General features: G+C 55.4%; 101 protein-coding genes, 3 tRNA genes and 1 riboswitch. Of the genes, 67 read left to right on the top strand and 37 right to left on the bottom strand.

Annotated elements, in window-relative coordinates; all coding sequences use genetic code 11:
• Positions 1-36 precede the first annotated feature (36 nt).
• Complete coding sequence (locus tag GV764_RS05220) at positions 37-741, top strand: helix-turn-helix domain-containing protein (protein WP_328515151.1); 705 nt, start codon at positions 37-39, stop codon at positions 739-741.
• Entirely contained in the window at positions 717-1,364 is a 648-nt protein-coding gene (gene bglJ, locus GV764_RS05215; protein WP_161659210.1) for a DNA-binding transcriptional activator BglJ, read from the top strand. The genes GV764_RS05220 and bglJ overlap by 25 nt, the downstream gene beginning before the upstream one ends.
• Positions 1,365-1,409: 45 nt before the next feature.
• On the opposite strand, the gene GV764_RS05210 is transcribed toward bglJ, so the two are convergent.
• Positions 1,410-1,868: a YbaK/EbsC family protein gene (locus GV764_RS05210; RefSeq protein WP_161659209.1), complete on the bottom strand. Its 459-nt coding sequence runs from the start codon at positions 1,866-1,868 to the stop codon at positions 1,410-1,412.
• Between the two features lie 311 nt (positions 1,869-2,179).
• Here GV764_RS05210 and GV764_RS05205 point away from each other — a divergent pair, with 311 nt between their 5' ends.
• Positions 2,180-3,523 (top strand): PTS sugar transporter subunit IIC, encoded by a 1,344-nt coding sequence (locus GV764_RS05205; RefSeq protein ID WP_161659208.1) that lies wholly within the window; start codon positions 2,180-2,182, stop codon positions 3,521-3,523.
• A 12-nt stretch (positions 3,524-3,535) separates the two neighbouring features.
• On the opposite strand, the gene fhuF is transcribed toward GV764_RS05205, so the two are convergent.
• Both fhuF and GV764_RS05195 read right to left on the bottom strand, forming a co-directional pair.
• Positions 3,536-4,324, bottom strand: a complete 789-nt coding sequence (fhuF, locus tag GV764_RS05200; RefSeq protein WP_161659207.1) for a siderophore-iron reductase FhuF — start codon at positions 4,322-4,324, stop codon at positions 3,536-3,538.
• 80 nt (positions 4,325-4,404) lie between these two features.
• Positions 4,405-5,472: a GGDEF domain-containing protein gene (locus GV764_RS05195; protein ID WP_161659206.1), complete on the bottom strand. Its 1,068-nt coding sequence runs from the start codon at positions 5,470-5,472 to the stop codon at positions 4,405-4,407.
• A 216-nt stretch (positions 5,473-5,688) separates the two neighbouring features.
• On the opposite strand from GV764_RS05195, the gene GV764_RS05190 reads away from it, so the two are divergent.
• Positions 5,689-5,964, top strand: a complete 276-nt coding sequence (locus GV764_RS05190; protein ID WP_328515152.1) for a DUF1435 domain-containing protein — start codon at positions 5,689-5,691, stop codon at positions 5,962-5,964.
• 32 nt (positions 5,965-5,996) lie between these two features.
• Here GV764_RS05190 and GV764_RS05185 read toward each other — a convergent pair.
• The 3 genes from GV764_RS05185 to rsmC all read right to left on the bottom strand — a co-directional run bounded on the left by GV764_RS05185 (position 5,997) and on the right by rsmC (position 7,353).
• Positions 5,997-6,083 (bottom strand) — tRNA-Leu (locus GV764_RS05185).
• Positions 6,084-6,112: 29 nt separating this feature from the next.
• Positions 6,113-6,199: transfer RNA gene (locus GV764_RS05180), tRNA-Leu, on the bottom strand.
• A gap of 122 nt (positions 6,200-6,321) precedes the next feature.
• The gene (rsmC, locus tag GV764_RS05175) at positions 6,322-7,353 is read right to left on the bottom strand and encodes a 16S rRNA (guanine(1207)-N(2))-methyltransferase RsmC (RefSeq protein WP_161659204.1); all 1,032 of its coding nucleotides are present in this window, start codon (positions 7,351-7,353) and stop codon (positions 6,322-6,324) included.
• Between the two features lie 126 nt (positions 7,354-7,479).
• Between rsmC and GV764_RS05170 the strand changes: the two genes are divergently transcribed.
• The 8 genes from GV764_RS05170 (at position 7,480) to GV764_RS05135 (ending at position 14,070) form a co-directional block, all read left to right on the top strand.
• Positions 7,480-7,893 carry a DNA polymerase III subunit psi gene (locus tag GV764_RS05170; protein ID WP_161659203.1) on the top strand — a complete coding sequence of 138 codons (414 nt, stop codon included), beginning with the start codon at positions 7,480-7,482 and terminating at the stop codon, positions 7,891-7,893.
• A complete protein-coding gene (rimI, locus tag GV764_RS05165; protein ID WP_161659202.1) occupies positions 7,862-8,305 on the top strand; it encodes a ribosomal protein S18-alanine N-acetyltransferase in 444 nt (147 codons plus the stop codon). Before GV764_RS05170 ends, rimI begins: the two co-directional genes overlap by 32 nt.
• 24 nt (positions 8,306-8,329) lie before the next feature.
• The gene (gene yjjG / locus GV764_RS05160; protein ID WP_161659201.1) at positions 8,330-9,007 is read left to right on the top strand and encodes a pyrimidine 5'-nucleotidase; all 678 of its coding nucleotides are present in this window, start codon (positions 8,330-8,332) and stop codon (positions 9,005-9,007) included.
• Between the two features lie 97 nt (positions 9,008-9,104).
• Positions 9,105-10,694, top strand: a complete 1,590-nt coding sequence (gene prfC, locus GV764_RS05155; protein ID WP_144131361.1) for a peptide chain release factor 3 — start codon at positions 9,105-9,107, stop codon at positions 10,692-10,694.
• Between the two features lie 416 nt (positions 10,695-11,110).
• On the top strand, positions 11,111-11,734 hold the full coding sequence (gene osmY, locus GV764_RS05150) for a molecular chaperone OsmY (RefSeq protein ID WP_161659200.1): 624 nt from the start codon (positions 11,111-11,113) through the stop codon (positions 11,732-11,734).
• Positions 11,735-11,864: 130 nt separating this feature from the next.
• Positions 11,865-12,026 carry a DUF1328 domain-containing protein gene (locus GV764_RS05145; RefSeq protein WP_002437547.1) on the top strand — a complete coding sequence of 54 codons (162 nt, stop codon included), beginning with the start codon at positions 11,865-11,867 and terminating at the stop codon, positions 12,024-12,026.
• 194 nt (positions 12,027-12,220) lie between these two features.
• The gene (locus tag GV764_RS05140) at positions 12,221-13,297 is read left to right on the top strand and encodes a patatin-like phospholipase family protein (protein WP_161659199.1); all 1,077 of its coding nucleotides are present in this window, start codon (positions 12,221-12,223) and stop codon (positions 13,295-13,297) included.
• Positions 13,294-14,070, top strand: coding sequence for a TatD family hydrolase (locus GV764_RS05135; protein WP_161659198.1), 777 nt, complete (start codon positions 13,294-13,296; stop codon positions 14,068-14,070). The genes GV764_RS05140 and GV764_RS05135 overlap by 4 nt, the downstream gene beginning before the upstream one ends.
• On the opposite strand, the gene GV764_RS05130 is transcribed toward GV764_RS05135, so the two are convergent.
• Both GV764_RS05130 and GV764_RS05125 read right to left on the bottom strand, forming a co-directional pair.
• On the bottom strand, positions 14,065-14,928 hold the full coding sequence (locus tag GV764_RS05130; protein ID WP_161659197.1) for a YjjW family glycine radical enzyme activase: 864 nt from the start codon (positions 14,926-14,928) through the stop codon (positions 14,065-14,067). The two genes, GV764_RS05135 and GV764_RS05130, sit on opposite strands and share 6 nt — an antisense overlap.
• Positions 14,900-16,450 carry a YjjI family glycine radical enzyme gene (locus tag GV764_RS05125; protein ID WP_161659196.1) on the bottom strand — a complete coding sequence of 517 codons (1,551 nt, stop codon included), beginning with the start codon at positions 16,448-16,450 and terminating at the stop codon, positions 14,900-14,902. The genes GV764_RS05130 and GV764_RS05125 overlap by 29 nt, the downstream gene beginning before the upstream one ends.
• A gap of 265 nt (positions 16,451-16,715) precedes the next feature.
• Here GV764_RS05125 and deoC point away from each other — a divergent pair, with 265 nt between their 5' ends.
• The 5 genes from deoC (at position 16,716) to kch (ending at position 22,284) form a co-directional block, all read left to right on the top strand.
• Positions 16,716-17,495: a deoxyribose-phosphate aldolase gene (deoC, locus tag GV764_RS05120; protein WP_161659195.1), complete on the top strand. Its 780-nt coding sequence runs from the start codon at positions 16,716-16,718 to the stop codon at positions 17,493-17,495.
• A gap of 56 nt (positions 17,496-17,551) precedes the next feature.
• Positions 17,552-18,874: a thymidine phosphorylase gene (gene deoA, locus GV764_RS05115; RefSeq protein ID WP_161659194.1), complete on the top strand. Its 1,323-nt coding sequence runs from the start codon at positions 17,552-17,554 to the stop codon at positions 18,872-18,874.
• A 99-nt stretch (positions 18,875-18,973) separates the two neighbouring features.
• A complete protein-coding gene (gene deoB, locus GV764_RS05110; RefSeq protein ID WP_161659193.1) occupies positions 18,974-20,197 on the top strand; it encodes a phosphopentomutase in 1,224 nt (407 codons plus the stop codon).
• A 53-nt stretch (positions 20,198-20,250) separates the two neighbouring features.
• Positions 20,251-20,970 carry a purine-nucleoside phosphorylase gene (deoD, locus tag GV764_RS05105; RefSeq protein ID WP_125293779.1) on the top strand — a complete coding sequence of 240 codons (720 nt, stop codon included), beginning with the start codon at positions 20,251-20,253 and terminating at the stop codon, positions 20,968-20,970.
• Positions 20,971-21,099: 129 nt separating this feature from the next.
• On the top strand, positions 21,100-22,284 hold the full coding sequence (kch, locus tag GV764_RS05100) for a voltage-gated potassium channel protein (protein ID WP_161659192.1): 1,185 nt from the start codon (positions 21,100-21,102) through the stop codon (positions 22,282-22,284).
• Between the two features lie 27 nt (positions 22,285-22,311).
• Here the strand turns inward: kch and lplA are convergent, their stop codons facing one another.
• Positions 22,312-23,328, bottom strand: a complete 1,017-nt coding sequence (lplA, locus tag GV764_RS05095) for a lipoate--protein ligase (protein ID WP_161659191.1) — start codon at positions 23,326-23,328, stop codon at positions 22,312-22,314.
• 24 nt (positions 23,329-23,352) lie between these two features.
• Positions 23,353-23,994 carry a YtjB family periplasmic protein gene (locus tag GV764_RS05090; protein ID WP_161659190.1) on the bottom strand — a complete coding sequence of 214 codons (642 nt, stop codon included), beginning with the start codon at positions 23,992-23,994 and terminating at the stop codon, positions 23,353-23,355.
• 104 nt (positions 23,995-24,098) lie between these two features.
• Here GV764_RS05090 and serB point away from each other — a divergent pair, with 104 nt between their 5' ends.
• The 3 genes from serB to nadR all read left to right on the top strand — a co-directional run bounded on the left by serB (position 24,099) and on the right by nadR (position 27,853).
• The gene (serB, locus tag GV764_RS05085; protein ID WP_161659189.1) at positions 24,099-25,070 is read left to right on the top strand and encodes a phosphoserine phosphatase; all 972 of its coding nucleotides are present in this window, start codon (positions 24,099-24,101) and stop codon (positions 25,068-25,070) included.
• Between the two features lie 12 nt (positions 25,071-25,082).
• A complete protein-coding gene (radA, locus tag GV764_RS05080) occupies positions 25,083-26,465 on the top strand; it encodes a DNA repair protein RadA (protein ID WP_125293774.1) in 1,383 nt (460 codons plus the stop codon).
• Positions 26,466-26,620: 155 nt separating this feature from the next.
• Positions 26,621-27,853: a multifunctional transcriptional regulator/nicotinamide-nucleotide adenylyltransferase/ribosylnicotinamide kinase NadR gene (gene nadR / locus GV764_RS05075; protein WP_161659188.1), complete on the top strand. Its 1,233-nt coding sequence runs from the start codon at positions 26,621-26,623 to the stop codon at positions 27,851-27,853.
• 43 nt (positions 27,854-27,896) lie between these two features.
• On the opposite strand, the gene ygjG is transcribed toward nadR, so the two are convergent.
• Positions 27,897-29,294 carry a putrescine aminotransferase gene (ygjG, locus tag GV764_RS05070; protein WP_201743066.1) on the bottom strand — a complete coding sequence of 466 codons (1,398 nt, stop codon included), beginning with the start codon at positions 29,292-29,294 and terminating at the stop codon, positions 27,897-27,899.
• Positions 29,230-29,691: a hypothetical protein gene (locus tag GV764_RS05065; protein ID WP_161659186.1), complete on the bottom strand. Its 462-nt coding sequence runs from the start codon at positions 29,689-29,691 to the stop codon at positions 29,230-29,232. The genes ygjG and GV764_RS05065 overlap by 65 nt, the downstream gene beginning before the upstream one ends.
• Positions 29,692-29,743: 52 nt before the next feature.
• On the opposite strand from GV764_RS05065, the gene GV764_RS05060 reads away from it, so the two are divergent.
• Together GV764_RS05060 and GV764_RS05055 are read left to right on the top strand one after the other, a co-directional pair.
• On the top strand, positions 29,744-31,264 hold the full coding sequence (locus tag GV764_RS05060) for a methyl-accepting chemotaxis protein (RefSeq protein ID WP_161659185.1): 1,521 nt from the start codon (positions 29,744-29,746) through the stop codon (positions 31,262-31,264).
• Between the two features lie 116 nt (positions 31,265-31,380).
• Positions 31,381-32,121: a FadR/GntR family transcriptional regulator gene (locus GV764_RS05055; protein WP_161659184.1), complete on the top strand. Its 741-nt coding sequence runs from the start codon at positions 31,381-31,383 to the stop codon at positions 32,119-32,121.
• Between the two features lie 92 nt (positions 32,122-32,213).
• Here GV764_RS05055 and GV764_RS05050 read toward each other — a convergent pair whose 3' ends face one another.
• Both GV764_RS05050 and GV764_RS05045 read right to left on the bottom strand, forming a co-directional pair.
• On the bottom strand, positions 32,214-32,405 hold the full coding sequence (locus GV764_RS05050; protein WP_161659183.1) for a hypothetical protein: 192 nt from the start codon (positions 32,403-32,405) through the stop codon (positions 32,214-32,216).
• The gene (locus GV764_RS05045) at positions 32,368-32,844 is read right to left on the bottom strand and encodes a hypothetical protein (protein ID WP_161659182.1); all 477 of its coding nucleotides are present in this window, start codon (positions 32,842-32,844) and stop codon (positions 32,368-32,370) included. The genes GV764_RS05050 and GV764_RS05045 overlap by 38 nt, the downstream gene beginning before the upstream one ends.
• Positions 32,845-33,075: 231 nt before the next feature.
• Here GV764_RS05045 and GV764_RS05040 point away from each other — a divergent pair, with 231 nt between their 5' ends.
• The 5 genes from GV764_RS05040 to GV764_RS05020 are packed head-to-tail and all read left to right on the top strand — an operon-like array spanning position 33,076 to position 38,630.
• Positions 33,076-33,972 carry a 2-dehydro-3-deoxygalactonokinase gene (locus tag GV764_RS05040; protein ID WP_161659181.1) on the top strand — a complete coding sequence of 299 codons (897 nt, stop codon included), beginning with the start codon at positions 33,076-33,078 and terminating at the stop codon, positions 33,970-33,972.
• Positions 33,969-34,619, top strand: coding sequence for a 2-dehydro-3-deoxy-6-phosphogalactonate aldolase (locus tag GV764_RS05035; protein ID WP_236651836.1), 651 nt, complete (start codon positions 33,969-33,971; stop codon positions 34,617-34,619). The genes GV764_RS05040 and GV764_RS05035 overlap by 4 nt, the downstream gene beginning before the upstream one ends.
• 32 nt (positions 34,620-34,651) lie before the next feature.
• A complete protein-coding gene (locus GV764_RS05030) occupies positions 34,652-36,028 on the top strand; it encodes an MFS transporter (protein ID WP_161659180.1) in 1,377 nt (458 codons plus the stop codon).
• On the top strand, positions 36,025-37,740 hold the full coding sequence (ilvD, locus tag GV764_RS05025; protein ID WP_161659179.1) for a dihydroxy-acid dehydratase: 1,716 nt from the start codon (positions 36,025-36,027) through the stop codon (positions 37,738-37,740). The genes GV764_RS05030 and ilvD overlap by 4 nt, the downstream gene beginning before the upstream one ends.
• Positions 37,737-38,630, top strand: a complete 894-nt coding sequence (locus GV764_RS05020) for a dihydrodipicolinate synthase family protein (protein WP_161659178.1) — start codon at positions 37,737-37,739, stop codon at positions 38,628-38,630. The genes ilvD and GV764_RS05020 overlap by 4 nt, the downstream gene beginning before the upstream one ends.
• Positions 38,631-38,656: 26 nt before the next feature.
• On the opposite strand, the gene GV764_RS05015 is transcribed toward GV764_RS05020, so the two are convergent.
• A complete protein-coding gene (locus GV764_RS05015) occupies positions 38,657-39,223 on the bottom strand; it encodes a PadR family transcriptional regulator (protein ID WP_161659177.1) in 567 nt (188 codons plus the stop codon).
• Between the two features lie 222 nt (positions 39,224-39,445).
• On the opposite strand from GV764_RS05015, the gene GV764_RS05010 reads away from it, so the two are divergent.
• The 22 genes from GV764_RS05010 to grpO all read left to right on the top strand — a co-directional run bounded on the left by GV764_RS05010 (position 39,446) and on the right by grpO (position 62,788).
• Positions 39,446-40,204, top strand: a complete 759-nt coding sequence (locus GV764_RS05010) for a siderophore-interacting protein (RefSeq protein ID WP_476561210.1) — start codon at positions 39,446-39,448, stop codon at positions 40,202-40,204.
• Between the two features lie 133 nt (positions 40,205-40,337).
• Positions 40,338-40,967: a response regulator transcription factor gene (locus GV764_RS05005; protein ID WP_144131401.1), complete on the top strand. Its 630-nt coding sequence runs from the start codon at positions 40,338-40,340 to the stop codon at positions 40,965-40,967.
• On the top strand, positions 40,967-42,508 hold the full coding sequence (locus GV764_RS05000) for an MASE1 domain-containing protein (protein WP_161659175.1): 1,542 nt from the start codon (positions 40,967-40,969) through the stop codon (positions 42,506-42,508). Before GV764_RS05005 ends, GV764_RS05000 begins: the two co-directional genes overlap by 1 nt.
• A 99-nt stretch (positions 42,509-42,607) precedes the next feature.
• A complete protein-coding gene (uhpC, locus tag GV764_RS04995; protein ID WP_161659212.1) occupies positions 42,608-43,930 on the top strand; it encodes an MFS transporter family glucose-6-phosphate receptor UhpC in 1,323 nt (440 codons plus the stop codon).
• Between the two features lie 15 nt (positions 43,931-43,945).
• Positions 43,946-44,977 (top strand): ABC transporter substrate-binding protein, encoded by a 1,032-nt coding sequence (locus GV764_RS04990; RefSeq protein WP_161659174.1) that lies wholly within the window; start codon positions 43,946-43,948, stop codon positions 44,975-44,977.
• 54 nt (positions 44,978-45,031) lie between these two features.
• A complete protein-coding gene (locus GV764_RS04985) occupies positions 45,032-47,110 on the top strand; it encodes an ABC transporter permease (RefSeq protein ID WP_161659173.1) in 2,079 nt (692 codons plus the stop codon).
• Positions 47,111-47,125: 15 nt separating this feature from the next.
• Positions 47,126-48,169, top strand: coding sequence for a ferric ABC transporter ATP-binding protein (gene fbpC, locus GV764_RS04980; protein ID WP_161659172.1), 1,044 nt, complete (start codon positions 47,126-47,128; stop codon positions 48,167-48,169).
• A gap of 554 nt (positions 48,170-48,723) precedes the next feature.
• Positions 48,724-49,842, top strand: a complete 1,119-nt coding sequence (locus tag GV764_RS04975; protein WP_161659171.1) for a 1-propanol dehydrogenase PduQ — start codon at positions 48,724-48,726, stop codon at positions 49,840-49,842.
• Positions 49,843-49,981: 139 nt separating this feature from the next.
• Entirely contained in the window at positions 49,982-50,674 is a 693-nt protein-coding gene (locus GV764_RS04970) for a phosphate propanoyltransferase (RefSeq protein WP_161659170.1), read from the top strand.
• Positions 50,667-51,491 carry an ethanolamine utilization protein EutJ gene (gene eutJ / locus GV764_RS04965; RefSeq protein ID WP_161659169.1) on the top strand — a complete coding sequence of 275 codons (825 nt, stop codon included), beginning with the start codon at positions 50,667-50,669 and terminating at the stop codon, positions 51,489-51,491. Before GV764_RS04970 ends, eutJ begins: the two co-directional genes overlap by 8 nt.
• A gap of 4 nt (positions 51,492-51,495) precedes the next feature.
• Positions 51,496-52,212: a flavoprotein gene (locus tag GV764_RS04960; protein WP_161659168.1), complete on the top strand. Its 717-nt coding sequence runs from the start codon at positions 51,496-51,498 to the stop codon at positions 52,210-52,212.
• Positions 52,213-52,223: 11 nt separating this feature from the next.
• Positions 52,224-52,496 carry a propanediol utilization microcompartment vertex protein GrpE gene (gene grpE / locus GV764_RS04955; RefSeq protein ID WP_122927237.1) on the top strand — a complete coding sequence of 91 codons (273 nt, stop codon included), beginning with the start codon at positions 52,224-52,226 and terminating at the stop codon, positions 52,494-52,496.
• A 22-nt stretch (positions 52,497-52,518) separates the two neighbouring features.
• Positions 52,519-53,016 carry a GlcG/HbpS family heme-binding protein gene (locus GV764_RS04950; RefSeq protein WP_161659167.1) on the top strand — a complete coding sequence of 166 codons (498 nt, stop codon included), beginning with the start codon at positions 52,519-52,521 and terminating at the stop codon, positions 53,014-53,016.
• A 30-nt stretch (positions 53,017-53,046) separates the two neighbouring features.
• On the top strand, positions 53,047-54,243 hold the full coding sequence (tdcD, locus tag GV764_RS04945) for a propionate kinase (RefSeq protein ID WP_161659166.1): 1,197 nt from the start codon (positions 53,047-53,049) through the stop codon (positions 54,241-54,243).
• A gap of 286 nt (positions 54,244-54,529) precedes the next feature.
• Positions 54,530-54,811, top strand: coding sequence for a propanediol utilization system shell hexameric protein GrpH (grpH, locus tag GV764_RS04940; protein WP_002438304.1), 282 nt, complete (start codon positions 54,530-54,532; stop codon positions 54,809-54,811).
• 21 nt (positions 54,812-54,832) lie between these two features.
• Complete coding sequence (gene grpI, locus GV764_RS04935) at positions 54,833-55,618, top strand: propanediol utilization microcompartment protein GrpI (RefSeq protein WP_161659165.1); 786 nt, start codon at positions 54,833-54,835, stop codon at positions 55,616-55,618.
• 60 nt (positions 55,619-55,678) lie between these two features.
• Positions 55,679-57,199, top strand: coding sequence for an aldehyde dehydrogenase family protein (locus tag GV764_RS04930; RefSeq protein WP_161659164.1), 1,521 nt, complete (start codon positions 55,679-55,681; stop codon positions 57,197-57,199).
• A 23-nt stretch (positions 57,200-57,222) separates the two neighbouring features.
• Complete coding sequence (grpK, locus tag GV764_RS04925; RefSeq protein ID WP_161659163.1) at positions 57,223-57,522, top strand: propanediol utilization system shell hexameric protein GrpK; 300 nt, start codon at positions 57,223-57,225, stop codon at positions 57,520-57,522.
• 10 nt (positions 57,523-57,532) lie between these two features.
• Entirely contained in the window at positions 57,533-58,108 is a 576-nt protein-coding gene (locus GV764_RS04920; protein WP_161659162.1) for a DJ-1/PfpI family protein, read from the top strand.
• A gap of 48 nt (positions 58,109-58,156) precedes the next feature.
• On the top strand, positions 58,157-60,709 hold the full coding sequence (gene grpM / locus GV764_RS04915; protein ID WP_161659161.1) for a glycyl radical diol dehydratase GrpM: 2,553 nt from the start codon (positions 58,157-58,159) through the stop codon (positions 60,707-60,709).
• Positions 60,710-60,816: 107 nt separating this feature from the next.
• Entirely contained in the window at positions 60,817-61,734 is a 918-nt protein-coding gene (gene grpN / locus GV764_RS04910) for a glycyl radical diol dehydratase-activating enzyme GrpN (protein WP_161659160.1), read from the top strand.
• Between the two features lie 148 nt (positions 61,735-61,882).
• Positions 61,883-62,788 carry a propanediol utilization system permease GrpO gene (gene grpO, locus GV764_RS04905; RefSeq protein ID WP_161659159.1) on the top strand — a complete coding sequence of 302 codons (906 nt, stop codon included), beginning with the start codon at positions 61,883-61,885 and terminating at the stop codon, positions 62,786-62,788.
• Positions 62,789-62,901: 113 nt separating this feature from the next.
• Here grpO and GV764_RS04900 read toward each other — a convergent pair whose 3' ends face one another.
• The 6 genes from GV764_RS04900 to GV764_RS04875 all read right to left on the bottom strand — a co-directional run bounded on the left by GV764_RS04900 (position 62,902) and on the right by GV764_RS04875 (position 68,008).
• Positions 62,902-63,447, bottom strand: a complete 546-nt coding sequence (locus GV764_RS04900; protein WP_161659158.1) for a BMC domain-containing protein — start codon at positions 63,445-63,447, stop codon at positions 62,902-62,904.
• A 45-nt stretch (positions 63,448-63,492) separates the two neighbouring features.
• Positions 63,493-64,644, bottom strand: coding sequence for a propanediol utilization system methionine adenosyltransferase GrpR (gene grpR / locus GV764_RS04895; protein ID WP_161659157.1), 1,152 nt, complete (start codon positions 64,642-64,644; stop codon positions 63,493-63,495).
• Positions 64,645-64,763: 119 nt separating this feature from the next.
• Positions 64,764-65,828, bottom strand: a complete 1,065-nt coding sequence (locus tag GV764_RS04890) for an AraC family transcriptional regulator (RefSeq protein ID WP_161659156.1) — start codon at positions 65,826-65,828, stop codon at positions 64,764-64,766.
• Positions 65,829-65,845: 17 nt separating this feature from the next.
• Positions 65,846-67,075 (bottom strand): sensor histidine kinase, encoded by a 1,230-nt coding sequence (locus tag GV764_RS04885; protein ID WP_161659155.1) that lies wholly within the window; start codon positions 67,073-67,075, stop codon positions 65,846-65,848.
• A gap of 416 nt (positions 67,076-67,491) precedes the next feature.
• Positions 67,492-67,704, bottom strand: coding sequence for a hypothetical protein (locus GV764_RS04880; protein WP_125293741.1), 213 nt, complete (start codon positions 67,702-67,704; stop codon positions 67,492-67,494).
• A 4-nt stretch (positions 67,705-67,708) separates the two neighbouring features.
• Positions 67,709-68,008: a hypothetical protein gene (locus GV764_RS04875; RefSeq protein ID WP_161659154.1), complete on the bottom strand. Its 300-nt coding sequence runs from the start codon at positions 68,006-68,008 to the stop codon at positions 67,709-67,711.
• Positions 68,009-68,297: 289 nt separating this feature from the next.
• Between GV764_RS04875 and GV764_RS04870 the strand changes: the two genes are divergently transcribed.
• The 4 genes from GV764_RS04870 to GV764_RS04855 all read left to right on the top strand — a co-directional run bounded on the left by GV764_RS04870 (position 68,298) and on the right by GV764_RS04855 (position 72,776).
• Positions 68,298-68,609 (top strand): hypothetical protein, encoded by a 312-nt coding sequence (locus tag GV764_RS04870; RefSeq protein WP_161659153.1) that lies wholly within the window; start codon positions 68,298-68,300, stop codon positions 68,607-68,609.
• Between the two features lie 165 nt (positions 68,610-68,774).
• Positions 68,775-69,764, top strand: a complete 990-nt coding sequence (locus tag GV764_RS04865; RefSeq protein ID WP_161659152.1) for a helix-turn-helix transcriptional regulator — start codon at positions 68,775-68,777, stop codon at positions 69,762-69,764.
• A gap of 140 nt (positions 69,765-69,904) precedes the next feature.
• Positions 69,905-71,995, top strand: coding sequence for a ferrioxamine B receptor FoxA (gene foxA, locus GV764_RS04860; RefSeq protein WP_161659151.1), 2,091 nt, complete (start codon positions 69,905-69,907; stop codon positions 71,993-71,995).
• A gap of 457 nt (positions 71,996-72,452) precedes the next feature.
• The gene (locus GV764_RS04855; RefSeq protein WP_201743065.1) at positions 72,453-72,776 is read left to right on the top strand and encodes a DUF1889 family protein; all 324 of its coding nucleotides are present in this window, start codon (positions 72,453-72,455) and stop codon (positions 72,774-72,776) included.
• A gap of 108 nt (positions 72,777-72,884) precedes the next feature.
• Here GV764_RS04855 and GV764_RS04850 read toward each other — a convergent pair.
• Positions 72,885-72,960, bottom strand: a tRNA-Ile gene (locus tag GV764_RS04850).
• A gap of 125 nt (positions 72,961-73,085) precedes the next feature.
• On the opposite strand from GV764_RS04850, the gene mug reads away from it, so the two are divergent.
• Positions 73,086-73,592: a G/U mismatch-specific DNA glycosylase gene (gene mug, locus GV764_RS04845; RefSeq protein ID WP_161659149.1), complete on the top strand. Its 507-nt coding sequence runs from the start codon at positions 73,086-73,088 to the stop codon at positions 73,590-73,592.
• A gap of 51 nt (positions 73,593-73,643) precedes the next feature.
• Here the strand turns inward: mug and rpoD are convergent, their stop codons facing one another.
• The 3 genes from rpoD to rpsU all read right to left on the bottom strand — a co-directional run bounded on the left by rpoD (position 73,644) and on the right by rpsU (position 77,781).
• Positions 73,644-75,491, bottom strand: a complete 1,848-nt coding sequence (gene rpoD / locus GV764_RS04840) for an RNA polymerase sigma factor RpoD (RefSeq protein ID WP_161659148.1) — start codon at positions 75,489-75,491, stop codon at positions 73,644-73,646.
• 153 nt (positions 75,492-75,644) lie between these two features.
• Entirely contained in the window at positions 75,645-77,387 is a 1,743-nt protein-coding gene (gene dnaG, locus GV764_RS04835; RefSeq protein WP_161659147.1) for a DNA primase, read from the bottom strand.
• A gap of 178 nt (positions 77,388-77,565) precedes the next feature.
• Positions 77,566-77,781: a 30S ribosomal protein S21 gene (gene rpsU / locus GV764_RS04830; protein WP_001144069.1), complete on the bottom strand. Its 216-nt coding sequence runs from the start codon at positions 77,779-77,781 to the stop codon at positions 77,566-77,568.
• A 245-nt stretch (positions 77,782-78,026) separates the two neighbouring features.
• On the opposite strand from rpsU, the gene tsaD reads away from it, so the two are divergent.
• The gene (tsaD, locus tag GV764_RS04825) at positions 78,027-79,040 is read left to right on the top strand and encodes a tRNA (adenosine(37)-N6)-threonylcarbamoyltransferase complex transferase subunit TsaD (RefSeq protein WP_161659146.1); all 1,014 of its coding nucleotides are present in this window, start codon (positions 78,027-78,029) and stop codon (positions 79,038-79,040) included.
• Positions 79,041-79,054: 14 nt separating this feature from the next.
• On the opposite strand, the gene plsY is transcribed toward tsaD, so the two are convergent.
• Positions 79,055-79,672, bottom strand: coding sequence for a glycerol-3-phosphate 1-O-acyltransferase PlsY (gene plsY / locus GV764_RS04820; RefSeq protein ID WP_161659145.1), 618 nt, complete (start codon positions 79,670-79,672; stop codon positions 79,055-79,057).
• Positions 79,673-79,778: 106 nt separating this feature from the next.
• On the opposite strand from plsY, the gene folB reads away from it, so the two are divergent.
• Together folB and bacA are read left to right on the top strand one after the other, a co-directional pair.
• Positions 79,779-80,147 (top strand): bifunctional dihydroneopterin aldolase/7,8-dihydroneopterin epimerase, encoded by a 369-nt coding sequence (folB, locus tag GV764_RS04815; RefSeq protein WP_161659211.1) that lies wholly within the window; start codon positions 79,779-79,781, stop codon positions 80,145-80,147.
• A gap of 113 nt (positions 80,148-80,260) precedes the next feature.
• Positions 80,261-81,079 (top strand): undecaprenyl-diphosphate phosphatase, encoded by an 819-nt coding sequence (gene bacA / locus GV764_RS04810; RefSeq protein WP_161659144.1) that lies wholly within the window; start codon positions 80,261-80,263, stop codon positions 81,077-81,079.
• Between the two features lie 16 nt (positions 81,080-81,095).
• Here bacA and GV764_RS04805 read toward each other — a convergent pair whose 3' ends face one another.
• Positions 81,096-82,331: a multifunctional CCA addition/repair protein gene (locus GV764_RS04805; RefSeq protein ID WP_161659143.1), complete on the bottom strand. Its 1,236-nt coding sequence runs from the start codon at positions 82,329-82,331 to the stop codon at positions 81,096-81,098.
• Positions 82,332-82,427: 96 nt separating this feature from the next.
• Positions 82,428-83,048, bottom strand: coding sequence for a TIGR04211 family SH3 domain-containing protein (locus tag GV764_RS04800; RefSeq protein WP_161659142.1), 621 nt, complete (start codon positions 83,046-83,048; stop codon positions 82,428-82,430).
• Between the two features lie 244 nt (positions 83,049-83,292).
• Here GV764_RS04800 and GV764_RS04795 point away from each other — a divergent pair, with 244 nt between their 5' ends.
• The 3 genes from GV764_RS04795 to hldE all read left to right on the top strand — a co-directional run bounded on the left by GV764_RS04795 (position 83,293) and on the right by hldE (position 88,947).
• Entirely contained in the window at positions 83,293-84,594 is a 1,302-nt protein-coding gene (locus GV764_RS04795) for a CYTH domain-containing protein (RefSeq protein WP_161659141.1), read from the top strand.
• A gap of 12 nt (positions 84,595-84,606) precedes the next feature.
• Complete coding sequence (gene glnE / locus GV764_RS04790; RefSeq protein ID WP_161659140.1) at positions 84,607-87,447, top strand: bifunctional [glutamate--ammonia ligase]-adenylyl-L-tyrosine phosphorylase/[glutamate--ammonia-ligase] adenylyltransferase; 2,841 nt, start codon at positions 84,607-84,609, stop codon at positions 87,445-87,447.
• A 66-nt stretch (positions 87,448-87,513) separates the two neighbouring features.
• Positions 87,514-88,947 carry a bifunctional D-glycero-beta-D-manno-heptose-7-phosphate kinase/D-glycero-beta-D-manno-heptose 1-phosphate adenylyltransferase HldE gene (gene hldE / locus GV764_RS04785; RefSeq protein WP_161659139.1) on the top strand — a complete coding sequence of 478 codons (1,434 nt, stop codon included), beginning with the start codon at positions 87,514-87,516 and terminating at the stop codon, positions 88,945-88,947.
• 34 nt (positions 88,948-88,981) lie between these two features.
• On the opposite strand, the gene ubiK is transcribed toward hldE, so the two are convergent.
• Positions 88,982-89,326: a ubiquinone biosynthesis accessory factor UbiK gene (gene ubiK / locus GV764_RS04780; protein WP_161659138.1), complete on the bottom strand. Its 345-nt coding sequence runs from the start codon at positions 89,324-89,326 to the stop codon at positions 88,982-88,984.
• 158 nt (positions 89,327-89,484) lie between these two features.
• Positions 89,485-89,634, top strand: a riboswitch (FMN riboswitch).
• 106 nt (positions 89,635-89,740) lie between these two features.
• On the opposite strand from ubiK, the gene ribB reads away from it, so the two are divergent.
• Complete coding sequence (gene ribB / locus GV764_RS04775) at positions 89,741-90,394, top strand: 3,4-dihydroxy-2-butanone-4-phosphate synthase (protein WP_125293722.1); 654 nt, start codon at positions 89,741-89,743, stop codon at positions 90,392-90,394.
• A gap of 62 nt (positions 90,395-90,456) precedes the next feature.
• Here the strand turns inward: ribB and zupT are convergent, their stop codons facing one another.
• On the bottom strand, positions 90,457-91,230 hold the full coding sequence (gene zupT / locus GV764_RS04770; RefSeq protein ID WP_161659137.1) for a zinc transporter ZupT: 774 nt from the start codon (positions 91,228-91,230) through the stop codon (positions 90,457-90,459).
• Positions 91,231-91,426: 196 nt separating this feature from the next.
• Here zupT and ygiD point away from each other — a divergent pair, with 196 nt between their 5' ends.
• Positions 91,427-92,215, top strand: coding sequence for a 4,5-DOPA-extradiol-dioxygenase (ygiD, locus tag GV764_RS04765; RefSeq protein WP_161659136.1), 789 nt, complete (start codon positions 91,427-91,429; stop codon positions 92,213-92,215).
• Positions 92,216-92,248: 33 nt separating this feature from the next.
• On the opposite strand, the gene GV764_RS04760 is transcribed toward ygiD, so the two are convergent.
• The 3 genes from GV764_RS04760 to tolC all read right to left on the bottom strand — a co-directional run bounded on the left by GV764_RS04760 (position 92,249) and on the right by tolC (position 95,726).
• Entirely contained in the window at positions 92,249-93,409 is a 1,161-nt protein-coding gene (locus GV764_RS04760) for a glutathionylspermidine synthase family protein (protein ID WP_161659135.1), read from the bottom strand.
• 3 nt (positions 93,410-93,412) lie between these two features.
• A complete protein-coding gene (locus GV764_RS04755) occupies positions 93,413-94,084 on the bottom strand; it encodes a DUF1190 family protein (RefSeq protein ID WP_161659134.1) in 672 nt (223 codons plus the stop codon).
• A gap of 151 nt (positions 94,085-94,235) precedes the next feature.
• Positions 94,236-95,726 (bottom strand): outer membrane channel protein TolC, encoded by a 1,491-nt coding sequence (gene tolC, locus GV764_RS04750; protein WP_161659133.1) that lies wholly within the window; start codon positions 95,724-95,726, stop codon positions 94,236-94,238.
• Between the two features lie 212 nt (positions 95,727-95,938).
• On the opposite strand from tolC, the gene nudF reads away from it, so the two are divergent.
• Genes nudF through parE form a run of 5 tightly spaced genes read left to right on the top strand, consistent with a single transcriptional unit; the run spans position 95,939 to position 100,359 of the window.
• On the top strand, positions 95,939-96,571 hold the full coding sequence (gene nudF, locus GV764_RS04745) for an ADP-ribose diphosphatase (protein ID WP_161659132.1): 633 nt from the start codon (positions 95,939-95,941) through the stop codon (positions 96,569-96,571).
• Positions 96,572-96,573: 2 nt separating this feature from the next.
• The gene (locus tag GV764_RS04740) at positions 96,574-96,996 is read left to right on the top strand and encodes a DUF1249 family protein (RefSeq protein WP_161659131.1); all 423 of its coding nucleotides are present in this window, start codon (positions 96,574-96,576) and stop codon (positions 96,994-96,996) included.
• Positions 96,997-97,020: 24 nt separating this feature from the next.
• Positions 97,021-97,848: a 3',5'-cyclic-AMP phosphodiesterase gene (gene cpdA, locus GV764_RS04735; RefSeq protein ID WP_161659130.1), complete on the top strand. Its 828-nt coding sequence runs from the start codon at positions 97,021-97,023 to the stop codon at positions 97,846-97,848.
• Complete coding sequence (gene yqiA / locus GV764_RS04730; RefSeq protein WP_161659129.1) at positions 97,848-98,423, top strand: esterase YqiA; 576 nt, start codon at positions 97,848-97,850, stop codon at positions 98,421-98,423. The genes cpdA and yqiA overlap by 1 nt, the downstream gene beginning before the upstream one ends.
• A gap of 43 nt (positions 98,424-98,466) precedes the next feature.
• The gene (gene parE / locus GV764_RS04725; RefSeq protein WP_125293712.1) at positions 98,467-100,359 is read left to right on the top strand and encodes a DNA topoisomerase IV subunit B; all 1,893 of its coding nucleotides are present in this window, start codon (positions 98,467-98,469) and stop codon (positions 100,357-100,359) included.
• 48 nt (positions 100,360-100,407) lie between these two features.
• Here parE and GV764_RS04720 read toward each other — a convergent pair whose 3' ends face one another.
• The 4 genes from GV764_RS04720 to GV764_RS04705 are packed head-to-tail and all read right to left on the bottom strand — an operon-like array spanning position 100,408 to position 104,606.
• Positions 100,408-101,637 carry a NupC/NupG family nucleoside CNT transporter gene (locus GV764_RS04720; RefSeq protein ID WP_161659128.1) on the bottom strand — a complete coding sequence of 410 codons (1,230 nt, stop codon included), beginning with the start codon at positions 101,635-101,637 and terminating at the stop codon, positions 100,408-100,410.
• Between the two features lie 3 nt (positions 101,638-101,640).
• Positions 101,641-102,603 carry a nucleoside hydrolase gene (locus GV764_RS04715; RefSeq protein ID WP_161659127.1) on the bottom strand — a complete coding sequence of 321 codons (963 nt, stop codon included), beginning with the start codon at positions 102,601-102,603 and terminating at the stop codon, positions 101,641-101,643.
• A gap of 17 nt (positions 102,604-102,620) precedes the next feature.
• A complete protein-coding gene (locus tag GV764_RS04710; protein ID WP_161659126.1) occupies positions 102,621-103,355 on the bottom strand; it encodes an outer membrane protein OmpK in 735 nt (244 codons plus the stop codon).
• A gap of 42 nt (positions 103,356-103,397) precedes the next feature.
• Positions 103,398-104,606, bottom strand: coding sequence for a PfkB family carbohydrate kinase (locus GV764_RS04705; RefSeq protein WP_161659125.1), 1,209 nt, complete (start codon positions 104,604-104,606; stop codon positions 103,398-103,400).
• Between the last annotated feature and the right edge of the window lie 80 nt (positions 104,607-104,686).

Here is a 104,686-nt window from a genome sequence, read left to right as displayed (position 1 = left end):
AGGTAAGAATATTTATAAGATATTCATGGAGGAATTGTGTTACCAAATTATAACAGGCAAGGAATTGTCGTTAGCGAAACCCCTTTAATCCATACTGGCCTTCAGAAAGTCGTTGATAGTCATATCGAGCGAATGGGGTTATTGCATTTTACTGATGTTAAAAATATTGGCTGCAGTGAACTCATGCGAACGTCGGTAGTGATCGCTGAGCTTGGGAACGATGAGCAGAAGCTTGCAAGAGAATGTGAAGCTTATTATTCGTTAATAACCCGCTTCCGGGAAGTTCACTGGATTTTTTTAGTACCCAGAGCGTGTTTTGCCAGTGCAGTAGAATGGCTCATGCGTCCGGAAACCACGCTGTTATCAACCTGTGAATCCATAGAAACCGTGGCTGATGCCATTCTGCTGGGTAGCCAGAAAGTCGACAGGATTAGCCATTCACTGCTGGTCGCTGGACGGGATGACAGTAATGATGAAGAGAATCCCCCATTATTGACTGCTTCAGAAAAGCAGGTGTTACGATTATTAGGTAAAGGTTGGGGTATCAATCAGATAGCGCAATTGCTTAAGAAGAGCAATAAAACCATTAGCGCCCAAAAACACAGTGCCATGCGTCGTTTATCGCTCAAAACCAATGCAGAAATGTATGGGTGGATAAATAGTTTTCAGGGTTTAAAGGAATTGAATTTATTATCTATGCACAGGGAATCACAACAATGGAACAATTTAGCGATCAACTGAATATTGCGGTTGTCGAAACTTGCGGTTTAATTGCTGCGGGAATTAAAGCGCTTTTTGCAAAACAATCACAATATCGTATTACTTTTTTTAACAGCCGTGATGAGTTTATGCAGATGCGCGCGCATATCCCATTTTATGGTGTTATTTTTTCGTTATCTGGCTCGCGTGAGCATCGTCGGGACTGTCTGCAGCTGTTTAGCGAAATCGCATCCTTGCAGCCGAACATGAAACGTATTGTTATGGTAAATGATCCCGATGAAGCTAAGCTGATTACGCAACTTTCACAAACCATTATTAATGGTGTCGTTAATAAGGATTCACCCGTGGCTCGCTTTTATGATGAGCTTTCGGCATTGCTAAATGACTCCAGCCGTGCGACTGATACGAATGCAAACCACTGGTACATTAGCAATAGCCCTCGGTTACTCAGCCCGACCGAGCGCGTGATCCTACGCTATTTAACGGATGGTTACTCAGTTTCGCAAATCGCCTCGTGCCTGGAGCGGAACATTAAAACGATACGTGCGCATAAATTCAACGCCATGCTGAAACTGGGCGTTAACAATGATGCCGGGTTGTTGGATGCCGCGGATATCCTGCGCTATCGCAATAACTTTTTGTAAGTTATTCAGGCCGGGAATGAGCCTGAATGACGCATGTCGTTATTATTACTGGCAAACATCAATCCAGTGCGCGGCGGTGAGTTCTGCCAGCCGATGGGGAGATATGCGCACGGCGCTATGGATGGCGCCGGCAGCGGGTAAAACTTCCTGATAAGCCTGTAATGAAACGTCGCAGTACACCTTCAGTGGATGCTCCAGCCCAAAGGGACAGACTCCGCCGACAGGGTGCCCTGTCCATGTCACGACTTCGTCACTGTTCAGCATGCGCGCCTTTGCGCCAAAGGCGGCCTTCAGTTTTTTATTATCCAGCCTTGCGTCCCCTTTGGCGACCACCAGGATAATCTCTTCCTTCACTTTCAGCGATAATGTTTTTGCAATTTGCCCTGGCTCAACGTTATGCGCAGCCGCAGCCAGCGCGACGGTGGCGGTACTCTGATTTAATTCGATGATGTCGATATCCGGGGCGTGTTCAGCAAAAAATTGACGTACAGATTCAATACTCATTATGGGCTCCTGCATCATGTCGCCCATTAATCTGGCACAGCGGCTTTGCGATTGTAAAATGACAATCTTTCACTTGTCGTTAACACCAGACAATTAGCGATCTTCTTCACAATGGCAAAAAGTGGACACTGTAACCGGTTGCAGGTCGGTCAGCGCGGACTAATACTAAGGTCGTCATCTCTCTGATTCACACATTAAGTCGCTTCTAACCCTCTCTTTTACCGTGCTTTACGCAGGGTGTATGAGAAAGGATGCACAGTGATCAACATGGTGCTGGCATCTGCCTTTCATCGCCTGACAGGAGAATTGCGATGTCTGCCAATCATGCTGCGTTCAATATTATTTTCCGCTTTGTTGAAAACTATATCAGCCCCGTTGCCGTGCGCATTTCTTCCCAGCGCCATGTCATGGCCATTCGCGATGGTTTTATTTCCGCAATGCCGTTTATGATCGTGGGGTCGTTTCTGCTGGTTTTCGCGTATCCACCTTTTTCACCGGATACCACCTGGGGCTTTGCCCGCAGCTGGCTGGCGCTGGCGAAACAGTTCGAAGGGCAGATACTGTCGCCGTTTGATATGACCATGGGGATCATGTCGATTTACATCTGCGTGGCCATCGCTTACAACCTCGGCAAACACTATATGAAGAGCCACCAGCTCGATCCCTTTATGGGTGCCATGCTGTCGCTGATGGCATTTTTGCTGGTGGCAGCGCCAAAAACCAAAGGCGTGCTGCCCGGGGATAGCCTTGGCGGTACCGGCATTTTCACCGCGATTCTGGTAGCGATTTACTGCGTTGAAATGATGCGCTTTTTGAAGGCGCGCAATATCGGCATTCGCCTGCCGGATCAGGTGCCGCCGATGATCAAAAACTCATTTGATTTGCTGATCCCGGTGCTGGTGGTCGTGCTGACACTTTACCCGCTCAGCCTGTTGATCCAGTCGCAATTCGATATGCTGATCCCGCAGGCGATTATGTCGATATTCAAACCGTTGGTTGCTGCGGCGGATTCGTTACCGGCAATTTTGCTGGCGGTGCTGATCGGCCATTTGCTGTGGTTCGCTGGCATTCACGGCGCGGCAATTGTCTCCGGGATGCTGCAAATGTTCTGGCTGACCAACCTTGCTGCTAATCAGGCGGCGCTGGCCCAGGGCGCACCGCTGCCGCATATCTTTATGGAGGCCTTCTGGACCTTTTTTATCGTGGTTGGGGGATCGGGCGCGACCATGGGGCTGGTGATTTGCTATCTGAGAAGCCGCTCGGCGCATTTGCGGGCGATTGGCCGGCTGAGCGTGGTGCCCAGCATGTTTAACATCAACGAGCCGGTGATCTTCGGCACGCCTATCGTGATGAACCCGGTATTTTTTATTCCGTTCCTGCTGGCGCCGTTGGTAAATGCGGTTCTCGCCTGGGCCGCCATGAAATTCGACCTGATTAGCCGGGTGATTTCCGTGGTGCCCTGGACTGCGCCAGCGCCGATTGGCGGGGCATGGGCGCTGGGTTGGGATTATCGCGCGGCGCTGCTGGTTATTGTGCTGGCGGTCGTGTCCGCCATCATCTATTACCCGTTTTTCAAAGTGTATGAAAAACAGCTGCTGGCGCAGGAAGCGGCGGAAAGTCTGGCGCAGGAGTCTGACAACCAGCAGGTGGCGTAAGGAGAGGGCTGATTATTTAAGCGTGCAGTCGCCGCACTGCTGAACGCCGGGCAGGCGATTACGCTGGCAACAGGTGCGGCGCACCAGTAATCCTTCACGCGGTACGACGGTGCGATAAAGCGGGTTGTCGCGTCCATCCAGACGCGTTTTTTCAAAGAAGCAGGCCTGGCGTAATTGTTGCCAGGCGGCTTCGCCCAGGCGCGGTTTTAGTTCGCCCAGGAACCAGTTAATAAGATAACCGGTGTTGCCCCAGATCAGGCGGCCGTTGATATCGCCGCTCTCTTCCAGCGCGTCAACCACCGGCATCAGCACCTCGCCCACCAGATACTCCATCCGTTCGCGCAGGCTGTTGTTCGCCATCCCGGGATGCGGGTAAACATCAATCCAGAATGACTCAACCCGGCCTGTTTCATGAAAGCGCGCCCGAATAAGATCCGGGGAAAGACGCAGGCCTTGCGGATGCGTCAGCACAATCGCCATTAGCGCAGGGGTGAGCAGGCCCACGTACCACTGCGCCCACAGCGATTTCAGCGGCTTTGCTTCCCGTGTCTGTTCAGTGTGTTGGGCATAAATGTGATCGCCATAGGTTGCCATGAGGGCGTTCAGCGTGTCGGGTTGCCTCCAGTGCGCAAGCGTCAGCGCAGTGATGGGCGTCGGCTCATCAAACTTTACGGTGTCGAGTAAATGGGGATGATACTCGCGCAGGGCGTGACGAAGCGCGTCCGCCAGCGCGACCGTATCGTTAAACGGGGCAGGCGACGCAACGGCAGGGACATGTAACTGAAGCGAGCGGTAAGCCATAGGCACTGAACGGCAAATCTAAATGATAATGATTGCCAATCCTAACGATGAGTGTCACCGATGGCAAGGGGATTCATCGGCTACTGTTCAGTTTCCATCTCTTCGCTGGTAAGAATATGGTTGCGTCCCATATGTTTGGCTTTATACAGGGCCTTATCCGCCAGCTTAAAAGCATCGTTAAAATCACGTTCATGCATTGGCGCCAGGCCAATACTGATGGTGACGTTGGTGGCGACCTCGGCGTTAAAACGGTGGGGAATGCGCAAATCAAATACCCGCTGGCGTATCCGCTCCGCGGTTTTGCGCGCCATATCCAAATCGGTATTGGTCAACAGCACCAGAAACTCTTCGCCACCAAAACGCGCCACGATGTCCCGTGAACGCACCGCATCGCGAATGGCTGCCGACACGCGGGCCAATGCCTGGTCGCCCATCATATGACCGTAATGATCGTTGTAAGCTTTAAAGTGGTCGATATCTAACACCACCACCACGTTACGTTCCGACCCTAACGCAAACAAATTCTCCAGCCGGTTCTGAAAGCCGCGCCGGTTATACAGCCCGGTTAACGGGTCGACCATGCTCAGATCGGTAAGCGTTTTTTTCTCTTCCATCAGCTTAAACATCAGGCCCTGAGCAAAAGCGTCGTAGCGCTTCTGAATCAGGTGCTGGATTACAATGCCCACCATCGGCAACGCCACGGCGTAAAGCATTCGGATGGTATGTTGCCCCTGATCCAGCCACAGCACCGTTAAAATCACCGGCAGGCAGTGGCAGATAAACGCTTTAAGGTTATTAATAAACGCCAGCGCACCGACGAACAGCACGCTCATCAGCGCAATGATCAGATAGGACGATTCATATTGGGGAATATGGGGCTGTTTAAGATAAACATGCCAGGCCCAGAGCAAGCCGAAGAGCAGGGAGATAAGATTCAGGCTAATGGTGCGTGCCTGGCTAACCCAACGCCATATCAACAACCCGATACTGAGCGTCAGTATGCTCACCAGCGGCACGGTAATCATCTTTACGCGGAATAATGGGCTCAGCATGCTAAATAATGCCGACAACGCATTAAGAAACAGAAACAGGCGTAATGAGAGTTGGTACTTCTCTTGAAGTAGCGATCGCCAGGTTTGAGACGTCATATCTAAGTCGTTGTTTATACGCGCTATGTCAGGTTGAGGGGAGATAAAGGCTAACAGGCGGAAAGTAGGTCATTATCGAGCCAGAATTAATGATCTTTATCAATTTGCTCAATCTATCACCTTCATCAATTCGTGTCATTAATTGCCCGAAAAACTCAACGTTCACTTAACAAACGAAGGGTTGAAAATGAGAATTTATATCATATGATATAATTTATCATTATCGCTTGGGTTATCAGTGAAAGAGGCGTAGCCATGTTGCAAAGAGCGCTGGAGAGTGGATGGGGGATCGTGCTGCCGGGCATAGTCGTTACCGTGCTGGCGTTTAGCGGTTTAACTTTTGAACAGTGGCGGGGCGTGGTCGTGCTGGCGCTACTGGCGACATCCGGTATGCTTTATCACAAGCGGTTGCGTCATTTTGTGCTGTTACCATCATGCATAGCATTAACCAGCGGACTGATGCTGATTGCGTTAAATTTGCGATGGTTTTGAAGCAGGAAAGCCAAACAAGAGGAAGTAAAGCGTGGTGCGAAGAGAGGGACTTGAACCCTCACGCCCGTTAAGGCACTAACACCTGAAGCTAGCGCGTCTACCAATTCCGCCACCTTCGCGCAGTGCGAACGATATTTTGCGTGGTTGTTGGTGCGAAGAGAGGGACTTGAACCCTCACGTCCGTTAAGACACTAACACCTGAAGCTAGCGCGTCTACCAATTCCGCCACCTTCGCGTACCAGCAATACCGAGAAGTATTGCAACCACGGAGGCGCATTCTAGATGTTTTCTGGACGTCGTCAACAGTTAATTTGGTGTCGCTTTCCTGATTGGCTTAAAAAGCGACACCCGTCAGGTTTAGCGTTTCTTCGCGCCACGGCCCATGACGGCGCGATAGACTTTAAAGCGGCCGGTTTGCGCCAGCACTTCATGATTGCCGAACGCCTCATCCAGCACGTTGGGATAGGGCAGGAAGGCGTTGGCCACAATGCGCAGTTCACCCCCTATATTCAGATGACGTACCGCGCCGCGAATCAATTGCTGCGCCGCGTCCAGGCTGGTTTGCATCCCATCGTGGAACGGCGGGTTAGAAATGATCATATCGAAGCGGCCATTCACATCGGAATAGACGTTGCTGGCAAACACCTGGCCTTCCATCTGGTTAGCCGCCAGCGTCGCCTTCGCGGCTTCGACCGCCGAGGCGCCGACATCGGTCAGCGTTAAACGCACTTTCGGCGAATGGCTGGCCAGCATCACGGACAGTACCCCTGCGCCGCAGCCCACATCCAGCACTTTTCCTTTGGTGTGCGGCGTAAAGGTGGAGAGCAACAACTGGCTACCAACATCCAGCCCGTCGCGGCTGAACACACCCGGCAACGTTTTGATGGTCAGCCCGTCGAGCTGATATTCACCCCACCACGCCTCGGCATCGAAGGCCGGTTGTTTTTCCAGACGACCATGGTACAGCCCGCAACGGCGCGCGCTGTCGATTTTATTCAGCGGACACACCGTTTCCAGCATCTGTTCGGCGCTGCGCACGCCGCTACGGTTTTCGCCCACCACAAACACGTCGCAGCCGATCGGCATGAGCGACAGTAGGTTCATCAACTGAAACTGGGCTTCCGGCTTGTTCTTCGGCCAGTAGTAGATAAGGGTATCGCTGTCGGCGATAAAGTCGGCATCCACGGTAAGTCCGTACTGCGCCTTGTCACCCATCGTCTGGGAGAGCGTCTGCCAGTGGTGATAAAATTGCGTGAAAGCGCGACTGGCAGCGGTTTCAAACCGGGCGGGCAGGTCGTCCTGAAGATCTCCGGCGAACAGCACGCGGCTTTCGGCAAAATCATCACTGTGGCGCAGCAAGACTTCGCTTGCCGGGGTAAAAGCAGACATGAAACTCTCCTGTATAAACGTAGGCGGCGATTATAACCCCGACCCGCTTCCGGCTGCACCTTTGTTGGCGCAGGCTGCTCGGATTTGCTATATTTGCGCCCTTCCGGCAATAAGGCAGACTTTGCGATGACATCCCGACGCGACTGGCAATTACAGCAACTGGGCATCACCCAGTGGGTGCTGCGTCGTCCGACGGCGTTGCAGGGCGAAATCGCCATCTCGCTGCCCGCCCATATTCGTCTGGTGATGGTCGCGCAGCCGCTTCCGGCGTTAACCGCGCCGTTAATCCGCGATCTGCTGCAGGCCCTTGGCGTCAGTCCCGATCGGGTTCTGGCGCTCACCCCTGACCGGGTGGAAATGCTGCCGCCTGACAGCCATTGCGTAAGTCTGTGGCTGGGCGTAGAGCCTTTGGCGTCGCTGGCAGGCACGGCGTTGCGCACCCAAACGCTGGATGAACTGCGTGCAGATCCCGCGGCGCGCGCCGCATTATGGCAACACATTTGCGAACATGAACACGATCTCTTTACTCACGAGCAGTGACCTCGACCGGGCATTTGCCATTGAACAGCGCGCCCACGCGTTTCCCTGGAGTCAAAAAACCTTTGCCAGCAACCAGGGCGATCGTTATCTCAATTTTCGGCTGGATGTGGCGGACGAGATGGCTGCATTCGCCATTACCCAGGTGGTGCTGGATGAAGCGACGCTGTTCAATATTGCCGTCGATCCGGCGTATCAGCGCCGTGGGCTGGGGCGAGCCCTGCTTGAGCATGTAATTCGCGAACTGGAACAGCGTGACGTGTTCACGCTCTGGCTGGAAGTTCGTGCTTCTAATCGCGCCGCCATAGCGCTCTACGAGGGCCTCGGTTTTAACGAAGCGACAATACGCCGCAATTACTACCCCACTGCGGAGGGCCGTGAAGACGCCATTATCATGGCCCTGCCGTTGGGTTGATAACACAACAAGATAGGTGAAGTGATGAACTGGGACTGGATACTGTTTGATGCTGACGAAACGCTGTTTACTTTTGACTCGTTCGGCGGTTTACAGCGGATGTTTCTTGACTACAGCGTGACGTTTACCGCTGAAGATTTCCAGGATTACCAGGCCATCAATAAGCCATTGTGGGTCGATTACCAGAACGGGGCGATCACCGCGCTGCAACTGCAACATAACCGTTTTCAAAGCTGGTCCGATCGTTTAAACGTCACGCCAGGCACGTTGAATGACGCCTTTCTGAACGCGATGGCGGAAATCTGCGCTCCGCTGCCGGGCGCGGTATCCTTACTTAACGCCCTGAAAGGAAAAGTAAAACTGGGTATTATTACTAACGGTTTTACCGCGTTGCAGGAAATTCGTCTGGAACGCACCGGCCTGCGCGACTATTTTGATTTATTAGTGATTTCCGAGCAGGTTGGCGTAGCCAAACCCGATGCGCGGATCTTCGATTATGCTTTTGAAAAAATGGGCAACCCGCCGCGCTCGCGCGTATTAATGGTGGGCGATACGCCGGAATCCGATATTCTGGGCGGCATCAATGCCGGGCTGGCGACCTGCTGGCTGAGCTCGAGCGGACGCACGTTGCCGCCAGAGATCAAACCTGACTGGCAGGTTTCGTCGTTAAGTGAACTGGAGCAGCTGTTGTGTAAACACTAAACACTGATTGTCTGAGATTACCAGCCAGGTAAAATAGCCGCATTTTTCGATTTCCAGTCGCATGGCCTGCCCATGCCCTTATGAAGAAGATTTAATTATGACGTTGTCTCCTTATTTGCAAGAGGTGGCCAAGCGCCGCACTTTTGCCATCATCTCGCACCCGGATGCCGGTAAAACTACCATTACTGAAAAGGTGTTGCTGTTCGGACAGGCGATCCAGACCGCCGGTACGGTAAAAGGCCGTGGCTCCAACCAGCACGCCAAATCCGACTGGATGGAGATGGAAAAGCAGCGTGGTATTTCGATTACCACCTCTGTAATGCAGTTCCCGTACCACGATTGCCTGGTGAACCTGCTGGACACCCCGGGCCACGAAGACTTCTCTGAAGATACCTACCGTACCCTGACGGCGGTTGACTGCTGTCTGATGGTCATCGATGCCGCCAAGGGCGTTGAGGATCGTACCCGCAAGCTGATGGAAGTGACCCGCCTGCGCGATACGCCGATCCTGACGTTTATGAACAAGCTGGACCGCGACATTCGCGACCCAATGGAGCTACTGGATGAAGTCGAGCGCGAACTGAAAATCGCCTGCTCGCCGATCACCTGGCCCATCGGCTGCGGCAAACTGTTTAAAGGCGTCTATCACCTTTATAAAGATGAAACCTACCTCTACCAGACCGGTAAAGGCCACACCATCCAGGAAGTGCGCATTGTTAAAGGGCTGAACAACCCGGATCTCGATGCGGCGGTGGGTGAAGATCTGGCGGCGCAACTGCGTGACGAACTGGAACTGGTGCAGGGCGCGTCGCACGAGTTCGATCGGGAGTTGTTCCTGAGCGGCGAAATCACCCCGGTCTTCTTTGGTACTGCGCTGGGCAACTTCGGCGTGGATCATATGCTGGATGGCCTGGTGGAGTGGGCGCCTGCGCCGATGCCGCGTAAAACCGACACCCGCGAAGTCGAAGCCCAGGAAGAGAAATTCTCCGGCTTCGTGTTTAAGATCCAGGCCAACATGGATCCGAAACACCGCGACCGCGTGGCGTTTATGCGCGTGGTGTCCGGCAAATACGAAAAGGGTATGAAGCTGCGCCAGGTACGTATCGGCAAAGACGTGGTGATTTCCGACGCGCTGACCTTTATGGCGGGCGACCGTTCCCATGTGGAAGAAGCTTATCCGGGCGACATTATCGGTCTGCATAACCACGGCACCATTCAGATTGGCGATACCTTTACCCAGGGCGAAATGATGAAGTTCACCGGAATCCCGAACTTCGCGCCGGAACTGTTCCGCCGCATTCGCCTGCGCGATCCGCTTAAGCAAAAACAGCTGCTTAAAGGGCTGGTTCAGCTTTCCGAAGAGGGGGCGGTGCAGGTGTTCCGCCCGATCGCTAACAACGATCTGATCGTAGGCGCGGTCGGTGTGCTGCAGTTCGACGTGGTCGTGGCGCGCCTGAAAAGCGAGTACAACGTTGAAGCGATTTACGAATCGGTCAACGTGGCGACCGCGCGTTGGGTGGAAAGCAACGACGTCAAGAAGTTCGAGGAGTTTAAGCGTAAGAACGAAGTTCAGCTGGCGCTGGATGGCGGCGATAACCTGACTTATATCGCGCCAACCATGGTCAACCTCAACCTGACGCAGGAACGTTACCCTGACGTCACGTTCCGTAAAACCCGCGAGCACTAATCCTCTCTCAGGGCGCGGCACACGCCGCGTCCCGTCACTTTCCCTGTCTTTTTAGTCCCTTGCGGATTGTTCTTAATTTCCTTCGTTTGTCGCCGGTTTGCTCATTTTTCGCTCAGTCAACCAGGCGTTTTCAAGATTGTGATCTATATTTAACAAAGTGAAGAACAGATTGCCGGGTTAATGTGTCATCTAATTTAAGGTTTTTGACCGTTAATCCTGATATTAGTTTCAATCACGATATTAACAACTAAGAATGTCAATGAGATGTAGCAAAGTGGTGAACAGGATTGTTTCTACTGTAATCCGTTGATTCTTAGGGGTTTAGCAGCTGCCGCGATGGCGTTGCCGTTTAAGGAGAGGCTACTCGCTAAGTAGCTCAAGGCTCAAATTCTGGGCAAACCTACAGGAATGAATCGATGAACAAGACTAAGATTTCAAAAACTCTGATGGCTGTTTTGTTGGGCTCTGCACTGGCTTCCGGTTCCGCACTGGCTGAATCCGAAACCATGAACAAAGTCGAATCAACGGCGGATAGCGCAGGGCAAAAAATCGATAACTCTATGAATAAAGTCGGTAATTTCATGGATGACAGTGCTATCACAGCGAAAGTAAAAGCGGCTCTGGTGGATGATGAAAACATCAAGAGCACCGATATTTCGGTAGAAACCGAAAAGAAAGTCGTCACCCTGAGCGGCTTCGTAGAAAGCCAGGCGCAGGCTGAACAGGCCGTGAAAATCGCCAAAGGCGTTGAAGGCGTTGACTCAGTCAGCGACAAACTGCACGTGCGTGATGGCAAATCCGGGTCTAAAACCGACGCTGCAAAAGGCTATGCCGGTGATGCCGCCACCACCAGTGAAATCAAAGCCAAATTCCTGGCCGATGACATCGTTCCTTCACGAAAAGTGAAGGTTGAGACCACCGATGGCGTGGTACAGCTTTCAGGTACGGTCGAGTCCAAAGCACAGTCTGAGCGTGCTGAGAGCATCGCCAAAGCCATTGATGGTGTGAAAAGCGTTAAAAACGATTTGAAAGTTGAGTAATTCACACCACGAAACCCCCTCTCCCGGTGAGCGCCGGGGGAGATGGTAAGCATCACCACCAGATAACACCGCCAGCAAGCTGAGCTTGCTCAGAAGCGGTAGCAATTAAACTATGGTAAAGGAGAGTCTTATGTTTCGTTGGGGCATTATTTTTCTCGTGATTGCGTTGATTGCCGCGGCTTTAGGCTTTGGTGGTCTGGCCGGTACAGCGGCTGGCGCAGCGAAAATTGTTTTCGTAGTCGGTATTATTCTGTTCCTGGTCAGCCTGTTTATGGGCCGCAGACGTCCATAGTGTGACCACAAGCAACAGGTAACCGGAAAGCCAGTCAATGCGACTGGCTTTCACGGTTTTACCGTTGCGCCCCACGCAGGTTGTTGGCGTTGCTCATCGCGTGGTATCTTTTTGTTTATGGCGTAAGAAAACTAACATGTTGATTGCTGGCGGATTGTTCCGTTTACCAGCACAACAACAATCAGGAAAGCAGGGTGGGACAACGTATACCCGTTACGCTCGGCAACATCGCGCCGCTTGCGTTAAAACCGTTTCGTCCCGGAAAGCTTGCCCTTGTGTGCGAGGGGGGCGGGCAGCGTGGGATCTTTACTGCCGGCGTGCTGGACGAATTCATGCGCGCAAATTTCAACCCGTTCGACACTTTTCTTGGCACCTCTGCCGGTGCGCAAAACCTCTCAGCTTATCTCTGTAATCAACCGGGCTATGCGCGTCGGGTGATCACGCGCTACACCACCAGCCGCGAATTTTTTAATCCGGTACGCTTTGTGCGCGGCGGCAATCTTATCGATCTCGACTGGTTAACCGAGGCGACCGCCAGCAAAATGCCGCTGGCAATGGACAACGCCGCGCGGCTGTTTGATGGCGGAAAAGCTTTCTATATGTGCGCCTGCCGTAGTGATGATTACTCGCCGGGCTATTTTTCGCCGACTGACGCCACCTGGCTGGATATCCTGCGCGCCTCCAGCGCCATTCCCGGCTTCTACCGCACCGGCGTGATGCTTGACGGCATCAGCTATCAGGATGGGGGCATCAGCGATGCGGTGCCGGTGCGCGAAGCGGCCCGGCTGGGGGCCAATACTCTGGTGGTGATCCGCACCGTGCCGTCGCAGATGTATTACACCCCGCAGTGGTTTAAGCGCATGGAGCGGTGGATGACCGACAGCAGCCTGCAACCGCTGTTGAATCTGGTTCAGCATCACGAAAAGACCTATCGGGAAATCCAGCAATTTATTGAAAAGCCGCCGGGTAAACTGCGTATTTTCGAAATCTATCCGCCGAAGCCGTTGCAGAGCATGGCGCTGGGCAGCCGTGTCCCGACGCTGCTGGAAGATTACAAAATTGGCCGTTTATGCGGGCGCTATTTCCTGGCGACGGTGGGTAAACTGCTGGTGCCAACGCCGCCGGTGTTGCGCCACGTTCCGCGTGTGGTTACCCCTGCGCCGGTGGTGGTCGTGCCGCCTGCCACCGTTGCCAACGACGCCGTCGACGCCACGTTGGTTAACGCGCCGCAGGCCAACGATCCGGCATTTGAAAATGAGGATCTGGCGTGACCCGTCGTTTTATCGATACCCATTGTCACTTCGATTTTCCGCCGTTTACCGGAGATGAAGCCTCAGCCATCGCGCGCGCCGCTGAAGCGGGCGTAGAAAAACTCATCCTGCCGGCAATTGATGAAACGCGTTTTGATACCGTTCTTGAACTCGCCCAGCAGCATCCGGCAATCTATGCCGCCCTGGGCCTGCATCCGATTGTGATTGAAAACCACACCGAAGCGGCGCTTGAGGCGCTTGAACAGCGGCTGGCGCAGCGTGCGAATAAGCTGGTGGCGGTGGGGGAGATCGGGCTGGATCTGTATCGCGACAATCCGCAGTTCGAGCGCCAGGAGTGGTATCTCGACAGGCAACTCCAGCTCGCTAAACGCTACGATCTGCCGGTGATCCTCCATTCGCGCCGCACCCATGACAAACTGGCGATGCACCTTAAGCGCCACGATCTGCCGCGTACCGGCGTGGTGCACGGATTTGCCGGCAGCCTGCAACAGGCGGAACGCTTTATCGGTCTGGGGTATAAGATCGGCGTGGGCGGCACGATCACCTACCCGCGCGCCAGTAAAACCCGCGATGTGATGGCGCAACTGCCGCTGGAATCGCTACTGCTGGAAACCGATGCCCCGGATATGCCGCTTAACGGCTGGCAGGGCCAGCCCAATCGCCCGGAGCGGATCGCGCTGGTGTTTGAAACGCTGTGCGAACTGCGCAGCGAAGCGCCGGATCAGATTGCCGCCGCCATTCTGGCGAATACCCATCAGATCTTTGATTTATAGATAGAGCGAAGGCAAAACGATATCGCTAATGCCGCGCTGGCGTAGCGCGCTGGCTAACTGTTCCACGTCCTGCCTGCTGGCCGCCTGCCACGCCCGCGCCTCACCGACAGTGCCGTGATGATGAAACGCGTTGATGCGCACCGGCACCGATCCCAGTTCCTTCAGAAAAGCGCTTAATGGATCGATGTGTTGCAGATAGTCGCTGTGTTCGGGGATAAGCAAGAGCCGCAGTTCCGCCAGTTTTTTCTGTGCAGCCAGAAAGCGAATACTCTCGACGATCCGCGTATTGCTGCGCCCGGTGAGAAACCGATGCCGCTCCGGGCACCAGGCCTTGAGATCCAGCATCGCGCCCTCCATCACCGGCAGCAGTTTTTCCCAGCCTGACTGGCCCAGCTCGCCGTTGCTGTCTACCAGACAGGTGAGGTGGCGCAGCGCGGCATGGTCTTTAACCGCCGCAAACAGATCGCGCACGAACGGCAGTTGCGTGGTGGCTTCGCCGCCGCTCACGGTGATGCCCTCAATAAACGGCGCGGCGCGTGAAATCTGGTTTAAGACTTCGTCGACGCTCAGCGTGCGGGCCATCGGGCTGGCCTGTGAAGCACAGCCCTGAAGACAGGTATCGCACTGGGCGCAGCGGTTTTCATCCCATCCCACCTGCCCGTCGGCCAGGGTTAACGCCTGCTCGGGGCAGCCAGGAACGCAGTCGCCGCAGTGGTTGCACAGCGCGATGGTGTACGGGTTATGGCAGCTTTTGCAGCGCAGGTTGCAGCCCTGCAGAAAGAGAGCCAGGCGGCTGCCCGGCCCATCCACGCAGGAGAACGGCAGGATCTTATTGATCGAAGCGCATCTGCTGCTCATTACTCACCACACGGGGTTTACGTTGCAAAATGCCGGTATTGCGGGCGGCTTCTTCCCCCAGCCAGGTGGTGTTGGTCCGCGATCCTTGTGCACGGTATTTTTCCAGATCGGATAAGCGCACCATATAACCGGTCACCCGCACCAGATCGTTGCCGCTGACGTTAGCGGTAAACTCGCGCATTCCGGCGTTAAATGCGCCCAGGCAGAGCTGGACCACCGCCTGCGGATTGCGCTTCACCGTTTCGTCGAGCGTCAAAATATCGCTGATGCCTGACGGGTAATGGCGATGATGCGGCGCAACGGTCAGCAGATGGGTGATCGGATCGGGCTCATCGCCATACGGCAGACGCGCGCCGGGCGTGGTGCCCGTGTCACTGCTGATACCGGATTGCGCGTGCAGCAGGGCGCGATGATTCCAGCCGAACCTGACCGGCGTGTTTTCCACATAGGCGGCCAGCGCGGCGCTGATGCGGTAGCCCAGCTCGTTGGCTGCGGCGTCTTTTCCGTACCGGCCCGCAATCCCGGCCTTATCGCATAAAACATTCACCGCCTCGGCCAGCGCGTAGATGCCAAACATCGGCGCAAAGCGATCCGGATCGATCAGCCCTTCGCGCACCAGGAAACTTTCTGTGAAGAAGTTCGACTCCTGATACAGAAATGCGCAGCGCGCGTTGATGATGTCCCGTTGTTGTTCACAATAATAAGGGAGCGCGCGGGCAAAGAAGTCGTCAATGCTGTGGCTGCGCGCCGCCACTTCGCTGAGGTTAATACGCACCAGGGTACTGCCGCCGCCGCCCGCTGGCAGCGAGTTATAGCAGCTGACGATGCCGTAATTTCCGGGTGTGAAAATTTTATCATGCACCGGGCCGTTGGCGATGTGGGGTTTAGCGCATTCGCAAATGTTACTGGCGACGGCGAGCAGTAAATCGTCCGGCGTAATCTGCGGGTCATAAATGAAGGTCAGATTAGGCGCAACCTGCTGGAGTTCGGCATCCGCACGCAATATCGCACGCGCCACCATTGAGTCATGCGGGCCAATGTTGGCATGCATAAACGCATCCGGCAGGACGCGATCGAGATAGCGCCAGAAACGTTTTATACGCAGATCGATCTCATCCTGTGTTAGAATTTTAACATAGGGCGTGAGCAGTGAATCGAGGTGACCCAGAAACACCGGCATCGAGGTTACCGACGGAACATGGTGATAAAGAATGGTGAGCATCGCCAGCGCATCGTCGAAATCTTCGGCGGGCGGCAGCTCCAGCCATTCGCTGCCCTGAGCGAGAAATTTGGCGTAATCGGGCAGGACATAGCGGGGTTTGTACGGGGCGTGGCCTTCGAACATATCGCAGATGACGCCGTCCGCCAGCGCCTGACGCGCCGCTTCAGGGAGAGCGGGGTAAGGAAGCGCATTCTCGGCTTCCAGCGCCAGAAAATGGCGCTTCTGCGCCGGGGAAAGCCCCGACGAGGTCACAATATTATGGCAGCGTTCCAGCAGCCCTGATTGAGAAAGTGCAGACATGATGTGTCCCTTACATGTTGACAGTGACGCCAATGTAAAGCCATTCACGCCATGCGCTTTTGATCCTGTCACCCACATCACGCACTGAATGGCGATGATGTCGTGAATATTTTGAATTACGTCACATCTACGGTGTATGGCGAGTTGAATCGATTTCCATAACTGTGACGTCTGTCTAAGAGTAAGCGTGAGTAAATGTTAGAATAATAACATTCCGCGCGGTGATTAATGAACCGGCGAACCCGGCTTCCATCTGGAGAAACACATGACCGATTTAACCCAAAGCAGCCTTCGCGCATTGCAGTTAATGGATTTAACCACCCTGAACGATGACGACACCAACGAGAAAGTCATCGCGCTGTGCCATCAGGCCAAAACGCCGGTGGGCAATACGGCGGCGATCTGCATCTACCCGCGCTTTATTCCGATTGCCCGCAAGACGCTGAAAGAGCAGGGCACGCCGGATATCCGCATCGCGACGGTCACCAACTTCCCGCATGGCAATGACGATATCGAGATCGCGCTGGCGGAAACCCGTGCGGCCATCGCTTACGGCGCGGATGAAGTGGACGTGGTCTTCCCGTACCGCGCGCTGATCGCCGGTAACGAGCAGGTAGGATTCGAACTGGTGAAAGCCTGTAAAGACGCCTGCGCTGCTGCCAACGTGCTGCTGAAAGTGATCATCGAAACCGGCGAGTTGAAAGAAGAAGCCCTGATTCGTAAAGCCTCTGAAATCTCCATCAAGGCAGGCGCGGATTTCATCAAAACGTCTACCGGTAAAGTGCCGGTCAACGCCACGCCGGAAAGCGCGCGCATTATGCTGGAAGTGATCCGCGATATGGGCGTGCAGAAAACTGTGGGCTTTAAGCCTGCCGGCGGCGTACGTACAGCCGAAGACGCGCAGAAATTCCTGGCGATTGCCGACGAGCTGTTCGGCGCGGACTGGGCGGATGCCCGTCACTACCGCTTTGGCGCATCCAGCCTGTTAGCCAGCCTGCTGAAAGCGCTGGGCCACGGCGACGGCAAAAGCGCCAGCAGCTACTAATTCCTTTCCTGCGGCGGGCAACCGCCGCCTAAAATCTGCTATCTCTGGGGGTTACCTTGTTCCTCGCTCAAGAAATTATTCGCAAAAAACGTGATGGCCACGCGCTCAGCGACGAAGAAATTCGCTTTTTCATTAACGGGATCCGCGATAACACCGTCTCAGAAGGGCAAATTGCCGCGCTGGCGATGACCATCTTTTTCCATGACATGACGATGCCCGAGCGGGTGTCGCTGACCATGGCGATGCGCGATTCCGGCAGCGTGCTGGACTGGAAGAGCCTGAACCTCAACGGCCCGATTGTGGATAAACACTCCACCGGCGGCGTGGGCGATGTAACCTCCCTGATGCTCGGCCCCATGGTGGCGGCGTGCGGCGGCTACGTGCCGATGATCTCCGGGCGCGGCCTCGGCCACACCGGCGGTACGCTGGATAAACTGGAAGCCATTCCGGGCTTTGATATTTTCCCTGATGACGCCCGTTTCCGCGCCATCATCAAAGACGTCGGCGTGGCGATTATCGGCCAGACCAGCTCGCTGGCTCCGGCGGATAAACGCTTCTACGCGACCCGCGATATCACCGCCACCGTGGACTCTATCCCGCTGATCACCGCCTCGATCCTCGCCAAGAAACTGGCGGAAGGGCTGGATGCGCTGGTGATGGACGTGAAAGTGGGCAGCGGCGCGTTTATGCCGACGTATGAACTCTCTGAAGCGCTGGCGGAAGCGATCGTTGGCGTATCCAACGGCGCAGGCGTACGTACCACCGCGCTGCTCACCGATATGAACCAGGTGCTGGCTTCCAGCGCGGGCAACGCCGTGGAAGTACGCGAAGCCGTACAGTTCCTGACCGGCGATTACCGTAACCCGCGCCTGTTCGACGTCACCATGGCGCTGTGCGTAGAAATGCTGATTTCTGGTCGCCTGGCCCGTGATGAAGCCGACGCCCGTAAACAGTTGCAGGCGGTGCTCGATAACGGCAAGGCCGCAGAGGTGTTTGGCCGTATGGTCAGCGCCCAGAAAGGCCCGGCGGATTTCGTGGAAAACGTCGACAAATACCTGCCTGCCGCGACCCTGAGCAAAGCGGTCTATGCCGATCGCAGCGGCGTGGTCTCGGCCATGGATACCCGCGCACTGGGTATGGCGGTGGTGTCCATGGGCGGCGGCCGTCGTCAGGCTTCCGATCCGATTGACTACAGCGTGGGCTTTACCGATATGGCGCGCCTGGGCGACAGCGTTGACGGCCAACGTCCGCTGGCGATTATCCACGCCAAAAACGAAGCCTCGTGGCAGGAAGCGGCCAAAGCCGTTAAAGCGGCGATTGAGGTGGGCGACGCCGCAGCCGAAGACACGCCGGTGGTTTATCGCAGAATCAGCCAGTAACCGTCCTCGCTTCCTGGGCGAGCCGCATTCGGGTATACTGATCTGATCGCATTTTTTTAACGCCACAGGGCGTTAAACAGCGCAACGTACGGAGAAAATATGAAACGTGCATTCATTATGGTACTGGATTCATTCGGTATTGGCGCGACTGAAGATGCAGAGCGTTTTGGCGACGTGGGTTCTGATACCCTCGGTCACATTGCCGAAGCCTGCGCAAAAGGTGAAGCGGATCATGGCCGTAAAGGCCCGCTGAACTTACCGAATTTAACACGTCTTGGTCTGGTGAAAGCCCATGAAGGCGCCACCGGCAAAATTGCCGCCGGTATGGACGGCAACGCAGAAGTGATTGGCGCATACGCCTGGGCGCATGAGCTGTCGTCCGGTAAAGATACCCCGTCAGGCCACTGGGAAATCGCCGGTGTACCGGTTCTGTTCGACTGGGGCTACTTTAGCGATCACACCAACAGCTTCCCGCAGAAACTGCTGGATAAACTGGTGGAGCGCGCAAACCTGCCGGGCTACCTCGGTAACTGCCACTCTTCCGGCACCGTGATCCTCGACGAGCTGGGCGAAGAGCACATGAAAACCGGCAAGCCGATTTTCTACACCTCTGCCGACTCGGTGTTCCAGATTGCCTGCCACGAAGAAACCTTCGGGCTGGATCGCCTGTATGAACTGTGTGAAATCGCCCGTGAAGAGCTGACCGAAGGCGGTTACAACATTGGCCGCGTGATCGCGCGTCCGTTTATCGGCGACAAAGCGGGTAACTTCCAGCGTACCGGCAACCGCCATGACCTGGCCGTTGAGCCGCCAGCGCCGACCGTGCTTCAGAAGCTGGTGGACGAGAAGGGCGGCAACGTGGTGTCGGTCGGTAAAATCGCCGATATCTACGCCAACTGCGGCATCACCAAAAAAGTGAAAGCCACCGGTCTGGATGCGCTGTTTGACGCCACGGTGAAAGAGATGAAGGCCGCAGGCGACAACACCATCGTGTTCACCAACTTCGTGGACTTTGACTCCTCCTGGGGTCACCGCCGCGATGTGGCGGGCTACGCGGGCGGCCTGGAGCTGTTTGACCGCCGCTTGCCGGAGCTGATGGAACTGGTGGGTGAAGATGACATTCTGATCCTGACCGCCGACCACGGCTGCGACCCGACCTGGAAAGGCACCGATCACACCCGTGAGCATATCCCGGTGCTGATCTACGGCCCGAAAGTCAAACCGGGCTCGCTGGGCCACCGCGAAACCTTCGCGGATATCGGCCAGACCGTCGCCAAATACTTCGGCACGTCCGACATGGAATACGGCAAAAACATGTTGTGATTGACGGGGCGGTCTGTCCGCCCTGATTAACCATTTTAAAAAGGGATATATTCATGGCTACGCCACACATTAATGCAGAAATGGGTGATTTCGCTGACGTTGTTCTGATGCCGGGCGACCCGCTGCGTGCGAAACATATCGCGGAAACCTTCCTGGAAGACGTGCGTGAAGTAAACAACGTGCGCGGCATGCTGGGTTTTACCGGCACCTACAAAGGCCGTAAAATCTCGGTGATGGGCCACGGCATGGGCATTCCGTCCTGCTCCATCTACACCAAAGAACTGATCACCGATTTCGGCGTGAAGAAAATCATTCGCGTGGGCTCCTGCGGCGCGGTACGCGCTGACGTGAAACTGCGTGACGTGGTAATCGGCATGGGCGCCTGCACCGATTCCAAAGTAAACCGCCTGCGTTTTAAAGATCACGATTTCGCGGCGATTGCCGACTACGGCATGGTGCGTGACGCGGTTGACGCGGCAAAAGCGCTGGGCGTGGAAGCGCGCGTCGGTAACATCTTCTCGGCGGACCTGTTCTACTCGCCGGACCCGCAGATGTTCGACGTGATGGAAAAATACGGCATCCTGGGCGTGGAAATGGAAGCGGCGGGCATCTACGGCGTCGCGGCGGAATTTGGCGCGAAAGCGCTGACCATCTGCACCGTGTCTGACCATATCCGTACCCACGAGCAGACCACGGCGGCTGAACGCCAGACCACCTTCAACGACATGATTAAGATCGCGCTGGAATCCGTGCTGTTAGGCGACAAAGCGTAATTTTTGCCTCTCAATGCCAGCCCTTTCCGGCTGGCATTTTTGTTTCTCGCGCCCGGCTGTTTCAAACCCCTCGCTGCACGGCTATCATTCATGCATTCACACCACGGATACATGGAATAACCATTTGTTGTGAAAAAAATAATCCACCGTTGCCTGGCCCTGTTTTCCCCTCACGGACTGCTCGCCATTCTGGTGGCGGCCTGCGGCTATCTGTTTCTGCATCCGGTCCTGATGAGAACCGTGGACGTACTGCCGCAGATGCACAGTTTCAGTACCTGGAAAGAGGCGCTGTCGGTGCTGGGCTTGCTCGACATCCCGCAGTTTGTGCTGGGGCTGGGGCTGATTCTGATGGCCTTCGGGCTGCTGCTGCGCGCCCGCACGGCCTGGGTGTTCTCGCTGTTGCTGCTGCTGGTCACCAGCGCGTTTAACTTTTTATCTCCGCAGGGTAACCCGGCGCTAAGCCTCGGCGCGCTGGCGCTGATGCTGCTGTTGACTGGCTTCTGGCGGCAGTTCGATCGCGCCAGCCTCGCGGCAGGCGGATTGTTCGCGCTGGTGAGTTTTGTCTCGCTGCTGCTGTATGCGGTGATGGGCGCGCTGTATCTGGGCGAGGAGTTCGCGCCGGCGATTATGGATATGCCCACGGCGTTTTACTTCGCGATTGTCGGCATGTCGACGGTGGGGTTCGGGGATATTGTCCCGGTCACCTCCACGGCGCGGCTGTTTACCGTTTCGGTGATCGTGATGGGCATCACCGTATTTGCCACGTCAATCAGCGCCATTATCGGGCCGGTGATTGGCGGTAATTTAAAACGAATCGTCACAGGGCGGATTTCACACGTGATGCGTAAAAACCACTTTATTATTGCCGGCGCGTCGCCGCTGGCGCTTAGCGTTTACCACGGCTTAAAAGCGCGCGGCGAAGCGGTCACCGTGATTGTTCCGCCGCATATTGCCCATGAGTACCCGCCGGATACCGACCTGATTTCCGGCGACCCGTCGAACGCCGATGAACTGGTCAAAGCCGGGGCGGCAAAAGCGAAGTACATCCTGGCGCTGCGCGATGACGATGCCGAAAACGCGTTTATCGTGCTGGCCGCCAAAGATGTGGCAGGCGCGGGCTGTAAAACTATTTCGGTAGTCAACGCCAGTAAAAACCTGCAAAAAATCAAACGCGTTCAGCCGGATATGGTGTTTTCGCTGCAAACCCTGGGCAGCGAACTGCTGGTGCGCACCCTGAACGGCGAGCCTGTCGACAACACGCTCATCACCGCGCTGTTCTTTGGCGATATGACGGAGAGTAAAGAGAGCGAGTAACAACGCCCACGAGGGCGTTGCGGGGGATTAGCGCACCACGTCCGCCATCCATTGCGCCACGTCGCGCAGCTCTGTTTCCTGCTGCGGGAAGTCGACAATCAGCGTTTCGCATTGCTGCTTTAACGCGTTGGCCTGGTATACGCAGCCCTGTAACCGATTGGCGAGCGCCTCCAGCGGGGCCGGATTCAGGCTATCGGTAAACACCTGGGTGCGGGTGATATGGCCTTTCTCGACGTCAAAATGCAGCTCCACGCCGCCCCAGCCGAAGCGCTCGTCCAGCGTATGGGTAAACGCCGGGGCCTGGCCGAAGTTCCACTCCCAGCTGCTCTGTCGGGCAAAGGTCCCGGCGAAGCCGGGCAGATCCGGGGCGGCATCCGGGGAGATCACTTCCGGCGCGACCCGCTCGCCATAATGGGCAAAAAACGCCTCGCTGACGGCGTCACACACCTGCTGATGGGTGATCCCCGGCAGGAGATCATTCAGGTTCGCCACCCGCCCGCGCACCGAGGTGATGCCTTTAGCCTTCAGCTTCTTCTCATCGGGATTAAGGTAGTTCGCCAGACGGCTGAGATCGGCATTCAGCAGCAACGTGCCGTGGTGGAACCCGCGATCCTGGGTCTCCCGGTAGGCGGAACCTGACACTTTACGCGGGCCGTCCGGCGTGGCGACTTCCAGATCGTTGCGTCCGGAGGCCGATGCCTGCACGCCCAGCGCGTTTAACGCCGCCAGCACGATACCGGTGGAGATGCTTTTGTCGTATTCCGGCTTACCCGCCATAAAGGTAAAGCAGCTGTTGCCTAAATCGTGGAATACCGCGCCGCCGCCGCTGCTGCGGCGTGCCAGGCGAATATTGTCCTGCTCCATGCGCCGGGTATTGCACTCTTTCCACGGATTCTGGGCGCGGCCAATCACCACGGTATCGGCATTGCGCCACAGGAACAGCACCCGCTGGGTCGCGGGCATCTGGCGGAAAATACACTCTTCCACCGCGAGGTTAAACCAGGGGTCATACGAGTCTGAAATCAGTAGCCGCAGGGTACTCATAAACGATATCCCTTCATCAAATGGTTATTCTTTTTTGCTCACGTCTTCTTCCGGCACGTCTTTACTGGCCGTCAGTAAAAAGGGCGATTGCTGCCAGCGCGTGCGTTTACCCTGTAACAGGGTGCGCGTCAGCACAATGCCGATCGCCAGCGCTAACAGCAGCATCAGGCGCAAAATATTGGTGGTGTTATCCACCTGTTTGGCTTCAGTGGGCAGCGAGTGGGTGTCGAGCGTGATGCGCAGATAGCCGAGCGGGCCGCTTTTATCCTCGATCGGCTCAACGATTTGCTGGCTGAAATAGCTGCCCGCGCGTTTGCCGTCCAGCGCCAGCCGGTCGCGCACCTCGACGCTCTCCCCGGCGCGCGCCACCATCTCGCCTTTATCATCGTACACGCTGGCGTCGAGAATACGGCTCTCATCGGTTAACTGCTTAAGGATCGCGCCGATGCGTTTTTCGTCCGGGTTTTCGCTTTTCATTAACGGCGTCAGGGTATAGTTGACCTGGCGCGCCAGCGTCCTGGCCAATTCTTCAAGCTGAATATTGCGCGACTGTTGATGGCTCTGGCTAAACCAGCTTGCCCCCTGCATCAGCGCCACAAGTAGCGCGAGACAGATAAGCACAATCACTGCGCGATGCAGTCTAAATTTGAAGCGGGTACGGGCCATAATCCACCTGCTGAAAAAATGAATCTTAATGTTGCCAGAAGCGCTGGACTCAAGGTAGCCTCATGCGTTGTTTTCTCCAGTCCTTACCGATTTCAGGAGCGTTAATGCCTAACAGTCTGACCTGGTGCGACCTGCCGAACGATGTTTCTCTCTGGCCGGGGTTACCGCTTTCATTAAGTGGCGATGAAGTGATGCCGCTGGATTATCACGCCGGACGCAGCGGTTGGCTTCTGTATGGCAGAGATCTGGATAAAGGCCGTCTGACCGAATATCAGCGCAAGCTGGGCGCGGCGATGGTGATTGTTACCGCCTGGTGCGTGGATGATTATCAGGTGATCCGCCTGGCGGGATCCCTGACTCCGCGCGCCACCCGTCTGGCGCACGATAATGGCCTGGACGTTGCGCCGCTCGGCAAGATCCCCCATTTAAAAACCCCGGGCCTGCTGGTGATGGACATGGACTCCACCGCCATCCAGATTGAGTGCATTGACGAGATCGCCAAACTGGCGGGCACCGGCGAACTGGTATCGGAAGTGACTGAACGCGCCATGCGCGGCGAACTGGACTTTACCGCCAGCCTGCGGTTGCGCGTCGGCACCCTGGAAGGCGCGGATGCGGAAATCCTGCGCCAGGTACGCGATGTGCTGCCGCTGATGCCGGGCCTGACCTCGCTGGTGCTCAAGCTACAGGCGATGAACTGGAAAGTGGCGATAGCCTCCGGCGGGTTTACCTTCTTCGCCGATTATTTGCGCGAAAAATTGCACTTAACCGCCACGGTGGCCAACGAACTTGAGATCCGGGATGGTAAACTAACCGGTCAGGTGATCGGTCAGATCGTCGACGCGCAGTTCAAAGCGCAGACCCTGAAAAACCTGGCGGAAAAATATGAAGTGCCGATTGCCCAGTGCGTGGCGATCGGCGACGGCGCCAACGATCTGCCGATGATCCAGGCGGCGGGGCTGGGCATTGCCTACCATGCCAAACCCAAAGTGAATGAAAAAACCGAAGTGACCATCCGCCATGCGGACCTGATGGGCGTATTCTGTATTCTCTCAGGCAGTCTGAACAAGAAATAAACGAGGTAAAAGGTGGCTAAAGCCCCAAAACGCGCGTTTGTGTGTAATGAGTGTGGTGCGGATTATCCGCGCTGGCAGGGGCAATGCAGCGCCTGCCACGCCTGGAATACCATCACCGAAGTGCGTCTGGCGGCGTCGCCCACGGTTGCGCGTAATGAACGGCTTTCCGGCTACGCGGGCAGCGCGGGCGTGTCGAAAGTCCAGAAGCTTTCCGACATCAGCCTTGAGGCGCTGCCGCGCTTTTCCACCGGCTTTAAAGAGTTTGACCGGGTACTGGGCGGCGGCGTGGTGCCAGGCAGCGCCATTTTGATCGGCGGTAACCCCGGCGCGGGGAAATCTACCCTGCTGCTGCAAACGCTGTGCAGGCTCGCCCAGAACATGAAAACGCTGTACGTCACCGGCGAGGAATCACTCCAGCAGGTGGCGATGCGCGCTCATCGTCTCGGATTGCCGACCGATAACCTGAATATGCTCTCGGAAACCAGCATCGAACAGATCTGTTTGATTGCCGAGCAGGAGCAGCCGCGCCTGATGGTCATCGACTCCATCCAGGTGATGCATATGGCGGATATCCAGTCGTCGCCGGGCAGCGTGGCGCAGGTGCGCGAAACCGCCGCCTATCTGACGCGTTTCGCCAAAACCCGCGATGTGGCGATTATTATGGTCGGCCACGTCACCAAAGACGGCTCGCTGGCCGGGCCGAAAGTCCTGGAGCACTGCATCGACTGCTCGGTGCTGCTCGACGGCGATGCTGATTCGCGTTTCCGTACTCTGCGCAGCCATAAAAACCGCTTCGGCGCGGTCAACGAGCTGGGCGTGTTCGCCATGACCGAACAGGGCCTGCGTGAAGTCAGCAACCCGTCTGCTATTTTCCTGAGCCGGGGCGATGAAGTCACCTCAGGCAGTTCAGTGATGGTGGTATGGGAAGGCACGCGCCCGCTGCTGGTGGAAATTCAGGCGCTGGTGGATCAGTCAATGATGGCCAACCCACGGCGCGTGGCGGTGGGGCTGGAACAAAACCGTCTGGCGATCCTGCTGGCGGTATTGCACCGCCACGGCGGCTTGCAGATGTCCGATCAGGACGTGTTCGTGAACGTGGTCGGTGGCGTGAAGGTCACCGAAACCAGCGCCGATCTGGCGCTGCTGCTGGCGATGGTATCGAGCCTGCGCGATCGCCCGCTGCCGCAGGATCTGGTGGTATTCGGCGAAGTGGGTCTGGCGGGGGAAATCCGTCCGGTGCCCAGCGGCCAGGAGCGCATTTCCGAAGCGGCGAAACACGGCTTCCGTCGCGCTATCGTGCCGGCAGCCAATGTTCCGAAAAAAGCGCCGGAAGGCATGCAGGTGTTTGGCGTGAAAAAACTCGCTGACGCGCTGGATATCTTCAACGATCTGTAATTTTCCCGCTCTGATTCAGGCGGCGGTAGCGCCGCCTGTCAATATTTACCATTCACCTCAGTCGTTTACTCAAGTATCCTCCTGGCATTGACGCGTTTGCCGCTAGACTTAGTAGCAGCGAACGATCGCGGAATACGTAAGGGAGGCAGCGCATCTTGTCATCATTCGACTATTTAAAAACCGCCATTCGCCAGAAGGGCTGCACCCTGCAACAGGTAGCGGCGGCCTGCGGGATGACCAAAGGCTATCTCAGCCAGCTGCTGAACGCTAAAATCAAAAGCCCCAGCGCCCAGAAACTGGAAGCGCTACACCGTTTTCTCGGCCTGGAGTTCCCGCGCCGTCAGAAAAGCGTGGGGGTGGTGTTCGGTAAGTTTTACCCGCTGCATACCGGCCACATCTACCTGATCCAGCGCGCCTGTAGCCAGGTGGATGAGCTGCATATCATCATGGGTTACGATGAAACCCGCGACCGGGCGCTGTTTGAAGACAGCGCCATGTCCCAGCAGCCGACGGTGCCGGATCGCCTGCGCTGGTTGTTACAGACCTTCAAGTACCAGAAAAACATCCGCATCCATGCGTTCAACGAAGAGGGTATGGAGCCTTACCCGCACGGCTGGGACGTCTGGAGCGAGGGGATCTCCGCATTTATGGCGGAAAAGGGCATTGAGCCGGACTGGATCTACACCTCCGAAGAGTCTGACGCGTCGCAGTATCTCCAGCATCTGGGCATTGAAACGGTGCTGATTGACCCGAAACGTACCTTTATGAACATCAGCGGCGGGCAGATCCGCGAAAATCCGTTCCGCTACTGGGAATACATCCCTACTGAAGTGAAGCCGTTTTTCGTGCGTACCGTGGCAATCTTAGGCGGCGAGTCGAGCGGGAAATCGATGCTGGTCAACAAGCTGGCGAATATCTTCAACACCACCAGCGCCTGGGAATATGGCCGCGATTACGTGTTCTCCCATCTGGGCGGCGATGAGATGGCGTTGCAATATTCGGACTACGACAAAATCGCGCTCGGCCACGCCCAGTACATTGATTTTGCGGTGAAATACGCCAATAAAGTGGCGTTTATCGACACCGATTTCGTTACCACCCAGGCATTTTGCAAGAAGTATGAAGGGCGCGAGCATCCATTCGTGCAGGCGCTGATCGACGAATACCGTTTCGACCTGGTGATCCTGCTGGAAAATAATACCCCGTGGGTGGCCGACGGCCTGCGCAGCCTTGGCAGTTCCGTGGACCGCCATACCTTCCAGGCGCTGCTGGTGGAGATGCTCAACGAGAACAACATCAGCTATGTGCACGTTCAGGAGTCGGATTACGACACCCGTTTTTTGCGCTGCGTAGAACTGGTGAAGGATTTGATGGGCGAGGCGGGATAAGGAAATCAGGGAAACCGTTGCGACGATTTCCCTGATTAACCGGTTAGTTTGTTGCAGCGGTTGCCGGTGCAGCCAGCGTCTGTCGCAGCGCCGTCAGGGCACGGCGGGCCGCCGCAAGCACCTGCTCGCACTGTTCAATAGTCAGCGTTAAAGGCGGTTCTACGCGTACCGTTTTGGCGTTGATTAAGGTGCCAGCCACCAGCACCTGCTGGCGGAACATCTCGCTGGAAAACTGGTAGCCGATTTCGTTATCCACAAACTCAATCGCCATCAGCATCCCCTGACCGCGCGCCTCAATCACCAGATCCGGATACTGCTGCGTCAGCTCTTTAAAGCCGTCCAGCAGCAGGTTGCCTTTCTGCTGCGCCTGCGCCGGGAGGTTTTCTTCCAGCAGTACATGGATGGTCGCCAGCGCCGCCGCGCAGGACAGCGGATTGCCGCCAAAGGTGGTGGTGTGCAGGAACGGGTTGTCGAACAGCACCGAGAATACCTCTTCGGTCGCCACCGTCGCGCCAATCGGCATGACGCCGCCGCCCAGCGCCTTGGCCAGACACAGAATGTCCGGCTGCACGTTTTCGTGCTCGCAGGCGAACATTTTGCCGGTGCGCCCCATGCCGGTTTGCACTTCATCGAAAATCAGCAGCGCGCCAAACTCATCGCACAGCTTACGCACTGCGGGCAGATAGCCTGGCGGCGGCAGGATCACGCCGCCTTCACCCTGAATCGGCTCAAGGATCACCGCCGCCACGTCGTCGCCGGTTTTTTTGCAATCCGTAAACAGGGCGCGCATCGCGTCGATATTGCCGAACGCCACGTGGCGGAAACCCGGCAGCAGTGGCATAAACGGCTTACGGAAATCTGCTTTGGCGGTGGCAGAAAGCGAGCCCAGCGATTTACCATGGAACGCGCCGCTGGTGGCGACAAAAGTAAATTTCCCGCGCGGGGACTGATAGGCTTTGGCGAGTTTCAGCGCGGCTTCCACCGATTCGGTGCCGCTGTTGCTGAAGAAGCTGTATTTGAGTTTGCCCGGCGTCAGGGTGGCCAGGGTTTTTGCCAGCATTGCCCGTAGCGGGTCAAGGAGTTCCTGGCTGTGCAGAGGTTGTTTTTCGAGTTGATGCTGTACGGCGGAAACCACTTTTGGATTACGGTGCCCCACGTTAAAAATGCCGAAACCACCCAGGCAATCGAGAAACTCGTGTCCCTGAGTGTCGACAAGCGTATTTAAACCTCCCGCTTGCCATTCTACGGCTCCGTAATCCCCGCCGGCGGTAACAGACTTTCTGTACTCTAAAAAACCTGGATTAACATGCTGCTGGAAATAGTCGATCACCTCTTTATTCAGTGTTTTCATCTCCTCATGAGACAGCGTTCGCTTCTCAATGAGATTCAATGCGTGCGCGGTGCAGGCGAGTGCCGAGGCGCTGTTCGGTAACCTGTTCAAAATGTGCTCCTGGGAATGGCGTATCACGCGATACACAGATCAAGTATTGCAGCATTTGCGCCACTTCGTCGGAGGGGCCGCTAAACGGAATAAACGCCAGGGGGAACGCGTGCCGGTTACGATTAAATCTCATCGTAACCGGGGTTGCGGCATTTTGTGCTATCCACAGCGGCAGCGGGAGAAGAAAAACCAGCGCAGATGCACAATAATGGTGCGGATTGTTGCAAATTTGTGCAATGGCTCCCAAATTCACTTTTTTACCGCATAATCCATCGGGATATTCAAATAGTTGATCAGGTTGATTATTTTGCATCAGCACTACTTCTTTGGGGTTATCCTGAGATTTGCGATCTCCATCATATTTAACCGTTAAAGTTATTAATTTTAGCGCCGACATAACATGGCACAGGAATGGTTAACAATAAGATAACCTGCAAAATGGAGCAGCCATGTCGTCGCATCCCCGCGTGACCCAGCGCGAAAAAGTGCTGGATGAAAACACTACATTAATGTCCACCACCGATCTGCAAAGCTTCATCACCCATGCCAATGACACTTTTGTACAGGTGAGCGGTTATTCTCTGCAGGAACTCACCGGGCAGCCGCATAATCTGGTGCGGCATCCGGATATGCCGAAGGCGGCGTTTGCCGATATGTGGTACACCCTGCAGCAGGGCGAACCCTGGACCGGCATCGTTAAAAACCGCTGTAAAAACGGCGATCATTACTGGGTGCGCGCCAACGCGGTGCCGATGGTGCGCAACGGCAAAACCACCGGTTATATGTCGATTCGCACCCGCGCCACGCCGCAGGAAATTGCCGCCGTCGAACCGCTGTACCAGGCGCTGCGCGAGGGCAAGGCTAAGCGCCGCCTTTATAAAGGGCTGGTACTGCGCAAACATTTTCTCGGCAAACTGCCCGCCATGCCGCTGCGCTGGCGTATCCGCAGCATTATGGGGATTGCCGCGCTGATGTGGCTGGCGCTGAGCGCGTTCGCCATGCCGGGATGGCTGATGACGATCGCGCCAGTGGTGATTATGGCGCTCGGCTGCCTGGCGCTGGAATGGCAGGTATCGCGCCCGATTGAGGACGTTGCGCGCCAGGCATTGCAGGTCGCGACGGGGGAACACAACAGCATCGAGCACATGAATCGCACCGATGAAGTGGGGCTGACGCTGCGGGCCATCGGGCAACTGGGCCTGATGTGCCGCTGGTTAATCAATGACGTCACCAGCCAGGTGGAAAATGTGCGCAGCGGCAGCGAAACCCTGGCGCGCGGCAATGAAGATCTCAACGAACGTACCCGCCAGACAGTGGTGAACGTCCAGCAAACCGTGACCACCATGAACCAGATGGCGACCTCGGTGCAGAACAACTCCCAGACCGCGGTAGATGCGAACAAACTCTCCAGCGAGGCCAGCGATGCGGCGCGTCAGGGCGGGCAGGCGATGGAAACGGTGGTGAACACCATGGACGACATTGCCGACAGTACCCAGCGCATCGGGTCGATTACCTCACTGATTAACGATATCGCCTTCCAGACCAATATTCTGGCGCTGAACGCCGCCGTGGAGGCCGCGCGCGCCGGCGAGCAGGGCAAAGGGTTCGCGGTGGTGGCCGGGGAGGTGCGTCACCTGGCAAGCCGCAGCGCCAGCGCCGCCAACGATATCCGTAAACTGATCGACGCCAGCGCCAGTAAAGTGCAGTCCGGCGCGGTGCAGGTTCATGAGGCGGGGCGTACCATGCAAAACATTGTCGATCAGGTGCAGAATGTGACGCAACTGATTGGCCAGATCAGCAGCGCCACCTCTGAGCAGGCGCAGGGGCTGTCGGAATTGACGCGTGCGGTGGCGGAGCTGGACGACATCACCAAAAAGAACGCGGTACTGGTCGAAGAAAGCGCGCATGTTTCCTCAATGGTGAAGCATCGCGCGGCGCGGCTGGAAGATGCGGTCACGGTCCTTCAGTAACGTTTACAGCAGATGCCCTGTTCGCAGGGCATTACCCTCCGGCAAACCCGCGAAAATTCCATCTCATATCAACCTGATATAAACTACCCACTTATTGCCTCTTCAACCGGATCCCCATGAAAAGCGTGACCGCGTCTGTCGCTGAAACCCTGACCCAGGACCTTGCCCTGCGCATTATGCGCGGCGAGCTGCAACCGGGCACGTCTATACCCGGCGAAAACGAACTGGCGGTGCAGTACAACGTCTCGCGTACCTCGGTGCGCAACGCGCTTCAGGTGTTGGGCGCGAAAGGCATGTTGACCATCCAGGCCAAACGGCGCAGCACCGTGGCGCCCCGCGAGCAGTGGAGTTTTCTTGATGCCGACGTGCTGAGCTGGCTGGAAGAGATCGGCATTGACGACGCGCTGATCGAACAGTTGATGATCACGCGGTTGATCTTCGAGCCCAATGCGGCGGCCATGGCGGCGATCAACGCCAGCGGGCGCGATCTGGCCGATCTGGAAGACGCCTGGGAAATCATGTCGCAGGGCCAGCAGCAGGATTCCGCCGAACTGTTTAAACAGGGCGATCTGGCGTTTCATACTGCGATCCTTAAAGCAGGGCACAATCCGTTTCTGTTTTCGGTGGGCAATGCGCTTTCCGCGGCAATGCTGTTTTCCTTTAAGCGCACCCTGGAGCCGGACGTTACGCTGACGCTGGAAGCGGTGGACGCGCACCGGGAATTGATGGAGTGCATCCGCCTGAAGCAGCCCGAGCAGGCGCGCCAGCAGATGCGCCATATTCTGCTCAGCGCGGCGAAAAAACATCTCGGGGATCCGCTGCCGGAGCGCCTGGAACACTTTTTATCAGCCAGCTGACGCCATCATCGTTAAACGAAAAAGCCCCGAACGGGGCTTTTTAGCAATGACGTTGAGGGTCAAATATTGCAACCATTGCATATCAGGTGGAATTATTCGTTCTGCTTTGGCATTGGCGCAATTTCGCTGATTTGACCGGGCGACATTGCTTCAGCGTCTTCACCCGCAATTATCACATGCGTTCTGCCTTCTTCAATTGCACGAGCCATCATTTCATTATTGGCAGCCTGGCGAGCGCGATATTGCTCAAGCCAGTCCCCAGAATTTAGGTGTTCGTAAGACATTTGCCCTCCCGTTTGGTTCTAGTCCAACCTCTATGGTTAATCCTTTATGTTTCTTTTTAGTAATAAGCCGACAATATATATTTAATAATTTATGGTCTGCTGGTGCAAAGGTATAAAGTCCAACATTAAAATGAGTATAGTGCTCAGTAATTATCCTTTCAACACATTTAAGGACTCGGCAGCCCGCGCCGGTTGGCAGTTCTTCTGCCCGTTTAAAAGGTGTTTTATTTATCCTGTTCGCGATGGTATCGAAGGTGACATCATAATGGCACCCATATAGTGGGAACGTAAATCCTTCCGGAAATAAGGCTGCGCAATCATACGGGTTTTCATGGGTGATTTGGGTAAAATTAACTTCATAATTAACACCTGCCACCATAAATCTTGCAACCTGATGCCGTGGAAGCCCATATTCAGCGCATTCATCGAAATAAGTCATGATTAATTATCACTCCTCCCTTTCGATATATTAACGCTTCTCCTAATACACTAAAAAATATCTCGTGAAATATGTTCTCATTTTACGAGGCATCTTCCATAACTGCTTTGCGTATTTATTGATCGACCTTTTATCACCCTTAACGCCAGCTTTAGATCCCGATCACAGATCGCAGTCCCGTTTTTCGTCTACATTTCTTGTCATACAAGATTAAATATTTTGGATTACAAGATGAACAGGAGCTGGCTGGCGGTGGACTGGGGCACGACGAATTTTCGTGCGTGGCTGATGCATGATGCGGAGGTGGTTTCCGTCATCAATGCGCCCTGCGGCTTATTGCAGGTTGAGAATGGGCAGTTTGAAGCGGCGCTGCAAACCCATATCGCGCAGTGGATTGCCGAATACGGCGCGCTGCCGCTGCTGATGGCGGGCATGGTCGGGTCGCAGCAGGGATGGGTTGACGTGCCCTATTGCAAGGGGCGCGTCGATGCGCAGCAGCTGGCGCAGGGCGCCTACGCGCTACGCACCCATTGGGGAAGCCAGGGCTGGATCCTGCCCGGCGTGACCGGACTCAGCGCCGTGGGCTTGCCGGAGGTCATGCGCGGTGAAGAGATCCAACTGATCGGCCTGATGGCGCTTGCTCCTGCGGAAAATCACCACGCCATTTTGCCGGGCACGCACAGCAAACACGCCAGGGTCACACATCAGGCTATTCATGATTTTTCCACCTTTATGACGGGTGAGCTGTATCAGCTGTTGATGGCGCACTCCCTGCTGGGCCGTGATTTACCGTCTCAGCAGCCCGACAGCCGCGCCTTTGCGCTTGGCGTACAGCATAGCGGCCTGGCCGCCCCGCTGAGCCAGCTGCTGTTTTCGGTACGCACCCTGCGCCTGCGCGGTGATGTGCCGCTATCCGGCGTCGGCGACTACCTGTCCGGGCTGTTAATCGGCCAGGAATTGCGCCAGTGCCCCTCAACCCCTCACTGGATCATCGGCAGCGATGCGCTGAACGCCCGCTATCAGCAGGCCGCGTCACAGCTGGGTTTGGTGACGCAAGCCCTGTCCGGCGAGCGCTGTTTTATCGCCGGGATGAACCAGATACGTCTTTATCTACAAGGAATTGAATGATGGATTACCGCGCCTTTTCGACACTGTGGCAGCAAACGTCTCTGCCGCTGGTTGCAATATTACGTGGCCTGACCCCTGAGGATGCGCCCGCCGTGGCCGGGGGCTTGCTGGCGGAAGGTTTTACCTGGCTTGAAGTCCCGCTCAACAGTCCGGATGCGCTGACCTCGATCGCGCTGCTGCGCGAGCAGGTCGGTAGCCGGGGCTACGTCGGCGCGGGCACGGTATTGACCGCAGAGCAGGTGGATGCGGTAGCGGACGCGGGCGGACAAATCATTATTTCCCCCAACATGAGCGTGGACGTTATCCGCCGCAGCCGCGAACGCGGGTTAATCAGCATGCCCGGCGTGATCACGCCTTCAGAAGCTTTTACCGCGCTACAGGCCGGAGCCAGCGCGCTCAAACTGTTCCCGGCGGAAACCGTGGAGCCTGGCACCTTAAGCGCCTGGCGCGCGGTGTTGCCCGCCGGGGTAGTGTGCCTGCCGGTGGGCGGTATTCAGCCCGACGCCGCGCAAATGCGCGCCTGGCGTAACGCTGGCGCGCAAGGATTTGGTCTGGGCGGCGGGTTATATCGCCGCGCGGACGACGCTCAGAAAGTACAACAAAAAGCCCGCGACTATCGCGAGGCGTGGCGTAACAGCCACAGATAGCAATACAACCCTACAACCTTACTGAGGTCCGTATGAACATTGACTCTACACACAGCGAAGCCAGTAAAAACGAGGTTTACCGTAAAGTGACCCGGCGGCTTATCCCCTTTTTGATCCTGTGCTATTTCTTCGCCTATCTGGACAGGGTGAACGTGGGGTTCGCGAAACTCCATATGCAGGATGCGCTTAACCTGAGCGATACGGTTTACGGCATCGGTGCCGGGATTTTCTTTATCGGCTATTTTATTTTCGAACTGCCCAGCAACCTCCTGATGCAGCGCTTTGGGCCGCGCTTCTGGATCGCCCGCATTATGGTGAGCTGGGCGGTGCTGTCGGCACTGACTATGTTTGTCACTACACCCACTCAGTTTTACATCGTGCGTTTTTTACTGGGCGTCGCGGAAGCGGGCTTTTTCCCGGGGATCGTGTTTTATCTCACCCTGTGGTTCCCGTCGTGGCGTTCGGCGCGCACCCTTGGCCTGTTTATTCTGGTGACGCCGCTGTCCACGATTATCGGCAGTCCGCTGTCCGGGTTAATCCTCAAAATGTTCGAGGGGGTGGGGTATCTGCATAACTGGCAGTGGCTGTTCCTGGTGGAAGCGATCCCCTCATTCCTGCTGGCGTTTGTGGTGCTGCGCTACCTCGATAATAACGTGGAATCGGCACCCTGGCTGACGGCGCAAGAGAAGGACATCATCGCGCGCGATCTGGAGCAGGATCGGATCAATAAGATCGCCGCCAACGCCGGTAAAGCGCCTGGCAGCCTGAGCGCCATGTTCCGCAATAAGTTCGTCTGGCTGCTGGCGCTGATCTTCTTCAGCTTTAACATCGGTTATTACGGGATCAACTTCTGGCTGCCGTCGATCATTAAATCTTCCGGCGTGAAGGACGATTTCGCCATTGGCCTGCTGGCGGCGTTGCCGTACATCTTCGGCGCGGCATTTATGGTCTGGAACAGCCGCCATTCGGATCTGAAACAGGAGCGCCGCTGGCATATCGCTATTCCGGCGCTGATCGGCGCGGTAGGGCTGACGCTCAGCGCCTCAAGCAGCGGTTCCACCTTCTGGATGATGGCGTGGATCTGCCTGGCGATGTCCGGCACCTTAGCGCTGATCCCCACCTATATGAGCCTGCCCGGCACGCTGCTTTCCGGCACCGCCGCCGCTGCGGGCATCGCCCTGGTGAATTCTATCGGCAACCTGGCGGGCTTCTTCGGCCCCACGGTGCTGGGCTATCTCAAAGACACCACCGGCAGCGCCAACGCCGGTCTGTATATCCTGGCGGGTTTCCTGGTGCTGTGCGCGCCGCTGATGTTCTTACTGCCCGCCAGGCTGGTAAACCCGAAATCCAAAGCCGCTGCCCCGGCGCAGCGTGAAGAAACAGGCACGATGAAGAGAGGTCATATATGAGCAGTTGTGGCACGGGATGCGGCGGCGGTTGCGGCGGCCATTTTAACCCGGTTCTCAGCGGTGATGACGGCGCGTTAAAGCGCGCCCTGTATAAGTCGATGGGCCATACCGATGAACAATTGCGTCGGCCCGTGATCGCCGTGGTCAACAGCTACACCAACGCCACGGCGGGCCACGCCAATCTCAATGCGTTGACGGCAGAAGTGCTCAAAGGCATCGACGAGGCTGGCGGGGTGGGCATGGTGTTTGGCACTATCGCGCCCTGCGACGGCATCGCCGAAGGGCATCTCGGGATGCGCTACATCCTGGCGGCCAGGGAAGTGATTGTCAGCTCCATCGAGGTGATGATGCGCGCCCACCGTTTCGACGGCATGGTGCTGCTCGGCTCGTGCGACAAAATCGTTCCGGCGATGCTGATGGCCGCCGCGCGTCTTGATGTCCCGGCGATCCTGGTGAACGGCGGGCCGATGTATCCGGCGGAATACAAAGGCAAGCACTGGGACGGCAATATTGTCACCGAGGCCATTGGCTGGAAGCGGCGAGGCGAAATTGATGAGGCGGAATTCCGCCATATCGAAGATATCGCCGAGCCGGGGCCAGGTTCGTGCACCATGTACGGCACCGCCAACACCCTGTGCTGCATCGCTGAAGTGCTGGGCATGAGCCTGCCAGGCAGCAGCACCTTGCCCGCTATTTCTCGCGAGCGCCGCGACTGCGCTTACGCCACCGGGCGCAGAGCGGTGGATCTGGTTAAAACCGGGGTTAACGCCCGGCAGATCATCACCCGGGAATCGATCCATAACGCCATGGTATATCTGCTGGCGACCGGCGGCTCCACCAATGCGATCCTGCATCTTCAGGCGATTTATTACGAAGCGGAGCTGGGCGAACTGCCGCTCGCCGCGTTTGACCAACTGAGCTACAACGTGCCGCTGGTGGCCTCGCTTTATCCGGCGTCTGAACATGACATGATCGATTTCTGGGAAGCGGGCGGCGTGGCGGCGGTGGAAAAAGAGATCGCCTCGCTGCTGCATACCGACTGCCTGACGGTAAACGGCCAGACCAAAGGCGAATGGCTGGCTGGCGTCCCGCGCTCGCACCGCCCGGAGGTGATCCACACCCTGGCAATCCCGGTGCGTAATGAAGCCGGCGTGGCGGTGCTGCACGGCAACCTCTCGCCGCTGGGCTGCGTGGTGAAACCGGCGGCGGTGCCGGAACATCTGATGGTCTTTTCCGGACCAGCGGTGGTGTTCAACAGCGAAGACGAATCGGTCGAGGCCATCCTGTCCGGCGATATTCAGCCGGGCAGCGTGCTGGTGCTGCGTTATGAGGGACCGAAGGGCGGACCAGGGATGCCGGAAATGTATAAGCCGATGAAATGCCTCGAAGGGATGGGCCTGTCTGACAGCTGCGCGTTAATCACCGATGGCCGTTTCTCCGGCTCTAACCGCGGGCTGTTTGTCGGGCATATTTCGCCGGAGGCCAGCGACGGCGGAGCACTGGCGCTGGTAGAGCACGGCGATATCATCACCATCAATATCCCTGAGCGTACCCTGACGTTGCAGGTAGACGAAGCCAGTCTCGCGGCGCGTCAGGCCCGCTGGCAGCCGGTAGAAAAACAGGTGCCGCGCGGCTTTTTACGGTTGTACCGCCGCTGGGCCGCCCCTGCCGCACAGGGCGCGGTGCTGGCTGATCGGGAGGAGAATCTGTGAGCAGCGTTGCCGCCATTAAAGGCGTAAACCCTATCGCCGCGGTGCCGTTTCGCGCCGACGGCGAGCTGGACGAAACCAGCTTCAGCAATATGCTGGGGCATCTGGCGGGGACCGGTATCGACGGCCTCACGCTGTTCGGCATCGCCAGCGAATTCCCCAAACTGTCGGATGACGAGCGCGAACGTCTGGCTGCACGGTTTATCAGCGATCTCGCGGGCAGCGGGGTGTTTCGCGCCATGTCGGTTACCGATCATTCAACCGAACTGGCGGTGAAGCGCGCGCGGCGCTACCAGCAAATGGGCGCGGATGCGCTGATGCTGCTGCCGCCGTTTTTCCTGAAGCCCGGCCCGCAGGCGGTGGCGAGCCATATCAACCAGGTGCTGGAGGCGGTGACTATCCCGGTGATGGTGCAGTACGCCCCAGGTGAAACCGGCCTGCCGATACCGCCGGAAGAACTGGCTCAGGTGGCGCAGCGCTATCCGCATGCGGTATTTAAAATCGAATGCAATCCGCCGGTGGACTACACCCGCGCGTTTTTGCAGCAGGCGCCGGGCGCTCATGTGCTCAACGGCTATGCCGGGCTGTACATGCTGCAAATGCTGGCGGTGGGCGGGAAGGGCGTGATGCCAGGCTGCTCATTCAGCGAAGTTTATGTGCAGATCTATCGCGCCTGGGGTGAAGGCCGCATTGGTCAGGCGGAGGCGCTGCATCAGCGCTTGCTGCCGTGGATCACCCGCTGGATGAGCCACTGCGAGTACATCATTCAGGTGGAGAAAACCATCCTCCGGCAGCGGGGCATTATTGCCAGCGACTATTGCCGTCACCCCGGCTGGACGCTGACGCCTGAAGATCGTCAGGGCATTGAGACGTTTTTGGCGATGTTTTTGTAATCATCGAAGGCCGCCGTCCGGCGGCCTTACAGCTGGGCAATCTCCAGCGCGGCTTTGTCGATCACGCCAACAATCCGCTTCAGCGTCCGGGCGTCGATTTCCGACTGATTAACCCGCAAATCCAGCACCGCTTTCATATTATCCAGCGCGCGTTTTAAATCCGGGTTTTTACGCAGCTCGTGCCCGATGGCCCTTGCCGTCATGCGGGCGCGGATGTGTTCCAGGTGCTCGCGATTGTCGTTAAGCCAGGCTTCGCCGTCCGGCGTGATAGCGATTTTTTTACGTCCGGCGTCGTCATCGCTGAACGCGATAAACGCATGTTCTTCAAGAAAATCCAGCGTCGGGTAGATCACGCCGGGGCTGGGCGTGTAGTGGCCGCCGGTCAGGGCTTCGATCTCTTTAATCAATTCATAACCGTGGCTCGCGCCGCGCGTCAGAATATCTAACAGCACCACGCGCAGTTCGCCGTGGCCAAAAAAGCGCGCGCGGCGTTTACGCCCTTCGCCGCCGTGGCCGCGTTTTTCGCAAGGTTCATGATGGCGTTCGTCGTCATGAGCGTGACAGTGATGGGTATGCCGGTGTTGATGTCTCATGATTACCTCCTTAATTAGATATATCTAATTTATATCTAAAAAAAGAAATGACGCAACCATGAATAAGATGAAATCATTTAACTTTATGTTTTTAATTGTAATTTATTGGTTTTTTAACGATCCGTGCCCAATCGTTTATCCACTCTAAAAAAAGCTTGCCAGCGGCTCAGATAACAATCATTATCATTTAAAATTCGATATATCTAAACGTAGCGAGCGGAATTGACTATGACAACTTCTTACCCTCAGCGCGTGCGCAACGCGCTGCGCTTTCGCGAAATTACCGTTTTAAGCAGCAGCTATGTCAGCGGTTTTCAGCGTATCGTCTTCGGCGGTGAAGCGCTGGCGGGCTTTACCTCACAGGGCTTTGACGATCACATCAAGCTGTTTTTCCCGGAGCTGGGCCAGCCGTTTACTCCGCCGGAAATCACCGAGTCGGGGATTGTCTGGCCCGGCGATGCGCGCCCGACGTCCCGCGATTACACACCGCTGTTTGATGAACAAACCCAGCAACTGACGATTGATTTCTGGGTGCATGACGGCGGCGTGGCAAGCGCCTGGGCCGTGGCGGCGCGTCCTGGCGATACGCTGTGCATCGGCGGGCCGCGCGGTTCGCTGGTGGTGCCGCTGGAATATTCGTGGCAGCTCTACGTGTGTGATGAGTCCGGTTTACCAGCGCTGCGCCGCCGTCTTGAAGCGCTGCGCGATGCGGGCGTCCAGGCGCAATGCCGCGCCATCGTCAGCGTCGCCAGTGACGCCTGCAAAGACTATCTGGCCCATTTGCCCGACGCGAATATCGACTGGGTGGTCGGCCATGACGTGGCGACGTTAGAGCGGCATCTCCAGGCCATCGCCTGGCCAGCGGATGATTACTTCGTCTGGATCACCGGGGAAGGCAAACTGGCGAAAAGCCTGGCCGATGGCTATACCCACCAGCTTGATCAGCAGCGGGTGCGCGCCGTCGCCTACTGGCACGCCTGATCGTCTGCATTCATGCTGGGGCAGGCGGGTCTGTAGCTTGCCGTTTTGTTACATCCGTTACATATTACCAACATGAATATTGCCACCTGAACCTGATGGCGCATTATGGCGCGGTTCAGCAAGGGGAAGGGTCATGATTGGAGTGGTGTTAGTGGATGACCATGTGGTCGTTCGATCGGGTTTCGTCCAGCTACTCAGCCTGGAAGAGGACATTACGGTGCTGGGCCAGTACAGCAGCGCCGCCGAAGCATGGCCGGTATTATCGCGCCAGCCAGTGGACGTGGCGGTGCTGGATGTGGCGATGCCCGATGAAAACGGATTAAGTTTGCTTAAGCGTCTGCGCGCCCGCCAGCCAGGTTTTCGCGCCATTATCCTCAGCATTTACGACACCCCGGCGTTTGTGCAAAGCGCGCTGGACGCCGGGGCGTGCGGCTATTTGACCAAACGCTGCGGCCCGGAAGAGCTGGTGCACGCGGTGCGCTCGGTGGGGCTTGGCGGGCATTACCTGTGCGCCGATGCGTTAAAAGCGCTGCGCGGCGGCGCGGAGCCGGCCCGCGTATTGCAGGTATTAACCCCCCGCGAGCGCGAGGTGTTTGATCTGCTGGTGCGCGGCGAGAGCGTGAAATCCATCGCGCTACAGCTCGATCTCAGCCATAAAACGGTTCACGTCCACCGGGCCAACGTACTGGGCAAATTGCAGTGCGCCACCACCATCGAACTGGTGCATTTTGCTCTGGAACATCAGTTGCTGACGGGGCATTGATGCGCCGTTCTCTCCGCCAGATCGTCCTGTCGCTGTTTATCATGCTCGCCTGGGGGCCAGGCTGGCTGATGCTCTGGACCATCAGTTTTTACCTCACCCGCAACGGCCAGCAGGCGGCGCTGCTGCTGCCCCACGGCGTCCAGCTGGCGCTGCTGATTTTGCTGGCGCGCCGCTACTGGCCGGCGCTGTTTATCCCGCAAATCGGCCTGTCGCTGTGGCTGTGGCACGAGCAGTTAATCAACGGCGGCGCAATGGCGCTCGCGCCGTTTATCACCGCTATTCCGGCGCTGCTGACCCAGCATTTCTGGCACCGCTTTCCGCTTTACTGGCAACGGCTGTCGCTTTTGTTAAGCGCGGTGGCGGGGTCGGCGTTGCTCAACACCTTGTTGCTGACGCCGGTTATCGAAAGCCGCGCCACGCTGATCCTGCTGGCGTCGTTTACCGGCGGCGTGTTACTGACGCCGTTTGTCTATCTGGTCTTTGACTATTTACGCCAGCAGCATCGCTATCAGCTGTTAGGACTGGAGACCCGCAACCCGCCGCTGCGCACCTCGCTGCTCCTCTGGTGCAGCCTGTTTTTTATTATCGGTATCGGCACCCAGATGGTGCTGTCGCCGGAAATCGAACGGCTGCTGCTGATTGTGGTGTTCTTACCCAACGTGGTAATGGCGTGGAAATTCGGCTGGCAGGGCGGGGTGCTGGCGGCGTTGCTCGGCAGCATGATGATCACTACCGCGCGCCAGGTAGGCAGCGGTTTTAGCGATTTAATGGAACTGGAAATTTTCCTCTCCACCCAGGCGCTGCTGGGCATCGGTCTCGGCATCGCTATCAGCCGCCAGGAGCAGCTGGCCAGCAATCTCGACCACTATCGCCAGCGGCTGGAAGTGGAACTGGATGCGCGGCGGGCGCTCACCGAAAAGCTGATCCATGCCGAAGAAGATACCCGCAAGCGGCTGGCCCGGGAGCTGCACGATGAGATCGGCCAAAACATCACGGCGATCCAAATCCAGTCGCAGCTGGTGAAGCGGGTGAGCGATAACCGCACCGCGCTGATGGCGGGGGAGCAGATCAGCGAACTGGCCCAGCGCATTCACCACTCCACGCGCCAGCTGTTGCGCCAGTTGCGCCCGCCGGTACTCGATCAAATGGCGCTCGATGAAGCCCTGCACCATCTGGTGCGTGAATTCGCGTTCCCCGAACGCGGCATTCGCTGCCGCTTCCACTATCAACTCGCCGCGCCGCCGGATAACGAAACCGTGGTATTTACCCTGTATCGCCTGTTGCAGGAGCTGCTGAACAACGTCGCCAAACATGCCCAGGCCACGGAGGTGGACATCACCCTCAGCCAGTCGCCCGGCTTCGTACATCTGGTGGTGAGCGATAACGGCGTCGGCGTCCCGCCGGGCCGCGCGCCGGGCTTTGGCATCCAGGGCATGAGCGAGCGCGTACAGGCATTGGGCGGCGAACTGCTGCTGGAAAGCCAGGCAGGCGTGCGGGTAACTGTTAACTTGCCCACACTTTTGCCACAAAACCCGCTGTAACCAGGAAAAAGTCTTAGTCACCCTGGAACGACTCTCATCCCTTTTCGCGGACCATTTCCTACATTCAACTGGCCGGAGACAGCCATGGACCACCTGACTATGTCCAACGCAGAAATCGCAAAACGTTATCGCGCCGTCAGGCCGCAGCTGCTGTTGGTGATGATCGTCGGCTATGCGGCGTTTTACCTGACGCGCAAAAGCCTGAATTTCATCCTGCCCGCGCTCCAGCTCGATTTAGGGTTGAGCAAAAGCGATATCGGCCTGTTGGGATCGCTGTTTTATCTCTCCTACGGGCTGTCGAAATTCGCGGCGGGATTGTGGCATGACGCCCACGGGCAGCGGTCGTTTATGGGGATCGGCCTGTTTGCCACCGGCCTGCTGAACGTGCTGTTCGCGTTTGGCGACAGCCTGACGCTGTTGCTGATTATCTGGACGCTGAACGGCTTTTTTCAGGGGTGGGGCTGGCCGCCCTGCGCACGGTTATTAACCCACTGGTATTCGCGCAACGAGCGCGGCTTCTGGTGGGGATGTTGGAACACCTCCATCAACATCGGCGGGGCGATTATCCCGCTGATCAGCGCGCTGGCCGCGCACTGGTGGGGATGGCAGGCCGCGATGCTGACACCAGGGATCATCAGCATGGCGTCAGGCGTTTGGCTGTACCGGCAATTGCCCGGCACGCCGAACGAAGAGGGGTTGCCGGGGGTGGGAGAGTGGCGGCACGACCCGCTGGAACTGCGCCAGCAAGAGCGCAGTCCGCCGATGTCGCTGTGGGCCATGTTACGCACCACCATGCTGCAAAACCCGATGATCTGGCTGTTGGCCGGGTCGTATGTGCTGGTGTACCTGATTCGCATCGCGCTGAACGACTGGGGCAACATCTGGCTCTCTGAAACCCACGGCGTCAATTTACTCAGCGCCAACGCCACGGTGATGCTGTTTGAAGTGGGTGGGTTGCTGGGGGCGCTGTTCGCCGGATGGGGATCGGATTTGCTGTTCAGCGGGCAACGCGCGCCGATGATTTTGCTGTTTACCCTCGGGTTGATGGTTTCGGTCACCGCGCTGTGGCTCGCGCCGGTACATCACTATGCGTTACTGGCGATGTGTTTTTTCGCCATCGGCTTTTTTGTTTTCGGCCCGCAGATGCTGATTGGTCTGGCGGCCGTGGAATGCGGTCATAAAGGGGCCGCGGGCTCGATTACCGGTTTTCTCGGCCTGTTTGCCTACTTAGGGGCGGCGCTAGCCGGTTGGCCGCTGTCGAAACTCACCGAAGTGTACGGCTGGTCCGGCATGTTTGTGCTGTTGTCGGTGGCCGCCGTGTTGATTGGATTATTGCTGATGCCGCTGCTGATGGCGGGCATCAGCGCACAGGACCGCCAGTATCACGCCACGGACCCGGCGAGCTTACCTCCAGACACCTGACAGAAGGATAACAACATGAAATTGACAGCCCTCTCTGCTCTGATTGCCGCAGGCGTGACGCTGGCGACATTCAGCCACGCGGCGGATGCTAAAGGACGTTTAGTGGTGTATTGCAGCGCCACCAATGAAATGTGTGAAGCGGAAACCAAAGCGTTCGGCGAGAAATACGACGTGAAAACCTCGTTCATCCGCAACGGTTCGGGTAGCACCCTGGCGAAAGTGGATGCCGAGAAGAAGAACCCGCAGGCGGACGTATGGTACGGCGGCACCCTGGATCCGCAGTCCCAGGCCGGGGAAATGGGTCTGCTGGAAGCCTACAAGTCGCCGAACCTGGCGCAGATCATGGAGAAATTCCGCGATCCGGCCAAAGTGAAAGGCAACCTGTCGTCGGCGGTTTACGTGGGCATTCTCGGCTTTGGGGTCAACACCCAGCGCCTGAAAGAAAAAAACCTGCCGGTGCCGAAGTGCTGGAAGGATTTGACCAAACCGGAATACAAAGGCGAAATCCAGATTGCCGATCCGCAGAGCTCCGGCACGGCCTACACCGCGCTCGCAACTTTTGTGCAGCTGTGGGGCGAAGATCAGGCGTTTGATTACCTGAAACAGCTCAACGGCAACATCTCCCAGTACACCAAATCCGGCATTGCCCCGGCGCGTAACGCCGCCCGTGGCGAAACCGCCATCGGCATCGGCTTCCTGCATGACTACTCGCTGGAAAAAGAGCAGGGCGCGCCGCTGGAGCTGATTTCCCCGTGCGAAGGCACCGGCTATGAGATTGGCGGCGTCAGCATTCTGAAAGGCGCGCGCAACATGGACAACGCCAAACTGTTCGTGGACTGGGTGCTGTCGAAAGAAGCCCAGGAGCTGGCGTGGAAGAAAGGCAAGTCCTACCAAATCCTGACCAACACCACGGCGGAAACCTCGCCGCTGTCCCTGAAGCTCGACGATCTGAAACTGATCAACTACGACATGGACAAATACGGCTCCACTGACACGCGTAAAGCGCTGATCAATAAGTGGGTCAATGACGTGAAGATGGGCAAGTAATCGTACGCGGGTGAGCTCCTCACCCGCTTTTTCCCCCCTGCCGACGAGGCGTGTATGTCTGAAACATTACTTTTGCGTCCCGCGCAGAAGCGGGAGGCTATTTTCGCCTGGGTGCTGCTGGGACTGCTGGCGTTCGCGCTGCTGCCGAGCTGGAGCCTGGACTATGGCCTGATGGAATCCACCTCTGACGAGATCCTGGACGCCTATGGCTGGTCGCACTGGAACGTCAGCGTGCTGTGGTATCTGTTGCCGTGCGTGCTGCTGCTGCGTCCTTTCCATGAATCGCGCCGCGAACAGCGCTCGCGCCACTGGTTTGACGCGCTGTGGGCGCTGGGCTGCATGGCGTTTGTGGTGATCAGCGCCACGCTGGTCGGGCGCGGCATGGGCTATGCCACCATCGTGCTGTTTATCGCGTTAGGCGCTATCGCCACCCTGGCGCTGACCCGGCTGGAATTCCTCGGCGGCGACCCGTTTGTTATCGGCTCGCTGATTGCCATTATCGCGCTGATCGGCGTATTTATCGTCTGGCCGAGCATTGCGATCTTTATCCCGATGTTCACCAACGACGTGGGCGAGTTTGCGCCGCTGGCGTTTATGGCGGTGCTGGGGCAGGCCCATATTCTTCAGGTTATCGCCAACTCGATCATGCTTTCCATGGCGGTGGGCGTGGGCTGTACTTTCTTCGGGCTGGTGCTGGCGATTTACACTACCCGCATCGCCAAACGCAGCGCCATTATCGGGCGCATCTTCTCGATTCTGCCGATCGTCACGCCGCCGTTCGTGGTGGGGCTGGGCGTAACGCTGATGATGGGGCGTTCGGGCTATGTCACGGAATTAATGGTCGACTGGTTCGGGCTGACCAATACCAACTGGCTGTATGGCTTTACCGGGATTTGGCTGGCGCAGGTGCTGGCGTTTACCCCGATGGCGTTTATGATCCTCGACGGCGCGATTAAAACCATTCACCCGTCGCTGGAGGAAGCCTCCTACACGCTGCGCGCCAACCGCTGGCAGACCTTTGTCTCGGTGTTTATGCCGCTGTTGAAACCGGCCATGGCCAACGCCTTTTTGATCGTGGTGGTGCAATCGCTGGCGGACTTCAGTAACCCGCTGGTGCTCGGCGGCAACTTCGACGTGCTGGCGACGCAAATTTACTTCTACATCACCGGCTCGCAGCTCGACTATCAGGCGGCCAGTACCCTCGGCGTGTTCCTGCTGCTGTTCTCCCTGCTGGTGTTCTGCATCCAGTACATGTGGATTGGCAAACGCTCTTACGTCACCGTTTCCGGTAAATCCTATCGCGGCGACGTGCAGCCGCTGCCGGTGGCGCTGGTGTGGAGCGTGATCGGCCTGCTGGCGGTGTGGATCGCCTTCAACGCCCTGCTGTACGGCAGCATTTTCTACGGCAGCTTCACCGTTAACTGGGGCGTGGATTACACCCTGACGCTGGATAACTTTATCAAACTGTTCGGTCAGGGCATGGACGACGGCGCATGGCCTTCGCTGCTCGACACGCTGCTGTACGCCGGGATCGCTGCGCCGATCACCGCCATCTTCGGCTTGCTGATCGCCTGGATCGTGGTGCGCCAGCAGTTTAAAGGCAAAAAGACCATTGAGTTCACCACCATGCTGTGCTTCGCGGTGCCGGGCACCGTGGCGGGGGTTTCCTACATTCTGGCGTTTAACAGCGCCCCGGTGTACCTGACCGGCACGGCGGCGATTGTGATTATCTCCATGGTGATGCGTAACGTGCCGGTGGGCATTCGCGCCGGGATCGCAGGACTGGGGCAGATCGACAAGTCGCTGGATGAAGCGTCCCTGAGCCTGCGCGCCGGATCGCTGCGTACCATCGTCAATATCCTGCTGCCGCTGCTGCGCCCGGCGATCCTGTCGGCGCTGATCTACAGCTTTGTGCGCGCCATTACCACCGTCAGCGCCATTGTGTTCCTGGTGACGCCGGACACCCGCGTGGCCACGGCCTACATCCTGAACCGCGTGGAAGACGGCGAATACGGCGTGGCGATTGCCTACGGTTCGATTTTGATTGTGGTGATGCTGGCCATCATCTTCCTTTTTGACTGGCTGATTGGCGAAGCGCGCATTTCGCGTTCCAAAGCCAAAAACCAGGCGTAATCACGGAGCTTAACCATGACGCATCATTTTGTTGAATTACGTAATGTCACCAAACGGTTTGGCAATAACACCGTGATCGACAACATCAATCTGGCGATCCCGCGCGGCGAGATGGTCACTCTGCTGGGGCCGTCTGGCTGCGGTAAAACCACGGTGCTGCGCCTGGTGGCCGGGCTGGAAAAGCCCAGCGAAGGGCAGATCTTTATCGACGGCGAGGATGTGACCCATCGTTCCATTCAGCAGCGCGATATTTGTATGGTGTTCCAGTCCTATGCGCTGTTTCCACACATGTCGTTGGGAGAGAACGTCGGCTATGGCCTGAAGATGCTCGGCGTGGGGCGCGCCGAGATCAAACAGCGGGTGAAAGAGGCGCTGGCAATGGTCGATCTCGACGGGTTTGACGATCGCTATGTGGATCAGATCTCCGGTGGTCAGCAGCAGCGCGTGGCGCTGGCCCGCGCCCTGATCCTCAAGCCTAAAGTGCTGCTGTTCGATGAGCCGCTGAGTAACCTCGACGCCAACCTGCGTCGCAGCATGCGCGATAAAATCCGCGAACTGCAAAAGCAGTTCAACATCACCTCGCTGTACGTGACCCACGACCAGAGCGAAGCGTTCGCGGTATCGGATACGGTACTGGTGATGAATAAAGGCCACATCATGCAGATTGGTTCGCCGCAGGCGCTGTATCGTCAGCCGGCTTCGCGCTTTATGGCGAGCTTTATGGGCGATGCCAACCTGTTCCCGGCGCAGTTTGGCGCAGAGTATGTCGATATTTACGGCTACCGTCTGCCGCGCCCGGAAAACATTGCGCCGATGGGCGAGGGCACCGTAGGCGTGCGTCCGGAGGCTATCACCCTTGGCACGCACGGCGAGGACAGCCAGCGCTGCGTTATTCGTCATGTTGCCTATATGGGGCCGCAGTATGAGGTGATCGTCGAATGGCACGGCCAGAAGATCCTGTTGCAGGTTAACGCCACGCGTTTACAGCCGGATGTGGGTGAGCACTATTATCTGGAGATCCATCCTTACGGTATGTTCGCCCTGGCGGAAAATAACTGATGCGGATGACAGGATTTATTAATTCCTAAAACTGAGCGGCGGCAGTCATTAAAGCAGCAGGATGAGGTTAAAGCGGTTAAAGTAAGCGCGTCATCTTATTACCCGATGCGTCATTAACTTGTATTAATAATGTTGGTTTTTTTAAGTGCAATCGAAAGGTTGCACTTTTTTTTGTAAAAAATACCCCGCTATAGCGGCGGGGTTAAACGAGGCCAGTTGCGTCTTTATGTAGACGTCTTCCTGGCCGTTAATATAGCCTTGCCAGCAAAAATTAAAGATGCAGAACAGCGTTTTTAAAGGGATTCAGAATACGTCGGGAGTAAGGCGCAGATGCATGAGAGGCGATAAAATTAGCATTTCTTTCAATGCATTGATTTCATTTTTCTCGTCTTTATGACCCCGACCTTCTCCAGAAAAGGACTTTTTTGTTGCGGGTAAAAGAACTCCGCAAAATAATCCTTCACCTGCACAAACATCCTCAGCCCGTTAAAAATATCGTCATGTTAGGTTAACGACATCATATTTTGTCGCTTACCGTGATTAAGGTAGTAAACATGGCCCGCTATTATTTTTCGTGCCCACAAATTTATTTTGGTGAAGAGGCCATGACCTCTCTCTGCCAGTTTAATGATAAACGCGTCGGTATCGTCACCGATGACTTTATGGTGTCATCAGGCAAAACGCGTTATTTAATCAACCACATGCCTCAGGCATCGGTATGCATTTTCGGCGAGGTGGCGCCGGATCCGGATATTGGCATTTTGACTTCCGGCGCGGCGCGGTTTAAAGCCTTTAAGCCCGACGTCATTATCGCTCTCGGCGGCGGCTCATCGTTGGACGCCGCGAAAGGAATTAAAGTCACACTGGAAGAGTATTACGGAGATCATCATATTGATCTCATTGCGATTCCCACCACCAGCGGGTCCGGCTCTGAAGTTACGTCCTACGCGATCGTCTCCGATCCGCAAAATGGTCGCAAATATCCGCTGATCTCCGGGCAACTGGTGCCGGACATCGCCATTCTCGATCCTCATCTGGTGTTAACCGTGCCGCGCCATGTCGCGGTAGATACAGGCATGGATGTGCTGACGCATGCCATTGAAGCCTTTGTTTCCACTGGCGCAAACGACTTTAGCGATGCGCTGGCGGAAAAAGCCATTGCATTGACCTGGCGCTATCTGCCGCAGGTGTTCAACGACGAAAAAGACATTGCGGCGCGCACTCACATGCACAATGCCTCTTGCATGGCGGGCATGGCGTTTAACTCCGCCGGGCTGGGGTTGGTACACGGCATGGCTCATGCCATCGGCGGGATGCTGCATATTCCTCATGGCAAAATTAACGCCATGCTGCTGCCGATTGTCATCGATTTCAACAGCAAACAGGCCAGTGCCGAAACCCGCGATCGCTATCACCGCTGCGCGCAAATTATGGGCATTGACCATGCCATACCGGAGCAGGCCATCGCGCTGATGACGCAGGCCATCCGTCAGATCAACCGTCATTTCGGCATCCCCGCCACGCTCAGCGAACTGGGCACCGACCGCGCGAAAATCGCCGGGCTGCGCAGTGCACTGGTGAACTCGGCGCTGGCTGACGGCTGCACGGCCTCCAACCCACGGCAGGCGACGGTACATGATGTCGAAGGGTTAATCGACCAGATTACCGGTTAGCTGGACAACTTTGTCCAGCCTTCGCGAAGCGGTCAAAAAAGTCCTGCTGATAAGCAAAAACCGGGCGTCGTGACTCCCTATCCTAATCATCAGACGTCCAGTACCCATGAGATAACCCATTAATCAGGTCGTAGCCGTTATGAATTACACCGAACAACAAGCCGAGTGGATCACCCAACAAATCCTGCAGGAACTCGCCGCCAGGAAGAGCCCGACAGCCCCCGCGCCTGCCGCCAGCCCCGTTGCGCTGGATATCCCGGTAGGCGTGTCCAACCGCCATGTGCATCTGTGCCGTGAAGATATGGACATTCTGTTTGGCTACGGCTCCACGCTTACCCGTTTCAAAGCGGTAAAACAGCCCGGCCAGTATGCCGCCGAAGAGATGGTGACGCTGCGCGGGCCGAAAGGCGAGCTCAGCAAAGTACGCGTGTTAGGGCCGCTGCGTAATACCACGCAGGTGGAAATCTCCGTGGCCGATGGCTTTGCGCTGGGCGCTAAAGCGCCGGTGCGCATGTCGGGGGATTTGCTGGATTCGCCGGGCATTGAAATTATCGGCCCGAAAGGGCGGGTGGTGAAACACAACGGCATGATTGTCGCCTGGCGCCATATCCATATCTCGCCTGAAGAAGCCGAACTGCATGGCCTGCGCGATGGGATGGAAATCGACGTGCAAACCAATGGCCCGCGCGGCGGTGTGCTCAGTCATGTGGTGGTGCGCGTCACGGCGGATGCGGTGCTGGAACTGCATATCGATGTGGAAGAAGCCAACGGTTTCGGCCTACGTAACGGCGACACCGTTCGCGGCCTTAAACAGGATGTTCGCCATGGCTGACAGCCCCGAAAACCGCCGTTTGCACGAACTGGCCGCGCTGATTGACAGCGGCGAATGTCGGCCCTGCACCGGCGCGTTGAAGGTGGGGGTGGATCTCGGTACCGCCAATATCGCCATCGTGGTGGTGGATGAAGATAACCAGCCGGTGGCAGGGGTCACGTATCCCTCCAGCGTGGTGAAAGACGGCGTGGTGGTGGATTACCTGACCGCCAGCCGGGTGGTCACGCGTCTTAAACACATTCTTGAACAGAAACTGGGCCGCACGCTGGATCGCGCGGCCACTGCAATCCCGCCGGGGATCTCTGAAGGCAACACAAAAGTGATCGTCAACGTCGTGGAGTCGGCGGGTTTTACGGTTACCCGCGTGCTCGACGAACCGGTCGCCGCCGCCAGCGCGCTGAATATCAAAAACGGCGCGGTGGTGGATGTAGGCGGCGGCACTACCGGCATGAGCATTCTGAAAAGCGGCAAAGTGACATTTAGCGCCGACGAGCCTACCGGCGGCAGCCATATGACGCTGGTGATTGCTGGCGCGCTGGGGTTGCCCTATACCGAGGCGGAAGCGATGAAAAAAGACCCGGCGCAGGAAGCGCAGGTCTTTACCCTGGTACTGCCGGTGGCCCAGAAGATGGCGAGCCTGGTGTCGGGGTGGCTCGCTACCCAGCGGGTGAGAAATATTTATCTGGTTGGCGGCGCAAGCAGCTTCAGCCAGTTTGCAGCTGTGTTCAGCAAACAAACCGGCAGAAACGTGATTCCTTCGGTGGAGCCGCTGCTCGTCACGCCGTTAGGCATCGCCATGAATGCGGGCCAGGGGTAAATCAATGGACAGCCAGACCTTATCGCAACTGCTGGACCGGGTTATCGCCGAATTGCTGGCGCAATCCGTCGCGCAGAAAAATGTCCGCGTGGTGGTGACCGGTGAGGATATCTCCTCGCTGCCGGAAACACTGAGCTGCCTCGCGGCGCTTGAGCAGGCGGGTTATCAGCTGTGGGTCAGTTTTTCTCACAGCGCCAGCCAGTCGACGCTGAAATCCGCCTGCGTGGATGCACTGCGCCAGCGCGGATCCCGCGCCGGATTTGACCGATCGCCGCCTCACTATGAGGCGCTCTATCTGCCCGCCCTCTCTGTTAACAGCATGAGTAAAATTGCGCTGGGCATTCGCGATAATCTGGCTTGCGAAGCGGTATTTCAGGCGTTGCAGCACCGTAAACAGATCATTGCCACGCTGCATCCGCAGTGCGTTGACAGCGCGCTGCCGCTGCCGCTGCTGGCCCGTCTGGAAGGGTATGCGCAGGTGCTGGAGAGCTATGGCATTGCGCTCTCCGGCAAACGCGCGGCCCCTGTCAGCCCGGTGCCGATAAGCCAAACCGTACCCGCTGCCGCCCTGCCGGTAGCCGGTAAAAAACGCTTAATCACGCTGCGCGATATCCGTCTGCTGGCTTCTGGCGAAGCGTTGCGCATAGCGGGCAATACGCTGATTACCCCCGCCGCCAGAGATGAAATCCAGCGGCGCAATCTCACCGTTATCCACGGATAGCCGGAGGAAATATGTATCTCGCAAAAGTCACTGGCGCACTGGTTTCCACCACCAAACACGCCTCGCTGAATGGCTCGAAGCTGCTGATGGTGGCGCGGCTGGATGAAAACTATCAGCCGACCGGCCATGCCCAGGTGGCGGTCGATACCGTCGGCGCGGGCAATGGCGAGATTGTCATCGTCACCACCGGCAGTTCGGCGCGTATGAGCAACAGCAAAGATCACTCGGTGATTGACGCCGCCGTGGTGGGCATCGTCGACTCGCTCGAACTTAACGGCAAATAGCAGCGCGTGCTGAGGAATAGTTATGTCTGCGAAAGAGGCTTCACTCGATAACTGGATTAATGAGGCGATTGCCACGCAACTGCCGGAACGCCGAATGTCGCTGAGCCTGGAAGACAGCGAACTGCTGGCGAGGCTGGCCCGGGAAGCGGCGCTGGCCTGCGATGTCCCGATCGTTTTTAGTCTGGTGGATGCCTGCGGCCAGCAGCGGTTCTTCTGCAGCATGGATAACGCTCTGCTGGTCAGCCATACCCTGGCACCGCAAAAGGCCTGGACCGCAGTGGCGCTCAAAATGGCGACCCATGAACTGGCGGCCCTCGTGCAGCCGGGCGGTGATTTGTACGGCCTTGAGAAAGAAAAAGAGATCTGCTGCTTCGGCGGCGGTTTTCCCTGCTGGTCGGGCGGGCGTTTGCTCGGCGGCATCGGCATCAGCGGCGGCAGCGTTGAGGAAGATATGCTTATCGCCCGCCAGGCGCTGGCGCGGTTTAGCGCCCAGCGTTATCCCCTTGCAACAACCCGTTAATTTTCATAGCAGTCCATTTCAGGGGTCATCATGTCCTTAGCTTGTGTATTAGTGATTAACTGTGGTTCCTCATCAATGAAATTCTCCGTCATCCCTCAGGATGCCGACCAGCCGTTGCTGTCGGGCCTGGCGGAGCGGCTGGGTATTGATCATGCCGTCATGACGTTCAAAGACCGTGATGGTCATAAATCCACCGTCGCGCTGGACGAGGCCAGCCATCAGCACGCGCTTAAAGTGCTCTTCGCAAAGCTCGATGAACAACAACTGCTGTCCGCCATCAGCGCCATTGGGCACCGCGTGGCACACGGCGGCAGCGAGTTTAAACGTTCGGTACGGGTTACCGACGAGGTGATTGAAAAAATCCGCGCGCTGTCGGCGCTGGCCCCGCTGCATAACCCTGCCAACCTGATCGGTATCGAAGCGGCGCGCGCGCTGCTGCCTACGCTGCCCCAGATTGCGGTATTTGATACCGCATTCCATCAGACCCTGTCTCCGGCAGCGTATACCTATGCGATCCCGCTGGAATATCAGCAGGATTATCAGGTGCGGCGTTACGGCTTTCACGGAACGTCTCATCGCTACATCGCCGCCGAGGCGATCCAGTCACTGGATCTCGACCCCGCAGATCACGGCATCGTGATTGCTCACCTGGGCAACGGTTCATCGCTGTGCGCGGTGCAAAACGGCGCGAGCGTCGACACCTCAATGGGTATGACCCCGCTCGAAGGGCTGGTGATGGGCACGCGCTGCGGGGATCTTGATTTCGGCGCCGCCGCATACCTGGCGAAATGCACCGGCCAAACGCTCGACGCGTTGTACAAAATGGTCAATAACCAGTCCGGCCTGATGGGGATTTCCGGTTTATCCAGCGACTGCCGCACGCTTCAGCAGGCGCGGAATGAGGGGCATGAACGGGCTGCGTTAGCCATCGACGTCATGGTGCATCGCCTCGCACGGCATATTGGCGGTCACGTGACTTCGCTTAAACGCTTCGACGCGCTGATCTTCACCGGCGGCATTGGCGAAAACTCGGCGCTGATCCGCGAACTCACCGTGCAACGTCTGCAGGCGCTGGGGCTTGCTCTGGATGAAGAGCGCAACCAGCAGCTGTTCGGCGGGCGCAGCGGCGTGATTTCTAAAGCGGGCGCCACGAAGATTGCCGTCATGCCTACCAATGAAGAAAAAATGATTGCAATGGATGCCGTCGCGATCGCCGGTACGGCGTAACGAATGAGTAAAAATGCGATCGCTTTAACGGTAATTGTTATTGCTATTCGGCTCAGGAATATTTTGCGCAAGGTAAATCAAAAGCAGGTCTTTTAATGCCGATATCAGGTGGATTTTATTGTCGATTCAGCTGAAGCAAAAACAAGATAGTCCCGCTGGCGCGCAAAACATTTTGTCTGAATCACCTTAGCATGATGATGAGTCAATAATTAACGCACATGGGTAAATCCGTGGATTGCTATTCCTCTGTGCACGTTTTCTTTCTATCGGAAATATCGAGGTTGTTATGCAACAAGAAGCATTAGGAATGGTTGAAACGAAAGGCCTGGTTTCTGCAATTGAAGCCGCAGACACCATGGTGAAATCTGCCAACGTAACCCTGGTAGGTTATGAAAAAATTGGTTCTGGCCTGGTGACTGTCATGGTTCGTGGCGACGTGGGCGCAGTGAAAGCCGCCACCGACGCGGGCTCCGCCGCAGCGGGTAAAGTGGGCGAGCTGGTCTCCGTACACGTTATTCCGCGCCCGCACATTGAGGTGGAAAAAATTCTGCCGAAGGCCGTCGGTTAATAACAATAAAGGATACTGATCATGAGAGATAATCTTGTTGAGCAGATTATATCTGACGTAATGAATAAACAAACCGGCGCGCAACCGAAAGCCAATAACGCGGCAAATTTTTCCGGTTGTGGTATTACGGAATTTGTCGGCACTGCGTTGGGTCACACTATCGGCCTGGTGATTGCCAATGTCGATAATCAATTGCATGAAGTTATGAATATCGACAAGAAATATCGCTCTATCGGTATTCTGGGCGCGCGCACTGGCGCAGGCCCGCAAATTTTTGCGGCTGATGAAGCTATTAAAGCAACCAACAGCGAAATTATTTCTATCGAGCTGGCCCGCGATACCGAAGGGGGTGGCGGACACGGTTGCTTAATTATTTTCGGCGCGTCTGATGTTTCCGACGTCAGACGTGCGGTTGAAGTGGCGCTGTCTGAAATTGAACGCACCATGGGCGACGTTTACGGCTCGCCAGCCGGGCACCTTGAATTCCAGTACACCGCGCGTGCCAGCTACGCGCTGAATAAAGCGCTGGGCGCGCCGATTGGCAAATCCTTTGGGATGACCTGTGCCTCGCCTGCGGCGATCGGCCTGGTGATTGCCGACGCTGCGGCGAAATCCGCCGTGATCGACCCGGTGGGTTATGCCAGCCCGTCGAAAGGCACCAGCTTCAGCAACGAAGTGATCTTTACCTTCTCCGGTGATTCCGGTGCGGTACGCCAGGCGGTGATTGCCGCGCGTGAAGTCGGCCTACAACTGCTCTCCACGTTAGATCCGGCGGACATTAAATCCACCACGACGCCGTATATCTAAGCATCGGGTGACGACGCGCGCGACGCGGTCGGCAGAGAAAGAGTAGTAAGGAATTTAAAGATGAATGATATTGAAATCGCTCAGGCTGTCTCGACCATTCTGAGCAAATTCACCAAAGCAACACCGGATGCGGTTCCGGCAGCGGCTCCCGCCACGTCAGAAACGGCGCGAGTTGAAGGCCTGGATGAAATCGTCGCTAAGGCGCTGGCGCAGCAGTCCTCCGGGCGCGCCGCCTGTGCAACCTCTCAGGTAGCGAACGCCGGAACAGGCGCGTTCGAGACCATGGATGAGGCGATCTCCGCCGCAGTCCTGGCGCAGGTGCAGTATCGCCACTGTTCTATGCAAGACCGTGCTTCGTTTATCAATGGCATTCGCGACGTTTTCCTGCAGGAAGATGTGCTGAGCGCTATTTCCCGTATGGCGGTGGAAGAGACCGGCATGGGGAACTACGAGGACAAGCTGATCAAAAACCGCGTCGCAGCGCTGAAAACGCCAGGTCTTGAAGATCTGGCCACCAGTGCGGTTACCGGAGACGGTGGTTTAACGTTGATCGAGTACTCCGCGTTCGGGGTGATTGGGTCAATTACGCCAACCACTAACCCGACCGAAACCATTATCAACAACAGCATCGGCATGCTGGCGGCAGGCAACACCGTGGTGTTCAGTCCGCATCCGCGTTCGCGCAAAGTCTCGCTGTACGCGGTGGCGCTGATTAACAACAAGCTTGCTCAGTTGGGTGCCCCGGCGAACATGGTAGTCACGGTGACCAAACCGTCTATCGACAACACCAACGCCCTGATCAACGACCCGCGTATCAATATGCTGGTAGCGACCGGCGGCCCGGCTATCGTAAAAACCGTGATGTCATCCGGTAAGAAAGCGATTGGCGCAGGCGCTGGCAACCCGCCAGCGGTGGTAGACGAAACGGCGGATATCGAAAAAGCGGCCCGCGACATCATCAAAGGCTGTAGCTTTGACAACAACCTGCCGTGCGTGGCGGAAAAAGAAGTGATCGTGGTGAACCAGGTCGCGGACTACCTGATTCATTGCATGAAAAAAAGCGGTGCCTATCTGCTGTGCGACAAGAAACTGATTCAGCAGTTGCAATCGCTGGTGCTTAACGAAAAAGGCACCGGGCCGAATACCGCCTTTGTCGGCAAAGATGCGCGCTACATCCTGCAAAAGCTTGGGATTACGGTTGGCGACGACATCAAAGTCATCTTAATCGAGACCGAGAAAACCCATCCGTTTGTGGTGCATGAACTGATGATGCCGGTCCTGCCGGTGGTACGCGTCGACAACGTTGATGAAGCCATTGAGCTGGCGGTGAAAGTGGAGCACGGCAATCGCCATACCGCGATGATGCACTCCACCAACGTCGAAAAACTGACCAAAATGGCGCGCCTGATCCAGACCACCATCTTTGTTAAAAATGGTCCCTCGTATGCGGGGATCGGGGTGGGTGGCGAAGGGCATGCCACCTTTACGATTGCCGGACCGACCGGTGAAGGGCTTACGTCAGCGCGCGCGTTTGCACGCCACCGTCGCTGCGTAATGGTTGAAGCGCTGAATATTCGCTAACCATCGCGAAGGGTAACTCAAAGATGAAAAAACGAATCATAAACGCGCCGACCCCGGATATTTTGGCCATGTTGAAACGGCGTATGCCAGGGGAGTTTCGTTCGCGTCTGGATTTGATTCGCATCGACGCCATCGGATTATTAATGCTGCCGGTTCCGGATCTCTATTTTTATGCCGACGTAGCCAGCAAAAGCGCCAATGTGGTGGTATCGGAAATCTTTGGCAGTTGCCCTCAGCACATCACCACCCTGGCCATTTTTGGCGAAGTCGCGGCGGTGCATGAAGCCATGCGAATCATTGAGGAAGACGACAACCCGTTTTGAGAGTTCGCTTATGAAAAAGGTATTACTTATCGCAGGCGATTTCTCTGAAGACTATGAAGTCATGGTGCCATGGCAGGCATTAAGCATGTTAGGTTTCAGAGTGGATGTTGTGTGTCCGGGTAAACGAACCGGCGAGTTTATTAAAACCGCGATTCATGATTTTGAAGGTGATCAGACGTATACCGAAAAACCCGGACATCTTTTCAGATTAACCGCATCATTTGATGAAATAAGGTTACAGGAGTATTGCGGCATTTATATTTCAGGCGGGCGTTCATCAGAATACCTGCGATTAAATAAATCGGTTCTGAATATTGTGCATTATGCAATGAACTTTTCATTACCTGTTGCTGCAATTTGTCATGGTCCACAAATTCTGGCCGCTGCGGGGGTATTAAAAGGCAGGACACTGACAGGATATTTCACGGTGAAGCCCGAGGTGGAGATGGCAGGCGGCCTGTGGGTCACTGCCGCAGATGATGAGGCCGTGGTGGACGGTAATTTAATTACTGCGACCACCTGGATGGGGCATCCGGCAATATTACGTCACTTTATTACTCAGACAGGCACCAGCATTATTCATTAATACCCCGGCATCGCCGCAAGGTTAACAAAATATATTCGGGAGTTTTATATGTTAGAGAAAGGCTTTTCTAATCCGACTGACCGTGTTGTAAGACTGAAAAATATGATCCTGACGGCGAAGCCGTATGTGGAATCAGAGCGCGCAGTGCTGGCAACCGAAGCATATAAAGAAACAGAACAGCTGCCGGCGATTATGCGCCGTGCAAAAGTCGTTGAAAAAATCTTTAATCAATTACCGGTGACGATTCGCCCGGATGAATTAATCGTTGGCGCGGTAACCATTAATCCTCGCTCGACTGAAATCTGCCCTGAATTCTCCTACGACTGGGTGGAAAAAGAGTTCGAGACGATGGAGCACCGTATCGCCGACCCGTTCATTATCCCAAAAAAGACCGCTCAGGATCTGCATGAGGCGTTTAAATACTGGCCGGGTAAAACCACCAGTTCTCTGGCGGCGTCTTACATGTCTGAAGGCACCAAAGAGAGTATGGCGAGCGGCGTTTTCACCGTCGGCAACTACTTCTTCGGCGGCGTCGGTCATGTCAGCGTTGACTACGGTAAGGTGCTGAAAATCGGTTTCCGCGGCATCATCAATGAAGTCAGCCGCGCGCTGGAAGCGTTAGATCGCACCGAGCCGGGCTATATCAAGAAAGAGCAGTTCTATAATGCGGTGCTGATCAGCTACAACGCGGCGATCCGCTTCGCCCATCGCTACGCGGAAGAAGCGTCCCGCCTGGCGCAGCAGGAAACTAACCCGACCCGTAAACGCGAACTGGAGCAAATCGCTCAGAACTGTACCCGCGTACCGGAATACGGTGCGACCACCTTCTGGGAAGCGTGCCAGACTTTCTGGTTCATCCAGAGCATGCTGCAGATCGAATCCAGCGGTCACTCTATCTCCCCGGGCCGTTTCGACCAGTATATGTATCCGTACCTGGCGGCGGACAAATCTATTTCACGCGAATTCGCGCAGGAGCTGGTGGATTGCTGCTGGATCAAGCTTAACGACATCAACAAAACCCGTGACGAAGTGTCCGCCCAGGCGTTTGCCGGTTATGCGGTGTTCCAGAACCTGTGCTGCGGCGGCCAGACTGAAGACGGCCGCGACGCCACCAACGACCTGAGCTACATGTGTATGGAAGCGACCGCGCACGTGCGTCTGCCGCAGCCGTCTTTCTCCATCCGCGTATGGCAGGGCACCCCGGATGCGTTCCTGTATCGCGCTTGCGAACTGGTGCGTATGGGCCTGGGCGTTCCGGCGATGTACAACGATGAAGTGATCATTCCGGCGCTGCAAAACCGTGGCGTTTCGCTGCGTGATGCGCGTGATTACTGCATCATCGGTTGTGTAGAACCGCAGGCGCCGCACCGCACCGAGGGCTGGCATGACGCCGCGTTCTTTAACGTCGCAAAAGTGCTGGAAATTACCCTGAACAACGGTCGCGTCGGCAACAAACAGCTGGGTCCGGTAACGGGCGAACTGACTCAGTACACCAGCATGGACGACTTCTACACTGCGTTCCAGAAACAGATGGCGCACTTTGTTCATCAACTGGTTGAAGCCTGTAACAGCGTGGATATCGCCCACGGTGAACGCTGCCCGCTGCCGTTCCTGTCTGCACTGGTCGACGACTGTATCGGTCGCGGTAAATCCCTCCAGGAAGGCGGGGCGATTTACAACTTTACCGGGCCGCAGGCATTCGGCGTAGCCGACACCGGGGACTCCGTCTACGCGATTCAGAAACAGGTATTCGAAGATCGTAAACTGTCACTGAGCGAGCTGAAAAGCGCGCTGGATGCCAACTTTGGTTATCCGGTCGGCGCGAACCCGCACACCCCGGCAGCGAAATCCTCGCTGAACGAGCAGGATATCTACGATGTCGTGAAACGCATCATTGAACAACACGGCGCGCTGGATCCGGCGGCGATTAAAAACGAAGTATATCGCCAACTGACCTCCGGCAACGCGGCACCGGTGCAATCCGGTACGATGTCCCGTCATGAAGAGATCCGCCGTATTCTGGAGAATACGCCGTGCTTTGGTAACGACATTGATGACGTGGATTTAGTGGCGCGTAAATGTGCGCTGATCTACTGCCAGGAAGTTGAGAAATACACCAACCCGCGTGGCGGTCAGTTCCAGGCCGGTATCTACCCGGTGTCTGCGAACGTGCTGTTTGGGAAAGACGTTGCCGCGCTGCCGGATGGCCGTCTGGCGAAAGAACCGCTGGCGGATGGCGTATCTCCACGTCAGGGTAAAGACACCCTTGGCCCAACCGCCGCAGCCAACTCGGTTGCCAAGCTGGACCACTTTATCGCCTCCAACGGTACGCTCTATAACCAGAAATTCCTGCCGTCCTCTTTGGCTGGCGAGAACGGTCTGCGTAACTTCAGCGGCCTGGTGCGTAACTACTTCGATAAGAAAGGGATGCACGTTCAGTTTAACGTTATCGACCGTAATACCCTGATCGAAGCCCAGAAAAATCCTGAGCAACATCAGGATCTGGTGGTACGCGTCGCGGGCTACAGCGCCCAGTGGGTCGTTCTGGCAAAAGAAGTTCAGGACGACATCATCAGCCGTACTGAGCAACAACTGTCGTAAATACCAAACGGGCTATATAGCAATATATAGCCCGTTACTTCCCCACGACTTCTGGTTTTTATTTTTACCTGAAAAGGTAATTCATCTGGCAAATATAGAGTGATGTTATGAATAAAGTTGAGTACGAAACCGAAGGCGTCATCTTTAATATTCAACGCTATTCTTTGCATGATGGCCCAGGCATTCGCACCATTCCTTTTTTTAAAGGTTGCCCGCTGTCCTGCAAATGGTGTAGTAATCCTGAATCACAACGTCCACAGCCAGAGTTATTATTTAAAAAGAATGATTGCATCCGCTGTGGGAAATGTATTGAAACGTGTCCCCAACAGGCCCTTTCAACCAGCAATCCCTGGTTTATCGATCGCGACCGTTGTATTCAGTGCGGCAAATGTACTGAAGTTTGTCCGACCCGTGCGCTGGAAATGAAGGGCAAGCGTATGTCGGTAACCGCAGTGATGCGCGAACTGGAAAAAGAAGAGAATTTATACCGTCGCTCAGGCGGCGGAATTACCCTGTCCGGCGGTGAGCCGCTGGCGCAGCCGGAATTTGCCCGCGAGCTGCTGAAAGCCTGTAAAGCCAAAGGCTGGCATACCGCCATTGAAACGACCGGCTTTACCACCAAAGCGGTGATTGATGAGGTATTTCCCTATGTCGATCTGGCGCTGACCGATATCAAAGCCATCGATCCGGAGATCCATGAGCGCAACACCGGTGTGAATAACAGCGTGATTCTGGAGAACCTGTTACGTATATCCTTTTTAACCAAAGTGGTGGTGCGTATTCCGGTGATCCCCGGCGTGAATGACAATCCGCAGGAAATTCATCATATCGCGGAATTCGCCCGCCTGATGCAGAACGTCGATACCATTCATTTATTGCCTTATCATAGCTTTGGTGAAAACAAATATAACTTGCTGGGCCGCCAGTATCCAATGGGCGATGCCAAAAGTATTGAAGAGTCTAAAATGGCAACCCTGAAAGCAACGGTTGAATCCTTAGGCTTCAACTGCCATATCGGCGGTTAATTAATGGTGTTATAAGAGCGCGGCAAAATTGCTGCGCTTTTTTATTTGTCACGCACGAATATTATTTTAATTATAAAAATCTGGAGCCAGTCTGCATTTCTTATTTTGTTATTTCATTTAATCCAATCCAATTACAGAGGTAAGCTGGATGAATAGCTTAGATATTTTAGTTGCCTTCGGCGGCGGCATATTTGGCGCAGCTATCGGCGCGCTGGCGGCGTTTGAATTCGTGGGGCTTCTGGTTATCGCCATGGCGGTAGTGCAAATTATTACCGGCGCGCCATCGGACTTTATTTCTTTTCCGTTTGGGCTGTTTGGACCGCACACCGGCGGTTTTGCCGCTGGGGTTGCGGCGACAGCGTATGCGGCGAAGAAAGGCAAGTTGGGTTCCGGGCGTGATATCACCGCTGGGCTGAGCGGTCTGGCGGCTTATGATGTGCTGCTGGTAGGCGGGATTTTCGGCGCGGGTGGTTACATCATCGCGTGGGGGCTGAACCAGATCCCGGCTTTCCCGTCTGGCAATGCCTGGACCGATACCGTAGCGCTGACCGTGGTGATCTCTGGCGTGGTCTCACGTCTGGTTTTCGGCAAAACGGGTCTGTTTGGCAAACCGGAGCAGGGAATTCGTCACTGTTATCCACCGCAGGATAAGTGCTGGATGCCTTACCATAGCCGCATTCCGCAGCTCTCGGTACTGGGCCTGGGGATCGGCTTGCTGGCAGGCTTTTTAGGCCTGAAATTTGGCGGTAACGGCGCGCTGCTGGCGTTTGGCATTTCCGCATTCTCGCTGATTTTCCTGCATTTCAACACTCAGGTTCCGGTATCGCATCATATTGCGCTGCCTGCTGCGCTGGTGGCGGTACTGTCGGGTAGCCTGATTTGGGCAGCTATCGTCGGGATAATTTGCGCGCTGTTGGGCGAACTGATGTCGCGAATTTTCCTGATCCACGGCGATACCCATATTGACCCGCCGGCGATGGCCATTGCCATTATGACTACGGCGATTAACCTGCTGGCGACTATTGGTTTATTTACCCTGGTTCCCCTGTTTTAACCCTGCCTTGTAACAAGCCAGCAGGTTATGCCTGCTGGCTTTTTGTTATTTCTCAGACATAAAAAAAGCCGCGATAAAAGAAGATTTATCGCGGCGGTATCATTGCGGTTTAGTTATCTTTTTTTGCCACCGGGACGGGGACTTTTCTTCGTCACTTCCTGTGGCGCGTCAGGTTTTGCCGGCTCAATGTTTTCCGCGCTGGGTTCAGGTTGTTGTTCCTGAGCTACGGGTTGGGGCGCGTTATCGACGGCATCCATGCAGGATGCGCTGGTTGACGTATCCAGATTGACCACCGGAATTGCCTGTGAAGGTGCGTCTTCCGTCTGCGGTGCGGGTTGTGCGGCAGGCGTTTCAGGTTCAGGCTGCGCAACGCCGACGGTCTCTTCAGAGTGAATAATATGCTCAATATGCTGCGCGGTGCGGGCGATAACTTTGTGGGCATACACGTCGCCAACCCGGCTTGCCGCGCTGATGGCTGCCGCTACCGCCGCGTTAACCGCGCCGACTTCACCTTCCAGCTTCACGGTAACCATCCCACCGCCTTTGGTTAACTCATAGCCCACCAGGCTGACGTTAGCGGATTTCATGGCGGCATCGGCGGCTTCGACCGCCGCTGCCATTCCGACGGTTTCGATTAAGCCTAAACTTTGCCCGGACATACACTTCTCCTGTAGATAAATTCAACTGTGCTGCGCGTCGTCGGCTTAACGTCCAACGTCTTCGCGTAATTGCGCCGCTTTGTCCGTGGCTTCCCACGGAAAGCTGTCGCGACCAAAGTGGCCATAACAGGCCGTTTTACGATAGCGGGGGACCAGCAGGTCGAGCATGGAAATGATGCCGAACACGCTAAGGTCGAAATGGCGGTTAACGCCTTGCTGCAAGGCCTCAGAGGACACGGTTTGCGTACCGAAGGTATTAATCCTGACGGAAACGGGGCGGGGCAGGCCGATGGCCCATCCCAGCTGGATCTCGCAGCGTGAGGCAAGCCCGGCGGCGACAATATTTTTCGCCACGTAGCGAGCAGCGTAAGCGGCGGAGCGATCGACCTTCGACGGGTCTTTACCGGAAAACGCGCCGCCGCCGTGGCAGGCAGCGCCGCCGTAGGTATCGACAATAATTTTACGGCCCGTGAGACCGCAATCGCCTACCGGCCCGCCAGTCACAAAACTGCCTGCCGGATTCACCAGAACGCGAGTCTGCGGCGTGAGCCAGCGCGACGGCATCACCGGTTTCACGATCTCTTCAATGACCGCTTCCCGTAGCGCGTCCAGTGAAACGTCCGGGCTGTGTTGGGTCGATACCACGACGGTGTCTACCGAATGAACGCGGTTATCCTGATAGCGCAGGGTGACCTGGCTTTTGGCATCGGGGAGTAAAAACGGCAGTCGTCGGGATTTACGCAGCTGTGCCTGGCGCCCCATCAGACGATGGGCGTAAACCAGCGTGGCGGGCATCAGTTCCGGCGTTTCATCACAGGCGTAACCGAAGGTGATGCCCTGATCGCCCGCGCCCAGCTCTTCTATCGAGTGGCCGCGGATGCCGTCAGCAATATCGGCGGACTGTTTGCCGAGGATGTTCAATACGCCGCAGGTATTGCCATCAAACCCCAATCGTGAATGGTCATAGCCAATCTCTTTGATGGTGTTACGGACAATCTGCTCGATATCCACGGCAGCATGGGTAGAGATTTCTCCTGCGACAATAGCGACGCCGGTTTTCACCATGCATTCACAGGCAACCTTGCCCCACGGGTCCTGCAGGAGAATGGCATCCAGAATGGCGTCGGAAATTTGGTCCGCCATTTTATCGGGATGCCCTTCGGCAACGGATTCGGAGGTAAACAGGTAATCGTTCAAAGCGAGGCCACTTGTCTGGAAGGTTTATTCCTATCTTAGGGGGCAACCAGACAAGTGGGCGTAAACTATCTTGCGGGTGTGTTGGACTATTTTGTTTTCATTATCGTGCCAGCGCAAAATCACGCCATCGCCGCGTAATCCCCGGGGCTCACGACTTTCCGATAATCGGAGGGGGCCATGCCGGTCTCTTTTTTAAAGATACGGCAAAAATAATTTGAATCCTGATATGCCAGCTCCAGCGCAATGGTATTCACTTTTAAATCGCTGAACTGCAATAACGATTTGGCGATAGTCATTTTGCGCGTGGCAATATAATTCGAAAACCCGATGCCGGTAATTTTCTTAAAGGCGCGGCTCAGATAGCAGGAGCTGACAAACGATTTTGCCGCCACGTCATCCAGCGTCAGGTTTCTGAGAATATTTTTCTCAATATGGAATTTCGCCCGTTCGATAAAATCGATGTTCCCGGTATAGCTCTTGAAGGCGTAATCAAACAGCTCTTCGCTAATGGTCAGCAGGCTGATCATGATGCGGAAATAGCGGCTTTCCATCACGCCATACTGATTGATGTCTTTGATCAGCGCGGCGACTTTGCGGTTGGTGGGCGCTAATTTTTCCCCTTTCGCAGTCATATAGTGGCTAACGATTTCCAGAAAATCAGTCACGTCTTTGCGCTTATCTTCTTCCATCATATCCACCGGACAGGCGCCGTTGATGGTGTCAAAAATGAAGCTGTGCCACTGGGCGTAATCGCAGTTGTCTATCATGGCAAACACTTTCTGCTTCAGGGCGCGGGATTTTTCATTGTCCCCCTCGTCGAACGCCAGGGTTCTTTTGATGGTGTCAGTCAGAATGCTTTTTTTCACCGGCTTGAGCAGGTAATCATCCACTTTCAGGTTGTACATGCTGCGCACGATATCAAAGTCGTCATTGGCTGTGGTAACGATGACTTTGGTATCACTGTTCTTTTTCTTCAGATATTCAATAACCTGGTTGCCATTCGGCAACGGAATATTAATGTCCACGAAGATCATGTCGATTTGGTTCAGTTGGTCGATCAGTTGAATCGCTTTTTTACCGGTTGAGGCTTCATGGATCACGGCATTCTCCACGCACTGGGAAATAATCCGCCGCAGGGATTCTAATTCGATGGGCTCATCTTCAACGATAACAATGTTAAACATATGTCCTCTTCCTGATATCAGGCTTCCAGCATCGGGAACCGAAGTTTAATGGTTGTGCCCATCCTGGGTTTGTTAGGGCTCATGATTTCCAGGCCATAGCGCTCGCCAAATAACAGCTTCAATCTATTTTTTATGTTGTTAATGCCAATACTGCCTTTTTGCAGGTTTTGGTCGCCTGACAAAATGCGGTTGATGGCATCCGGCGCGATGCCGTCGCCGTTGTCGGTAACTTCGATAATGACGTCCTGCCCGTCATCCGTGGCGCGGATCAGCAAATGGCTACTGCTGTCTCGCGGTTCCACCACGTAGTTGAAGAAGTTTTCCACCAGCGGTTGGAGAATTAAAAACGGGCAGACCACATCCAGATACTTTTCCGGGATATCGCACAGGTAATCGAAGCGGTCGCTCATGCGCACTTTTTGGATCGACATATAGCTGTTGACGTAATTCATTTCATTACGCAGCGTAATCAGACCGCGATTATTTTTACGTAACAAATAGCGCATCATGTCAGAGAAATCGTGCACCATGGTTTCGGTGCGTTGCGCATCTTCCAGAAAAGCTAATCGGCCAATGGTATTTAATACGTTAAATAAAAAGTGGGGGTTTATCTGGTAAGAGAGCGCTTTAAATTCCGCTTCATGTAATGAACGTTCAATCTCTACACGTTTTCTTAATTCATTAGTCAACTCAAGATCTTTTTTACGTAGCTCGCGCTGGATATTATTCGCATGGGCCTGTTCGACCAGATAAGACGATACGTGCAATAACGTCGAGGCGGTAGACTCAAACCGCTCATACGGCATGCGACGTGTATTCTGGTGTAAATTAATTAACCACGGATTCTCTTCCCAGACGTCATTGTTATTCAGAATATAGGGAATGCTTTGTTCTTTCTCTTCTTCAACTTTTACCTGGCCGGAAATAAATGCGCCGAGATAATGATCATTAATCATGATCGGTACGGCAAACTCGACAAAACCGCAGTAGCAGCGATAGACCACAGGTTCACGAGCATGCATTGCGGCACGGCCACCGGCGTTGTCGCTTTCATAACAGTGGTGGGCCAGCGTCGGGTTGAGGCGTGAACGCGCGCAGAAGTCTGAAAACCCGCTGGGCTTAGTGACCGGGACGCCATTCTCATCCACCACCACCAGCGCGATCATCATTGATTTTGAAAAGTTGTCCTGCAGGGTCTGAAGGCGTTTTACATCCAAAAATTCATGTAACTTGTATTTATTCATCATACTTTCAGCCCGCATCTTTACAGCATTATCGCATATTTAAAAATAAACGATCTGGCTCAAAAAAATATTGAAATGGGTCACGTCAATTAAAATAGCCTTAAAAAACCATGTTAATGGCGTATCCTTGATGTTATTTGAATGTAACGGAAAAAGGTATTTATTTGCCTATTGGATTAATCTTAATAACATGCGCACAGTTTAGGTTAGGGATTATTATAATGCGAACCACTAATCAACGGTGATAAAGGGTTGCTAATTTTCTATGATAATGGATATTAAAATAACCATGTCGTGGGATATATTATCGAGCCAGCGATAGCGCGCAATATCTTATTAAGGAATTAACAGGAATCTGTCTCGCAATATTGGCATAAAGGCAATAAAAAAGGCGCTTCTCGCGCCCTGCTAACCTGTCTTTAGCTCCTCTGCACTACCCGGGTGCGTCTGCGCTGCGGCAGTACCGCGCGACGTGGCCCGCCGGGCCAGAATTTCCAGGGCGGCAGCGACGCTCTGGCAGCATGCAGCCCCGCCAGTAGACGCACCGTTCCCGATGACGTTCGAGCATGAGAGCTGGCGGCGTTAATTAACACCACGGTACCGATAATCAGTGCAAGTCCCTGAGATTTCATGGCATTACTCGTCGTTGCGAAACGCCGTCAGGATCTGACGAGCAAAGAGGGCGAAGGCGTAAATCACGGCCATCAGCAGTGCGGAGAATATCAGCGCGCCCAGCGCGGTTTCCGGAAAATCACGGGCAGAAAGTGCAGCCTGAATAAGCCCGTTATTTTTAGGGATAGGGAAGACGACATATAAAAGCAATAACGCACCCACCATCAGCGGATGGCGTGCGATGGCAGCCAGTATTACGCTGATGCGTTTGACCAACACACGCGAAATCAAAGCGGGTTTGCCGCTTTGCTTTGGATGAAACATGGAACCTCTCCAAAACTTCTTAAAGCTGCGAATAAATCCGCAGTAAAAATAGTGCCTGACGGCAGCCGCCCGGGGCTACCCAACGCCAATAAAATACCCGGAATCTGGAAATATTCGAGCAAATACTACCAAAGAATAAAAAGCGGATAAAAGGAGTAGCACGGTATTGGTTGCTGTGGAGCAGCGCCCGCTTGCGCCGCAGCCACGATAATCGCTTTCATCACTACAGATCAGGGAAATTTGGCCGATGATCGGCTAGCGTGAAGCACACATTACTCAGGAGATAATAATGGAATCATTTGAAGGTAAAGCTGTTTTTTATGGAAAAAGCGAAGAGGGAAAATTTACCGATCTGGTTATCAGAGATGGAAGTCTCTCATTTGATTTGGTGCATTATGGCGAAAAATATACGGTTTCCCTGATTAAAAAATCAGGCAGTTTGTATAAAGGTAAGGCAATTCATCACGTTTCCCGTGAAGATATCCCGTTAACGGCGCGAGTGTTAGAAGACAGCGAAACGGGGTTGATAGTGATTTCAGGCACGGAGTGGGGAGAAGGGGGCGCTAACTGGATGTGGTTTGCAGAAATTTCCCCTGTATAACCCTGTCAATCGCGAGAACGACTCTATTGCCTGTTGCCTGTTGCCTGTCAGTAGCCGCCTGCATTGCTTCTGACAGGGGTGTTACTGAGAATAGTTATCACTTAAATTGCCGGGCGCTGCCGGGAATGATAAGGTGCGTCTTCCACTGTTATGGTAGATGCAGGCATGAATGACGCAACGCTAACCCGGCCATATCCACACCAGCCCCCGCAGCAAAAAGTCTTTTTTGTCCGCGACTTTCAGGGGTTCGGCGAACGTTACGGCATCGATTACCGCTTCCCGCTGCTGGCTTCTCCTCATCAGGCCGATGCGCCGGTTTTGCAGGGCGATGTGGAAGAGATCGCCCTCGCCCCAGGCATTTCACTGACCCATTCGGACGTGCAGGTTCTTCAGCCTTACGAAACCTTTTCACGCTACAGCAGCCCGCTGTACACCCTGGTGGTGCTGGAAGGCTGCGTGGTTTTAACCCTTAACGGTCAGGAGTATGTGGTACGCGCCGGAATGGCGTTCAGTTCCAGCCTTTATGAACATCAGACCATGAATGCGCGCCATACGGCGGAATGTAAGCTGAAAACCCTGTCACTGGGCGTGTATCCTGGCGATGCCTGGCGCAATGGAATGCTCGATTCGCTGTTGCGGGAGTGGGAAATGCACGGGCCGTCGACGTTTGTCTGGCAGGTGCCGGGCTTTTTGCTTTCCGGGCTGGTGCATGTTCGCCAGAGCAGGACTCACGGCGTCGCGCGCCAGTTAATGCTGGAGGGCCTGATGCTCCAGCTGTTGGGGCAGGGGTTGAGCGCGCGTCAGGAAAACGCGCAGCGCAATAGTGCGCCGGTGCGTTGTGAACAGCACCGTCTGGAGCGAGTGCGGGAACAGCTGGAGAGCGCGCCGGAGCGCGATTATTCGCTGGCTGAGCTGGCGGCGCAGGCAGCGATGAGCCCCAGCAGTTTGCGCAGCAAGTTCCGCCAGACCTACGGCTGCACGGTATTTGATTATTTACGCGATTGCCGGCTGGCCCTGGCGCGGCGCTATTTGCTGGAAGGTCATAGCGTTCAGCACGCCGCCTGGATCTCGGGCTATCAGCATGCCACCAATTTTTCCACCGCTTTTCGCCGTCGCTATGGCGTCTCGCCCGGCAATATTCGCCCGGGCGGCTAACCCATTTTCTCCCTCTTTGCGAATAACACCGCAACGGTTTGGCAGCGCGCATACGCAATCTGGCGTCGCGCATAGCCGTTTGCGCATCAAAAAAGGTAATAATTCTTATTAACAATTAGAAATGCTTTCTGGAGATGTTCATGTTCGCTAAATCGCGGCTGGCGCTGCTGGTGGGATGGGTTACCGGCAGTCTCACTTTTCCCTTAATGGCGCAGGATACGCAAAAAACCGATACCGTTGTGGTTACGTCACAGCTGCTGAGCGGCGCGACCAAAGTGGCAACGCCGGATATTGAAACGCCGCAGTCGGTATCCATCGTCACGCGCGGGCAGTTTGAAGAGCAGGGCGCAACCAGCGTGCGTCAGGCGGTGAGTTATACGCCGGGCGTTTACAGCAATCAGATTGGCGCGTCGAATCGCTTTGACTATATCGTGCTGCGCGGTTTCTCGGACGGCAGTCTCGATAACGTCTATCTCGACGGCCTGAAGATGATGGGCGATACCAATTCCCACAGTTCGCTGGTGGTCGACCCGTGGTTCCTGGAAAATATTGAAGTAGTGCGCGGCCCGGCCTCTGTGCTGTACGGGCGCTCATCGCCGGGGGGCATTGTGGCGCTGACCTCGCGCAAGCCGTCGTTCGATCCTGGCGGGGAGATTAAACTTTTCGCCGGAAATAATGAGCAACGTGGGGCGATGTTCGACGTTACCGGTCCGCTGGACGACAACGATCGTGTGGCGGTGCGCCTGAGCGGCATGACCCGTTACGCCGATTCCCAGTTCGATCCGCTAAAAGAAGAGCGTTATGCGCTAATGCCAGGCCTGACATGGCGCATTACCGATAATACGCGCCTCGATCTGATGGCCTATCTGCACCGCGATCCAGAGGGCGGCAGCCATTCTGGTTTGCCTTATGACGGTACGGTGGTCCCGCATGACGGCAATAAAATTTCCAACACCTTCTTTGAAGGCGAGGACGATTACGATAAATACGACCGTCGCGAGAACATGGTTGGCTACAACATCGAGCATATGTTCGATAGCGGTTGGTCGGTACGCCAGAAGCTGCGTTATCTGCACACCAAAGTGGAGCTGAACCAGGTTTATGCGGCGGACTGGCTGAATGAAACCGAGCTGAATCGCGGCTATTCCGGTTCTGATGAGAAAATGAACGCCATCACTCTGGATAACCAGATCGACGGCAGTTTCGATACCGGGGCGATTAACCATCGGGTATTGATTGGCATGGATTATCAGGATCGCAGCAACCACACCACCGGCTATTATGGCGCTTTCCCGCCGATTAACGCATTCCATCCGGTGTACGGTGCACAGCCCGATGACATCACTATGTACAGCAAAGAGAAGCACAAGCTGCGCCAGACCGGATATTACCTTCAGGATCAGATGTCGCTTGACCGCTGGCGTCTGACGCTCGGCGGCCGCTACGACCAGGTCAGCGTGTCGAATATCGATAATTTCAACAACACCCGCAGCGATCTGGATAAGAATAACTTCAGCAGCCGCGCGGCGCTGTTGTATCTGTTTGACAGCGGGGTTGCGCCGTATGTGAGCTACTCCACCGCCTTTACGCCAACCAGCTTTGCCGATGAGAATGGCAATATTCTGGAGCCGATGAAGGGCAAACAGTGGGAAGCGGGCGTGAAATATGAGCCGGAAGGGTGGAACAGCCAGTTCAGCGCCTCGGTGTTCCGCATCAATCAGGAAAATATCGCCACCAAAGAGGAGCCAACCGATCCGTATCGCTCCATCGGCGAAATTGAATCCGAGGGCGTGGAGCTGGAAGCGGTAGGGCAGTTGACCGACAGCCTGCGGATGCAGGCGGCGTATACCTACACGGATATCCGTTACAAGAAAAGCAGCCCGGAAGAGCAGGGGAAACGTGCCGTTTACGCGCCGCGCAACATGGCCAGCGCCTGGCTGAGTTATGACGTGAAAACCGGTCCGCTGGACGGATTAACCGTCGGCTCGGGCGTGCGTTATGTTAACGGCGTAACCAGCGATCGCCAGAATACCCATACGCTGCCGTCGTATACCCTGGTGGATATGATGGTGGGTTACGACCTGTCAAAGCTGGGTATAAAGGGTTTGAGCGCGCAGCTTAACGTCAATAATCTGACGGATAAAAGCTATGTGGCCGCCTGTAACTCGCTCTCGTACTGCTACTTTGGCGCTGAACGCAGCATTGCGGGCAGCGTATCCTGGAAATTCTGACCGGAGCCTGAACGCATCCCGGATAAAACGAGCCAGCCGCAGCACAGCGGCTGGCTTTGCCTGCGTAAATCCACATACACTCTCCGTTTTAAATCAAACAGATCAATTACCTGCGTTAAAGGCCTACCCTTTTACCGGTTGCGGGGAAATCCACCTCCACAGGGCGAGGCATCATAGTGGACCCGGAGCGCGGGTTGAGTTTCAGGCTGGGCGTATCTCTACGCTAAAGAACAAGGAGCCAGAGGATTGCCCGCTGGCTCTTTTTTATTTTTGGCAGGAAATGATGATGTCATATCTCAATTCCGGTGCTGACAGGTGGGTTTGCGCGGGGGATTTGCTATGGTGAAAGAGGCTTGAGCTTTTGGCCTGTCAGGGGGGGACGCCCTTTGATATTGCCGTTTATTTTACTTCCCGTTAAAGGCTCATTTATTACGTGGTTAATTTTAAGGATAAGACTATGCCAGCAGTAATTGATAAAGCATTGGACTTCATTAACGGTATGAATACTTCAGCGTCTGTGCCGCATCCTATGGATGAAAGCACAACGAAAGGATTATTGAAGTATTTAAAAGAGTTGGGCGTACCGGCCAGTGTGGCCGACGTGACGGCTCGGGGGGAAAGGGAGGGGTGGAATGCTGGCTTCACGCAAAAAGTGGCGGGATGGGCCGAGAAAATAGCATCCGGCGATCGGGTGATTATTAAAAATCCTGAGTATTTTACTTCTTTTATGCGGGAACAACTCCGGGCGCAGATGTGCGTTGATGAATCACATACAGGTTAATCTGTACGGGCGCTTTCACCCCTCTTCGGGCGTCAGTGATACGAAGCAAACCCAAATCATCCCTAATAACAAAGGGCTTACGTTGTTAACGTAAGCCCTTGTTTTATCTGGTGGCCCCTGTTGGGTTTGAACCAACGACCAAGCGATTATGAGTCGCCTGCTCTAACCACTGAGCTAAGGGGCCGTGGCGCTGGATTATAATGGATGTGCTGTCCTCAATCCAGCCATTACCGCGCGGCTGCTGCTTTTATCGGCAATTTAAACGCGGTTTTTTATACTTTAAGAATCCGTAAGTTATCGGGAGAAAGCATGATTAGCGACATTTTAGCACCAGGGTTAAGAGTTGTGTTTTGCGGGATTAACCCGGGCAAATCGTCTGCCCACACTGGATTCCATTTCGCGCATCCGGGTAACCGATTCTGGAAAGTTATTCATCAGGCTGGGTTTACCGATAAACAGCTACTTCCGCAAGAAGAGCAGCAACTGCTGGACACCCGCTGTGGGATCACCATGCTGGTGGAGCGTCCAACGGTGCAGGCGAATGAGGTCGGGCTGCATGAGTTGCGCACCGGTGGACGCGAGCTTATCCGCAAAATCAATGATTATCAGCCAGCTGCGTTAGCGGTATTAGGTAAAAAGGCCTTTGAGCAGGCATTCAGCCAGCGTGGCGTGAAATGGGGTAAGCAGACGTTAACCATTGGTGAGACGGAAGTATGGGTGCTGCCCAATCCCAGCGGGTTGAATCGCGCATCACTGGATAAACTGGTGGAAGCGTACCGGGAACTGGACGAAGCGCTGGTATTTCGTGGGCTATAACCAGGCATAAAAAAACCCTCGCGAAGAGGGTTTTTAACGTGATGTTTAGAATTAATCGTCCAGGAAGCTACGCAGCACTTCAGAACGGCTCGGGTGGCGCAGTTTACGCAGCGCCTTGGCTTCGATCTGACGGATACGTTCGCGGGTTACGTCAAACTGTTTACCCACTTCTTCCAGCGTATGGTCGGTGTTCATATCGATACCAAAACGCATACGCAGCACTTTTGCTTCACGGGCTGTCAGGCCTGCCAGCACATCGTGCGTGGCGGCACGCAGGCTCTCAGTGGTAGCAGAATCCAGAGGCAGTTCGAGGGTGGTATCCTCAATGAAATCCCCTAAATGCGAATCTTCATCGTCGCCAATCGGCGTTTCCATAGAGATAGGCTCTTTAGCGATTTTCAGCACTTTGCGGATTTTGTCTTCCGGCATCAGCATGCGCTCGGCGAGTTCTTCCGGCGTCGGCTCACGGCCCATTTCCTGCAGCATCTGGCGGGAGATACGGTTGAGTTTGTTGATGGTCTCAATCATATGCACCGGAATACGAATGGTGCGCGCCTGATCCGCGATAGAGCGGGTGATTGCCTGACGGATCCACCATGTAGCATAGGTGGAGAACTTATAACCACGACGGTATTCAAACTTGTCTACCGCTTTCATCAGACCGATATTACCTTCCTGAATCAGATCCAGGAATTGCAGACCGCGGTTGGTGTATTTCTTGGCGATAGAAATCACCAGACGCAGGTTCGCTTCAACCATCTCTTTCTTGGCGCGGCGAGCTTTTGCTTCACCGATAGACATGCGACGGTTGATATCTTTAACCTGCTCGATGGTCAGGCCGGTTTCTTCTTCGATCTGCTGCAGTTTTTGCAGGCTGCGATGCACATCTTCAGCGACGTCTTTCAGCTTTTCAGACCAGGGTTTATTCATGGCCAGCGCAGCGGTGAACCAGGTCTCGCTGGTTTCATTACCGGTAAACAGCGTGATGAAGTTTTTCTTCGGCATTTTGCATTGTTCAACGCACATCTTCATGATGATACGTTCCTGGGTACGCACGCGGTCCATCATGATACGCATGCTGTTAACCAGGTAATCGAACTGCTTCGGCACCAGACGGAACTGCTTGAAGACTTCAGACAGCTTCAGGATCTCTTCCTGCGCGGCTTTATCGCTGCGGCCTTTCGCTTTGATGACAACACGCGCGGCTTCGTACTGGGTGCGAAGTTCGCTGAACTTCTCACGGGCCAGTTCCGGGTCAATGGTGTTGTCGTCATCGCTGCTGTCGTCGGCGTCGTCATCTTCGTCTTCATCTTCATCATCTTCCAGCTCTTCGCTGGACAGTTCTGAGCCCACGTGGGTCGCGGTCGGCGCGAGATCTTCTTCCGCGTTCGGGTCGACAAAACCGGTGATCAAGTCAGACAGGCGAGCTTCGCCCGCTTCAACGCGATCGTACTGCTCCAGCAGATAGGTGATGGCTTCCGGATACTCGGCAACCGAACACTGGACCTGGTTGATCCCGTCTTCAATGCGTTTAGCGATGTCGATTTCGCCTTCGCGGGTCAACAGTTCAACAGTACCCATTTCACGCATGTACATACGAACCGGGTCGGTGGTGCGCCCGATTTCAGACTCAACGCTGGACAGTACCTGGGCAGCAGCTTCTTCTGCATCTTCATCAGTGCTGTTTGAGTTTTCAGCAAGCAGCAGATCATCGGCGTCCGGTGCTTCTTCCATCACCTGGATGCCCATGTCGTTGATCATTTGGATGATGTCTTCGATCTGATCGGAGTCGACGATATCTTCCGGCAGATGGTCATTGACCTCGGCATAGGTCAGATAGCCTTGCTCCTTACCACGAGTGACGAGAAGCTTCAGCTGTGACTGCGGGTTTTGCTCCATAAGACGGTATCCACACTTATTTCATGAGGGTTGTGTCGGCAGGCGTGACCGCCAACAATAACGAGCGAGGGCTGATTTATTTTCATGCCGCAGCACCTCTTTGCGGCCTTCGGGGGTCCACCCGAACGATAATCGGCAGTTAAGCCGCGGAATTCATTTTTTTGCCAGTTCCTGGTTCAATCTCCAGAGTTCCCGGCGTTCTTCGCTGCTTAAACCGTGCGTGCGCTCGCGAGCTATCAGCTCTTCCTGGCGCTGTTCAAGCATCGAATCAAACATATGATTGAGTGAGTCGGTGAACGTTTTTTCTGCGATGTCTTTATCTGCTATATCGTCCCACATCGACAGTTTTTCAAGGGTGGCGGACTCTTTTGTACCGCGATATTGCTCTAAAAGCTGGCCGGTGGTCAGACCTGGCTGTGACAAACAAGTGTTGACCAGTTCGGCAAATAAGCCAAGTCCAGGCAGTTTGTCTTTATCCAGCGCATCCAGCGGCGGCACCTGCGGCGCAAGCTCAGGGTTCTGCAACAGCAGTCCTATCAGTATACGCATGGTTGTGCGTTTTAGCGTTGGCGCGGCACGTACCGCAGCGTCAGCCTGCTTCGGCATCAGGCGCTCCAGCGCGCTGTCATCAAGGATACCGAGCTTTTTTCCTAATTCCTGGCGCAGATAGATTCGCAGCGTCTCGCCGGGCACCTGAGTGATCAGCGGCAGCGCCAGCGTGCTTAACTGCGCACGGCCATCTGGCGTACTCAAATCCACCTGCGGCATCAGGCTGTTAAACAAGAAGGTTGAGAGCGGCTGGGCCTGCTCCATGCGCGCTTCAAACGCGTCCTTACCTTCTTTGCGCACCAGCGTATCCGGGTCTTCGCCGTCCGGCAGAAACATAAAGCGCAACTGCCGACCATCGGTCATATAAGGCAGCGCCGTTTCCAGCGCGCGCCACGCCGCGTCCCGTCCGGCCCGGTCGCCGTCATAACAGCAAATGACGTTGTTGGTCACCCGAAACAGCAGCTGAATATGGTCAGCTGTGGTCGAGGTGCCTAACGACGCGACCGCATAGTTGATGTCGTATTGCGCCAGCGCAACCACATCCATATAGCCTTCGACCACCAGCAGGCGCGCCGGTTCAGGGCTGCTCTGCTGCGCTTCATACAGGCCATACAGCTGGCGACCTTTATGGAAAATGTCGGTTTCCGGCGAGTTCAAATACTTAGGCTGGCCGTCGCCCAGTACACGACCGCCAAAACCAATCACCCGGCCCCGTTTATCACGGATCGGGAACATGACCCGTTCGCGGAAACGGTCGTAACTGCGGCCGCGATCGTTGGTGACCAACATACCGGCGTCAATCAGCGACTGACGGTTTTCCTCGTTGCCGCCGAAGCGCTTGAGCACGTTGTCCCAACCGGCAGGCGCATAACCGATAGCGAAGCGCGAAATGACATCGGCGCTTAAACCGCGTCGGGAAAGATATTCACGCGCGTCACTGGCATTCGATTGCGTCAGGGATTGTTGATAAAACGTACTCAGGCCATCCAGCAGTTGATACAAATTCTGCCGCTGATGGCGTTCGATCTGGCTCGGCCCGGTTCCCGCCTCGTAAGGCACGTCCAGGTTATGCATCGCCGCCAGCTCTTCAACGGTTTCGACGAATTCGAGCTTGTCGTAATTCATCAAAAAGTCGATGGCATTACCGTGCGCACCACAGCCAAAGCAATGGTAGAACTGCTTTTCGCCGTTTACGGTAAATGAAGGCGTTTTTTCATTATGGAACGGACAGCACGCGTGGTAATTTTTGCCCTGTTTCTTGAGCTTTACCCGCGCGTCAACGAGGTCGACGATATCGGTACGAGCCAGCAGGTCATTAATAAAGACACGTGGGATTCGTCCAGCCATAAGCCCCATTTACCCGTTAACTTTCTGCTAACCATAAACGCAATCGCAAGACGGCGAAGCGGGGGCAAAAAGCGTAGGGATGTCAGTTCATAAACGAAAATAAGCCGCGCATTCCTTTCGGAAGCACGGCCTTTACAACTACAACTCGGTCTGAAAGGAGGGGAGTCCCCTCCAGAGATTAGTACAGACGAGTACGGCGTGCGTTTTCGCGAGCCAGTTTCTTCGCGTGACGTTTCACAGCAGAAGCTTTGGCGCGTTTACGTTCGGTAGTCGGTTTTTCATAGAACTCACGACGACGAACTTCCGCCAGAACACCTGCTTTTTCACAGGAACGTTTGAAGCGACGCAGTGCTACGTCGAACGGCTCGTTTTCACGTACTTTAATTACCGGCATGTGCCTCTCACCTTTGATTAAATCGGTTTGCTGCTGGCATCAACGCCAGCTTAATTCAAAATGGTGCGGAATTTTACTGCAACTGCTGATGCTTTGTAAAGCAACAGGAGGAACAAAAACCGCTTTTCGGTGGCATTCTTACAGGGGCGGGGATTATACACTATCCCGCAGGCCGATGAGCAATGTTTTACAATGGCGACCTCTGCGCATACACTGCGGCGCAGGCAAAAGAGGTAAAAATAAGCATGCGTGTATTGGGTATTGAAACATCCTGCGATGAGACCGGCATCGCTATTTACGACGATGAAAAGGGGCTATTGGCTAACGAGCTGTATAGCCAGGTAAAACTGCACGCGGATTACGGCGGCGTGGTGCCAGAACTGGCGTCCCGCGATCACGTCCGTAAAACCGTGCCCCTGATTCAGGAAGCGATGAAAAACGCCGGGCTTAACGCCAGCGATATCGATGCGGTGGCCTATACCGCAGGCCCTGGCCTGGTCGGCGCGCTGCTGGTCGGCGCAACTGTCGGGCGCGCGCTGGCCTTTGCCTGGAACGTGCCTGCGGTGCCGGTGCATCATATGGAAGGGCATCTGCTGGCTCCGATGCTGGAAGAGAATCCACCTGAATTCCCGTTTGTCGCGCTGCTGGTCTCCGGCGGTCATACCCAGCTGATTTCCGTTACCGGCATCGGCGCATACCAATTGCTGGGCGAGTCCATTGACGACGCCGCTGGCGAAGCCTTTGATAAAACAGCCAAATTGCTGGGCCTGGATTATCCCGGCGGCCCGATGCTGTCGAAACTGGCCGCCAACGGCACTCCCGGGCGCTTTACCTTCCCGCGACCGATGACCGACCGTCCGGGTCTGGACTTCAGCTTCTCGGGCCTGAAAACCTTTGCCGCCAACACGATTCGCGATAATGCGCCCGATCTGCAAACCCATGCAGATATCGCCCGCGCGTTTGAAGATGCCGTCGTGGATACGCTGATGATCAAATGCCGCCGCGCGCTGGAGCAAACCGGCTTTAAGCGCCTGGTGATGGCGGGTGGCGTAAGCGCTAACCGCACGCTGCGCGCCAGACTGGCTGAGATGATGAAAAAACGCGGCGGCGAAGTGTTCTACGCCCGCCCCGAGTTTTGCACTGATAACGGCGCGATGATTGCTTATGCGGGCATGGTACGTTTAAAAGCGGGGGGCGACACCGATTTACGCGTTTCGGTACGTCCGCGCTGGCCGCTGGCGGAGCTGCCAGCCGCCTGACAGCAAAGAAGAGCTTAGCGCTCTTCTTTTTTTTGCTTTCTTTTCAGCTTTTGCCAGATTTTGGTTTCCTGCCCGCGCCATAAGCGCTGAATATTGTCGTGATGACGCAGCAAAATCAGGCAGGAGAGCATAGAAACCGGGAAGGTAAACTGGGGCTTAAACCACCAGACGTAAAACGGGGCGATTAACGCGCTAACGATCGCACCGACAGAGGAGTATCCGCTAAGCAACACGCTCAGCAGCCAGGTACCCGCCATTACCCCGGTAAGGTCCCAGCCGATAGGGGCGATCGCGCCAAAAGCCGTGGCGACGCCTTTGCCGCCGCGAAAGCCAAAGAATACCGGCCAGATATGGCCCAGGCAGGCGGCAATGGCGACTAAGCCTAACCAGAACGGAGAGAGACCCAGCGCGTAGGCGCCCCAGACGGGCAGCATGCCTTTCAGCACGTCGAAAATCAGTACCGCTACGGCTGCTCCCTTGCCACCTATGCGTAAGACGTTGGTTGCCCCGGGATTACCGGAGCCGCTGTCGCGCGGATCGGGCAAACCTGCGATACGGCAGACCAAAATGGCGCTGGAAATTGAGCCGCAAAGGTACGCAAGGAGGATCATTCCAGGCGCGATTGCACTCATAACGCTGTTCCGTTTTGAAAATGTCGTTTTATTCTCTGCATCTGTGGATAATACGCATAATTTGCCGGAAGTGGTATCCGGGCGCGCTAAAAACAGGCAGGTGATGATGGATATAGTATTTATAGAGCAACTTTCGATAATCACCACTATTGGTGTTTACGACTGGGAGCAAACCATCGAACAGAAGTTAATGTTCGATATCGAAATGGCGTGGGACAACCGTCCGGCGGGAAAAAGCGACGACGTGGCGGATTGCCTGAGCTATGCCGACGTCAGCGAGGCCATCATCAGCCACGTTCAGGGCGGTAAATTTGCGCTGGTGGAACGCGTGGCGGAAGAGGTGGCGGAGCTGCTGCTTACCCGCTTCAACACGCCGTGGGTGAAAATCAAAATCAGCAAACCCGGCGCGGTGGCGCAGGCGGCTAATGTGGGCGTTATCATTCAGCGTGGCCATAATCCTAATCAAATCATTTAAGTTAATAATTTTTAAACCTAACGCAGCTCTATCTGTCTTATAGCTCGGGCTTTTACGGCAAGCGCATTGCGCCCGCCGTTTTTTTTGATTTTTTTGGGGTACGAGGACAATTCATGGGCGATTTGCATTCGCTGGTTATTGCGGCGATTCTCGGCGTCGTTGAAGGCTTAACCGAGTTTCTGCCGGTTTCCAGCACCGGGCATATGATTATCGTGGGCCATCTTCTGGGCTTTGAAGGGGAAACGGCCAAGACGTTTGAAGTGGTCATACAGCTGGGGTCGATCCTGGCGGTTGTGGTGATGTTCTGGCGCCGCCTGTTCAGCCTGATCGGCATCCATTTTGGCCGTGCGCCTCACGAGGGGATGGGCCGGGGCCGTCTGTCATTGATCCACATTTTGCTGGGCATGATACCGGCGGTAGTGCTGGGACTGGTGTTTCACGATCTGATTAAATCGCTGTTTAACCCGATCAACGTGATGTACGCGCTGGTCGTTGGCGGGGTGTTGCTGATTGCGGCGGAACTCTTTAAGCCCAAAGAGCCGCGTGCCCCCGGTCTGGATGATATGACCTACCGCCAGGCGTTTGCCATTGGCTGTTTCCAGTGTCTGGCGCTGTGGCCGGGCTTTTCGCGTTCCGGCGCAACCATCTCCGGCGGGATGCTGGTGGGCGTCAGCCGTTACGCAGCATCGGAATTCTCATTCATACTGGCGGTGCCGATGATGATGGGCGCGACGGCGCTCGATCTGTATAAAAGTTTTCACTTCCTGACCGCCGCCGATATTCCTATGTTCGCCGTAGGGTTTGTCACCGCGTTTTTGGTGGCGCTGGTGGCCATTAAAACCTTCCTGCAAATTATCAAACGGATTTCGTTCATCCCGTTCGCCATCTACCGGTTTATCGTCGCGGCGGCAGTGTACGTGGTCTTTATGTGATACTACGCCCCCGGCTTCAGGGCTGGGGGCAGCGTTGTTCTTTCCAGCGCGCGACCGCTCTGATACGCCGTTTGGTCAGTTCTTCGCGTACCTCAATACCTTTGAACCCGTCCGCGACCACCTCTTTGGGTGACACCGCTTTCGCCACTTCCCACGCCTCGCGCAGTAATCGTCCTTGTGGATAATCGCAGCCTTCAAACCCCTGGCGTCCGCGCACGTCTGCTTCGCTGGTTAATGCAATCTGCTCTACGCGCTGAGGTTTGCGCCAGGCGTCGATAGAATCAAACAGCTTCACGATAGTTTTTGGCTGCAAAATCGGCAGGGTATGGATGAGATCGTGAAACTCCGCCACCAGTCTGGCGAGGTCGCGGATCTCGTTCGGCACCCGCAGTCGCTGGCACATGTTCTCCACCAGCGGAACGCCTGCCGGGCCATGTCCGTGATGACGGGGCCAGAGGCGCGGCGGCGTAAGGCCTTTGCCCACATCATGCGTCAGGGTGGCGAAACGCACGTCAACGTCCGGGCTGAGCATCGCCGCCATAGAGAGCGTCATCAGCACATGCACGCCGGTGTCGATTTCCGGGTGCCACTTTTCCGGCGCGGGCACGCCGAACAGCGCATCCAGTTCCGGGAACAGCACATTCAGCGCCCCACAGTCGCGCAGCACTTTGAAAAAAATATGCGGATTATGGGAGCGCAGCGCGTTTTCGGTCTCTTTCCAGACCCGCTCAGGGGTGAGATGGGTCAGTTCGCCGGCCTCGGTCATTTCCCGCATCAGCGCCTGGGTTTCTTCGGCGATGGTGAAATTGAGATGGGCGAAACGAGCGGCGAAACGCGCCACGCGCAGCACGCGCAGCGGATCCTCATTGAACGCCCCGGAAACGTGGCGCAGCAGCCGCTTTTCAATATCTGCACGTCCGTTATACGGGTCGACAAACTCGCCGTTTTCATCCAGCGCGATGGCGTTAATCGTCAAATCGCGACGCAATAAATCCTGTTCCAGGGTGACGTCAGGCGCGGCATAACAAACAAACCCGGTATAGCCGTAGCCGTTTTTCCGTTCAGTACGGGCGAGGGCGTACTCTTCACGGGTTTGTGGGTGCAAAAACACCGGGAAATCGCGCCCAACCTGTTGATAGCCCAGCTCAAGCATTTGGGCAGGCGTTGCGCCGACCACAACCCAGTCTCTGTCTTTAACCGGTAGCCCTAACAACGCGTCACGTACTGCACCACCGACCAAATAGCTCTTCACCCACACCTCTCTTGTTCACGTTAGCGTTGAGATAATACGTAAGTGTAGAGGAGAAGGCCAAGTAAAAGGGCAACCTGTGTGGTTGCCCTTTAGCGATTAATTCATCCAGCGGTCTTTCTTCTTGCGACGCGGGATCATATGCGGGAGCAGCAGGCCCAGCAGCAGACCAACGCCTAACACGCCGCCGCCGTACATAAACCACTGCATAATAATGGTGCGCTGCTTGTCATCGAGTTGCAGATTGGCGGCGTTAACCTTTTTACTTGCGACAATCAGCTCGTTTTTCAGCTTCTGATTTTCTTCTTTCAGGCCGTTGATGATGCCGTCGCTGGCAGAGACTTTTTTCTGCATGTCTGACGTGCGCTCATTCCAGGTCGCATCAATATTATTCAGCTTATCAGTCAGCGTTTTGACCTGATTTTCCAGTTCCGGCACGCGGGTGCGCAGACTCGGTTCGGTATTGAGCTCTTTAAGCGGGATCCATGCGGTACGCCCGTTGCTGTCACGCACCTGACCATAATTGGTGGACTCATTGGTCTGCAATAACGTGACGGCTTCACCCGCATTGAGTGAACCTACCAGGCGATAGTTATCGCCAGGGCCGCTTCGAACCCAGGTGGTCAATTCGTCGGAAACGTAGCGTTTCTCTTCGCTATGGGCCACAGTAGAAACGCTAAGCGCGAATAAAGTCAGGCAAATCAGGCGTAATTTAGGCATCAGGTCTTCATTAATCGTTATTCGTGGGATGATAGTAGTGCAACAGTTTGACGATGCGAAGCGCAAACCTGAATGAGAATCATCCTGGTACATCAGTGACTGGCGCACTGCCAAAGGGTTTGTCACTCGTCTAAAACGCCTTCGGCGTGGCATTTTAGCGGAAAATACTATCTACTGACAAAAATCAGGCCCGTAAGTTCGCCGGACATTCGCGCCGGTGTGACGCAACCGTAAGTAAAAGGCTATGGCACAAGAAATCGAACTCAAATTTATCGTACAACCCGACGCGCTTGAGAGCGTGCGCAACGTCCTCAATGGCTTTTCCGGCGAACATCACGCCCCCCGCTCATTACTCAACGTGTATTACGAAACGCCCGATAACCAGTTACGCAGCCACGATATGGGATTGCGTATTCGCGGCGTGGACGGTCGTTATGAAATGACCATCAAAACCGCCGGGCGCGTCACGGGCGGCGTACATCAGCGCCCGGAATACAATGTCGAGCTGGATAACGCCGAGCTGGATTTAGCACGTTTCCCGGCGGACATCTGGCCGGAAGGGCTAACGGCGGATGCCCTGCAAAGCCAGGTAAAACCGCTGTTCAGCACCGATTTTCAGCGCGAGAAGTGGGTGGTTACTCACGGTGAAAGCCGCATTGAGATGGCGCTCGATCGTGGAGAGGTTAAAGCAGGAGAGCACAGCGAGCCGCTGTGCGAACTGGAAATGGAACTGCTGGAAGGCCAGTTAGCGGATATTTTAAAACTGGCGCGCCAGCTGGTGGCAGTCCCCGGCTTGCGCCAGGGCAGCCTGAGCAAGGCCGCGCGGGGGTATCATCTGGCTCAGGGCAATGCCCTGCGGGCTATCCGTCCGCTGACGGTGATCGCTATGCCGCCGAAAGCTACCGTTGAACAGGGGCTACAAACGGCGCTGGAAGCCGCGCTATCCCACTGGCAGTACCATGAAGAGCTGTGGGTGCGTGGAAATACCCTGGCGAAAGCGCAGGTTCAGCAGGCTATCGGCCTGGTTCGCCATATTCTGGCGCTGTTCGGCGGCGTTGTGCCAAGGAAAGCGAGCGCTCGCTTACGCGATTTGCTGACCCAGTGTGAAGTGTCGCTGGTCTCGGACGCCTCGGCGGAAACCCTCGCGTTCGGCAGCGAAATCAGCACCGCGAAACTGGCGCTGACCGAGTGGTTGTTGACCCAGGGCTGGCAGCCGTTTATCGATGAAAAAGACCGCCGTAAGCTGGATGATTCCTTTAAGCGCTACGCCGATATTCACCTGTCGCGCCACGCCGCCGAGCTGAAGCAGGCGTTTTTACAATCCTGTGGCGAACGCTACCGCGATCAGCTGCCGCGTTTATACCGCGAGCTGGATGCTATCCGCACGCTGGCGGGCGTTTATCCTGGCGAGGTGGCGCTTGACTGGATCGATACCTGGGACGCCCTGCGTCACGCTATCGAAAACGGCTTACGCGGCGATATCGAATCCCTGCGCCATGAAGCGATCGCGCAATCGCCGTTCTGGTTGCACAGCGGAAAAAAATAAAAGGATCCCACCATGATGCCGCTCTCACCCTTACTGCAACAACACGTTGAAAAGGTGCTGGCTAACCTGCCGGAGCCGCTATCGGGCCTTGCGCTGGATAAAGACGCGCAGGCGATGCTGGCGTTCAGCGATTTCGTCCGCGACGGACTGGTCGCGCATCCGGAATGGCTGGATGAGCTGCATGGCAGGCCGCCGGAAGCCAACGAAGAACGCCATTATGCGCTCTGGCTCCAGGAGGCGTTGCAGGAGGTAAGCGATGAGGCGCAACTGATGCGCGCGCTGCGCCAGTTTCGGCGGCGGATCATGGTGCGTATCGCCTGGGCGCAAACCCTGAATCGGGTTACCACTCAGGGCACGCTGGCGCAGCTCAGCGTGCTGGCCGAAACGCTGATTGTCGCCGCGCGCGACTGGCTGTGGGCCTCCTGCTGCCGCGAGTGGGGCACGCCGTGCAATGCGCAGGGCGAGCCGCAGCCGCTGATGATCCTTGGAATGGGCAAACTCGGCGGCGGCGAACTCAATTTTTCTTCTGATATTGACCTGATCTTCGCCTGGCCGGAAAACGGCGTGACACAAGGGGGACGGCGCGAGCTGGATAACGCGCAGTTCTTTACCCGCATGGGGCAGCGGCTGATCAAAGTGCTCGATCAGCCGACCCAGGATGGCTTCGTTTACCGGGTGGATATGCGGCTGCGCCCGTTTGGCGACAGCGGCCCGCTGGTGCTGAGCTTTGCGGCGCTGGAGGATTATTACCAGGAGCAGGGGCGCGACTGGGAACGCTACGCCATGGTAAAAGCGCGCATTATGGGCGACAACGACGATCGCTGGAGCCAGGAGCTGCGCGCCATGCTGCGTCCGTTTGTGTTCCGTCGCTATATCGATTTCAGCGTGATCCAGTCGCTGCGTAATATGAAAGGCATGATTGCCCGCGAAGTACGGCGGCGCGGCCTGACCGATAACATCAAGCTGGGCGCGGGCGGCATCCGGGAAACCGAGTTTATCGTCCAGGTGTTCCAGTTGATTCGCGGCGGACGCGAGCCGTCGCTGCAATCGCGTTCGCTGCTGCCGACGCTGGAGGCCATCGACGCGCTCCATCTGCTGCCAGCGGGGGATGCAGAACAGTTACGCGACGCTTATCTGTTTCTGCGCCGCCTCGAAAATCTGCTGCAAAGCATTAATGACGAGCAGACCCAGACGCTGCCGGGCGATGACTTGAATCGCGCGCGCCTGGCCTGGGCAATGGGCGAGCCCGACTGGGCGGCGCTTCAGGCAACCTCAGCCCGCCATATGACGGCGGTGCGGCGCATTTTTAACGATCTGATTGGCGATGACGAGCCCGAGGCCAGCGAAGACAAACTGGCCGAAGGCTGGCGCGAACTGTGGCAGGATGCGCACGACGCCGATGTCTCCAGCCCGGTCTTAAGCCATCTGGATAGTGACAGCCAGCGTCAGGTCGTTGCGCTGGCGGCGGATTTCCGCAAAGAGGCGGATAAACGCACCATCGGCCCGCGTGGGCGGCACGTGCTGGATCTGCTGATGCCGCGTCTGCTAAGCGAAGTGTGCGCCATGCCGACGCCTGCCGTCCCGCTGGGGCGCATCACGCCGCTGCTGCTGGGCATTGTGACCCGCACCACGTATCTGGAACTGCTCACCGAATTCCCCGGCGCGCTGAAGCATCTTATCCGGCTGTGCGCCGCCTCGCCGATGATTGCCGGGCAGCTGGCGCGTTATCCGCTGCTGCTCGATGAACTGCTCGATCCGAACACCCTGTATCAACCTACCGCCACCAATGCTTACCGCGACGAGCTGCGCCAGTATTTGCTGCGCGTCCCGGAAGACGACGAAGAGCAGCAGCTTGAAGCGATGCGCCAGTTTAAACAGGCGCAGCTGTTGCGCGTGGCGGCGGCAGATATCGCCGAAACCCTGCCGGTAATGAAAGTAAGCGATCACTTAACCTGGCTGGCGGAAGCGATGATCGACGCCGTGGTGCAGCAGGCCTGGACGCTGATGGTCGCGCGGTACGGCGCGCCGACGCATCTCCAGGGACGTGAAGGGCGCGGTTTCGCCGTGGTGGGCTATGGCAAACTGGGCGGCTGGGAGCTGGGGTACAGTTCCGATCTCGACCTGGTGTTCCTGCACGATTGCCCGGCAGACGTGATGACCGACGGCGAGCGGGAGATCGATGGCCGCCAGTTCTATCTGCGGCTGGCCCAGCGCATCATGCACCTGTTCAGCACCCGCACCTCGTCCGGCATTTTGTATGAAGTGGATGCCCGTCTGCGTCCGTCCGGGGCGGCGGGAATGCTGGTCACGACCGTTGACGCCTTTGCGGATTATCAGCAAAACGAGGCCTGGACATGGGAGCATCAGGCGCTGGTGCGCGCCCGCGTGGTCTACGGCGATCCGCAACTGTGCCAGGATTTTGACGCCATCCGCCGGGAGATTTTGTGCAAAGCCCGTGACGGTGCCGCGCTGCAAACCGAAGTGCGCGAGATGCGCGAGAAAATGCGCGCCCATCTTGGCAACAAGCATAAAGATCGCTTCGATATTAAAGCCGATGAAGGCGGAATTACAGATATTGAATTTATTACCCAGTATCTGGTGCTGCGCTTTTCTCACGACGCGCCGAAGCTGACCCGCTGGTCTGATAACGTGCGCATCCTTGAGCTGCTGGCGCAGAATGACATCATGCCGGAGCAGGAAGCGCGCGCGCTGACCCACGCTTACGTCACGCTGCGCGATGAGCTGCACCATCTGGCGCTTCAGGAGCTGCCCGGCCACGTGGATCCCGGCGCGTTTCAGGCGGAGCGCCGGCAGGTCGCCCAAAGCTGGGCGGCATGGCTGGGCAAGGCATAAAAATGTGTACGCAGGGAATTGTGCTATTATCCCGCGCAAATTTGGTATCTCTCAGGAGAGTCTGGAATGAAAGTAACGCTGCCCGAGTTTGAACGCGCAGGCGTCATGGTGGTGGGCGATGTCATGCTCGATCGCTACTGGTATGGCCCCACCAGCCGTATTTCCCCGGAAGCCCCGGTCCCGGTGGTCAAAGTCGATAATATCGAAGAACGCCCCGGCGGCGCGGCGAACGTGGCGATGAACATCGCTTCGCTGGGCGCGCACTCCCGTCTGGTTGGCCTGACCGGCATCGACGATGCGGCGCGGGCGCTGAGCCAGGCGCTGGCTAACGTTAATGTGAAATGTGATTTTGTATCGGTGCCGACTCACCCGACCATCACTAAACTGCGGGTGCTTTCGCGCAACCAACAGCTGATCCGCCTGGATTTCGAAGAGGGTTTCGAGGGCGTGGATCCGGAGCCGCTGCACGAGCGCATCAACCAGGCGTTGGGCAATATCGGCGCGCTGGTGCTGTCTGACTACGCCAAAGGCGCGCTGGCCAGCGTACAGCAGATGATCCAACTGGCGCGCAAAGCGGGCGTACCGGTGCTGATCGACCCGAAAGGCACCGATTTTGAACGCTACCGCGGCGCGACGCTGCTGACGCCGAACCTGTCTGAATTTGAAGCGGTGGTCGGGAAATGCAAAACCGACGCGGAAATCGTTGAGCGCGGCATGAAGCTGGTGGCGGATTACGATCTCAGCGCGCTGCTCATCACCCGTTCCGAGCAGGGCATGAGCCTACTGCAACCGGGTAAAGATCCGCTGCATCTGCCGACTCAGGCGCAGGAAGTGTATGACGTGACCGGTGCGGGCGATACCGTGATCGGCGTGCTGGCGGCCACGCTTGCGGCGGGCAACTCGCTGGAAGAAGCCTGCTTCTTCGCTAACGCGGCGGCGGGTGTGGTCGTGGGCAAACTCGGTACTTCCACCGTGTCGCCTATCGAACTGGAAAACGCGGTACGCGGGCGTGCCGATTCCGGTTTTGGCGTGATGGATGAAGAGGCGCTGAAACTGGCTGTCGCCGCTGCGCGCAAACGCGGCGAGAAAGTGGTGATGACCAACGGCGTATTCGACATTCTCCACGCCGGGCACGTGTCTTATCTGGCTAACGCCCGCAAGCTGGGCGACCGGTTGATCGTCGCGGTCAACAGCGACGCGTCCACTAAACGCCTGAAAGGCGAAACCCGACCGGTGAACCCGCTCGAACAGCGGATGATCGTGCTGGGCGCGCTGGAAGCCGTGGACTGGGTGGTGTCGTTTGAGGAAGATACCCCGCAGCGCCTGATCGCCGGGATCCTGCCTGACCTGCTGGTCAAAGGCGGCGACTACAAACCGGAACAGATCGCCGGTAGCGAAGAGGTCTGGGCCAACGGCGGCGAGGTGATGGTGCTGAACTTCGAAGATGGCTGTTCAACCACCAACATCATTAAAAAGATCCAGAAAGATAGCGGCAAATAAAACCCATCGGGCCTTCAATGAAGGCCCGATTTTTTTACTGCGGTTTTTCTTCGTCAACCGGCGGGACCGCCGGAGCGGGTTGAATCACGTCGACCGGCGGAATGGCCGGTGCTGGCGCAGCGGATTGTTCCACGGGCGTATTGCGGCTTTCCAGCGCGCTGATACGCTGTTCCAGCGCCGCCAGCTTCTCGCGGGTGCGCAGCAGCACCTGAGTCTGCACATCAAACTCTTCGCGGCTGACAAGGTCGAGACGCGTCAACTGCGACTGTAAAACCTGGCGGATTTTCTTTTCAACGTCATCCCCGAATTCACGAATACCTTTCGGCATGGATTCATGAACCTGGCGGGCAATCTGCTCAATTTTCTTCGGGTCAATCATGGCGGTTTCCCAGTGCGTGAGTTACATAACCTCTTATTGTAATGCCTGTTTCCGGGAGGAGAAACCGGAAATGTATGAATCTAAGTAATAGCACAAACCGATTTATTTAGGCTGCTGAATACATTGCCGACAATAGTCATTGGCGTTATAGTAATCCCGCTTATTCTCAGGGCGGGGCGAAATTCCCCACCGGCGGTAAATCAGCTTACGCTGAAAGCCCGCGAGCGCTTTGGATGCAAATTCAAAGGTCAGCAGATCCGGTGTAATTCCGGGGCCGACGGTTAAAGTCCGGATGGGAGAGAGTAACGATCAAGTCGGGCTTACGGCCCACTCACGTTATTTTTTTGCCGTTTTACGGCACTCCTAAGACCGCCCTGATTCTGGTAACCATAATTTTAATGAGGTTTTTTTACCATGAATCAGACGCTTCTTTCCTCTTTCGGTACCGCATTTGAACGCGTAGAACACGCTCTGACCGCTTTGCGCGAAGGCCGTGGCGTGATGGTGCTTGATGATGAAGACCGTGAAAACGAAGGCGATATGATTTTCGCCGCCGAAACCATGACCGTTGAACAAATGGCGCTGACGATTCGCCACGGCAGCGGCATTGTGTGCCTGTGCATCACTGAAGATCGCCGTCAGCAGCTCGACCTGCCGATGATGGTTGAAAATAACACCAGCGCTTACGGCACCGGTTTTACCGTAACCATTGAAGCCGCGCACGGCGTGAGCACCGGCGTTTCCGCTGCGGACCGCGTCACCACCATCCGCGCTGCTATCGCTGATGACGCGAAACCTTCCGATCTGAACCGTCCGGGCCACGTGTTCCCGCTGCGCGCTCAGAGCGGCGGTGTGTTGACCCGTGGCGGCCATACCGAAGCCACTATCGATTTGGTGACGCTGGCAGGTTTCAAACCGGCTGGCGTACTGTGCGAATTGACCAACGACGACGGCTCAATGGCGCGCGCGCCGGAGTGCATCGACTTCGCCGTGAAGCATCAGATGGCGGTCGTAACCATTGAAGATCTGGTGGCTTACCGCCAGCAGCACGAGCGTAAAGCCAGCTAATTCTTCAGGCAGAGAATAAAAAACCCGGTGACATCAACCGGGTTTTTTTACGTCCACAGCAATCAGCCGATCCCGCTGGTTTGCAGCAGCGTCAGGCTTAGCCCCATTACCGACATCCCGCACAGCACGCCGTAACTGGGGTTGTTATTCGGGTCGATCTCTTTCGCCAGCGGCATCAGTTCATCGACCGAAAGCGCCACCATAATCCCCGCCACCGCCGCCATAATCGAGGCCATCAGCACCGGCGATACCAGCGATCCGAGGATCAGCCAGGCGAGTACGCCGCCGAGAATTTCCGCCATCCCGGAAATACCCGCCCAGAATACTGCTTTGTATTTGGAACCCGTCGCGGCATACACCGGCCCGGCCACCGCCAGTCCTTCAGGAATATTGTGCAAGGCGACGGCAAGGGCGATGCCAAATCCTAATTCCAGATTGTTGCTGGCCGTCACGAAGGTGGCGATGCCTTCCGGGAAGTTATGCAGGCTGATGCCGAGCGTCAGCAGCAGCGCGGTGCGCTTGAGATTGCGCGGCGCGCGCTGCAAATCTTTATCCAGCAGATCCTGTGCATGGGCGTGGGGCAAAACGCGATCCAGGGCGTAGTAACCCAGCAGGCCGACAATAAACATGCCGTAACCCAGCATCGGTGACATTCCTTCTTCGCGCAGGGCGGCGGGCAGCATTTCCATCAGGGAAATCAGCAGCATAATGCCAGCGGCAAAACCCAGCGAAAACGCCCGCAGCCGGTTTGACGGTTTTTGGCCGATCACGCCCAGCAGCGCGCCGATAAACGTGGCTCCGCCAGCCAGTAAAGTCAATATAAGAGGGACCGACATCAACAGCTCCTTGTGTTCTGGATTCTCAAAGCTTAAAGAACCCGTCGATTAAAATCGACGCGTGGTCAGCGGATTTACACCAGACTTACATTCAAATTTCCTGATGATCTCCATCATGGTTATCTGAGTTCTTCTTTTCCCGAATCAGCGTAAGGTTTATCCATCAACAATACCCCGAAGACCAAAGGATAACACCATGAACGTTTCGCGTATGCCCGCACTGTTTCTCGGCCACGGTAGCCCGATGAACGTGCTGGAAGACAATCAGTATACTCAGGCCTGGCGGCATTTGGGCGCGACCCTGCCACGTCCAAAAGCGATTGTCGTGGTGTCTGCCCACTGGTTCACGCGGGGGACCGGCGTCACGGCCATGGAACAGCCCAAAACCATCCATGATTTTGGCGGATTCCCGCAGGCGCTGTATGACACCCATTACCCGGCGCCGGGATCGCCGGAACTGGCGCAGCGGCTGGTGGATCTGCTCGCGCCGCTACCTGTTGCGCTCGACAAAGAAGCCTGGGGGTTCGACCACGGTTCATGGGGTGTACTGATCAAGATGTATCCGGATGCCGACATCCCGATGGTGCAATTGAGTATAGACAGCACAAAGCCTGCCGCCTGGCATTTTGACATGGGCCGTAAACTGGCGACGCTGCGTGATGAAGGTATTATGCTGATCGCCAGCGGCAATGTGGTACACAACCTGCGTACCGCCCGCTGGCATGGCGAAAATACGCCGTACCCGTGGGCGACGGCATTCAACGATGTGGTGAAAGCCAATCTCACGTGGCAGGGGCCGGTAGAGCAGCATCCGCTGGTGAATTATCTCCAGCAGGAAGGGGGCAGCTTGTCTAACCCGACCCCGGAACACTTTTTACCGCTGCTCTACGTGCTGGGCGCATGGGACGGCAGCGAGCCGGTTTCGGTGCCGGTGGACGGTATCGAGATGGGATCGTTAAGTATGCTGTCGGTGCAGGTGGGCTAAAAAAAAGGCGCGATATCAATCGCGCCCTGGGTATTACTCGATAAAGATATGCGGATAAAACCGTGACAGATCCTGGGTGATTAACGCCCGATCTTCACGGATGCCGATCCCGGCTGGCTGATCGTTGATAAGCCAGCTGCCAATCAGCGTATAACTGTCGCCAAACTTCGGTAGCGGGTGGAACTGCTGCACGATCATGCCTTCCTCGCCATACGGCCCCTCAACTTGCTCCAGCGTTTGACCGTTTTCAATGATGGAAATATTGGCGCCTTCGCGGGAGAAAATTGGCTTCACGACGTATTTCTCCATCGTCGGATGCTCGTCTTCGGCAAAATAAGCGGGCAGCAGGTTAGGGTGGTTCGGGAACATCTCCCACAGCATCGGCAGCAGGGCTTTGTTGGAGATAATGCTTTTCCAGGCCGGCTCCAGCCAGCGCACGCCTGCGTCTTCCAGTTTGGTGGAGAAGATCTCGCGCAGCATGTACTCCCACGGGTAGAGCTTAAACAGGTTGGCGATCACCTGATCCTGTGGATCGGTAAACTGGCCTTTCTCGCCCAGACCAATGTCGTCAATATATAAGAATTCGCTCGCCACGCCCGCCTCAGCGGCGCAGTCCTGCAAATACTGCACGGTTCCGCGATCTTCCACCGTGTCACGGCAGCAGGCGAAATGCACCAGATTAAAGCCGTGTTGCTCTTTCAGCTCGGCGAAGCGCGCAATGACTTTTTCTTGCAGACTGTTGAACTGATCGCTGTTGGCCGGGAGCTTGCCCGCCTTGATCTGATCTTCCAGCCAGATCCACTGGAAAAACGCCGCTTCATACAGCGAGGTGGGCGTATCGGCGTTGTTCTCTAACAGCTTCGGATCGCCGACGCCGTCCCAGGCCAGATCGAGACGCGAGTAGAGCGACGGCTGCTGGCTGCGCCAGGACTGGCGCACAAACGCCCAGGTGTGTTTCGGGATGCGAAATTTGGTCAGCAGGGCATCGCTGGCAACGACTTTCTCCACCACCTGCAAACACATCTGGTGAAGTTCGGCGGTGACGGCTTCCAGGCGTTCCACCTGGTCGAGCGTCAACTGATAATAGGCGTCTTCACACCAGTACGGCTCGCCGTACATGGTGTGGAAGTTGAAACCGTATTCGGTGGCTTTTTCGCGCCAGTCCGGGCGCTCGCTGATGGCAATCCGTTCCATCGATTAACCACCCATCGAACGGCTGGAGGTGCCGGTTGCCGAGCTACGCTGCATCGCAGACTGCTTCGCCACCGATTCGCCAAAGCCGCCGCGGGTCACGGTAGTGGTGGTGGCCGGTTTCGGGGCCATGGCAGTTTTCGGCACCGTCATGGTGCGGCCCGGCTGCGCCGCGCCATAGCTCTTGCCGCTGGCGTCGTTATATTGACCATAAGCCGGGCTGGCAGGGTTGCGCGAGGTGAACAGCGGCTGCTGCGCGAAGCCCGCGCCGCCGCCCATCATACGGCCCATCATATAGCCCGCCATTAACGGCATCCAGAAGCTGCCGCCGCTGTGGGCCTGAGCCTGGTTTTCACCCGTCATGCCTGCCTGGGCAGGCGCCTGCTGGCACTGATTTTCGCCAAATTCTGCCACGCAGTCTTCGCGGGTGGCGTATTTCGGCGCGGTGCGCTCGGCTTCTTTCAGGGCGTTGTTATAGGCAGTGGTACATTCGGCGCTTTTGCCCGGGTTGGCTGTCGAACAGTCGTCGGCATTCTGATAAAGCGAGACAGTCTCATCGCTCTTTTCACAACCCGCAAGCATAAACACGGCGGAAACCGCCAGTGCAACCGGAGTTAAGTGGCGCGCGCTAAAGCTTTTGCGAAACGTCGCATGATTGATGGATTTTGTCCGTTTCATTTTATCTTCCTGAACCCAGTGATAATGCAAAGAATTAACGTTAAAGGATAGAGGATGAACGGTCGAAATTAAAGCGGCAGGCGCGCCGGGCGCGGATCTTTACGTTGCCTTACGAAGTTTCGGGGGGTGATTCACACCCCCCGTCGCAGGCTTAATTGCGGAACGGATTTTTACCGTTGCTCTGCGTGGCGGCAGCGGGTTGCACCGCGCTTGCTGGCTGAGCGGCTGGCTGGGTCTGCGCGCCGTTGGTGGCGTAGCCATCGGCGGCGGCATCCTGCCGGGCATTTTCCGGGGCCACGATTTCAGGCGTCGTGGAAACCGGTTTACCCAGGTTGCTGTTGAGGATTTGCAGATCCTGCTCGTTCAACGTGCCCAGTGCGGATTTAATATTCAGCTGGTTAATCAGATAGTTATAACGGGCGCTGGAGAGCTGCTGCTTCGCGTTGTACAGGGTGGTGGTGGCATCCAGCACATCAACGATGGTACGTGTACCCACTTCATAGCCCGCTTCTGTCGCATCCAATGAACTTTGGGCAGAAACCACCGCCTGTTTGTAGGCGTTGATGCTGCTGATAGAGGCATTGATGTTATTGAAAGAGGAGCGCACGGTTTGCACCACGTTGCGGTGCGCGCTTTCAAGCTGCTCGCTGGCACCGACGAAGTTGTACTGCGCCTGTTTAACCTGGGAGGTCACCGCACCGCCGCTGTAAATCGGCAGGGAGAAGTTAATGCCGACTTTGTTCTGGCCGACATTGCTGTCGTTATACTGGGCGGTATTGGTCGCGGAGCCGCTGTAAGAGCTGTCGGAAATGCCGGTCGATGCGGTCAAACCCACCGTCGGCAAATGGCCCGATTCAGCCAGGCGAATCTGCTCGCGGGCCAAATCCTGGCTCAGACGCGCCTGCAACAGCGCCAGGTTGCGGTTTTCCGCTTCTTTCAGCAGATTGTTCACCGAATCCGGTTTCGCGGTTTTGAACGCATCAACGTTCAACGACGCCAGCTGCGGATAGTAGTTGCCGGTCACCTGACGCAGCTGTTCCAGCGCGTTATCCAGGTTGTTACGGGCGGTCACTTCGTTCGCCAGCACGTTATCGTACTGGGAGCGGGCGTTCTGTACGTCGGTGATCGCCACCAGGCCCACGTTAAAACGCTGGGTCGTCTGGTCTAACTGGCGATAGATCGCCTGTTTCTGCGCTTCGGTATAGGAAAGCGCATCGATAGCGCTCAGCACGTTAAAATAAGCCGTCGCGGTGTTCAGGATCAGGGTTTGCTGATCGGTCTGGAAGGTGACGTCCTGAATACCGGCGCTTTTTTCCTGAAGCGTTAACTGACGCCATTTCGACATATCGAAAATGGTCTGGGTCAACGACAGCGATGCGCTGGTGGTGTTGGAGTTAATACCGTTCGCGTCGCGGTAACCGTTGCTGTAAGAGTAGTCTGCGCCAAGGCCGAGCTGCGGTAATAAAGGACTGCGAACTTCGTTGATTTTTTCGAATGCGGCATCACGATCGGCGGCGGATCTACGCAGGTCCGGGTTGCTCAAGCGTGCTTGCTGATAAACCTGTAACAGGTTTTCTGCCTGGCTCATGGCGCTGAATCCGGTAAGGCTCAGGCCGATAAGGATGGGGAGCAGTTTCTTCATTTGCATTCCTTGTTGTGAAGCAGAATTTGTTTATTAGCGCTGACAGAAGTCGAAAATTGTCGCCGATTTTAGCAGAATCCGCGATATCTGAAGATTGGCCTTCTGTGCCTTATGCCATTAAATTTCATCAATCTACCATATCGGCGTTATAACGACAGGTAAACTGAGTTGAATACGTTCACCACCATCCTCATTTATAACAGGCTTTGATCATGAGCAAACCAGACGATCGCGCAGTGACTTTCACAAAAAACGATGTAGAAATTATTGCACGGGAAAAATTGTACCGCGGCTTTTTTTCGTTAGATCTGTATCGTTTTCGACACCGGCTTTTCAACGGTGAAATGAGCGGCGAAGTGCGGCGTGAAATTTTTGAGCGCGGTCATGCTTCAGTCCTGCTACCCTTTGACCCTGTACGTGATGAAGTGGTGCTGATCGAGCAGATCCGTATCGCCGCGTATGACACCAGCGACACCCCATGGTTGTTGGAGCTTGTCGCCGGGATGATTGAGCCCGGCGAAAGCGTGGAAGAAGTGGCGCGCCGCGAAGCCATGGAAGAAGCAGGATTACGGGTCGGACGCACGAAGCCAGTATTGAACTATCTCGCAAGCCCAGGCGGCACCAGCGAGCGGTTATCGATTCTGGTGGGTGAAGTGGATGCCACGCAGGCCGAAGGTATACACGGCCTGGTGGAAGAAAACGAAGATATTCGTGTTCATGTGGTAAGCCGGGAACAGGCATACCAGTGGGTAAAAGAGGGGAAAATCGATAACGCAGCCTCAGTCATCGCACTGCTCTGGCTGCAACTGCACTATCAAGAAATACGTCAAGAGTGGAACACCTGAATATGAAGCGCTATACCCCCGACTTTCCAGAAATGATGCGCCTTTGCGAAACCAATTTTGCAATTTTGCGCCGCTTGCTGCCGCGAACTGACGCAGTGGGCGAAACAGTGAGCTATCAAGTCGGCAGCGCGCAATACCGATTAACGATCCTCGAATTCACCCGCTACACTACGCTCGTGGAAATCAAACAGACCGTGCCCGCAATTAGCTACTGGAGCCTGCCGTCAATGTCGGTGCGGCTCTATCATGACGCGATGGTGGCGGAAGTGTGTTCAAGCCAGCAGATCTTTCGCTTCAAAGCACGTTATGATTACCCGAACAAAAAGTTGCATCAACGCGATGAAAAGCATCAAATTAACCAGTTTCTTGCGGATTGGTTGCGCTACTGCCTGGCGCATGGAGCGATGGCGGTTCCGGTTTGTTAGCGTCGTGAAACCTAAGGACACCCTTTGGAAAGTTTGTTGAATCTTCCTGTTGCGGATGGGGCGAGCATCAGGATTTTACAAATTACCGATACCCACTTGTTCGCACAAAAAAGCGAAACGCTGTTGGGCGTCAATACCTGGAGTAGTTATCAGGCTGTGCTGGAAGCGATCACCGCACAGCAGCGTCCGTGCGACCTGATTGTCGCGACCGGCGATTTAGCGCAGGATCACACGCCTGAGGCCTACCAGCATTTCGCGCAGGGCATTGCCGCATTTTCTGCGCCCTGCGTCTGGTTGCCGGGCAATCACGATTTCCAGCCTGCCATGTTCAGCGCGCTGCAGGAGGCGGGCATCTCCCCCGCGAAGCAGGTGCTGTGTGGTGAAAAGTGGCAGATTTTGCTGCTGGACAGCCAGGTCTTCGGCGTGCCGCACGGCGAGTTAAGCGAATATCAGCTGGAGTGGCTGGAAGCAAAGCTGGCGGAAAACGCCGATCGGTTTACCTTATTATTGCTTCACCATCATCCGTTGCCAGCGGGATGCAGCTGGCTGGATCAACACAGTCTGCGTAACGCGGGCGAGCTGGACGCGGTGCTGGGCCATTTTCCGAATGTGCGCCACCTGCTGTGCGGACATATCCATCAGGAGCAGGATCTCGACTGGAATGGCCGCCGTCTGCTGGCGACGCCGTCAACCTGCGTTCAGTTCAAACCCCACTGCGCGAACTTTACCCTCGATACCATCGCTCCCGGCTGGCGCTGGCTGGAATTACATGCCGACGGCACATTGACCACCCAGGTCGAACGGCTGGAGGGGACGCAGTTCAATCCTGACACCGCGTCTGAAGGCTACTGATGTCCACGCTTCTCTACCTGCATGGGTTCAACAGCTCGCCACGATCCGCGAAAGCGACGCTGTTTAAAGCCTGGCTGGAACACCATCATCCGGCGATAAACATGATCGTGCCGCAGCTGCCGCCGTTTCCCTCCGATGCGGCGGAACTGCTGGAGTCGCTGGTGCTGGAGCACGGCGGCGAAGAGCTGGCGGTGGTGGGCTCGTCTCTCGGCGGATATTACGCCACCTGGCTTTCCCAGTGTTTTATGTTACCGGCGGTGGTGGTTAACCCGGCGGTGCGCCCGTTTGAACTGCTGGTCGACTATTTAGGCCAGAACGAGAACCCCTACACCGGGCAGCAATATGTGCTAGAGTCACGCCATATTTACGATCTTAAAGTCATGCAAATCGACCCGCTGGAAGCGCCGGATTTGATTTGGCTGCTGCAGCAGACCGGGGACGAGGTGCTTGATTATCGCCAGGCGGTGGCGTACTACGCTTCCTGTCGGCAGACCGTGATTGACGGGGGTAATCACGCCTTTGTGGGCTTTGAAGATTATTTCTCACAGATTGTCGATTTCCTGGGGCTTGAGTAATTCCGCCCGGAGTCGATGCCGTTTCTCTCTGAACGAATAAACCATGACGCAATCCTATAACGCTGATGCCATTGAGGTACTCACCGGGCTTGAGCCGGTTCGCCGCCGTCCGGGGATGTATACCGATACCACTCGCCCCAACCACCTTGGGCAAGAAGTTATTGATAACAGCGTGGACGAAGCGCTGGCGGGCCATGCGAAACGCGTAGACGTCATTCTCCACGAAGATCAGTCCCTTGAAGTCATTGACGACGGGCGCGGTATGCCTGTCGATATCCACCCGGAAGAGGGTGTGCCCGCCGTTGAGCTGATCCTGTGCCGTTTGCACGCGGGCGGTAAGTTCTCTAATAAAAACTATCAGTTCTCAGGCGGCCTGCACGGCGTGGGGATCTCGGTGGTCAACGCCCTGTCGAAGCGGGTGGAAGTGAACGTCCGCCGTGACGGGCAGGTCTACAACATCGCGTTCGCCAACGGCGATAAAGTGAAAGATCTGGAAGTAGTCGGCACCTGCGGTAAACGCAATACCGGTACCAGCGTCCATTTCTGGCCGGATGAATCCTTTTTCGATTCTCCGCGTTTTTCGGTATCGCGCTTAAGCCATTTGCTGAAAGCGAAAGCAGTGCTGTGCCCCGGCGTGGAAATCACGTTTAAAGACAAGGTGAATAACACCGAGCAGCGCTGGTGCTATCTCGACGGGCTGAATGATTACCTGAGCGAGGCGGTCAACGGGCTGCCGACGCTGCCGGAAAAACCGTTTATCGGCAATTTTTCCAGTGATACCGAAGCGGTTGACTGGGCGCTGCTGTGGCTGCCGGAAGGCGGCGAACTGCTCACGGAAAGTTACGTCAACCTGATTCCCACTATGCAGGGCGGCACCCATGTTAACGGCCTGCGTCAGGGCCTGCTGGATGCGATGCGCGAGTTTTGCGAATACCGCAACATCCTGCCGCGCGGCGTGAAGCTCTCAGCGGAAGATATCTGGGAACGCTGCGCCTATGTGCTGTCGGTGAAAATGCAGGACCCGCAGTTTGCCGGTCAGACCAAAGAGCGCCTCTCCTCACGCCAGTGCGCCGCGTTTGTTTCTGGCGTGGTGAAAGACGCCTTTAGCCTGTGGCTGAACCAGAACGTGCAAGCGGCGGAAATGCTGGCGGAACTGGCGATTTCCAGCGCCCAGCGCCGGATGCGCGCCGCCAAAAAAGTGGTGCGTAAAAAACTCACCAGCGGACCGGCGCTGCCGGGCAAACTGGCGGACTGCACCGCGCAGGATTTGGCGCGCACCGAGCTGTTCCTGGTGGAAGGGGATTCGGCGGGCGGTTCGGCCAAACAGGCGCGCGATCGCGAATATCAGGCGATCATGCCGCTGAAGGGTAAAATCCTGAATACCTGGGAAGTCTCGTCGGACGAAGTGCTGGCCTCCCAGGAAGTACACGATATTTCCGTGGCTATCGGCATCGACCCGGACAGCGAAGATCTCAGCCAGTTGCGCTACGGCAAAATCTGCATTCTGGCGGATGCCGACTCGGACGGGCTGCATATCGCCACGCTGCTGTGCGCGCTGTTTGTGAAACATTTCCGCACCCTGGTGAAAAACGGTCACGTCTACGTTGCGTTGCCGCCGCTGTACCGCATCGATTTGGGTAAAGAGGTTTACTACGCGTTGACGGAAGAAGAAAAGGCCGGCGTGCTGGATCAGCTTAAGCGTAAGAAGGGCAAACCGAACGTGCAACGCTTTAAAGGACTGGGTGAGATGAACCCGCTCCAGCTGCGCGAAACCACGCTTGACCCGAACACCCGTCGGCTGGTGCAGTTGACCATCAGCGACGACGACGATGCACGCACCACGGCGATGATGGATATGCTGCTGGCTAAGAAGCGTTCGGAAGATCGTCGTAACTGGTTGCAGGAGAAAGGCGATCTCGCCGATCTGGATGTTTAAACCTGGCGATAACTGCAAAAGCCCGGCGCAAATCACCGGGCTTTTTACTTAGCGCGCCAGTAACCAGAAAAGACCGGTTAGTGCGGCACTCATTAAATTCGATAACGTTCCGGCAAGAATTACCTTTCCGCCCATTTTAGCGATAAAACTTTTTTGCGCAGGAACAATCCCGCCTAATACGCCAATCAACGCGGCAGGAGCAGAAAGATTCGCAAAACCTGCCAGCGCCATAATGACGATAATTTGTGAATATTCGCTGAGACTGGCTTTAAGCGGAATAAAACTGGTAAAGGCTACAAATTCATTAAGAACGAGCTTTTGCCCCAGTAAATTTCCGACCTGAAATATCTCTGAACCGGGTACGCCCAACAGCCAGGCGACAGGTGCAAAAATATAGCTAAAAATGAGTTGTAGCGTGATATTTTCAATATGGAATAAATCGAAAATCCAGCCCAGCAAGCCGTTAATCATGGCAATAAGCGCAATTAGCGCCAATAGCATTGCGCCGACATTAACCGCCAGCTTAAGACCCGTACTCGCACCGTTTGTCGCGGCTTCTACGATATTAATGGGGTTCTCTTCGCCAGTGGCCATATCGGCTGAGACATCGGCGACATGTTCAGCGTCGGTTTCCGGGTAAAGAATTTTGGCCATTAATAATCCGCCAGGCGCAGACATGAATGAAGCTGCGACAAGGTAGCGAATTTCAATACCCATACTCGCATAGCCCACCAGTACCGATCCGGCAATGGAGGCAACGCCGCCGCACATTAATGCAAACAGTTCCGAACGTGTCATTTTGGGTGCATAAGGGCGCATTAAAACAAACACATCGGTATTACCTGCAAATATATTCGCCGTCGCCGCCATTGATTCTGCAGGGCTGGTCCTTAATAATTTATGAATGCCAGTACCTATAAGCCGGATCACCCATTGCATGATCCCTATATAGTATAATACTGAAAATAACGCAGACATAAATATAATAATTGGAAGAACATGAAACGCGAACAAAAAACCCATCTTGAAACGGCCTAAATCGCCAAAAAGGAAATTAATTCCCTCCGATGAATAATTTAATATCCCCGACAGACTGTTGGAAATGGCCAAAAGCGTTTTCTCACCTGCGGGAACGTAGAGAACAAACGCTGCTAATGAAGCTTGAATGGTGAACGCGCCGGTAACGGTACGAATATTGATTGCGCGCCGGTTCGATGAACATAATATAGCGATAGCCAGGAGTACGACAATTCCCAGACATAAAATCATTATCTGCATATGTTAGTCCTTATCCGCATCCATAATCTTACGGAACAGATCTTTAAAAAGACAATCACGTTCAATAAATTTCACCACACGAATAAGATGTCGACGATTATCAAAACTCCAACGTAAATCATCGTTAATCAGGGGGGCAGGAAGATACTCACAGGTATACCAGGTGGAATTTAATACATAACCCACGGTTGTGATATCCCAAATGACTTTGCGGGAAGCGAAACCAATCCATGGGCAACGCGGCGCGATTTCGGCGAAGTAATTACCGATGCAACTACTATTAGCGAAATAAAACTGCATTTCTGGCACTGATGTCGCCATACAATTGGTTACGCCGAAGCAAGGGATTTGCGTTAGCGCGACGCCACTGTCAAAGAGCACTCTACTGGCTGTAATATCCTGCATTAAATTAAACTCTTGATTATCATGCCAGTCGTAGCTGTTTCCACCTAACCAAATAATATGTATTTTTTCAATAATATCAGGCGCGATCAACAGGGCGCTGGCAATATTTGTTGGAGCGGCGATGCAAAGTACCTGTAATGTTTGGGTAGCCTTCCGGGCGCGAGAAATAAGATCGGCAACGGCGGGCGAGCATTCCGGTGCATCGCTATTCGTTAAATAACGGGTCGCACCTTTAAATATCCCTGGCAAAGGGTGGCGATGAGGTAACTTTTCAAAAACACGATGAATCTCTTCTTCACTCAAATTCATGCCTGTGGCAGGACTATCGACATAAGTATGTGAGCTTTCTTTTCCAAAAAAATGATTAGTAAAAGGTGCGGCATAAACTGCCTGAAGATCAATCCGCTCAGGATGAAGGTAAGCCCAGGCAATAGCCATCTGATCATCGATTTCATTATAGGTATCACTATCGATAACAACGGGTATGATGCGATTGGCAGGAATAGACATTAGCGCCATGCGTTGTTCCAGCGTAAGGTCGGGCCATGATGCGTTTATCATTGAAAGTTTCCTTCAGGTTAGAAATCATAAGCCAGACGATAAATCAAAATGTCCCCATAACCGTCTGCACCCAGTTTGTTGTAAAAATAGCGGTACATAAAAGTGGTTGAAATATGATTTGTTATTTTCCATGTCAGGTTCAAACCTCCATTTAATCCCTCGTGCCCAAAATTATTGGAGGCGTAATCATCATTGCGCTCCAGTTCTATTTCATTCCAGTTAGAGAACAAAAAATCCTGGTTGAATAATTTAAAGGCATAGCCGCCATTCCAGCCGATGGTAAAACCATTCAAACCATTAATATCATAAGCAGGGCCAAAATTATTATGCGCGGTAATATATTGTCTGGCGATCCAGGGTTTGAACCACCAACCCTCGCCTTTTAAATCGGTATAACCTAAGCCAATAAATTGGTTAGTTTCTTTAAAGTCAGGACTTTGCGAATTATAAACTTTTGTGAAGAGACTTGCGCCCGTATCCCATAAATAAGTGTGAATCTCACCATTAGCAGTTTGCCCTTGGTTACCTTCATCATCGAGTATATTCTCAAAGTCGTAGAAACCATACATTTCACCCCAATCAAAGCCTATTCCACCTTCAATCCCAACCAGCGACTGTTCATATTCTAAATCTTTAACGCCAGCATCCCAGGATTGATAATCGAAATGAAGATTTCCCCATCCGTATTTTTGCTCCGCCGAAACAGAAAATGCAGTAATAATTAACATTAAAAATAACGTTGTTTTTCTCATGTTATATTTTCCTTTCCATGTAAGTAAAGGTGCAGTAGAGGTTTAGTCCATTGATAAAGCCATTCTTTTAATAACCGCCTGATGTTCTGGCATACTGGAGGCGCCTTCTCGTTCAACCGCTAAAGAAGCAAAAGCACTGGCATAAAGGATGGCGGTTGCCATTTTTTCTCCGCATGCCAGTTGTGCGGCCAGCGCGCCATTAAAAGCATCTCCCGCCCCGGCGGTATCAATATTCACTGCAGGGAAGGCGGGGAAATGGCGATGTTGTTCTCCGTCAAATAACCAACACCCCTGGCTTCCCAGCGTGATGATGACTATCTGCGGCCCAATTTTGTAAATGGCTTCCGCGGCATTACGTATTTCACTTTCTGTTTTTATTGACGTTGAAAGAATGGCCTCGGCTTCAGTGATGTTAGGCGTGACCACCTTGGCCCAGGGTAATATATCCAACACTTCCTTTCTCCAGGGAGCGGGGTTAAATATAGTGGTAATGCCGCTGGAGTGCGCAAACTTAATGGCCAGCTTTGTTGCGTCTGGGTTGTTTTCCATTTGGGTAAGGAAGACGTTGCATTCACCGATCGCTTCATAGCAAGAAATAATTTCGTCGACTGTGATCGTATGGTTGGCTCCAGGATTGATAATAATTGCGTTATCGCCAACCTCTTCAGATATCATCACAACAGCGCTTCCGGTAGAGATGTTGGGATGGGTAAAAAGCGTCAACGTCTCAAGGCCGACCGTGTTAAGGAATTGCAGGGCTTTTGTGGCGAAATCATCATTACCCAATTTGGCCGCAAAATGGGTAGGTGCCCCCGCCATGCAGCTTGCGATAGCCTGATTACTGCCTTTACCACCCGGACAACAACTGGCGTGCATAGCACATATGGTTTCACCAGAGGCGGGAAAGTTATTCAGACGGTAAACCAGATCGGTATTAAAAGAACCGAGAATAAATACTTTTCCTTTCGTTTTCATGATAGGCGAAAATAAATTTAAAGTGTTAATTTCCATGTTTTCGTGTAAATAAAGTTGATGGTTTTTATATAAAGGAGATTCTTTGTCGCTGATGAGAACGGCTCTACCATAACGCGCATAGACAAGACCTGTTTGCGCCAGTTCTTTAATGTCACGCCTTATGGTTCGTTCTGTAACGTTGAGTTTTTTTGATAAAATTTTTATCTGTATGGATTTGTGTTTCTTTATTTCACCAAGAATGAATTTTTGTCGTTGTTGCTTGTAATCATAAATCATTCCGCTAACCCTCATCTTTTAACGTGAATGAAATAGAATGGATTTGTCAGGCGTAAAGTAAACGGCTCAATACACAATAT

Origin of the sequence: Atlantibacter hermannii, from assembly GCF_009907385.1 — a bacterium.
Lineage (GTDB): Bacteria > Pseudomonadota > Gammaproteobacteria > Enterobacterales > Enterobacteriaceae > Atlantibacter > Atlantibacter hermannii_A.
The sequence above is the reverse complement of the archived record's forward strand: the minus strand, read 5'-3'. Positions and strand labels throughout refer to the sequence as shown.

Bases quoted from the DNA above. Each gene is read 5' to 3' on its own strand.
- GV764_RS04760 (WP_161659135.1), bottom strand. From the start codon at position 93,409: ATGGAACGGATTGCCATCAGCGAGCGCCCGGACTGGCGCGAAAAAGCC.
- GV764_RS05065 (WP_161659186.1), bottom strand. From the start codon at position 29,691: ATGTCGGCGCTAAAATTAATAACTTTAACGGTTAAATATGATGGAGAT.
- ilvD (WP_161659179.1), top strand. From the start codon at position 36,025: ATGAGCAGTTGTGGCACGGGATGCGGCGGCGGTTGCGGCGGCCATTTT.
- grpI (WP_161659165.1), top strand. From the start codon at position 54,833: ATGAGAGATAATCTTGTTGAGCAGATTATATCTGACGTAATGAATAAA.
- tdcD (WP_161659166.1), top strand. From the start codon at position 53,047: ATGTCCTTAGCTTGTGTATTAGTGATTAACTGTGGTTCCTCATCAATG.
- dnaG (WP_161659147.1), bottom strand. From the start codon at position 77,387: ATGGCTGGACGAATCCCACGTGTCTTTATTAATGACCTGCTGGCTCGT.
- GV764_RS05125 (WP_161659196.1), bottom strand. From the start codon at position 16,450: ATGTCTGCACTTTCTCAATCAGGGCTGCTGGAACGCTGCCATAATATT.
- GV764_RS04975 (WP_161659171.1), top strand. From the start codon at position 48,724: ATGGCCCGCTATTATTTTTCGTGCCCACAAATTTATTTTGGTGAAGAG.
- GV764_RS05030 (WP_161659180.1), top strand. From the start codon at position 34,652: ATGAACATTGACTCTACACACAGCGAAGCCAGTAAAAACGAGGTTTAC.
- GV764_RS05035 (WP_236651836.1), top strand. From the start codon at position 33,969: ATGATGGATTACCGCGCCTTTTCGACACTGTGGCAGCAAACGTCTCTG.
- grpK (WP_161659163.1), top strand. From the start codon at position 57,223: ATGAAAAAACGAATCATAAACGCGCCGACCCCGGATATTTTGGCCATG.
- tolC (WP_161659133.1), bottom strand. From the start codon at position 95,726: ATGAAGAAACTGCTCCCCATCCTTATCGGCCTGAGCCTTACCGGATTC.
- GV764_RS05005 (WP_144131401.1), top strand. From the start codon at position 40,338: ATGATTGGAGTGGTGTTAGTGGATGACCATGTGGTCGTTCGATCGGGT.
- GV764_RS05170 (WP_161659203.1), top strand. From the start codon at position 7,480: ATGACATCCCGACGCGACTGGCAATTACAGCAACTGGGCATCACCCAG.
- rsmC (WP_161659204.1), bottom strand. From the start codon at position 7,353: ATGTCTGCTTTTACCCCGGCAAGCGAAGTCTTGCTGCGCCACAGTGAT.
- uhpC (WP_161659212.1), top strand. From the start codon at position 42,608: ATGTCCAACGCAGAAATCGCAAAACGTTATCGCGCCGTCAGGCCGCAG.
- grpN (WP_161659160.1), top strand. From the start codon at position 60,817: ATGAATAAAGTTGAGTACGAAACCGAAGGCGTCATCTTTAATATTCAA.
- plsY (WP_161659145.1), bottom strand. From the start codon at position 79,672: ATGAGTGCAATCGCGCCTGGAATGATCCTCCTTGCGTACCTTTGCGGC.
- bacA (WP_161659144.1), top strand. From the start codon at position 80,261: ATGGGCGATTTGCATTCGCTGGTTATTGCGGCGATTCTCGGCGTCGTT.
- deoD (WP_125293779.1), top strand. From the start codon at position 20,251: ATGGCTACGCCACACATTAATGCAGAAATGGGTGATTTCGCTGACGTT.
- nudF (WP_161659132.1), top strand. From the start codon at position 95,939: ATGAGCAAACCAGACGATCGCGCAGTGACTTTCACAAAAAACGATGTA.
- mug (WP_161659149.1), top strand. From the start codon at position 73,086: ATGATTAGCGACATTTTAGCACCAGGGTTAAGAGTTGTGTTTTGCGGG.
- GV764_RS04970 (WP_161659170.1), top strand. From the start codon at position 49,982: ATGAATTACACCGAACAACAAGCCGAGTGGATCACCCAACAAATCCTG.
- ribB (WP_125293722.1), top strand. From the start codon at position 89,741: ATGAATCAGACGCTTCTTTCCTCTTTCGGTACCGCATTTGAACGCGTA.
- GV764_RS04920 (WP_161659162.1), top strand. From the start codon at position 57,533: ATGAAAAAGGTATTACTTATCGCAGGCGATTTCTCTGAAGACTATGAA.
- ubiK (WP_161659138.1), bottom strand. From the start codon at position 89,326: ATGATTGACCCGAAGAAAATTGAGCAGATTGCCCGCCAGGTTCATGAA.
- GV764_RS05055 (WP_161659184.1), top strand. From the start codon at position 31,381: ATGAAAAGCGTGACCGCGTCTGTCGCTGAAACCCTGACCCAGGACCTT.
- yjjG (WP_161659201.1), top strand. From the start codon at position 8,330: ATGAACTGGGACTGGATACTGTTTGATGCTGACGAAACGCTGTTTACT.
- GV764_RS05210 (WP_161659209.1), bottom strand. From the start codon at position 1,868: ATGAGTATTGAATCTGTACGTCAATTTTTTGCTGAACACGCCCCGGAT.
- deoB (WP_161659193.1), top strand. From the start codon at position 18,974: ATGAAACGTGCATTCATTATGGTACTGGATTCATTCGGTATTGGCGCG.
- yqiA (WP_161659129.1), top strand. From the start codon at position 97,848: ATGTCCACGCTTCTCTACCTGCATGGGTTCAACAGCTCGCCACGATCC.
- GV764_RS04740 (WP_161659131.1), top strand. From the start codon at position 96,574: ATGAAGCGCTATACCCCCGACTTTCCAGAAATGATGCGCCTTTGCGAA.
- GV764_RS04855 (WP_201743065.1), top strand. From the start codon at position 72,453: ATGCCAGCAGTAATTGATAAAGCATTGGACTTCATTAACGGTATGAAT.
- GV764_RS04795 (WP_161659141.1), top strand. From the start codon at position 83,293: ATGGCACAAGAAATCGAACTCAAATTTATCGTACAACCCGACGCGCTT.
- GV764_RS04870 (WP_161659153.1), top strand. From the start codon at position 68,298: ATGGAATCATTTGAAGGTAAAGCTGTTTTTTATGGAAAAAGCGAAGAG.
- GV764_RS05130 (WP_161659197.1), bottom strand. From the start codon at position 14,928: ATGAGCAGCAGATGCGCTTCGATCAATAAGATCCTGCCGTTCTCCTGC.
- GV764_RS05000 (WP_161659175.1), top strand. From the start codon at position 40,967: ATGCGCCGTTCTCTCCGCCAGATCGTCCTGTCGCTGTTTATCATGCTC.
- grpH (WP_002438304.1), top strand. From the start codon at position 54,530: ATGCAACAAGAAGCATTAGGAATGGTTGAAACGAAAGGCCTGGTTTCT.
- GV764_RS04865 (WP_161659152.1), top strand. From the start codon at position 68,775: ATGAATGACGCAACGCTAACCCGGCCATATCCACACCAGCCCCCGCAG.
- GV764_RS04800 (WP_161659142.1), bottom strand. From the start codon at position 83,048: ATGCCTAAATTACGCCTGATTTGCCTGACTTTATTCGCGCTTAGCGTT.
- GV764_RS04880 (WP_125293741.1), bottom strand. From the start codon at position 67,704: ATGAAATCTCAGGGACTTGCACTGATTATCGGTACCGTGGTGTTAATT.
- eutJ (WP_161659169.1), top strand. From the start codon at position 50,667: ATGGCTGACAGCCCCGAAAACCGCCGTTTGCACGAACTGGCCGCGCTG.
- GV764_RS04985 (WP_161659173.1), top strand. From the start codon at position 45,032: ATGTCTGAAACATTACTTTTGCGTCCCGCGCAGAAGCGGGAGGCTATT.
- GV764_RS05195 (WP_161659206.1), bottom strand. From the start codon at position 5,472: ATGACGTCTCAAACCTGGCGATCGCTACTTCAAGAGAAGTACCAACTC.
- parE (WP_125293712.1), top strand. From the start codon at position 98,467: ATGACGCAATCCTATAACGCTGATGCCATTGAGGTACTCACCGGGCTT.
- grpE (WP_122927237.1), top strand. From the start codon at position 52,224: ATGTATCTCGCAAAAGTCACTGGCGCACTGGTTTCCACCACCAAACAC.
- GV764_RS04755 (WP_161659134.1), bottom strand. From the start codon at position 94,084: ATGAAACGGACAAAATCCATCAATCATGCGACGTTTCGCAAAAGCTTT.
- rpsU (WP_001144069.1), bottom strand. From the start codon at position 77,781: ATGCCGGTAATTAAAGTACGTGAAAACGAGCCGTTCGACGTAGCACTG.
- GV764_RS04890 (WP_161659156.1), bottom strand. From the start codon at position 65,828: ATGTTTAACATTGTTATCGTTGAAGATGAGCCCATCGAATTAGAATCC.
- hldE (WP_161659139.1), top strand. From the start codon at position 87,514: ATGAAAGTAACGCTGCCCGAGTTTGAACGCGCAGGCGTCATGGTGGTG.
- GV764_RS04875 (WP_161659154.1), bottom strand. From the start codon at position 68,008: ATGTTTCATCCAAAGCAAAGCGGCAAACCCGCTTTGATTTCGCGTGTG.
- GV764_RS04900 (WP_161659158.1), bottom strand. From the start codon at position 63,447: ATGTCCGGGCAAAGTTTAGGCTTAATCGAAACCGTCGGAATGGCAGCG.
- zupT (WP_161659137.1), bottom strand. From the start codon at position 91,230: ATGTCGGTCCCTCTTATATTGACTTTACTGGCTGGCGGAGCCACGTTT.
- GV764_RS04710 (WP_161659126.1), bottom strand. From the start codon at position 103,355: ATGAGAAAAACAACGTTATTTTTAATGTTAATTATTACTGCATTTTCT.
- rimI (WP_161659202.1), top strand. From the start codon at position 7,862: ATGAACACGATCTCTTTACTCACGAGCAGTGACCTCGACCGGGCATTT.
- GV764_RS05205 (WP_161659208.1), top strand. From the start codon at position 2,180: ATGTCTGCCAATCATGCTGCGTTCAATATTATTTTCCGCTTTGTTGAA.
- deoC (WP_161659195.1), top strand. From the start codon at position 16,716: ATGACCGATTTAACCCAAAGCAGCCTTCGCGCATTGCAGTTAATGGAT.
- GV764_RS05090 (WP_161659190.1), bottom strand. From the start codon at position 23,994: ATGGCCCGTACCCGCTTCAAATTTAGACTGCATCGCGCAGTGATTGTG.
- GV764_RS04960 (WP_161659168.1), top strand. From the start codon at position 51,496: ATGGACAGCCAGACCTTATCGCAACTGCTGGACCGGGTTATCGCCGAA.
- fbpC (WP_161659172.1), top strand. From the start codon at position 47,126: ATGACGCATCATTTTGTTGAATTACGTAATGTCACCAAACGGTTTGGC.
- grpO (WP_161659159.1), top strand. From the start codon at position 61,883: ATGAATAGCTTAGATATTTTAGTTGCCTTCGGCGGCGGCATATTTGGC.
- GV764_RS04950 (WP_161659167.1), top strand. From the start codon at position 52,519: ATGTCTGCGAAAGAGGCTTCACTCGATAACTGGATTAATGAGGCGATT.
- osmY (WP_161659200.1), top strand. From the start codon at position 11,111: ATGAACAAGACTAAGATTTCAAAAACTCTGATGGCTGTTTTGTTGGGC.
- GV764_RS04990 (WP_161659174.1), top strand. From the start codon at position 43,946: ATGAAATTGACAGCCCTCTCTGCTCTGATTGCCGCAGGCGTGACGCTG.
- prfC (WP_144131361.1), top strand. From the start codon at position 9,105: ATGACGTTGTCTCCTTATTTGCAAGAGGTGGCCAAGCGCCGCACTTTT.
- tsaD (WP_161659146.1), top strand. From the start codon at position 78,027: ATGCGTGTATTGGGTATTGAAACATCCTGCGATGAGACCGGCATCGCT.
- foxA (WP_161659151.1), top strand. From the start codon at position 69,905: ATGTTCGCTAAATCGCGGCTGGCGCTGCTGGTGGGATGGGTTACCGGC.
- ygiD (WP_161659136.1), top strand. From the start codon at position 91,427: ATGAACGTTTCGCGTATGCCCGCACTGTTTCTCGGCCACGGTAGCCCG.
- GV764_RS05045 (WP_161659182.1), bottom strand. From the start codon at position 32,844: ATGACTTATTTCGATGAATGCGCTGAATATGGGCTTCCACGGCATCAG.
- bglJ (WP_161659210.1), top strand. From the start codon at position 717: ATGGAACAATTTAGCGATCAACTGAATATTGCGGTTGTCGAAACTTGC.
- serB (WP_161659189.1), top strand. From the start codon at position 24,099: ATGCCTAACAGTCTGACCTGGTGCGACCTGCCGAACGATGTTTCTCTC.
- GV764_RS05145 (WP_002437547.1), top strand. From the start codon at position 11,865: ATGTTTCGTTGGGGCATTATTTTTCTCGTGATTGCGTTGATTGCCGCG.
- GV764_RS05050 (WP_161659183.1), bottom strand. From the start codon at position 32,405: ATGTCTTACGAACACCTAAATTCTGGGGACTGGCTTGAGCAATATCGC.
- GV764_RS05015 (WP_161659177.1), bottom strand. From the start codon at position 39,223: ATGAGACATCAACACCGGCATACCCATCACTGTCACGCTCATGACGAC.
- GV764_RS05060 (WP_161659185.1), top strand. From the start codon at position 29,744: ATGTCGTCGCATCCCCGCGTGACCCAGCGCGAAAAAGTGCTGGATGAA.
- GV764_RS04885 (WP_161659155.1), bottom strand. From the start codon at position 67,075: ATGATGAATAAATACAAGTTACATGAATTTTTGGATGTAAAACGCCTT.
- GV764_RS04705 (WP_161659125.1), bottom strand. From the start codon at position 104,606: ATGATTTATGATTACAAGCAACAACGACAAAAATTCATTCTTGGTGAA.
- rpoD (WP_161659148.1), bottom strand. From the start codon at position 75,491: ATGGAGCAAAACCCGCAGTCACAGCTGAAGCTTCTCGTCACTCGTGGT.
- glnE (WP_161659140.1), top strand. From the start codon at position 84,607: ATGATGCCGCTCTCACCCTTACTGCAACAACACGTTGAAAAGGTGCTG.
- GV764_RS04930 (WP_161659164.1), top strand. From the start codon at position 55,679: ATGAATGATATTGAAATCGCTCAGGCTGTCTCGACCATTCTGAGCAAA.
- GV764_RS04720 (WP_161659128.1), bottom strand. From the start codon at position 101,637: ATGCAGATAATGATTTTATGTCTGGGAATTGTCGTACTCCTGGCTATC.
- lplA (WP_161659191.1), bottom strand. From the start codon at position 23,328: ATGAGTACCCTGCGGCTACTGATTTCAGACTCGTATGACCCCTGGTTT.
- fhuF (WP_161659207.1), bottom strand. From the start codon at position 4,324: ATGGCTTACCGCTCGCTTCAGTTACATGTCCCTGCCGTTGCGTCGCCT.
- GV764_RS04715 (WP_161659127.1), bottom strand. From the start codon at position 102,603: ATGATAAACGCATCATGGCCCGACCTTACGCTGGAACAACGCATGGCG.
- GV764_RS05040 (WP_161659181.1), top strand. From the start codon at position 33,076: ATGAACAGGAGCTGGCTGGCGGTGGACTGGGGCACGACGAATTTTCGT.
- folB (WP_161659211.1), top strand. From the start codon at position 79,779: ATGGATATAGTATTTATAGAGCAACTTTCGATAATCACCACTATTGGT.
- grpM (WP_161659161.1), top strand. From the start codon at position 58,157: ATGTTAGAGAAAGGCTTTTCTAATCCGACTGACCGTGTTGTAAGACTG.